Source organism: Acinetobacter sp. AS5 (genome assembly GCF_048957595.1).
Taxonomy (GTDB): domain Bacteria; phylum Pseudomonadota; class Gammaproteobacteria; order Pseudomonadales; family Moraxellaceae; genus Acinetobacter.
Genome location: NZ_JARDAL010000012.1, coordinates 1 through 88,594 on the forward strand (window position 1 = coordinate 1; position 88,594 = coordinate 88,594).

The following is an 88,594-nucleotide window of genomic DNA, read 5'->3' on the forward strand; positions in this document are numbered from 1 at the left end:
AAACGCACTTATCTATGGCATTAGGCTATAAGGCCATCATGAACAACATTAAGATCAAGTTCATTACCGCAGCGGATTTAATGCTGCAACTGAGTACAGCCTATCAGCAAGGTAAATTGAAAACCTATATGCAGCGTGCGGTACTGGGACCAAAGTTACTGATTATCGATGAAATTGGTTATTTACCATTTGGACGTGAAGAAGCGAATCTGTTCTTTAACGTGATTGCCAAGCGTTATGAAAAAGGCAGTACGATATTGACGAGTAACTTACCCTTTAGCCAATGGTCTAAGTCATTTGCGGATGATGTCACGTTGACCGCTGCGATGTTAGATCGGCTATTACATCACTGTCATGTGGTACAGATATCGGGTGAGAGTTATCGTTTGAAGGATAAAAAAAGAATTGGGATTCAGCCGCAGGTTGAAACTTAATACGAGATCAAAGGGGTCAATTTTACTTCGCCATTTTTAAGGTAAAAGGGGTCAATTTTAAAATGCCGTTGACAGCATCATCAAAGCTCATATATTTATATAAAATCATTATTCTTATCCAATAAAAAACCCCGCTTTCGCAGGGCTTTTATAGCATAAAAATCAGCCAATCAAGAGATTAGTTTTTCTATTTATCAACGATTTTGTTTGCTTGGCTCCAAGATATGAAAAAAATGGGAAAGCACTGCTTTCCCATTTTTTCAGGCACGTAAACATAGAAATAAAAAACCCACTCAAATAGAGTGGGTTTTCGCATTCAAATCAAATGATTCGAGAAATTAGTTTTTCTCTTTATCAACGATTTTGTTTGCTTGGATCCAAGGCATCATCGCACGTAACTTGTTACCAGTAACTTCGATACCATGAGCAGCATTTTGACGACGACGAGCAGTCATAGATGGGTAGTTCAACGCACCTTCTTGAATGAACATCTTCGCGTATTCGCCAGATTGAATACGTTTAAGCGCATTACGCATTGCTTCACGAGACTGTTCGTTGATTACTTCAGTACCCGTTACATATTCGCCGTATTCAGCGTTGTTTGACACTGAGTAGTTCATGTCCGCGATACCGCCTTCGAACATCAAGTCAACAATCAATTTAAGTTCGTGTAGACATTCGAAGTACGCCATTTCTGGAGCATAACCCGCTTCAACAAGAGTTTCGAAGCCCATTTTAACCAATTCAACAGCACCACCACAAAGAACTGCTTGCTCACCGAAAAGGTCAGTTTCAGTTTCTTCACGGAATGAAGTTTCAATGATACCTGTACGGCCGCCACCTACGCCTGAAGCGTAAGAAAGAGCAACGTTACGCGCATTACCAGAAGCATCTTGGTGAATCGCGATAAGGTCAGGAACACCTGAACCACGTTGGTATTCAGAACGTACGGTGTGACCAGGAGCTTTAGGTGCAACCATGATTACGTCTAAGTCAGCACGTGGAACAACTTGGTTATAAAGAATCGAGAAACCATGAGCAAATGCTAAAGTCGCACCTTGCTTGATGTTTGGCTCAATTACGTCACGGTAAAGTTGAGATTGGAACTCATCTGGAGTCAAAATCATCACTACGTCAGCTTGTGCTACAGCAGCAGGAACTTCAGCAACTTTAAGACCTGAATTTTCAGCTTTCTTCCAAGAAGCAGAGTTAGCACGTAAACCTACAGTTACGTCAACGCCAGAATCTTTCAGGTTAAGCGCATGCGCGTGGCCTTGTGAACCGTAACCAATGATCGCTACTTTCTTAGATTGGATGATAGATAAGTCACAGTCTTTATCGTAAAAAATTTGCATTGCTGTCTCCGCTTAAATGCTTGTTTGTCCGTTAAATCAGGCAATGACCCTTAAATTTACATTGCCTGATACCCTCTTCTTATTCAGATGAGGAAATACTTAAAATTTAGATGGTGAGTACTTTTTCGCCGCGTGCGATACCTGATACACCTGAACGAACCACTTCTAAAATCGTGTGTTCTGCAAGTGCATCAATAAACGCATCCACTTTTTCAGTGGTACCCGCGATTTGAATGGTATAGGTCGTTGGTGTTACATCGACAATCTGACCACGAAAAATATCTGCCGTACGTTTGATTTCGTCACGCGATGAACCCAATGCTTTGACTTTAATCAGCATCAATTCACGCTCAATATGTGCACCTTCAGACAGGTCAACCACTTTCACCACTTCAACCAACTTGTTAAGCTGTTTGGTAATTTGCTCAATCTTGTGATCATCACCATAAGTGGTCAATGTCAAACGTGAAAGCGTTGGATCTTCAGTCGGAGCAACATTCAATGTTTCGATATTGTAGCCACGCTGTGAAAACAAACCCACTAAACGGGAAAGCGCGCCTGATTCGTTTTCTACGAGTACAGAGATAATATGTCTCATTTCGTGCGCTCCCCTTTAGCCAACCACATATCCTGCATCGACTGACCCGCAATCAACATCGGATAAACGTGCTCGGTACGATCTACCATAACGTTAATAAATACGCACTTGTCGTTAATCGCCATCGCTTCTGCAAGCTTCGACTCTAGCTCATCGGCATGATTAATCTGAATACCGACATGACCATAGGCTTCCATCAGTTTGGCAAAATCAGGCAATGAATCTACATAAGAACTTGAATGACGTCCTTCATAGTTCATATCTTGCCACTGCTTCACCATCCCTAAAGACTGGTTATTCAGGCACAGGATTTTTACATTCAGGCCATATTGCTTACAGGTCGACAGTTCCTGGATACACATCTGAATCGATGCTTCACCGGTGATACACACTACTTGCTGTTCCGGGTATGCAAGCTTCGCAGCCATTGCATACGGCAAGCCGACACCCATGGTGCCTAGACCACCTGAGTTGATCCATTGACGTGGACGTTTGTATTTGTAATACATCGCACCAAACATCTGATGCTGACCGACGTCAGAAGTAATGATCGCTTCACCATTGGTCACTTTGTCCAGTGCCTGAACCACTTGTTGTGGCTTCATTACACCATCAACACCTGCTTCAAAACGACCGCCATGAACCTTGCGCCATTCATTGATCTGTTTCCACCATGCCGCAATCGCTTCAGGATTTGGCTTAGAAACATTAAGCTGTTTCAACTGATTCAACATCTCATTCAATACAGGCTCTACAGCACCGACAATTGGAATGTGCGCCATAATGGTTTTTGAAATTGTCGCTGGGTCGATATCAATATGAATCACTTTGGCATTCGGACAGAATTTCGCAGGGTTATTGGTCACACGGTCATCAAAACGCGCACCCACACACAGAATTACATCTGCATTGTGCATGGTCATGTTAGCTTCATAAGTACCGTGCATACCCAACATACCGATGAACTGTTCATCATCACCCGGGAATGCGCCAAGACCCATCAAGGTATTGGTCACTGGATAACCCAATAGATGCGCAAGCTCTGTCAATTGTGCTGAAGCATTGCCTTGAACCACACCACCGCCCGAGTAAATCACAGGACGTTTGGCATGGATCAGTTCTTCAATCGCTTTACGAATTTGACCTGAGTGACCACGGAACGGTGGCTGATACGAACGCATCTTCACTTTTTCTGGGTATTCGTAAGCAAATTTCTCTGCAGGATTGGTCGCATCCTTTGGAATATCAATCACTACAGGACCTGGACGACCTGAAGACGCAATATAGAAGGCTTTCTTGATAATCGCAGGAATTTCGCTGGCATGACGCACCTGGAAGCTATGTTTCACGATAGGACGTGAAATACCGACCATATCGGTTTCCTGAAATGCATCTTCACCAATCAGATGACTCGCAACCTGACCTGACAAAATCACCATCGGGATTGAGTCCATATAGGCCGTTGCAATTGGGGTCACCGTGTTGGTTGCGCCCGGACCTGAAGTCACCAGCACAACACCGGTCTTGCCTGTCACGCGTGAGTAAGCATCGGCCATGTGACCAGCAGCCTGTTCGTGACGTACGAGATAATGATTGATTCTGTCTTGTTGAAATAGCGCATCATAAATATGAAGAACTGCGCCGCCTGGGTATCCAAAAACATGTTCAACGCCTTCGTCCGCTAATGCGCGAACAAGCATTTCACCACCAGATAGAAGTTCCAACGTGATTCACCCTAATATTATTCACTGCACAAATGGGAGGCATTTGCAGTGTTTCGTTTGTTAACTGTCTGCACTGTTATAGCACACAAATTTCATAGTTTTCAAAGCAATAGGAAAAAAATCTGATCTCTTCACTGTTCGAGCAATACGGGATCTGAAACATGTTGGGATAAACATATTTTGCTTAGCTTTGTTCAATTTCTCGGCTAGAAAAATCGCCCACTGCATGAAATGACACTTAGTCGAAGGGTGATCGATCTAAGGCATATAAAACTATTGCAGCATTCTTGTGTTTTCAGGCTTTAAAGTCAAGTTTAAAAAACAGACAATCCATACTTACTAGTGCCTAGATCTGCTGTTTTTAACAGCAATATCAGCTCATAGCCATGCATTGACTGTCTTGTATATTCATCTAATCCAATAAAATTCATAGAGTTAATGGTTTAATTTTATAAATTTTTAATATGTCTTATATAAAAAAAATGAATGAATTTTTATTAAATGAAAGGAAATTGTTTATCAATAAATTTTGTATACGAAGATTTATCTCTGATTTCTTATACGCTAGAGTGGGTTTGTTTAAGCGATTAACATCGAATAAAGCAGATAAAAATCCATCATTTTTACTGAAAATATCACTACAATCATTGCAGTATTCCATGCCTAGCAAGCCGAGGCCCAAGAACAATGAAAATATCTTTTTTAACCGCCTTCAGTCTAAGCTGCGCAATATCTCTGGGCATCTATAGCACCAGTGCGTCAGCAATCCAGTATTATAAATGGGTCGATGCCAAAGGTATCACGCATTATACCAAGACCCCACCGCCAAAATCTGCGAAAAAAGCCACCACAGTGGATACTTATGGCTGGAAAAATTCAGCACCGGCATCCTCAAAACCGGCTGAAACTGAAGCTCAAACCGAGAACACACCTCAAGAACAACAGCAACAAGCCCCTCAAGTTCCTGCGAATCAGGACCAGCAACAACGTGAAGCCAACGAAGCCTTGCAGCAATCTAAAAATCGTGCAGTGGCTTTATAAGATACCTCTCTTACTAGAACAGCAGGTTTTTTCTTCGGGAAATGCCGGCGCAAAATTCACTTTTAGGTGCATTTTGCGCTATGCTGTGCAACAGACTTTTTTCACCGTAATTCACTGATACGTTTATGACTACTCACATTGATTCCGAATATCAAGCCAGTGCGATTGAGCCTCAAGTCCAACAGGATTGGGAATCTCGCAAAGCCTTTAAAGTTGCCGATAAAGTAGAAGGTCCACGTCGTTATATTCTCTCGATGTTCCCTTACCCAAGTGGCAAGCTGCATATGGGTCATGTGCGTAACTATACGATTGGTGACGTGATCAGCCGTTTCCATCGCTTAAAAGGTGAAACGGTCCTACAACCAATGGGTTGGGATGCTTTCGGTCTACCTGCTGAAAACGCAGCGATTGCACATCAGGTTGCACCAGCAAAATGGACATTTGAAAATATTGCTTACATGCGCGACCAGTTAAAAAAACTCGGTCTTGCAGTGGACTGGGATCGCGAATTTGCGACCTGTACCCCTGAATACTATCGCTGGGAACAATGGTTATTTGTTCAACTTTATAAAAAAGGCTTGATCTACCGCAAGCTTTCAACCGTGAACTGGGATCCAGTTGATCAGACTGTTCTTGCCAACGAACAGGTTGAAAATGGTCGCGGCTGGCGTTCAGGTGCATTGGTAGAAAAACGTGATATTCCAATGTACTACTTCCGCATTACCGATTATGCGCAAGAGTTACTTGACGACCTAGACACGCTTAAAGATGGCTGGCCACAACAGGTCCTGACCATGCAGCGTAACTGGATTGGCCGCTCACAAGGGATGGACATCACCTTCCCTTCAGCAAATCCAGAAATCTATGCAGACGGTTTAACGGTATTCACTACCCGTGCCGATACCTTGATGGGCGTGACCTATGTTGCAGTTGCAGCAGAACACCCGATGGCGCTGAAAGCGGCTGAAACAAACCCAGAATTGGCTGCATTCATTGAAGAATGCCGTATGGGTTCTGTGGCAGAAGCGGATCTTGCGACTGCCGAGAAGAAAGGCATGGCAACCGGTCTTTCTGTGAAGCATCCTGTGACTGGCGAAGAAGTTCCGGTCTGGATCGCCAACTATGTATTGATGTCTTATGGTTCAGGTGCAGTGATGGCGGTTCCATCACATGATGAACGTGACTTCGAATTTGCCAATAAATATAGCTTGACCATCAAGCAAGTGATTGATGCCAAAGGCGCAGATGATGCTGAGTTCTCTGAGACAGAGTGGCAAGAATGGTATGGCTCTAAAGAAGGTAAACTGGTTAATTCAGGCGAATTTGACGGTCTAGATTTCCAGGGTGCCTACGATGCATTCCTTGCCAAATTAGAACCAACAGGCCTGGCAAGTTCTAAGGTTCAATTCCGTTTACGTGACTGGGGTGTTTCCCGTCAGCGTTATTGGGGTTGTCCAATTCCAATGATTAACTGTCCATCATGTGGTCAAGTGCCAGTACCTGAAGAGCAGCTTCCTGTGGTTCTTCCGACTGACGTTGTTCCAGATGGTTCAGGTAACCCGTTGAACAAGATGCCTGAGTTCTATGAAACCAAATGCCCATGTTGTGGTGGCGACGCACGTCGTGAAACAGATACGCTAGATACCTTCGTGGAATCATCTTGGTACTATGCACGTTATGCATCTCCAGACTTTACTGATGGCATGGTAAAACCTGAAGCGGGTCAAACTTGGTTACCTGTCAACCAATACATCGGTGGTGTTGAACACGCGATTCTGCATTTGCTTTATGCACGCTTCTTCCACAAATTGATGCGTGATGAAGGCGTGGTACAAGGCAATGAACCATTTACTAACTTGTTAACGCAAGGGATGGTGCTTGCAGATACCTTCTATCGTGAAGCTGAATCTGGCAAGAAAACCTGGTTTAACCCGGCAGATATCGAGCTTGAAAAAGACGAAAAAGGCCGTGTGCTTTCTGCCAAATATAAAGAAGATGGCCAAGACGTTATCGTTGGTGGTCAGGAAAAAATGTCGAAATCGAAAAATAACGGTATCGACCCGCAATCGATTATTGACCAGTACGGCGCAGATACGGCACGTGTGTTCATGATGTTCGCGGCTCCACCTGATCAATCACTTGAATGGTCTGATGCCGGTGTTGAGGGTGCAAACCGCTTCCTGAAACGTGTATGGCGTTTAGCAACAGGCTTCCTTGAAAAAGGTAACGGTGCATCAAACATCGACAAAGCGGCACTGTCTACGGCTGCACAAGACTTGCGTCGTAAGACACACGAAACCATCCAAAAAGTCGGTGATGATATTGAACGTCGTCATGCATTTAACACTGCCATTGCTGCATTGATGGAACTTTTAAATGCTAACAACAAATTTGAAGCTCAAGATGACAATGACGTTGCTGTCGCACGTGAATCGATTACCACGCTGTTAACTTTACTTGCACCATTTGCACCGCATTTAAGCCAGACTTTATTGGCTGAATTTGGGATTGAATTGAATTCAACTTTATTCCCTGCGGTAGATGAATCTGCGCTGACACGTAATACGCAAACCATCGTGGTTCAAGTCAACGGTAAGCTTCGTGGCAAGTTAGAAGTATCTGTAGATGCCTCTAAAGATGACATCTTGGCTCAAGCCAAAGCATTGCCTGAAGTTCAACAATTCTTGACAGGTCCAACCAAGAAAGAAATTGTAGTACCGAATAAATTAGTGAATTTGGTGGTTTAAATCCTTAAGTTCCCTCTCCTCTCAGGAGAGGGCTAGGGAGAGGTAAATATATAACCCCTCATCCTAATCTTCTCCCAGAGGGAGAAGGAACTTTCTGAAGGATTTCACAATTCCCAAACAAAGCCCGTTGCCAGCCAACGGGCTTTGACTTTACAATCCAGTTCAGGATTTCAAATATTCCCTTTCGGGAAGCATAGAGGGCAACACATGCATTTGGGCAAACGTTTAGCAGCAATTGTTTTAACTTGTGGTCTGAGTGCAGGCTTAGTCGGCTGTGGCTTTCATCTGAAAGGAACCAATCCGAGCTCCGCCCCTGTTGCTTACTCTGTCATGAGCCTGTCTTTACCGCCCAATACTGAAGAACTGCAAGAGAAACTGGCAGTTTACCTCGGTGCTGCAGGCGTACAGCTGAGTAATGCACCCAATGCTTATGTGTTACGTGTCCTGGATTACACCCCTCGCCGTCTGGAACTGAACGGTAAACTAGTTGAAACCTTGTTACGTTTAAACGTGACTTTCCGGATTGAAGATGCACAAGGCAATCCGATCACTGAACCACGCACTGTCGTGGCAACACGTACGTATCAATATGATATTGAAACGGTCAACACCGATGACCAGGAACAAAAATATCTGAATCAGGTCATTATTGATGATGTGGCGCAGCAGATCGCGCGTCAGATTTCATCGAACCGCTTACCGTTAGCCAAACAAAATACCTCAGCGCAACCTGCTCAATAAGACCTCTTTATGAAACTTGATTATCTGCAAGCCCTGAAACGTGTCGATGAAGCTCGCGGTGCTTGGGTCTTGCATGGTCAAGAGCCTTTGCTGGAACAGAATTTAATTGATGCCTTTCGGGCCAGCTGGCAAAAGCAGGACATTGAACGTCAACGCTATGACATTAGTTCGGTCGCCGACTGGAAAACCGTCTTTAATGCTTTGAACAGCTTGTCGCTGTTTTCAACCCAGTTGGCGATTGAAGTACATGGCAATATCAAGCCAGATGCAAGTAGTCTTAAACTGCTAAAAAGCTATTTACAACAAGACAGCGATAATTTGCTATTAGTGGTGATGCCCAAGCAAGATGCGAGTAGCCTAAAAACCAGCTTTTTTCAGGTCATTGATGCCAATGGCGTGAATGTTTCGCTGGTGGCCAATTATCCGAAAGACCGGCAGCAGATTCTGGGTATTGAAGCTGAAAAACTCGGCATTCGTTTAGCCAATGATGCCTGGCAATGGCTGGAACAACATCATGAGCACAACCTGCTTGCGGCAAAGAACAGCCTGATGCGGGTCAGCGATACCTTTGCTGAAATCGATGTGATTCAGGTGGAGCATTTATATGCATGTTTACAAGATCAGTCACGTTATAGCACCTATGATTTGAGTGATGCCCTGTTGCAAGGCAATCTCTCGCAATCGGTCAAGATTTTCCAGTATCTGGTCGCTTCAGGTGAGCCGATGAGTCTGATCTTATGGAGCCTGAGCAAAGAGATGCGTCTGTTGATGCAACTGTTTGAACAGCCGCAAAATGCCTTGCAAATCGGAATCTGGAAAACCAAAGTGGGGCTATATCAGCAGGCTTTACGCCGTCTCACTCCACAACGCTTTTTGAGCTGGCCACAACTGTTAATCCGTATTGATGTAGCCATTAAAGGGATGTCCAAAGAGAACCCTGAACATCTCATTTTACAAGCCATTGCTGAAATGTGCGGTCAACGCTTATTTTTAGCGCCAAATGCCTAACTGAAGAAACGTGCAAACCAGCCTTTACCTTTTTTGCTTTCCTGGGCACGTAGATAACTCAACATGTTATCGCGCACTGCATCGACATAGTCTTGGTCATCATGTTGAATATGATTGATCAGCCATTTGGACAATAAGCGATATAAATCATTTTCAATGGATTCTCCCTTCTCGAATTTGAGACGGTAATCATTGAGTCGTTTTACAAATAATTCATGTATACCGCGATGTGAAGGGAGATATTGATAACTGACCTGTTCCAGCAGATTTTCTTCAAAGCTGAAATGGGACTGGGTATAATCAATTAAATCATTCAAAACTTCCTTGATCCGATCACGCTGGCCAGCCCCTCTAATCTCTTCTAATGCGTTAATATAGTCTAAAATTTGACGATGCTGCTTATCAATTACGTCAATTCCGATGTTATAACTTTCATTCCATTCCATCGTTAAACCCTCATCAATCTTGATAGCAAAGTTGTATTATTTCCGCACAATTAAAGTGCGTCTTCTTCTTAAGTGACAAAACCATAATTTTTTTATGGAGTTAAATCTTACAAGTTTTATTTCTTTAAATCCATATATAAAACATGGGTTTTTTAATTTTTTTTTCTGTTTAATTTTCAACTGGTTTTACTATCAGAAATATAAAGATAAGAGTTGGACCGGAAACAGCCATCGAACAAATATCACACCACAAATCCTAGTTATTGTTAGGTTTTATACCTTTATTAGGTCAGATATAATTTTATCTTTGCAGCACTTCATTTGCGGATCTCAGTCAAAAAATACGCTTGGGAACAATGATTATTCTGTTTAATAATCACGTGATGATCTTTTAATTGCGGGCTGATAGTTATGGAAAAGCAAGGCACTGTCTTGCATCTCAAAGACATCATGGATTAATCATTTTAAAATGATTTCTAGATCTCTTGCGAAAGTCGTTATTGCAAGTTCATCCGGTTTACCAGTGCAGCGATTAAGTTAATGCGTAAACCGAATCTTTTCCGTCTATTTCGATAGCGTTCACTTAATATTCTAAATGTTTTCAATTGACTATTAATGTGTTCGATCACAACTCGTATTTTTCCAATCATTTTATTGTACTTTTTCTCAACATCAAATAAGGGTAAATTCTTCTTTTTCTTTATTGGCATCAATAACTTAAAGCCATCTTGCTCTAATCCGTAGTACCCTAAATCGGTCATAACATATTCACAATGTTTGAATTTCTTAACCGTTTTTCTTGCCAATTTAATATCATGCTGACTGCCATTCGATATATCTAGCCCTATGATTTGTTTGCTGTTCGGATGATAGATCACTTGTGCTTTTAGCGTATGTTTCTTCTTTTTACTACTGTAGAACTTACTCTGATTTTTTTTTCGGACGTTCTATTGAACATTCTGTCGCATCAATAATGACCCAGTTAAAGTGTTCCTCTGCTGTGGTAATGCTTCGTTTTGGCAGAGTAAAACGTCTTGATTTCATCAATGCATCTTCAACCTTTTTAATGGTTCGATTCACATTACTTTCAGCGATATGGTAATTTGCTGCTAATTCCAGTTGAGTGCTGTAGTTCCGTAAGTAATTGAGAGTTAATAACAACTGATCCTCTATATCTAAAGTATGAGGACGACCTGATTTCTTTTTGAGTGATTCTGCTTCTTTTAAAACTTCGACCATTTCACTAAAAACTGCTCGAGGTACACCAACCAAGCGCTGGAATTCAGAATCTGAAAAACGATTTAATTTCTGATATTTCATGAAATCTATATTGAGGCAGTTTTTACTTTCGCAAGAGGTCTTCTATTAACGCTATTTTTTAAAATCGAGCCAATAGAAAATAATTCTCATTATAAATTAAAAAAATTCACGATTTATCCCAATTTCGCTTTTATAATCAATCCTTATCTTCGACCGAACTCGTATTCAATATGCCAAAAATAAAACCGACGAAATTGATTATGGCCGCCGTGATTGCCATTGCGCTCATCGCTGCGGGGTGGTACTTCCTCAAACCCAAAGAACAGCCTCCGCAATATATTACGGCTGAAGTCACCCAGGGCGATATCGAAAGCTCTGTACTGGCGACTGGTATTCTGGAAGCGACCAAGATGGTCAGCGTGGGGGCGCAGGTTTCGGGTCAGGTCAGAAAAATGTATGTAGAACTGGGCGATCAGGTCAAGCAAGGTCAGCTGATTGCGCGGATTGACTCCGTTCGTCAGGAAAATGATTTAAAAACCGCTGAAGCCAGCATTAAAAATCAGATGGCACAACTTGCAGTAAGACAGGCGAATTTGGCTAAAGTTGAAGCTGAATACAACCGTCAGAAAGCCATGTATGCACAGGATGCCACTTCTCGCTCAGAGCTGGAATCGGCATTTGCGAACTATAAAACGGCGCAAGCGGATATCACCGCCATCAATGCACAGATTGAACAGTCGCGTTTGACGCTGGCGACTGCCAAAGAAGATCTTGGTTACACCCAGATTGTGGCGCCGATGGATGGCACGATTGTGGCGATTGTGACCGAAGAAGGTCAGACTGTAAACGCCAACCAGAGTGCGCCGACTATTGTGAAACTGGCAAAACTGGACACCATGACCATTAAAGCTGAAATTTCTGAAGCAGATGTCATGAAAGTTGAAGAAGGTCAAACGGTTTATTTCACTACCTTAGGCAATAACGAGAAAAAGATTTACGCCAAACTGCGTCAAGTTGAGCCTGCACCCAATTCAATTAATACCGATAGCAATACATCAAGCTCATCGTCAAGTTCTGCGGTTTATTACAACGCATTGTTCGATGTCCCGAATGAAGATGGAAAATTACGTATTGATATGACGGCGCAAGTTTATATCGTGCTGGATGAAGCCAAAAATGTACTGACCATTCCTGCTGCAGCCATTCAAGGTTCAAACCGTCCGCCACGTGCCAATCGTGGTGAAGCGCGTGGTGAGGGTTCTCGCGGTGAAGGCGGCCCGGCATCACGTTCTGAAGCTGAATCGGCTCAAGGCAACCGCCCTGCCGGCGAACGTCCAGCGCGTCTAAACCTATCTGAAGCAGAACTTGCGCTGATTGAGCAAGGTAAAGCACAGCGTGGCATGGTTCGTGTCTTGCAAGCCGATGGTACTGCAAAACCAACCCCTGTATTAATCGGTTTGAATAACCGCGCGACTGCGCAAGTGCTGAAAGGTTTAAAACGTGGTGATCAGGTGGTGATTGCCGATGGTTCTGATACCTCCAATGATGCAGCAAAACGCGGTGGCAATAGCCGTGGCCCAATGAGAATGTAAGCATGAATTCACAACAACAGCCTCTCCTCGAGGTGAAAAATCTGGTTCGTGAATTCCCTGCGGGTGAAAGCACGGTCCAGATTTTAAAAGGGGTGAATCTGGAGATTTATCCGGGTGAACTGGTAGCGATTGTCGGCCAGTCCGGTTCCGGTAAATCGACTCTGATGAACATTCTGGGTTGTCTGGACAAACCAACTACCGGTAGCTATAAGGTTAAAGGCCGTGAAACCCGCGAACTGGAAGCGGATGAACTGGCGCAATTACGCCGTGAATATTTCGGCTTTATTTTCCAGCGTTATCATTTATTGGGTGATTTAAACGCAGCAGGCAATGTCGAAGTTCCTGCGATTTATGCCGGTGCAGATTCATCTGAACGACATGCGCGAGCCGTCAAGATTCTGACCGATCTGGGTCTGGGTGAAAAAACCCAGAACCGTCCGAGCCAGCTCTCTGGTGGTCAGCAGCAACGTGTTTCGATTGCCCGTGCGTTAATGAATGGCGGTGACGTGATTCTGGCCGATGAACCGACCGGTGCATTGGACAAGAACAGCGGTATTGAAGTGATGCGCATTTTGCGTGAACTGAATGCTAAAGGTCATACCATCATTCTGGTCACGCATGATCATAATGTAGCGAAAAATGCGACGCGGATTATCGAGATCTCGGACGGCAATATTATTTCTGATCAGCCCAATGTTCCTGAAGTCGAAGAGCATCTGGAAAAACAGCCGCTAATCCGCAGTGAACAAAAGAAGATTTCTTCATGGCGTTCTGCAGTTGACCGTCTCGGTGAAGCTTTCCGTATGGCCTTGCTGGCCATGAATGCACATCGCATGCGGACTTTCTTGACCATGCTCGGAATCATTATCGGTATTGCTTCGGTGGTCTCGGTGGTGGCACTCGGTAATGGCTCACAAAAGCAGATTCTGGAAAATATCAGCAGTCTGGGGACCAATACCATTACCGTATTTCAGGGTCGAGGCTTTGGGGATAATTCCAGATCTTCACAGTCCAAAACCCTGATTCCGGCAGATGCCGATGCGCTGGCTGAACAACCGTATGTCGATGGCGTCAGTCCGTCGGTGAATAGCAGTGTCACCGGCCGTTATAAAGAAATCGAAGCTTCAACTACGGTCAACGGCGTCAGTGAAGATTTCTTCTATGTGCGTGGCATAACTTTCCAGTCCGGTCAGCCTTTTGACCGCAGTAGCGTCATGCAACAGGCGCAAGATGTCGTCATTGACACCAATACCAAAAACACCTTCTTTAAGGATGGCACCAATCCGGTGGGTCAGGTGATTTTACTGGGGAGCGTACCGAGCCGGATTATCGGGGTGATTGACGCGCAAAAAGGCATGATGGGCAATAATGACAGCCTGAATGTCTATCTGCCGTATTCCACCGTCATGAGCCGTATGCTGGGGCAATCCAATGTGCGTAGCATCATTGTGCGCATTAAGGATGAATACCCAAGTGCGGCGGCTGAAAATGCGATTTTGAATTTGCTGGTACAGCGACATGGCGCGCAGGATGTGTTTACCCAGAATGCCGACAGTATTCGTGAAACTATTCAGCAAACCACAGCGACTATGACTTTGCTGATTTCAGCAATTGCGGTAATTTCACTGGTGGTCGGCGGGATTGGGGTCATGAATATCATGCTGGTGTCCGTGACTGAACGTACTCAGGAAATTGGGGTGCGTATGGCGGTGGGTGCCCGTCAAAGTGATATTCTGCAACAGTTCCTGATTGAAGCGGTTCTGGTCTGTATCTTGGGTGGTATTTTGGGTGTGCTGCTTTCCCTCGGGATTGGCCAGCTAATTACCCATTTTGCCGGCGGTACTTTCCAGATGGCGTATTCAACCACTTCGATTGTAGCTGCCTTTGTCTGCTCAAGCCTGATCGGGATTGTGTTTGGCTTTATCCCGGCACGTAACGCTGCTCGTCTGAATCCAGTCGATGCACTTTCTCGCGAATAAGGAACCTGATATGCAAATGAATTTAACCAAGCTTGCCAGTGCCCTTTTGCTGGGAAGCTCGCTGGTCGGTTGTGCCGCAGTGGTAAAAAAACCGTATGAACAGCCTGCGCTTAATATGCCGGGCAGCTTTCAAAACAATAAGGTGCTTAGTCAGCAGATTCATGCCGATATTCTGGCAGATCAATGGTGGACTTTATTTAAAGATCCGCAATTAAATAATTTGGTGAATGAAGTATTGGCGCAGAATACCGACCTGGCAGTGGCCGGCATCAGTTTACAACAGGCCCGCATTCAAGCCAGACAGGCTCAAAGCCAGCAAGGCGTTCGTGTCGGTGATGCAAGAATTTCAACGGGCCATCGTTTTAGCCTAGATGGTGGTGGCGATTCTTCGACCGGTATTTCTCTGGGTTATCCGGGCTTAAGCTATGAACTGGATCTGTTTGGCAAACTGGCCAATCAAACCGAAGCCGCTCGCTGGGAGGCCTTAGCCTCTGAAGAAGACTTGCAGGCAACTGCTCAGAGCCTGATCGGCACCACAGCGCAACTCTATTGGCAACTGGCTTATCTGAATGAACGTTATAGCGTGGTACAGCAAAATCTGGCGACCGCGCAAAAAACCTATGATCTGGTGCGAGTGCAATATCGTGCCGGCGCAGTATCCGGTCTGGATTTAACCCAGGCGGAACAGGCGATTCAAAGCCAACAGGCAACCTTAAGCCAGATTGAACAACAACGTGTGGAAACACGTACCGGACTCGCGGTATTGCTGCATATGCCGGTACAACAGCTCGCGATTCAAGAGCCAAGTCGTTTACCGAATATTCAATTGCCGAGTATTCAGGCCGACTTACCGGCAAGTTTATTGTCACGTCGTCCTGACCTTCGAGCGACTGAACTGCGCTTGCGTAAGGCACTGGCCAATAAAGATGCCAACAAAGCCAGCTACTATCCATCCATTAGTTTGACCGGTAATCTGACCACCGGTATTGGCAGCAGTACGTCCCTCTCCAATGCACTGAAAAATCCGGTTGCAACTTTAGGTGCTGGCCTGACTTTGCCATTCCTGCAATGGAATGACATGAAACGTGATCTGCAAGTCAATGAGCTGGAATACGAAAAAGCGATTATGCAATATCGCCAGACCATGTATGAGGCCTTTGCCGATGTGGAAAATGCCTTGTCGAATCGTACTGAGCTCACTAAGCAGGTTGCATTACAGCAACGCAATGTTGAGCTGGCAGAAAGAACTGAACGCTTGACTGAAGTGCGTTATCGTAATGGTGCGGTTGCGTTGAAAAACCTGCTGGATGCGCAGGAAACCACGCGCAATGCACGGCTGTCTTTGGTGCAAACCCGACAGAATCAATACAATGCCTATGTGACTTTGATGCAGGCATTGGGTGGTAGCCCGATTAAACAATTGCCTTAACAAAGCTTGATTCATAAAAAACCGCTGTCAGACAGCGGTTTTTTAGTTCATATGATTTGAGTCAGTTTATTTCATTTGCAAATACGCATTCACATTTTTCAATAATTCAGTGGATCGCTCATGTCCGAGCAAACTGCCTTTTTCCAGCCAGTCCCGTGCGATTCCGATATCACGCTCCACCCCAATGCCCTTGGTATATAAACGTCCAAGATGGCTATAAGCATCCGCATTTACCTGCGCTGCTGCCTGCTGATAATACTGCACAGCTTGCTCAATATTGCTCTCAACACCTTGCCCCTGTTCATACGCTTCGCCCAGAGCATTCAGTGCCACACCATTCTGCTGAGCGGCTGCTTTTTGCAGATAGCTCAAGCCTAAGGCAATATCCTGCGCAATCTGTTGACCTTTCAGATATTTTAAGCCCAATTCCGCTTGTGCTTGGGCATGACCCAATTGCGCAGCCTGATGCAGATAGCGATTGGCCAGCTCTGCATTATTGATAAACACAGGATAAATGCCTGACAGAGCTTGGTACAGAAACCATGCCGCCTCTTTCGAACCTTTCGCAACCGCCTGATTCAGGTACTGGACAGCTTTATTACGTGTCGGCAATGGATATTCAGCCAGACTATAAAATCGGCCGACGCTATAAATTAAATCCGCTTCAGATTGAGCTTCAATCTGCCAATAGTGCTGTGCCGCGTTCTGGATCATTTGTGTGGCTTTACCCGTATCTTTCGCCGTACCAATAGCATTTAAATAACACAGCGCTAGCCCCATCTGTGCAGACACATCGTCAGGACTAAGCTGATAGGCAGCCTGATATAACTCAAATGCTTTTTGCGGTTCGTTGGCCACCAGGTGCTGCTCAAAATACAGCGCAGCAATCATGCATAATGCAGGCGCATGCTGACTGTTGGCCGCTTCCGACCAGTAACGAAATGCCATGGTTTCATTTTTATCAACATACCAACCATGAAAATAAGCCAGTCCGATTAAAGTCTTGGCTTGTGCATCGGCGTGTTCTTTGGACTGCTGCAATAAATGCTGGAATACACGCTGACGCTGGTCGGTATCAATACGGCCTTGTAACACACCGGCATAATAATCATACAGACCTTTTTGGTCACCGAGACTGATACAGCGTTTAATAAATTGCAGGGCTTGGGTCGGGTCTTGCGGTAGAATCTGACCATGCGCATAATCATCAGCGAGCTGCTGATTGGCAGCCAAATGATCTTGTTGTGCTGCCAGAAACAGATAATGAATTCCTTGCACTAAATCTTGGGTCACTGAATCTGCCAGATAATACTGGGCCAGCTGATACTGCGAATTGGCATGACCCTGCCCTGCATTTTGGATTAATAATGCCAGACGCTGTTTTTCTGCAGCAATCTCGTTTTGAGGATGGTCTTCGGTAGAAGAAAGTTCAGTGACGCGGTACTGGGCATCCAAATTGCCACGTGCTACCGCATGTCGGTACCAGTACAAGGCTTTTTCCGGGTCAGCCTGTTGATACACCTCCCCTTCATGAATCTGCCCCAAATGATAGGCTGCTTCATCACTGCCCAAACGAAAAGCCTTGTCTAGATAACTAATCGCCTTTTCAGTATTTTGCTCATGTCCCAGACCTTGCAGATGCATCAGACCCATGCCTACATAGGCTTGTGGGATTTCCTGTTGCTGGGCCAGTCCCTGATAAATCTGATAGGCACGTTCATAATTCGGATGTTCCTGATCTGAACTCAAACGTGCTGCATGTTTCAGTTGAGCATCAATCTGCTCAATCCATAAATCATGTTGTACAGCCTTCGCCTGATCACGTTTCACCGGATCCGGACGTTTCCACATCCAGATCGCCAACGCCCCTATCCCCAAAATCAGTACCAGCAAGAACCACATAGCTGCTCCAAAACATTATTTTTGTTCTGCAAATGAATCCTTTCATTCTAAACGCGAGTTTAAAAAAAGCACATAGATTGTGATTTTTATTTTTAAATCAGGCTTTTGCTCTTTTACTATCGAGCTTTTTCAAGCCTTCTGCTACAGCGACCATGGCAAAGCTCGAAGTCACCACCACAGCCGACCCATACCCCCCACAGCGCAAACCGGCACTGGCGCAGACATCGGCACTCGAAAACGGATTATCAATGGAATAGACACAGGTAATGCCAAATTTTTCTTTAGGCTTTTTGCAGATGCCTTTGCCGCGTAATTGGGCACGCAATTTGGCTAGCATCGGGTCCTGTTCGGTTTTAGATAAATCGGCGACCCGAATTTTCAGCGGATCCAGTTTACCGCCTGCCCCGCCAGATACAATCAACGGAATCTTGTTAAAACGGCAATGTAATATCAGGGCAAATTTGGCTTTTACATCATCGATGCAATCTAAAATCAGATCCGGTGTCGGAGCTAAAATTTCTTTGATATTTTCAGGCGTCAGATAATCATCGATCAGATTAATTTTAATGCGTGGATTAATTGCACGGCAACGTTCGGCCATAACTTCAATTTTTTCATGACCCAGTGTGGTACTCATGGCAGGTAACTGACGGTTAATATTAGAAGCCGCCACCACATCCATATCGACCAAGGTCAGCTCGCCCACACCGCTACGTGCCAGTGCTTCTACCGCCCATGAACCGACACCGCCGATACCGATCACCATCACATGACTTTTTTCATAATGGTTAAAGCTGTCTTCTCCATAAATTTTGGCAACACCAGCAAAACGGCGGTCATATTCATCATCTTGAAGCAGGTCGGTCATAGGTCATCTATAGCAATAAAAATACCGGATCATTTTAGCAAAATCCGCTTTTCTTTACCGCCACTAAATTTTTGATCGATTTAAATGACATTCAGATCAGATGAGAGCGACAGCTCACTCGTAATTGATTAAAATATCAACAAATTAATTCTATGTCATTTGGCTAAAAGGAGTGGAATGTCATGCTATTTAACACCCTTTTGGGTTTGAACATTGTTTGTATCGGGCTTTATTGTTATGTTCTGATCAACCAAAAGAACAAAAATTATTATCTCAGCATTCTCATTCGTTTAATGACTTTAGGATTATTTGGCTTGGTCATCTTCGATCGTTATGAAACACAGAATCATCTGATCGTGTTATTGCTCTTGTGGGTAGGCTTTGAAAGCATGCAGCAGTTTTACACTAGAAAAAAATCCAGTTCAGTAAAATAAAAAAAGAGGCTTACGCCTCTTTTCAATTCATCGGAATTTAGTCTTTATTCATGATAAAGAAATATTGACGATAATATTTCAGTTCCGCAATCGAATCGCGAATATCGTCCATCGCCAGATGTGAAGCATTTTTCTTGAGACCACTCATGATTTCTGGGCGCCAGCGTTTGGCCAGCTCTTTCACTGAAGAGACATCCAGATTACGGTAATGGAAATACTGTTCCAGTTCAGGCATCAAGCGGTGCAGGAAGCGACGATCCTGACAGATCGAGTTACCACACATCGGTGATGATTTTGGATTCACCCATTTTTTCAGGAATTCAATAGTTTGCTGCTCGGCATCCTGAGCGGTCAGTTTACTGCGACGTACACGTTCAATCAGACCAGATTGGCCATGCTGGCGAGTGTTCCACTCATCCATGGCATTTAACAGACGTGCAGGCTGATGTACCGCAAGCACAGGACCTTCTGCCAAAATATTCAAATTGTCATCGGTTACAATTGTTGCAATTTCAATAATTTGATCATTGTCTGTGTCTAGACCTGTCATTTCAAGGTCAATCCAAATCAGGCGGGTATCAGCGGTGCTGCTCATAAACGTGCAATCTTATTGGGTTTAAAAACAACTATAGTAGCAAATTAATTACATCTTGGGTGTCATTCGGGGGCTGCTTCATGCTATTTTTGCCATCTGATTTACCCGGTTTTTTTAGGATATGAATGGCCTTAATACGTAAGCGTCGTCTGACAGAGCAACAACAGCGTCGCATTCAGAAACAACAGAAAACACGTCAAGAAGATCTCGATACCTCCAGTGATCTTGAAGGCTTAGTGGTGCAACATTATGGCCGCCAACTTGAAGTGCAAGCTTTGTCTCACCCTGACATTCACCCTGAAAAACCTGTGGTCGCTGATGGTGAGCCTGAACCTTTCTGGAAAGAGATTGAACTGGACAGCGTCTGGCGCTGTCATACCCGGACCAATCTGGATTTATTGGTGACGGGTGACCGGGTCAAATGGCAAGCCGATCCGAATACCGGTCTAGGGATTATCACCGCGATTCATCCCCGCAAATCGTTATTGACCCGTCCTGACCGCTATCACAAGGTTAAACCGGTCGCTGCCAACATTTCACTGATTGTGATCGTGTTTGCACCATTGCCTGAGCCAGCGCCGGGTCTGATCGACCGTTATCTGGTGGCCTGTGCCGATGCTGATATTCCTGCACTGCTGGTGATGAATAAAGCCGATTTGTTAAAAGAAAATGATCCGATTCTGTATCTGTTACAAGAATATCAGGACCTTGGTTATGAAGTGATGCAAACTCAATCCGATGGCGACCTGACCGCACTGTCCAATCGTCTAGAAAATGAAACGGTGGCTTTCGTCGGTCAATCTGGTGTGGGTAAAAGCACGCTGATTAATGCGATCGTGCCGGATGCCGCACAGAAAACCAATATCATTTCCGAGAACTCGGCACTCGGTCAACACACCACGACGTCAACGCGCTTGATCGGTTTTGGTGAAGGTGCGGCCCTGATTGACTCTCCGGGAATTCGTGAATTTGGCCTGTGGCATCTGACTTTAGATAAGGTACAAAGCGGCTTTCCTGAAATTGAAAATCTGCTCGGCCATTGTCAGTTCCGTAACTGTACCCATAAGCATGAAAAACAATGTGCTTTGCGTCAGGCTGCGGCCGAAGGTGAAATTTTGCCGCGCCGACTGGACAGCTATTTACGTTTAATCGACGAAATCACTGAAGCACAGCAAAAAAATTAATTTTCTTAACCCTTGGCCCTTGAAGCGGTGATTTTGATCACCATATTTATGAGCTATACTCTTGGCAATTTTAAAATTGTAATTAGGTGAATTGTGGAACGTTGGTTCGAGTTTATGGGGAATCACCCCTTCTTATTTGGAACACTCGCGGTATTAGTGGTTTTGTTCTTCATTATCGAAGGTCAACGTAACGGTCGTAAAATTTCTCCGCAATCGCTGGGAATTTTAGTCAAAGCAAAAAATGCTATGCTGATTGATTTACGCGATGCCAAAGACTTCCGTGAAGGTCATATCAGCGGCAGCCGTAATATTCCATATAGCCAGATTACAAAACATGTTGAAGAGCTGAAAGCATCTGATCGCCCTTTGGTGTTCATTTGTAACCTTGGACAGGTGGCTGGTACTGCATTACAGCAGGTTGGTCATGCCGATGCCTACCGTCTTGATGGCGGCGTCAGCAACTGGAAAGCTCAAGGTTTACCTTTGGTGAAAAGCAAATAATCCACGAACAGGAGATTGATCATGGCTGAAGTTACTATTTACTCGACGACAGTGTGTCCTTATTGCGTGCGTGCAAAACAGCTACTGGAACGTAAGGGTGTGGCATATAAAGAGATTAACTTGTCTCAAGAAGCGCCTGAAGTACGTCTTGAATTGATGCAGCGTACCAATCACCGTACCGTGCCACAAATTTTTATTGATGATCAGTTCATCGGCGGTTTTGACCAGCTTTATGCTTTAGAGCGTGAAGGCAAACTTGATGAATTGCTGGCTTAACCTTACTAAAATTATCACTTCATATTAAGGATCAAAAAATGAGTGAAGAACAACAAGCTCAACCACAATTGGCATTAGAGCGTATTTATACCAAAGATATTTCTTTTGAAGTTCCTGGGGCGCAAGTTTTTACCAAGCAATGGCAACCTGAGTTAAACATCAACCTTTCTTCTTCTGCAGAAAAAATTGATGAAACTCATTTTGAAGTAGCTTTGAAAGTCGTGGTTCAAGCGACCAACGAAGGTGATACCGCGTTTATCGTTGATGTCACTCAAGCTGGTATTTTCCTGGTGGATGGCGTTGAAGAAGAGCGTCTTCCATACATCCTAGGCGCATACTGCCCGAACATCCTGTTCCCGTTCCTACGTGAAGCAGTGAATGATATGGTGACTAAAGGTAGCTTCCCACAGTTGCTATTGACTCCAATCAACTTTGATGCTGAATTTGAAGCCAATATGCAACGTGCCCAAGCCGCTGCTGTGGATGGTCAAGCTTAACCGTTGTCCTTTAAATCTCAAAGAGACCGCTTATGCGGTCTTTTTTATTGGCTTGAGTGGCCTCCCCCCTTTATCAAAGGGGGAATGAGGGGGATTTTAATCATTTCCTCACTCAGAGGAAGAAGTCATTCCCCTCTCTCTAACTCTCTCCCTGAGGGAGAGAGAACTTATAGGATTTATTCCGCATCCGCCATCAAATCAGCGCTCATACCTACCGTATTGAAACCGGCATCGACATACAGGATTTCACCGGTAATTCCGTTAGCCCATGGCGAGCACAGGAATAATGCGGCATTACCGACATCTTCAATCGTCACATTACGTTTCAGTGGAGCAACTTTCTCATTCAGGTCAAGCATTTTACGGAATGATTTAATACCGGAAGCTGCCAAAGTACGGATTGGACCCGCAGAGATCGCGTTCACACGAATACCTTCCTGCCCCAGGCTAGACGCCAAATAACGTACGCCAGCTTCTAAAGAGGCTTTGGCCATACCCATCACGTTATAGTTTGGCATTACACGCTCAGAACCTTGATAGGTCAATGTCAGCAAACAACCTTGACGGACTTGTAGCAAAGGTTTTGCCGCACGTGCCATTGCGATAAAGCTATAAGCACTGATGTCATGTGCAATATTAAAGCCTTCACGATCCGTGATCTCGGTGAAGTCACCGTCCAGCGTATGTGCCGGTGCAAAACCGATAGAATGCACCACACCGTCCAGACCATCCCAGTGTTTGGCCAATTCAGCAAATGCCTGGTCAATTTCAGCATCTACTGCCACATCACAAGGAAAAACCAGTTTCGAACCAAACTGTTCAGCAAAGTCATCTACCCGCTTTTTCAGCTTTTCATTTGGATAAGTAAAAGCCAATTCAGCACCTTCACGATGCAATGCCTGAGCAATACCAAAAGCAATCGATAATTTACTCGCAATGCCCGCGATCAAGAAGCGCTTACCCGCCAAAAGTCCTTGTGCCATGTGAATCTCACCTAAAAGAATGTATATAGCATGATGCCAAGTCTGGAGCGTTTTAGAAATTGCATAATGCACCTTTTTTTCTTTTTATGATGAACTGGGAATTTAAGACTGAGTTAAGAGCGTTCAATTAAATGGTCAAATGCAGGGCCTGATGAGTATTTTGCCAGAGCTGTTCAGCCAGTTCATCTTTGTGCATATGTAGACTCTTTGCCAGTCCTTGCAGCACATAAGGTAAATTTGCAGGTGTATTTCGGGTACGTTGCTCGGTCGAGCTTTGACAACAGAGTGGCGTCATATCCGGACAGTCAGTTTCCAATACCAGATGTTCCGGTCCGACATACTGCGCCACTTGATGAAGTTTTTTGGCATTTGGATTGGTGATTTGCCCGGTGATGCCCAGTTTGAATCCCATTTTGATAAAGGCTTTGGCCTCTTCGATACCGCCACCAAAGGCATGCGCAATGCCGCCCTGTTTAAATCGATGCTGTTTTAAAATCTGTAAAACCTCCGCATGTGATTTACGGATATGCAGCAAAACCGGCTTATCGAATTGCTGTGCCAGTTCCAGCTGTGCAGCAAAAAAATCTTTTTGCTTCTGGAAAATTTCAGCCTGTTTGTGCTGTTTTAAAAAGGTATCCAGACCGATTTCGCCAATGGCAATACAATGCTCATTTTTAAGCAGCTGTTCCAGCTCCTGTAAATGATCAGTCTGATGCTGTTCAATATAAAATGGATGCAAGCCCGGGGCTAAATGACTTTGTGGTGCATTTCCCAGATCATTGATGAAGTGATGGGTCCTTAACAAATCTTGAAAACGGTTTTGCAAAAAACCAATTAAAAGCAGATGCTCGACACCTGCCGCTTTGGCCGCATACGCCAACTGTTCCCGATCAGGATCAAAATCGGGAACATCAAAATGGGTATGCGTATCAAACAGTTTTAAGGTCATTTGGCTTTTGCAGCAGATGCTGGCTGTGCCTCAGAGGCAGCTTTTTCAGTTTTAGGCAGATATTCAGGTTTCAGTACACCTTGTAGCTGCTCATAAGGAATCATTAAACGTGGCAAGCCAACCACATATGGCCCAATTTCATATTCGGCATATTGCAAGACCAGACCTTGTTGAGCCAGATAGAAATTATCGGTGAGTTTGAACTTCCAGGCCTGTTCATATTCTGCCACATCTTTGGCCAGCTTGGATTCTACCACCCAGTTTTTAAACGCATCATAAGCACGCGCTTCCAGTTGGGCTTTCTGTTTGGCCGCAATAATGTCATCCAGCTTAACCAGTTTTTTCTGCTCCAGATCAAAATTATAATAAGTCTGTGCAGATGCGCCGTGTGCGCCGCCCAGATAATAACTGCTGTTCAGAACTACGGTCGCCAACGGATCACCTGAAGTCAGAATCTTGGGCTTAATCATCAGGCTAATACTATGACTGGCACTCAGGGCCTTGAGTTCCTTATCCAGATTCAAGAAAGTCTGCATATAGGGCTGGGTTTGCTGTTCAAGCTGCTGTTTCGGTGTGGTCACTGTGGCCAAAGCCGCTTTGGGTTCAGAGGCGGCAACGTCTGCTTCGCTGGCAGCGCTCACTTTTGCCGGTTCAATTGCATCAACAGACAGGATATTTTTCAACTGTTGCAGAATCTGCTGGTCGATCCATTCATCAATAAAGCTCTGATTACTGTTCAGACGTTCGATCGAGATTTCCGGACAGCTTTTGTCTTCACATTCTGGCATCGCCAGCTTGAGCTTTTCAGTATCGCCGTTGAGTTTAAGTGCTTCAGCTTCGGCTTGTACCACTTCGGAAGTACTTGATTCTTCCGGCTCATTACTCTTTGGCTGACAGGCACTCAGCAAGATCGCTGACGCCAGTATGGATAGACAAAAGATATTCTTGTATTTTGGCATTCATTCACCTTTTTGGAACCTGTAATCTTGCAGGATCATGAGCTTTAAAACATATGCTGATAGATATCAGCTTTCAAGACCTGTTGTGTTTGTTGTTTTGTTAAATAAATATCCAGTTGTTTGGCGTCTTTGCTAATTTCATGGCTGCGAAAATGCAGACCAATACCTTCCTGATCAAAAAACCAGTCAGCTTGTCCCCAATACAGTTTTTTCGGCGCTTTCTGCTGCACTTGCTGATCATTTTCTTTGAGCCATGTCTCATAGGCTTGCTGAATAATCTGATCCATTAATAACTGTTGCTTAGGATCGATAATATCCAGTGGGGTCAGCATTTTCTGCTGGTGGCGATCAGCCACAAAAAAATAATAGCGCTCATGCACGCTGACATTTTCCTGTTTAGTATCGACCCCGATCTGCAGCAATACATATTGATTGCGCTGATAGGGAAGGCGGGTATACAACGACAACTCATAAGCCTGGTTCAAATCAAGCTGAGCCTGCCAGGCATCCGATTTTTTCACATAGGCATTAATGGCCTGCTGTAAATTCATGTCCTGTTTCAAGCCGATTTGATCCTGGATCACTTTGGCCTGCTGCTTTTCAATCCATTGGTTCATCCATGGATCAACCGTATGCAAGGTCTGAATATCCAGATTGATACAGTTTTTATTTTCACAAAATGGCAAGGCAATCTTGGCCGGCTGCTCTTGAATATTCAGATAAGGTAAAACATCTGTGGTCTGCTGAGCTGCGGTCATTTTCTCATTTTGCGGAGTATTAACAGGCTCTTTTTCGCTTTGATCACAGCCACTCAGGACAAGACTTAAACCAATCACAGAACCGAGGACGACTTCCTTGCTGAGCTTCATTCTCTTTGCTATATCTATCGAGTTATTAATTGCTTAAATGTAGCATAAAATAAAACAGCTTCCGGAGAAGCTGTTTGATATTTTTAAACTTTAGCTGCGGAACGTTAAAGTTTAGTGTTCACGCGTATTGTGGAACACGATGTCCGGATAACGTTCTTGCATCAGCTGCAAATTCACGCGGCTTGGTGCAAGATATGTCAAATGACCACCACCATCGACAGACAACTGGTCATGAGCTTTTTTCTTGAATTCGTTGAATTTCTTCTCGTCATCACAAGACACCCAACGTACTGTGTTGATGCTGACCGGTTCGTAAACACAGTCGACCTTGTATTCTTCTTTCAGACGGTAAGCCACTACTTCAAACTGTAGCACACCTACAGCACCTACGATCAGATCATTGTTATTCTGCGGCATGAATACCTGGGTTGCCCCTTCTTCTGAAAGCTCTTTCAGACCTTTTTGCAGCTGCTTGGATTTTAGCGGATCTTTCAAGCGGACACGACGGAACATTTCAGGCGCAAAGTGCGGAATACCGGTAAACTGAAGTTTCTCACCCGAGGTAAATGTATCACCAATCTGGATGGTGCCATGGTTATGCAGACCAATAATATCACCCGGCCAAGCTTCTTCCAGATGCTGACGATCACCGGCCAAGAAAGTTAAGGCATCGCTGATGCGCACATCTTTATCCAAACGTACATGCTTCATCTTCAAGCCTTTTTCATACTTGCCTGAACAGATCCGCATGAAGGCAATACGGTCACGGTGTTTCGGATCCATATTGGCCTGAATCTTGAAGACAAAACCGGTAAAACCTTCTTCATCCGCTTCTACAACACGATCTTGGGTCGGATGGGCTTTAGGAGATGGTGCATATTGACTGAAGGCATCCAGAACATGGTCGACACCAAAGTTACCCAAGGCTGTACCGAACAACACAGGCGTTTGACGACCGGCCAGGAATTCTTCACGATCTAAAGGCTCATTGGCCATTTGTACCAGTTCCAGCGATTCTTCAAATGCCGCCCAAGCCAGTTCACCCACTTTCTCACGAAGATCAGGATAGTCATAACCATCTCGCACTTCGATCTCGGTAATGACTGAACCGAAACCGGCTTTATACACGTAGAATTTTTCTTCGATTAAATTGAATACACCGGCAAAATCACGGCCAGTACCGAGCGGCCAGGTGATCGGAACACATTTAATTTTCAGAACGTTTTCGATTTCATCCAGAAGCTCAAGCGGTTCACGGATTTCACGGTCCATTTTGTTGACGAATGAGATGATCGGGGTATCGCGCATACGACACACTTCCATCAATTTAATGGTTCGGTCTTCGACACCTTTTGCACCATCAATCACCATCAGCGCCGAGTCTACCGCGGTTAGGGTACGGTAGGTATCTTCCGAGAAGTCTTCATGTCCTGGGGTGTCCAGAAGATTGATCATCTTGTCTTTAAAAGGAAATTGCATCACCGAGGTGGTAATCGAGATACCACGCTCTTTTTCCATTTCCATCCAGTCCGATGTTGCGGCCCGGTCAGATTTACGGCTTTTTACCATCCCGGCCACCTGAATAGCCTGACCCCATAACAGCAATTTTTCTGTCATGGTGGTTTTACCGGCATCGGGGTGGGAAATAATAGCGAACGTACGTCGCTGGGCGACTTGTGCCGCCAGTTCTTGCTTAAAGCTCATGAAATATACCTACTGCTCAATGCACAGCATTCGAGATCAAATTCGATCAATATGAAAAAAATTGGCGATATTGTAGCAGAGTTTCAGGGTGGAGTTCCGTGAGCCATGTTGTCTATCTATCCTGACGCTCAATGAATTAGAGCGCTATTCATGGAATTGTAAGTTTTCTAGTCGTTGTTCATCTCCCGGCAAGCCCAGCAAAAAGCCTTGTAACTGTTCACAACCGAGCCGGGTTAAAATTTCTGCTTGCGCTTCTGTTTCAACACCTTCGGCGGTCACCACCAAGCCCAGTTTTATGGCCAGCTGAATAATGCTTTCCAGAATCATTTCTTCTGTGGAGCCGACTGCCAGATTTTTGATAAACTCACGGTCAATTTTTAACTCATCTACGGCGAAATTCTTTAAATAGAGAAAACTGGAATGCCCTGTACCAAAATCATCAATGGCTAGACGGATGCCCATTTGTCTTAAGCGCTTAAAGCTGCGCATACTCACATCAATATGATGCATGGCAGTCGATTCAGTAATCTCGATCATTAAATGCTGAGGACTGATTTTATATTGTGCAAATAACTTTTCTAAAGTACTAAACAGATGCTTATGTTCAAATTGTACCGCAGACAAATTGACCGCGATAGGGAAAAATTCAGTATGTGTCCGTTGCCATTTTTGAATCTGCTGACAAGCCAGTTCCAATGCCCAATAGCCCATTTGAATAATCAATCCAGTTTTTTCAGCCGCATTGATAAACAGATTCGGGCCGAGCAAACCAAACTGGGGATGGTTCCAGCGAATTAATGCCTCTACCCCACACAAGCTACGATCCTTGGTCCGAAACTTGGGCTGATAAAACAGCACAAACTGCTGCTCTTCCACGGCTTTATATAGGTCATTAATCAGGGTGCTTTGGCTTTTGCTTTCATCCTGGTCGGTAGAATAATTAAAGACTGAATAGGTATTGCGTCCCTGATACTTGGAACTCAGCATCGCGGCATCAGCATTGACCAGCAGATCCTGTAAATTTTTGCCGTGCTCCGGATACATGGCAATACCAATACTGCCCGAGATATGAATACTCTTGCCTTCAATCAGGAAACTTTCCTGAATCAGTTCAAGAATCTGTTCTGACATTTTTGCAGCTTTGGCGACTGAAGTATTTTCCAGTACCAGCAGAAATTCATCCCCACCGATTCTGAGCAGCTTGGAATGATGGCCTAATAACAGATGAATCCGCGTGGTCAATTGAATCAGCAACTGATCGCCGACCAGATGGCCAAACACATCATTGACTGCCTTAAAACGATCCAGATCGATATATAAAAAAGCAATTTCATGCTGCTGTTCGGACTGACCTGAAAACAGCAGATTTGCATATTCAGCCAGATACAAACGGTTAGGTAATTTGGTCAGATTGTCCTGAATGGTCTGATTTTCAATTTGTTGATTGGCCCATGCAAGCTGACGGTTGCGTAATCCCACACGCAGTTCGGACACGATGATACAAATCAGCGTTACCAGCAGCAATCCACTCATCAGTATCATGGCCAGAAATAGCTGATCATGTGCCTGAACTAATTCCGGTGACTGTTGCATATGGGCGGCAGTAAAATTGAATGACATCATGCTAATAGAGTGCATGCCAAAGATGCTGAGTGCGATCACACCTAATACGAGAACTGACCGGAAAAATGACCAGGTACTTCTGGTACTTAACCAGAGGATAAACATAGATGCAATGCATATCACCAGAACAGACAGGAGCATCAGGCCCAAATCCATCTCATATTTATTCAGCACAAAACTTGCTGTCAGCCCAATAAAATGGATCAACCATATGAATAGGCCCAATAGCATGGTGGTTAGCATTAAATTGAAGGTTTTAAAGTTTAGCTGTAAAGCGCCTGAAGCAAATTTTTTAATCCGTGCGATGAGATAGCAAGCAACCAATGCAGAAAGAATGGACCCGATGAACAGACCAATATCATGCTGAATATCAATCATAAAAAATGTTCCCCATCGGTGATCATTTTTATTATTCTCTGCACTGATATTTCCATTTTCACCCGATCAAATTTGAACTCAGTAAAATCTCAAGACTGACTATCCATGCAAGCCAATTGGTCTGCAACAACATCAGTCTTAACTAAAATTTAGAATTTATATTTCTTTCTTTTGAAGTTGAGAATTGCCCCAAAAATAAAACTCAACAGAAAAATAAAATACAACTTATATATTAGAAGTGTTTCAAATTTAAGCAAATATTTAGCTTCATTTTTTTAGCTCATTTATTCGATCACCATCACAATTTTTTTCTTTTTATTTAGACAGATGGCACTTCATAGCAAAATTTTATTTGGATTTTTGTGCAGATTTACAAAATAAAAAAATAGCCTGTCGAAACAGGCTATTTTTATCAACGATCAATGAGGCTAAAACTTAGGGTTTTGCCTGTAATTTGGCATAGTCCAGTAACACATTTGCCGCTTCAATCACAAACGCTTCTTCTTCAGGCAGAGCCGGACGTTCTTTGGCCTTCATCTTGGCACGTGTTTCAATCAAGGCATCCAGCGAAGCCTGATAACTTTCCCAGTTTGGATAAGGTTTCAGACCTGTTGCAGCACGACGAGTATTTTCTGCGTCCAGCGTTTTTTGCTCCATGGCAATCAACTCAGCTTTACGCTGTTGTAAGTCCAGTACCTGACGTTTCTCTTCTTCGGCTTTCTTCATCACGGCTTTACGCTGTTCTAAATACTTGAACTGAGAATCCAGTGTGACCCTTTGCTGAGAAAGTTTAGCCAATTCAGGAACGTATTTCTGTACTGCACCTTCACGTTTAAATGGTGCCGTTGGAATGGTATCCCACTGCAAGGCATTTTTAGCCTTACGCTCACCAAACTCTTCGTTATAAATATCGACCAGTTTAATGTCCGGAACGACCCCTTTATTCTGGGTGCTGCCACCGGTCACACGGTAGAATTTACGCTGCGTCAATGTCGCCTGGCCATGCGCCAGACTGTCCAGTTGTACCTGTGCTGTACCTTTACCGGTGGTGGTACTACCAATCACAATCCCGCGCTCATAATCCTGAATCGCAGCAGAGTAAATTTCACTGGCCGATGCAGAGGCCAGATTCACCATCACTGCCAGTGGACCTGCATAAGTTTGTGCACCGCCATCATCATCTTCAAAGACGCTGACATTGCCATTGCCATCACGGATCTGCACCACTGGGCCAGACTTGATCACCTGCCCCAACATACGTGCCACTTCTTCCAGTGAACCACCTGGGTTATTCCGTAAATCGACAATAATCCCGGCAACATTCTTCGCCGCGAGTTCTTTCAAGGCTTTGTTGGTATCTTCAGATACCGAGCGATAATCCGTACCGGCACGGCGTGCACGATAGTTCAGATAGAACGACGGAATTTCGATCACACCATATTGATATTTTTTACCATCACGTTGAATGTCGACTACACGTGTACGTACACCAGCATCTTCTTCCTGAATCACGTCACGGGTAATAGTCACATTACGTGCCTGCCCCATGGCAGCACCCGCACCGAGTAAGCGTAAAGTGACTTTCGTGCCACGTTTACCACGAATCAGACCGACAATTTCATTACTTGGCCAGCCAATGACATCAACCATTTGCTCGCCGTCTTGCGCTACACCAATGATACGGTCACCGGATTTCACCTGACCGGATTTGCTGGCCGGACCACCTTCAACGATGGTTTCAATTTTGGTGTAATCTTCATTGCCACGTTCCGGGCGAATCGATACCCCGACGCCTTCCAGCTGTAAAGTGGTCTGACGATTCAGCTCCATCGCATCCACAGGCGGGAAGTAATTACTGTGCGGATCATAAGTCAGCATCATCGCGTTCAGTGTCTTGTCGAGCACATCATCACTTTTGACGCGGCTAAGACGTTCCAGCTGACGGGTATAACGCTTGGTTAAGGTTTGCGCAGGCGTCAGATCTTCAGGACCCGTGAGGTCTTGTCCATTGGCCAATTCCGGATTGGCTTTCAGAGCTTTCTGCTTGGCCAATTCCTCTTCTTTACTGATGGTCAGATTGATCAGCTGAGACACCAGCATTTTTGACCAGTGCGCACGCTGTTCAGCCTCAGTTTTAAAGAACGGCGCTTTTTCACGATCCGTTTCGATATAAACATTCGGCTGATTCAGATTTTGCGGTTTTTTCAGCTCATTCAACATATAAGTGTAGAACTGGTGCAAGCGTTGTTGATATTGCGCATGCATTTCATAAGGACCAGACAAATTGCCGGCTTTCAGATTGGCACCAAAATTGGCACCATAGCGTTTCTTATAGTTTTCAACTTCTGGAGCCAGAAACAGACTGTGCTCCGGATCAAGACTATCAATATAGAAATCAAAAATACGCTGCGAAGTCTGGGCATCCAGACGCATATTTAAATAGTGCTGACGGTCAACCAGGGTTGCCAGCTGACGTGACACCAGCGCCTGCTCTTGAGATGGCTGAATTGCTTTACTGACCACTTCATTACTATTGGCCGCAATCGCATCATTCACTACATGGGTAAAAAAGAATCCACCTGTCGCAATCGCAACTGCGCAAGCTATAGTTTGAAATTTCATAAATAATTCGTACTTCCTTGGCCTAAAGACCAATGTGACCGTGTTGCTTTTCGACCAGAATTTAACGTATTCAGCATCTTAAACAACTTAATATGTTTATGTCGTGTAGTTTTATCATATTCTGTGCTGACAAAGTGTAGCAAATCATTGCAGAATTCAGGTATTGTTTTCTCCGAAAAACTCTAAAACGGATTCCGCATATGATTGGCGCATTGATGCTCGACATCGCAGGCACAACCCTCACTCAAGAAGATATTGAACTATTAAGTGCGCCGCAAGTCGGTGGAGTGATTTTATTTGGTCGCAATATCGAATCTCCGGCGCAAGTCCGTGCTTTGACCGATCATATGCGTCAGGTGCGTCCTGATATTTTAATTGCGGTCGATCAGGAAGGCGGTCGTGTACAGCGCTTAAGACAAGGCTTTACCCTGCTGCCTGCAATGGGAAAATTTGGCGAACTTTATACGAGCGATCCACAGTGCGCTCTGGAACTGGCTGAAAAATGTGGCTGGTTGATGGCAACTGAAGTACTGGCTGTCGGCATTGATTTCAGCTTTGCACCGGTACTGGACTTGAATGACATCAGTGATGTGATTGGTGATCGTAGCTTTGCCCAAAATATTCAGGACATTATTCCACTCGCCAGCGCATTTCTAAAAGGTATGAAACGTGCCGGTATGGCTTCAACCGGGAAACATTTCCCCGGGCATGGTTCGGTCAAAGCGGACTCGCATGTTGCTGCAGCAATTGATACGCGCTCCTATGCAGAAATCCAGCAAAAAGATATGCAAACCTTTATCCAACTGCAACCACAACTGGATGCGTTGATGCCGGCTCATGTCATCTATAGCCAGGTTGATCCCAATCCGGCAGGCTTCTCTGAATTCTGGATTCAGAAAGTTTTACGTCAGGAGCTTGGTTTTGACGGTGTCCTGTTCTCGGATGATTTAAGCATGCAGGCCGCATGTGTCGCAGGCGGTGCCGATGCCCGAATTCAGGCCGCACTCAAAGCTGGTTGTGATATGGGTCTGGTCTGCAATGATCGTGCAGCACAATGTATTGCACTGGAAGGGATTGTTGATTTGCCCCTCCCGAACCAGCAACGCCTGGAACGCATGCGCGGCAACATCCCGAACATCCAGATTGGTGACGAACTGGATCTGGGTGAAGAATGGCGCGAGATCCGTGATGAAATACTGGCATTTAAACAGAAATCCAGCTAAAACTTTTTAAATCCAATCAATATGAAAAAGGGACACGACAAGGTGTTCCTTTTTCATTATAGTAATGAAAAGGTTACACTATTATTTAATCAACTTAAAAATAAAAAAATAAGGTCAGAACAATATGACAGACTCACTTTCGCAACATCGCCATATTTCTTTTACGGCGCACTATACCGGCTATATCTGGTATCAAATGGGGATCTCACATCCAGCCTTTGTTACATCCAAAGGCAAGTTTCTGGCCAAACTACTGCATCCTCTTGAATCCTGGGCAGAGCGCCATGTTGGCGGTAGCATGCGGACTACACTTAAGCAGCGCCATCAGATGATTGATGAGCATCTGTGTCAACTAATTGAGCAACACCCACAACTTCAGGTTCTTGAAGTTGCCTGCGGCCTATCTCCACGCAGCTGGAATTTCAGACAGAAATTTCCCGCGATTAATTATCGTGAACTGGATCTGCCGGATATGGCCAAGATCAAGACCCAGGCTTTACAGCAGATTGATCAGCATGCACCTGAAGTCCTGACTGCCGATATTTTTAGTGAAGAGCTGGACTGTATTTTTCAGATGTTTAACCGCAACCAGCCCTTAGTGGTCATTAGTGAAGGACTGATTAATTACTTTGATCAGCAGATGTTACGCATTCTGATGCAGGGTATTACAGAAAATGCGCAGTATTTCCCGGCAGTTCACTATCTCAGCGATATTTATCCTGAACCGGTGAAAAATAAACTGGCGAACTTTATCTGGAGCAGTAGCCGTCTGCTTAAATTCATGTCTCGCAGTGCGTTTACCTTTCATTTTAAATCCCCCCAAGAACTGCAGCGCTTTTTTCAAGATGCAGGATTTGACCAGGTTGAGGTACAACAACCACAACGTTATTTTGCCGAGCCTCATCAGCCAAACCCGGCACCAGAACAAGATGAACATTTAGGTGATCTGGTCTGGATGATTCATGCAGTGAAAAAAAACAGCGTTTAAGTACGCTGTTTTTTAATACTGATATTTTTTAAATTGCCGCATCAAAAACTTCGGCATGTTGCAAAATTTTCTGCTGTTTTACAAAAGCCAATAAACGTTCTGCCACTTCAAAACTGCCATGTTTGAATAAGGCACGCAGCTGGGTGTCATCCTGTTCAAAGATCAGGCACTCAATCTGAAATTCCCCAGCTTCATCTTCCAGATGCAGGGCTAAGTCACGTGGATAAGCTGCTGCGCGCACTGCCTGTACTGGATCTAACTCCAGCAATACTCCAAAGAAATTCATGTCCACTATCTCTGCTTTTAAAATGAGATCAGAATGACGATGACTGAGAAAACGTTGTGAATCTTGCACCTGAATCCGCTCTTCACCGCGACGTTCAAGCTGCTGTATCTGTTCGCGAGTGAACGGAATAATGCCGTCTAGTTGATCAACTGCTTCATCGCGTAAAAAGGTTGCAAATAAATGCATGGTTTCTTTACGACGTTGTAACTGCGGCACATGATCGGCGCCTGCAATTTGCACGTACTGCATATCCGGGCATTGCAGGGCAAAATTCGCATTTTCATGTGGCAAGGTAAAACTGTCATATTGTCCACATGCCACCAGTACTTTGCACTGTGGAATTGGCACATTGGTCAGACGCAATAAACGGTTGCAATTGATATCATAACGATCCTGTTCGGTGGCCGTAAATTCCGCCATCTGTTTAAAGAACAAACGTTTTGCAGTCGGTGACATCCGAGTTTCTGTTAAACGTGCATGATTGACCAGATACAAAATCACGGCCTGACCAAATTCATCCATACGCTGTTCTTTCATCAGGTGTAAGGATTCTTCCAGCAGCATTCGCCAGCTTTTACGGGTTTTCTGCATGACACCCATCAGGATCATCCGCTCGACCAGTTCGGGACGCTGATCTGCCAGACAGGAAGCGACCACTGATCCTAAGGACATGCCGAGAATTGTCACTTGCGGCAGCTGCATCTGTTCCAGCCATCGTCCCAGCATCGCAGCAAGGTCTTCCAGCTCCAGTGTTCCGGCAGACAGACCCGTATCGACATTACTAATCTGCTGGTTCGCCCCCATGGAGGGCAGGTCAATCAGAATGATGGGACCTGCATCAAAAAGCTGTTCTACACAATATTTGTAGGAATTAAAATTCTGGAAAGCGCCCCCAATGATCACCATGGGTCTTAAATGCAAGGTATCTGGACGGGCGATCGCCATATATTCTATTTTCCAGCCATCCATCCAGGTGGTGCGTGGCGGCTGCTTAAAACTGTGCTTATCATAAAGATCAAAAAAACCATCGTGGCTATGTTGTTCCAATACATGGGCGTCCATATGGATAATGGAATTCATATTCCTTTTCCTCCGTCCTTGCCTTATTTTTATTGTGCAAGTCATGATTAACAGATCTTATATTTCAGGCGCATTCCGGTGTGCCTGAACACGCATCCTGCTCTTTAATAATTATAAATGACATCAATGTCGCGTGTTTCATTCTATACAGAGCTGCTTTTCACAAGCAACCGCTTCAGTGACCACTTATCTGCTTTTAAACAGAAAACAATTTCAAAATGTTTAGAAGTTTGCGAAAACGGATGATTTTTAATAGATGGGCTTCATTGTGCAGCAGCAGGCTGTTAATATCGAAATGAAATTTCTAAGTGATCAAACCGCTATGCAAGAGTCTATTGAACAATATATGCAAACGGTAGGACAGCAGGCACGCCAGGCGTCTCGCATTTTGGCTCGCGCGTCCACCCAAACTAAAAATAATGCGTTATCCGCTATTTATACGGCTTTGGAAAATAGCCAAACTGCTATTTTGGCGGCTAACCAGAAAGATATGACCAAGGCGCATAACAACAATCTGGATCCAGCCCTGCTTGATCGCTTAGAACTCAACCCCACACGCTTTAAAGGTATGTTACAGGGCTTAAAAGATGTCATTGGCCTGAAAGATCCGATTGGTGAAATTAGTGATATGGCTTATCGCCCATCGGGGATTCAACTGGGCAAGATGCGTGTGCCTTTAGGTGTGGTCGGCATGATCTACGAATCACGTCCTAACGTCACGCTGGAAGCGGCATCACTTGCGCTGAAATCAGGAAATGCCATTATTCTACGTGGTGGCTCGGAAGCGCTGGAATCGAATCAGGCAATTGCAACTGCGATTCAGCATGCTCTGAAAGTCGCAGGCCTGCCTGAGGCTGCCGTACAGGTCGTGAATACGACTGACCGCGCTGCTGTTGGCCAGTTGATTATTATGACCGAATATGTGGATGTGATTGTGCCTCGTGGCGGCAAGAGCCTGATCGAACGGATTACCGAGGAAGCACGCGTACCGGTCATTAAACATTTAGATGGCAACTGTCATGTCTATGTGGAAGCACAAGCGGACTTGTTGAAAGCATTGCCGATTGCGCTCAATGCCAAAACCCATCGCTATGGTGTATGTAATGCCATGGAAACCCTGCTGGTCGATGAAAAAGTCGCTGAAGAATTCTTGCCACGCATCGCAGAGCTTTACCAAGAGAAAAAAGTCGAACTTCGTGGTTGCCGGGAAACCCAGCGTATTCTTGGAGATGCAGTCATTACGGCCACTGAAGAAGACTGGTATACCGAGTATCTGGGCCCGATTCTGGCGATCAAAGTCGTTTCTGGTATAGAAGAAGCCATTGAGCACATCAACAAATATGGCTCGCATCATACCGATTCCATTATTACTGAAAACTACAGTCTGGCTCGCGAATTTCTGGCGGGTGTAGATTCAAGTTCGGTCATGATCAATGCCTCTACTCGTTTTGCAGATGGTTTTGAATATGGCTTAGGCGCAGAAATCGGGATTTCAACCGATAAAATCCATGCTCGTGGCCCAGTCGGTCTTGAAGGCCTGACGTCGCAGAAATGGATTGTCTTTGGTGATGGTCAGATTCGCCAATAAGTATTCAGATCGCTCATTTAAAACAGCCTCATAAATGAGGCTGTTTTTTATGGACAGAAAAATTGACACTGAAATAGATGGATTAGAACCTTCCGGTTATTTTATTGATGAATCTCTTTATAGAATTGTATGTAAAAACAATATTTGCCTTTTCAGGCGCTAAACTAAAGAATTAATCTGTTCTAAAATTAAATTTAAGCAGAGTTTAGTATTCTTATTGATGATATTTTCATCATCATTTTATTTATAAATGAAAACTATGAACTGATAAATTTTAGTTATTATTGTTAAATCGGTCGATAATGCTTAAGTCTAATCTGCTAAAGTCTATCTAGGACAGAAAAAAAACAAATGTTAAAACATATTCATTGATCTGGATTGCTGCTTCACTGTCCGCAATTGGGTCAAGCAAATGGACGAGAATTTTAATTAAAAATTGGGTAATCAATCGTGTCTAAATCAGTATTAGTTATTAATTGTGGCTCTTCTTCAATCAAGTTTGCATTACTTCTTGAGGAGCAGAATTTCCGTATTCATGGTTTAGCTGAGAACTTAGGCACAGAGAATGCTCGCATTAAAGGTGTGACAGTTGGCAATGAGCCGGTCGATATCCACATTCCATTTGCTGACCACAAAAAAGCACTCGAAGTCGGTCTGGAACGTCTAGCCAACTACCGTCCGGATGCGATCGGTCACCGTGTGGTACATGGGGGCAGCCTGACCAAGGCTGAACTGATCAATGACGAAATTATTGAAAAAATTCGTGAAGCAACACCGCTTGCGCCATTACACAATCCGGCTCATCTGATTGGCATTGAAGCTACCAAACGTTTATTCCCGGAATTACCACAGGTGGCGGTATTTGATACTGCCTTCCACCAAACCATGCCAGCGCATGCTTATCGTTATGCCCTGCCGAAATTCTTATATACCGCTCATGGTGTACGTCGCTATGGTTTCCACGGGACTAGTCATGCCTATGTTTCAGAGCGCGGTTCTGAACTGGCAGGCAGTTTCAAACAAGGTGGCTGGTTAACCGCGCATTTAGGTAATGGTAGCTCGACCTGTGCCGTTTGGAATGGGAAAAGTGTAGATACCTCAATGGGCTTAACCCCGCTTGAAGGCATTGTTATGGGCACACGCAGTGGCGATGTCGACCCAAGCCTGCATAGCTTCCTGGCGAAAAACCTGGGTTGGGATATTTATAAAATTGACAAGATGCTGAATAGCCAAAGTGGTCTTTTGGGCTTGTCTGACCTGTCGAATGACATGCGCACCCTGATTGAAGCCTCAGAGCAAGGCAATGAAGATGCCGCACTGGCGATTGAAGTATTCTGCTACCGTTTAGCTAAGTCTCTGGCAGCGTTGAGCTGTGGTCTGCCACGTCTTAATGGTCTGTTTTTCACTGGTGGCATTGGCGAAAACTCTGCATATATCCGTGAAAAGACCATGACTTACCTGCCTCATTTTGGTTTCAATCTGGATAAAAACGCCAACAATGAATTGAAACGCGGTACCGAAGGCCGAATCGATTCAGGCACAGGCCCACAAATCTGGGTAGTGCCAACAGATGAAGAAGGCCGTATCGCACAAGAAGTTCAAAGTGTTGTTGAACTTGAAGTGGAGCGCAATACTGCAAAAAAGTCTAAAGCTGAGGTAACGCCTGCATAAGCAGGCTTAGCCACTTTTTAACTGATTTTTATTATTCTGCGACTGACATAACTTATGAAAACAATTTTATTGGTTCCCACTGGGGAAGGCGTAGGCTTAACTTCTGCATGTTTGGGCCTGATTTATGCACTGGAATGCCAAGGGGTAAAAGCTGGTTTCCTGAAACCTTTTGCTCAGGAATTGAATGAAATCGAAGACCGCACCACGGCTTTGTATCGTCATATTTCTCAGAGTGAAACTGTTGAACCCATCCGTTATAACAAAGTCTTGCAGCAGATCAATCTGGGGGAACAGGATGAACTACTTGAGGAAGCGGTACGTCTGCATCGTCAAATTGCCAAACAGCATGACCTGATTATTGTCGAAGGTTTGCTGCCAAATACTCAAGACAGTTTTGCCGACGATCTGAATGCTGCATTGGCACAGGCCCTCGATGCCAAAGTTATTGTGGTCAGCAATGCCAATATTCTCAAGCCAAGCCAAACCGCGGATAAAATTGAACATCAGCTTCGTAACTTTGGTGGTGCCAGCTCTACCCGTCTGGCAGGTATCATGTTGATGCGTACCAAGGGCTTGCCTGAAGAATCTGCACAGATTCCTGTCACGCTGAATCCGGATTTACGCCTCAAGACTGAAACTGCAGAATTTATTAAAGCCATTCAGCAGACTCATCCGCATATTGGTTCTGAAAAATTACCAGTGATTGGCTTGGTACCTTTCAGTAAAACCTTAAGCGTACCGCGTATGTCTGATCTTGCTGCATATATTTCTGGTTACTGGATTAATGAAGGCGAAGCCAAGCAGCGCCGTGTACAAAATAGCAGCCTGATTTCAGCCAATATCGAGCATGAACTGCATAAGTTTGTAGCGGGTGAACTGATCATCAGTGCATCCGACCGAATTGATGTGTTACTGGCGAGCAGTCTGGCCAGCAGTAATGGGATTCCTTTGGCAGGTTTGGTGTTAACTGAACAAAAAGCGCCAAGCGCACAAGCTTTAGAATTCTGCCAAGCGGCAATAAAAAATGGCTTGCCAATTTTACATACTAAGTTGAGCACATTTGAAACAGCGCAACAGTTGTTAAACCTTAGCAACGAAATTCCTGTAGATGATACTGAACGAGCAGAACAAGTTACCCGTTTTGTAGCTAGCCACATCAATCAAGAGTGGTTGTCTCATTTAATTAGCGATTCGTACAAACCACGGTTATCGCCTTCTGCATTCCGTCATGAATTGGTGCAAAAATCAATCGCAGCTAAAAAACGTATCGTGCTTCCAGAGGGTGATGAGCCACGTACCGTTCAAGCCGCAGCGATTTGTCAATCACGTGGTATTGCTCACTGCATATTATTAGCAAAACCAGAAGCGGTAGTTGATGTTGCCAAAGCACGTGGTATAGAGCTTCCACACGACTTAGAAATCATTGATCCTGACTTGATTCGTGAAAATTATGTCGAAAAAATGGTGGAAATGCGTAAAGGCAAACTTACTGAAGATCAAGCACGTGAACAACTGCAAGACACCGTCGTATTAGGTACGATGATGTTAGCACTTGATCAGGTTGATGGCTTGGTGTCTGGTGCTGTACATACTACAGCCAATACAGTTCGCCCTGCGTTCCAGCTCATTAAAACTGCACCTGAATATTCATTGGTATCTTCAATATTCTTTATGCTGTTACCTGATGAAGTCTATGTGTACGGTGACTGTGCGATTAACCCAGACCCAGATGCAGAACAATTGGCTGAAATTGCGATTCAGTCTGCAGACTCTGCAAAAGCGTTTGGTATTGACCCACGTATTGCCATGATTTCTTACTCAACGGGTACTTCAGGTGCAGGTGCTGACGTCGAAAAAGTTGCGAAAGCAACTGAAATTGCGAAACAACGTCGTCCGGACTTACTGATTGATGGTCCATTACAGTACGATGCGGCATCAGTTGAAAGTGTTGGTCGCTCTAAAGCACCGAACTCTCCAGTTGCAGGTCGTGCCAATGTATTCATCTTCCCTGACTTAAACACAGGTAATACGACGTATAAAGCAGTACAGCGTTCTGCCAATGTGGTGAGTGTTGGTCCAATGCTACAAGGCTTGAATAAGCCAGTGAATGACTTATCCCGCGGTGCATTGGTAGATGACATTGTGTTTACCATTGCATTGACTGCGATTCAGGCAGAGCAACAAGCGGCTCAATAATTCGTAAACTTAAGTTTTCCAAACCATCTGATTGAAAAATCAGGTGGTTTTTTTATAAAAAAACACTCATAGCTTCAATAAATTCAGCACGCGATCATTATCTCGTTTTAATAAACAATAAAAATGCCAGTCTTTCGAACTGGCATTTTCAACGGTTACTCATAAAGTCTGTGACATAAAAAATTAAGCTGAAGCAGCCCTGCTTTTCAGTCCACTAACTTTAATTTCTTATAAGGTAGTCCACTCTTTACGTACCTCTTCCGCAGTTTTATTGAGCACGACGCTATCGTCTTTGATTTCACTTACCCAACTCAAGGGAATCAGATGATGCTCATTATTTTCATCATCACTTCTTGTTAATTTAATTGAATCCTGACCTTCTAAATGGTCCACCTTCCCGACTTGAGTACCACATGAAGCAATGACTGAAGCATGTTCTTTAATATCACTTGCATTAAAATTGTTCATTCTACTTGCCTGTTTCTAGAAGTTGAGAGAAACAGTCTAAGCAATAAAAAATGCCCCATGTGTAAGGGTTTTCAGGCTTTGAGTTTTTCTGGGTTAAAAATGTAAATGGTCAACATGGCTTGAGTAAACTATAGGCAAGATACTTTTTAAATTTGAGTTTTCAAATATTTTTATAACTAGATTTGAAGATTTGAAGATTTGAAGATTTGAAGATTTGAAGATTTGAAGATTTGAAGATTTGAAGATTTGAAGATTTGAAGATAGTGTAAATCAATAAAACCTTAAAATAGGAGAAAGAAGATAAGCTTAGGCTTGCTCTTCTTTCTGACCATACATCCAAGTTGCAGCGATATATACACAAAAACCAGCTGCCATCAAAATACCTGTAACCATTGTTAGGATCTCCTTTATTTGATAGCTGCATTATGTAAAAGTTTTATGACAGTTATATGACAATCTGGTTTTTATTAAATTTAAAATAAATAATAAAATTCAAATACTTAATATAATATCAGAAAAATTATGCGTATTTTTAATCTGAAATATGACACTGAATATGACAACTTGCTGTCATATTTGACCCATTGAATAGCTAAAGTCCTTGCTCAGATTGCTTAAACTATAAACTTTCGGCCAATGCTCGCCCAAAATGCCCACAACCCGATTCTTTTGTCTTATAATTTAGCCCGCTAGCTATCAGCCCGCTCAAGAGATATTTGTATGACAACTATTATCAAGCAAGATGACTTGATCACATCGGTTAAAGATGCGCTTCAGTTCATTTCTTACTATCACCCACAAGACTTTATCCAAGCGATGAGCCGTGCGTATGATCGTGAAGAGAACAAAGCTGCTAAAGATGCGATCGCACAAATCTTAATTAACTCACGCATGTGTGCAGAAGGCCACCGCCCAATCTGTCAAGATACCGGTATCGTCAACGTATTTGTTGAAGTGGGCATGGACGTTAAATTCGATTTAACCATGAGCCTGGATGATGCAATCAATGAAGGCGTACGTCAGGGTTATTTAGAAAACTCGAACGTGCTTCGCGCATCAGTTCTGGCCGATCCTGCATTTGGTCGTAAAAATACCAAAGACAACACTCCTGCCGTGATTTACCACAAGCTTGTGCCTGGTAATAAAGTAGATATCACTGTGGCAGCCAAAGGTGGCGGTTCAGAAAACAAATCTAAACTAGCAATGTTAAACCCATCTGATTCAATCGTGGATTGGGTACTGAAAACTGTTCCAACCATGGGTGCAGGCTGGTGTCCACCAGGTATGCTGGGAATCGGGATCGGTGGTACTGCTGAAAAAGCCATGATGCTTGCCAAAGAAGCATTGATGGAAGAGATCAACATGGACGAATTGCTTCGTCGTGGTCCACAAAGCAAAATGGAAGAGCTTCGTATCGAAATCTTCGAAAAAGTAAATGCTCTGGGTATTGGTGCACAAGGTCTTGGCGGTTTAACCACTGTTCTAGATATTAAGATCAAGGATTACCCTTGTCACGCTGCTGGTAAGCCAGTCGGTATGATCCCGAACTGTGCTGCGACTCGTCATGCACACTTCCAGTTAGATGGTACAGGTGTTGCACATATTCAAGCACCTAAACTTGAAGACTACCCTGCTGTGACTTGGGATTCTTCATCTTCTAAACGTGTTGACCTTGACACGATTACCCAAGAAGAAATGAATAGCTGGAAACCAGGCGATACACTTCTTCTTAACGGTACAATCTATACAGGTCGTGATGCTGCACACAAACGTATGGTCGACATGCTGAACAACGGTGAAGAACTTCCTGTTGATCTGAAAGGCAAGTTTATCTACTACGTTGGCCCTGTTGATCCAGTCGGCGACGAAGTTGTAGGCCCTGCTGGCCCAACAACGGCTACGCGTATGGATAAATTTACGCGTCAAGTTCTTGAAGCAACTGGCATGTTCGGCATGATCGGTAAAGCAGACCGTGGTCCTGCTGCCGTTGAAGCCATTAAAGACAACCAGGCAACTTACCTGATGGCTGTCGGTGGTGCTGCTTACCTCGTGTCTAAAGCTATTCGCGAAGCTGAAGTGGTTGCCTTTGCTGACCTGGGTATGGAAGCAATTTACAAGTTTGTGGTAAAAGATATGCCGGTATCTGTAGCGGTTGATGTGAATGGTACTTCTATTCACGCGACTGCACCTAAAATCTGGCAAGCAAAAATTGGTAAGATTCCAGTAGTTGACGCTGCTGCGGGCTAATTTTGACTGCAATAAAAAAGCACCCTAAATGGGTAATGCCAGTCAGTTAAGAAATTGACTGGCATTTTCTTGGATATTTTTGTGCTTTAATTTTCACTACTCGCGGACATTGCCTTTGCCTTTTTTCAGGTAATACAAATATTTTAGATTGTTCAAATAATTGCGCTAAATGTTTGGGTAGGTTTCCTGCTGATTCTAAAGGTGTGTGCCTTAAGATATTGATAATACTCATAGATGCAATATGGAAACTGATCCTTAAAGGACTCACCTTTGCATGTTCAGCGATAAACCTCATCTGTCTTCTTAAGATATTATATGCAATAAATACCCCCCACAATTCTTGATAGACCAAATCAGGTTGTTTGCTTCTTAAAATCCTTGCATCCTGTAAATCACTTTTAATTTCCCGATAACACATTTCTATTTCCCAACGCTGGATATAAAGCATTGCAAGGTCTTTGAATGGATAAACTTTAGAATCTGTTAATGATGTAATGTAACGTCTTATTTTTCCTGCATATTCAACTTCAATTAAACGTGCTTCCCAATAGTCACCCAATGACGGATTTATCTTTTTTGCTCTTGCTGAAACAGGCATTTTGATCTGAAAGTCATGGGCCGCATTATGATGAATCACTTCATAACGCAGGTTGTCCTTTGCTCGCATCAACCAATGACTCTCTTCTGCCTGAGATTGCCAGCTCACTAAAAAATCAGCAGAGAAGTAAGCACGATCAAATAGGGTAATACTGCGAACTGGTGCTTTTAATTGACTGGCTAAGGTTAATTCACCTTGATCCATACTGCCCATTTGGGCATCAATCATTTCATGGGTATTGGTATTCACCAGGCAAGTCGCTCTAACTTGTGGGTAAGGTGCAGCTGCTGTTTTGCCTTTGGATGAACCAAAGTGCTTAAAGTTTTCTTCTGTATGAGGCATAGACCAAACCACACCATCTACAGCACAAACGCATAGACCGTGAAAGTTGCTATATTGTTGTTGTGAGTCTTTAAACCATGCCTGACTTAATGTCGAAAATAAAGCACTCATGGGTTCTAAGCCTAAGCGTTGTCTTGCTTGTACGGATGCACTCGGTACACAGTATTCTGCCGTACCGAAAACAAGTTGCAATTGTTGAACCACATACCAAATCGGTTGATTTCGAAATAGAGCAAGTCCGATTACCAGCCAAACAACATGTTCAGCAGGCAGTTTTCTTTTTCGAATTGATGCTTTACCTGTTTGGTCTAAGCAATCTTCAATCCAGTTTAAATCAATCAATTCACTGAATTGTGAAAGTGAAGGTAGGGTTTGTTTTAATGTTAAATCTAGATTCTGAGATAAATTCATAAAAAAAGAGCGTATTTACATACGCTCTTTTTACAGCATTTTAACTTTTTTTGCTTAACTGACTGGCATTACCCTAAATGGGTGCTTTTTTATTATATTTTCTCAATAAAATATCAATTACCAGGTACGTGGATCCCAAAGTTTAAAAGGTGCTTTTAACTGTACATCTAATGATGGATCATAAGCAGTCGGTTCAATTTTTTGGGCTTTTTTACGAATCTGGCCAGTTTCCTGATCTTGTGCCACGAAGTTAAAACTGTCTGATTTTAGCTGAGTAAAAGCAATTTCATTCAGACCAACTTTTTCCGGCATCAGCATGAGTGGCCCTGAAACACTCCGGCGTGTACTGATATTCTCTTCATCATATTTAATAAAATAAGACTGTCCCGCTTCGACAGTAAAATCCAGATATTTAGGTTTCTGGAAATGCAACGCGCCTAGCGGTCGACTGGTACTCAAACGATAGGTCCCTGCAGGCACTTCAATCCAGTAATAATGGTTGTGCAATAAGCTTGGAATATGTTCTTGATTGATAAACAGGCTGGCAGCGACAATTTCCTGACGATTCCATTTAGAATCGGGCCGGTATAAATACACGATGGCAGCTTCATCATGCTGCGGTTTCACCGTCTGAAACTGGTTGCCCTGCTTTTGATTGACCCAACCGCCAATGGTGAACATGCCGATACGATGCTGCTCGACGAAGCCCGGTTTTTTTTCAAGATCGATATTTTTTAAAGTGCTGAGTGGCTGTGTAGGCTCAACGACGGCTTTCTTACCATGACACCCCAGCAATGCCAAACTGCTGATGAGTACAATTGCGACTCCACGCATGCTTATCCCTCACTGCGTCTTTATTCTTTTGTATGCAAGTGCTTTGCGATTTGTTTTTTATAAGTTTTAGGCATCCACGCCTAGTGAATCAGATTAACACCGAGCTTTATTTTTGGAAATAAAAAACGTGCGAAAACACGGAGTTTTCGCACGTTTCGGACGAATAGCAATTAAGCGGATTTGCTATTCACGACCTTTAAATCTATTTTTGTCGCAGTCTCTTGCTGATCATGTGGCTGACGCTCGGCACGGTATTCCGGCTCTGCTTCACCTTTAATCACGGCTTCATTGATGACGACAGTGCCGACATCACTACGGCTTGGCAAGTCATACATGGTTTCCAGCAATGAATTTTCTAGGATCGAACGTAGACCACGTGCACCTGTATTACGCTCAACTGCTTTCTTAGCCACTGCACGTAATGCCGATTCTTCAAAAACCAGATCCACATCTTCCATATCAAACAGATGTTGATACTGACGGGTTAACGCATTCTTCGGCTCAGTCAGAATCTGCATCAATGCTTCTTCATCCAACTCGTCCAAAGTGGCAATTACTGGCAAACGACCAATAAATTCTGGAATCAAACCAAATTTTACCAGGTCAGTTGCTTCAACTTGACGGAACAAGTCAGACAGCTTCTTGGTTTCATCTTTTTTTCGCACTTCTGCAGTAAAGCCGATGCCACCTTTTTCCTGACGTTGCTGTACAATTTTCTCAAGTCCTGAGAATGCACCACCACAGATAAACAGGATGTTCGAGGTATCAATCTGAATGAATTCTTGCTGCGGATGCTTACGTCCACCTTGTGGCGGAATTGATGCAACCGTACCTTCAATCATTTTCAATAATGCTTGCTGAACACCTTCACCCGATACATCACGCGTGATGGATGGGTTTTCAGACTTGCGGGTAATCTTGTCGATCTCGTCGATATAGATAATGCCCTTTTGCGCTTTTTCGACATCGTAATCGGCTTTTTGCAGTAGCTTCTGTACGATGTTTTCTACATCTTCACCCACATAACCGGCTTCGGTCAGTGTCGTTGCATCTGCCATGGCAAATGGAACATCAAGAAGACGTGCCAGCGTTTGTGCAAGCAAGGTTTTGCCCGATCCTGTCGGACCAACCAACATAATATTACTTTTTGAAAGCTCGACTGAATCATCAGCTTTCTTGCCATTATTTTGCACTTTCAAGCGCTTGTAATGGTTATAAACCGCAACTGACAAGGTTTTCTTCGCGACGTCCTGACCAATCACATATTGATCCAAGGCCGCACGAATTTCATGCGGTTTCGGCAAAGGACGATTGGCCCAGTCATTGGTTTCCACCTGCTGACTGGTTTGAACCAAATCTAAGCATACGTCCACACATTCGTTACAAATGTATGCGTCCTCGCCTGCAATCAGCTTCCCGACTTCAGACTGCGTTTTACCGCAAAATGAACAATGCTTTTGTCCTTGAGGATGTTCGGACATATTTACTCCACTATCTCAATCTTTAAAACTTATGGACGTTTAGTTAAAACTTCGTCCACAAGACCGTATTCTTTCGCTTGCTGCGCAGTCATAAAGTTGTCACGATCTGTATCACGTGCCACTTTTTCGTAGTCCTGACCGCTATGTTCAGCCATTAAACGGTTTAAACGCTCTTTAATGAACAGGATTTCACGTGCATGAATTTCAATATCTGAAGCCTGACCACGGAAACCACCCAATGGCTGGTGAATCATGACACGGGCATTTTCAAGGCAATAACGCTTGCCCTTGGTACCGGCATTCAGCAGGAACGCACCCATTGATGCTGCCTGACCCATGCAGTACGTTACGACATCAGGTTTGATAAACTGCATGGTGTCATAAATCGCCATACCCGCAGTTACCGAACCGCCTGGTGAATTGATATATAGATGAATATCTTTATCTGGATTTTCCGCCTCTAAAAACAACATTTGCGCAACGATCAGGTTCGCCATGTTGTCTTCAACTTCGCCCGTCATAAAAATTACACGTTCACGCAAAAGGCGTGAATAAATATCAAAAGAACGCTCACCACGAGAGGATTGTTCTACCACCATTGGCACTAAAGCGTTTTCAATCGTTGGAACATACATACGTTTATTTATTCCTAAATTTTTTGTGACCTAACCCATAATCACAATATGAGGTATAATCACTGAAATTGCAAAAAATTCGCCAACAAATCCATTATATTTTTTGCATTAGTTTTGTGAAAAACAGAAATGCTTTTTTCAGGCATCAATATGAAAAAAAGGCGCATTAAGCGCCTTTTTTATCGAAAGCTAAATTAGCCTTGTTGACGAGCTTGCTGCTCTTTCAATAAGTCTTCATAGCTTACAGTCGCATCAGTTACTTTAGCAGAAGCCAAAATGTAATCAACAACTTGGTCTTCTAGTACAACTGCTTCGATTTGAGCACGCTGTTGCGCATCGTTTTTGAAGTATTCGATCACTTCGTTTGGATCTTCGTAAGAAGAAGCCATATCTTCGATGTACGCTTCAACACGTGCAGCATCTACTTCGATTTTCGCATCAGCTAAAACACGGCTTACAAGTACGCCAAGTTTTACAGATTTTTCAGCTTGTTCTTTGAACAATTCGTCTGGAAGCATGCTTGAATCAAATGCTTTCGCACCTTGAGCACCAAACTGCTGTGTGAACTGCTGGATCATTTGTTGACGTTGACGGTCAATTTCTTGAGCAAGCATAGCAGCTGGAAGTTCAACTTCGTTTGCAGCTACAAGTGCATCGAAAGTCGCGCCTTTAACCTGGTTGCGAAGGCCATTCTTAACTTCACGTTCCATGTTTTTACGAACGTCAGCTTTTAACTTCTCAATGCCTTCTTCTTCAGATACACCGAAGATTTTCAGGAATTCAGCATCGATTTCTGGAAGTTTTTGTTTTTCAACAAGCTTCACAGTGATTTTGAATTGAGCTTGTTTACCAGCAAGGTTTTCAGCTTGGTAGTCTTCAGGGAAAGTTACATCAATCACTTTCTCTTCGCCTTTCTTCATACCAACGATACCGTCTTCGAAGCCAGGGATCATACGACCAGAACCAAGTACTAGTTTGAAGTCTTCTGCAGAACCGCCTTCAAATTTTTCGCCGTCGATTGAACCTTCAAAATCAAAAGTTACTTGCATGTCTTTTTTAGCCATGCCTTTTGTTTCAGCCCAAGAAGCGCGTTGTTTTTGAAGATTTTCAATCATCTTCTCAACATCTTTGTCATTCACTTCTGAAGCTTTGCGTTCAACTTCCAAGCCTTCGAATTTCACGTCAACTTCTGGATAAACTTCAACAGTCGCTTCATAAACTAAAGCGTCGTCTTTCATTTCAGTTTTTTCAATGTTCGGCATGCCTACGGCATTGATTTTTTCTTGCTGGATCGCTTCGAAAACTGTATCACGAATGATGTCGTTGACAACTTCTTGGTAGATACCAGCGCCGTATTCACGACGAACGACGTTTACAGGCACTTTACCTGGACGGAAGCCGTTGATCTTCGCAGTTTTAGCAGTGCGTTTTAAACGAGCTTCAAATTGCTCATTAATACGGCTCGTCGGTACAGAAACATTTAAACGACGGGCAACGCCCGAAACCGCTTCAGAAGTTACTTGCATGGCTTCCTCTATATATTTGGTAATAACAGGTTTATAAAAATGTGCCACATTATATGACAACATTTAAGGATATACAAAAAATACGCGCGAGTTCCAGTTTTTAAGTCTTTTTTATTCGAATTGCTACCCTTTCAAATATTCAGTCAACCCCACTTAAATGCAGAAAATGTATATTTTTTATTGCAAATGATAAGTACTATCATTAATATCCAGTTTCTTATTTGAGCAACAATACTAATTTATTCTTCGGTTCGGGAATTTGGTCATGCATAGTTTTAGTCTTCGTCCGCTTACATTGGCAATTTTTGGGGTCACAGCAACATCTGCTTTTGCAGAGACAAATAGCCCCTCCAACATCCCAACTACCACCTTATCTACCATTGTAGTTTCTGCATCGGGGTTTGAACAACAATTAAAAGATGCCCCTGCCTCAATTAGCGTGATCACTCAAGAAGATATTCAACGTAAGAATGCCACCAATATTGCTGACCTGTTGGTTGATGTCCCTGGAGTGGATGTGCGTAATGGCGTAGGCAAAACTGCAGGACTAAATGTTAGCATCCGTGGTATGAACGCTGATGATACCCTTATTTTGATTGATGGCCGTCGTCAAACCACTTCTACCGATGTTACCCCGAATGGTTTTGGTGAAGCAGCGACAGGCTTTATGCCCCCTCTTTCAGCCATTGAGCGTATTGAAGTCATTCGTGGACCTATGTCTACCCTCTACGGTTCAGATGCCATGGGTGGTGTGATTAATATCATTACCAAAAAAGTTTCAGACGAGTGGAATGGGAACGTTACTGTCAGTGGCAACGTTATGGAGCATGGTACTGAAGCAGATTCTTGGAAAACCAGCTTCTTGGTGAATGGTCCATTGGTCAATGATGTGCTTGGTCTGCAACTTCGCGGCAGTTATTATGACCGGGGTCAGTCTGAGCGTGTCGAAGGTTCAACTGGCCGTGATCCACGCCCGACCACCGCACATAATTATGATGTAGGCGGTAAACTTACATACAAAGTAGATGATCAAAATGCCTTGTGGCTTGACTCATTCTACAGCCATCAAAACTATAAGAATGAAGACAATCGTTTAGGTACTTTAGATACTGCAACAACAGCAAATGGTTATAAAGATAAATTGATTTTTGATCGTACCCAGTTTGCAATCGGGCATGATGGCGACTATAGCTTTGGTCAGTGGAATACTTATATCAGCCACTCAGAAACTGAAACCAAAGGTCGTACGATACCTTCAGCTGCATTACCCGTCGGAAATGCACAAATTGGTGCAGATCGTGTGTTAAAAAATACCGATTTAATTGCAGATAGCCATATTATTTCAACTTTAGGTGCGCATAAGCTCACTGTGGGTACGGAATACAAAGAGCAAACCAATAAAGATAATATCGCTCTGTATTCGACTGGTGTAGACGAATTCGATAAAAAATCCTGGTCAGTTTATGCTGAAGATGAATGGCGTCTTTTGGATAGTTTAAGTTTAACCTATGGCGGTCGTTTTGAAGACCACTCCGGTTTTGGCGGTCATTTTAGTCCACGTGCCTATCTAGTCTGGAATACCAATGACATGCTGACTGTGAAAGGTGGCGTAAGTACAGGTTATAAAGCACCTTCTGCGAAAGCCCTTTATGACGGCGTTGTTGGCCTCAGTGGACAGGGACAAAACCTGACATTTGGTAATCCGGACTTAAAGCCTGAAACCTCAACCAACTATGAATTAGGTTTTAATTTACAGCCGACAGATGATATCAATTTCACGGCAACCGGTTTTTACAACCAGATTAAAGATGCAATTGTTTCAGAGAATCTTCCTGTATCCGCTGAATGCTTGACTGCAAGCTCATGTTCAACCAGCGTGAATGCGAATAAGGCCAAAGTTTATGGTGCAGAAGCAACTTTGCAATACAGCATTTTGCCTGAATGGGATATGAAAGCTGCCTATACCTATACCAGAAGTGAAATTACGAATGGAGAAAACGAAGGCACTTATTACAATAACCAGCCACGTAATGCGCTTAACCTGACTTCAACATGGCATCTGGTGCCTGCTGTAGACCTATGGTTACAGTACGAATATAAATCTGATCGTCAACGCTTCCTGACTACGCCAACAGCACCTGCTTCAGGTTTAGGCTCAAGCGACTATGAAGAATATAAATTATTTGGTGACAAGTTAGCGGGCTATAGCGTATTCAACCTCGGTGCAAGTTATACCGTCAGTGATCAATTACGTCTGAATATGGCTGTGAACAACCTGCTGGACAAAGATTTTACCGAAGGTGCAAAATCATATGAATATTTAGACAACCGTGGTCGTCTACAAACTGCTACTGGTTATAAATATTTAGATATTGGTTCTAGTACAACAGGTACTTATATTCCAGGCCGTAACTACTGGTTATCTGTTTCATACGACTTCTAATATAAAAGTCATGATTCAAAACCCTGCTTCGGCAGGGTTTTTTATCACTCAATGAGTACTCCATGAAACCTCCCTAATTTGTGCCCTTTTATAAACATCATTATTCTCAATAAAAAGCCAGCAATCCGCTTTCTTTATCAATACTAAATAAAATCAAAAACTTAAATACTTATTGTTATATCATTACATTTAAAATCTCATTTAATATTTTCTTAAAGATCATGAATTCCTATGACAAAAGGATAAAAATAAAAACAAGAATCATTATTATTCGCATACATTTTTAGCATTCATTTATTAGGTTTAACATGACCTTCATTAAAACACGTAAAAAAATCGTTTCTTCTGCAATTGTTTCATCTTTATCAATGGTAGCTGCATCTGCGATGGCAGAAGAACAGGTGATCCAGTTAGAGACGATTCATCAAGAAGTCAAAGCTGAACAAACACCCAGCTTAAAAGTAGATCAATCTGCGAATAGCAAATTTGTTGCGCCTTTACTCGATACCCCAAAGTCAGTTTCAGTGATTTCAAAACAGCTGATTGCAGATACACAAGTGACGACTTTAGCTGATGCACTGCGTACAGTTCCGGGGATTACCTTGGGCGCAGGTGAAGGTGGTAACCCAAACGGTGACCGTCCTTTTATTCGGGGTTATAATTCTGAAAGTTCCATGTATGTAGACGGCGTACGCAACGCCACTTCACAGAACCGTGAAATGTTTGCTGTCGAACAGGTTGAAGTCACCAAAGGTTCTGCATCTGCTATGGGCGGTGCAGGAACGACTGGTGGTAGTATCAACATGATTTCTAAAGTTGCTAAAGCGGGTGACTTTCTAGAAGGTTCTGTCGCGGGTGGTACTGACAACTATCAACGCATAACCTTGGATGGCAATAAAGATTTTGGAAATGGTATAGCAGCACGTGTGGCCGTGATGGGTCACCATAATGAAAAAGCTGGCCAGAAAAATGGTGCCGAATATAAACGTGCCGGTATTGCACCGAGTATTGTATTTGGTCTGGACACCCCTACCCGCGCGACTTTAAGTTATTACTATTTAAAATCGGATGACACGCCGGATTCAGGTGTTCCTTATAAGTATGATGCGGCAAAAAAAGCCACCATCGGTAAACCTGTTGATGTAAAACAGGGCATTTATTATGGTTTATTAAGTCGTGATTTCCAGAAACAGGAAAATCAGATCGGCACCATTAAACTGGAACACGATTTAACGGATAACCTGACCCTGAGTAATACAGCGGTATATAGCACTGCCAAAAATGACTACTTATGGACCCAGCCAGATGACTCCAAAGGTAACGTGCTAAATGATAAAGTCTGGCGTCGTATAAACTCACGTATTACTGATACCAACATCTTTACCGACCAGCTTGCTTTGACAGGTAAGTTTAATACAGGTGCATTCAAGCATAGCTTTAATATAGGTGCAGAGTACTCAGATCAAAAATCTGACAAAGGTAACTACTTAACAAGTTATCCAGGCTATCCAGGTACCACCACAGGTGGTTTCAACAGCGACTGTGCTATCAACGATGCATGGTGTACATCATTAACTAATCCAGACTCACGTAATCAATGGTTGGGCTCTTCCGCAGCCAACAAAAATCTCACGACAACCACGACCGAGACTACATCTGTCTATCTCTTAGATAATATCGAGTTTAGCCCGCAATGGTTATTAGATTTGGGTTTACGTTGGGATAAATTTGATACCAAGCAAACCACAAATGCGACTGGCGACTCTATTGAAAATAATACCGACTTCCTGACCTATCAGGCTGGATTAATCTTTAAACCTGTTGAAAATGGTTCTATCTATGCAAGTTATGCGACTTCTGCCAATCCGGTCGGTGTAGATGGCGGGGATGGTTCAGAAGCAATTGGCCAAGCCTATATGGAATTAGATCCTGAAGAGAGCCGTACCTTTGAAATCGGCACAAAGTGGGATGTGTTAAATGAAAGACTGAGTTTAACCGCTGCCGTGTTCCGTACTGAAAAACAAAATACACGGATTCAACTGGATGCTGCTACATATACCAATGGCGGCGAAACCCAAGTAGACGGTCTTGAGCTGGGCGTAAATGGCCAAATTACAGATAAATGGGCTGTATCTGCTGGTTATACTTATCTCGACAGTGAAACTGTGAACCCGGGCCCATCCTGTAACCGTCAAGGGGTATGTACACCTGACAACCCTGCCAAAGGTAAGCAAATGCAGAATGTACCTAAAAATTCTGCAACCCTGTGGACTACCTATGCTGTAACACCTGCTTTAACTTTAGGTGCAGGTGCTGTTGCAATGGATAAAGTTTATGGTGATGCAGCCAATACCAAGTGGGTTCCAGGTTATGTCCGTTATGATGCTATGGCGCGTTATAACGTGAATGAAAATGTTGATTTGCAATTAAACGTCAATAACCTGTCTGATGAACGTTACTTCACCAAAGCTTATGCCTCTCACTATGCCACTGAAGCAGAAGGCCGTAGTGCAGTGTTAGCAGTCAACTTTAAATATTAATTCAATATAACCGCATAGCCTCCTGATGGGGGCTATGTTATTTTTAAAATACGATTATTCAGGGGTTTCTCGTGCTGCATCATATTCCAAATGTACTGAGCAAAGAACAGGTGCAATATTTCCGTGAGGAGATGAATAAGATTGAGTGGGTCAACGGCAAAGTTACCGCGGGTACACTCTCTGCAACGGTGAAACAGAATCAGCAACTGCCTGAAGATCATTCCCTGACCCAGCATTTAAGCACAATCATTCTTGAGTCTCTGGGACAGCATGCTTTATTTTTATCAGCGGCGATTCCACTGGATATTATTCCTCCCCTGTTTAACCGCTATGAAAATAATGAATCTTTCGGCTTTCATGTCGACAATTCGATTCGTCGTATTCGCGGCAGCAATGAACGCCTTAGAACGGATTTATCCTGTACGGTTTTCTTGAGTGAGCCGGAAGAATATGTCGGTGGTGAACTGGTGGTTGAAGACACTTACGGTTATCACGAAGTAAAATTGCCTGCCGGCGATATGATTTTGTATCCATCGACCAGCTTGCATGAAGTCACGCCAATCACTGCCGGTTGTCGAATTGCTTCATTTTTTTGGGTACAAAGCATGATCCGTGATGATGCAGAGCGGCATATGCTGTTTAATCTGGATCAGAGTATTCAAAACCTGAGAATGCAGCTGGGCGATCAGCATGCAGAGGTCATGAAACTGACCAATCTGTATCATAATTTAATGCGTAAATGGGCTGAACTTTAAAAGATGCCCTGACGTCAATGATCTTTGAAAATCATTGGATTTATTTTTTATTAAAATATACTGCGTTATGGCACTATTGAACGTAATAAATAACGAATTATGCCCAAATAGAGAAAATATAAAATACAATATTTAAAATAAGTGAAAATATTTCTCACCACTTGAACTTTATAAGAAAATCTTTATTACCATACGACTAAAATCCATAAAAATAGCAAAAACTTTTCGGGATAAGTGGATTAAACTTTAAATTATAAGTAAGGCATTTAGTGCATTTGGTGAAGCTAAACCACCAATATTTAGACCATATTTCAGGTTTGAACCAGACTGTCACTAAAACCCAATGAATAGACAAAATCTATGCCGCTGACCCACGCACCGCTTTAACCAAGATTACGGTACCCAAGTTAGCATAAGGAGCTCTCTCATGATGTTGGCTGATCCAAGTAAAAAATACCGTCGCATGTATCAACGTGTGGACTTACCAGACCGTCAATGGCCGAACAATGAAATCAACAAAGCGCCAATCTGGATGAGTACCGACCTGCGTGACGGTAACCAAGCGATCTTTGAGCCAATGAACATGGAGCAGAAATTCAAGATGTTCCAGATGTTGGTGAAAATCGGTTTCAAACATATTGAAATCGGCTTCCCGTCAGCATCTCAAATTGACTTCGATTTCACCCGTAAATTGATTGAAGAAGGTCATATTCCAGATGACGTTTATATCGAGGTCTTGGTTCAGGCACGTGATCATTTGATTCAGCGTACCTTTGAATCTTTACAAGGTGCGAAACGTGCCATTGTACATATCTATAACTCTAACTCGCCGACATTCCGCAATAAAGTCTTGAATGTTGATGTTGAGGGTGCAAAACAGTTAGCCATTAATGCTGCACAAAAAGTGAAAGAATATGCCGCAAAACAGCCGGAAACTGAATTCGTATTTCAGTACAGCCCTGAATGTTTTACTGCAACCGAATTAGAAGTCGCGAAAGATGTCTGCGATGCCGTCACTGAAATCTGGGAAGCATCTCCAGAGAATAAAGTGATCTTAAACTTACCTGCAACGGTAGAAGTTTCAGGTCCACACATCTATGCCGATCAAATCGAATGGATGCACCGTAACATTCAGCGTCGTGATGGCGTGATCATTTCAGTTCACTGCCACAACGACCGCGGCTGTGGTATTGCCGCTTCAGAATTGGCAATTATGGCTGGTGCTGACCGGGTCGAAGGTTGTGTATTTGGTAATGGCGAACGTACCGGTAACGTCGACGTGGCTGCGATTGCCTTGAACATGTATACCCAAGGTGTAGCACCAAACTTGGACTTCTCCAACATCAATGAAATCATTGCGACTGTGGAAGAATGTACCGGTTTACCTGTGCACCCGCGTCATCCATATGCCGGTGATTTGGTGTTTACTGCATTCTCGGGTTCGCATCAGGATGCGATCAAAAAAGGTTTCGAGTTCCAGAAAAACGAAGAAATCTGGGATATGCCGTACTTGCCAATCGACCCGAAAGATTTGGGTCGTGACTATGACGCAGTGATCCGTGTCAATTCACAGTCAGGTAAAGGTGGTATTGCTTACTTGTTAGAATCGAACTACAACGTGATCTTGCCGCGTCGTTTACAGATTGAATTCTCTCAGATCGTACAAAAACGTACCGATGAGCAAGGCACTGAAATCAGTGCGACTGAAATCTGGAAGTTGTTCAAAGAAACTTATGTGGATGCTAAAAACGTTCACTATTTTGCGAAAAACTATAAATTGTCGGATGACAATGGCAATCAGGTGATTGAGCTTGATCTTGAAATTGATGGCCAGTCACGTCGTGTTCGTGGTGAAGGCAATGGTCCAATTTCTGCGATTTTGGATGCACTTCAGTTGCCGATTGACGTGGTGAACTATGAAGAGCGCAGCATCAGTTCAGGTGCTCATGCCAAAGCCTTGGCCTTGATCGAACTTCAAGTGAAAGGTACTGGTAAATCTGCCTTTGGTGCCGGGGTACATGACAACATCGTGACCTCTTCCATCGAAGCAATTATTGCCTCGACCAACCGTCTGATTGATCAGGGTGTTTTAAGCACTGATCAGGTGATTGCTGCTGCGGTCTAAACGGCTGTATTAGAATTAGCAATAATTCATAGCACTAAAATGACTTTAGAAGGATACCGGCAAATGGTATCCTTTTATTATTCATACTAAAGATTTAAGGCGAATCCTCCCCGTGTCTTTTCCAGCTGACTCAGTGGGCATTGTTGTCCCACAAAAGTTCCAATTTGAAGAGCCGTTAGAGCTTGAATGCGGTCGCATCCTCCCACGTTTTGAACTGATGGTTGAAACTTATGGCGAACTCAATGCCGATAAGTCCAATGCCATTCTGATTTGTCATGCCCTTTCCGGTCATCACCATGCCGCAGGCTATCATCATGCAGATGATAAAAAAGCCGGCTGGTGGGATTCATGTATTGGCCCCGGCAAAGCCATTGATACTTCAAAATTCTTTGTGGTTTCACTGAATAATATTGGTGGCTGTAGCGGTTCTACCGGCCCGATCTCGCCAAACCCTGAAAATGATAACCGTCCTTATGGCCCTGATTTTCCACTGGTTACGGTCCGCGACTGGGTCAAAACCCAGGCCCTGCTCTCTGATCGTTTAGGGATTGATACCTGGGATGCCATCATTGGCGGTTCACTGGGTGGTATGCAGGCATTGCAATGGTCAGTGGATTATCCAAACCGTTTAAGAAAATGCGTGATTATTGCCAGCGCTCCAAAGCTTTCTGCACAGAATATTGCCTTTAACGAAGTGGCACGTCAGTCGATTTTGTCAGACCCGGATTTCCATAATGGTCGTTATCTGGAAAATGACAGCTATCCAAAACGTGGTCTGATTCTGGCGCGTATGGTCGGTCATATTACTTACCTGTCCGAAGAAGCCATGAAACAGAAATTTGGCCGCGATTTGAAATCAGGCAAATTTATGTATGGTTTCGATGTCGAATTCCAGGTCGAAAGCTATCTGCGTTATCAGGGTGAGCAGTTCAGCCGTAACTTCGATGCCAATACCTATCTGATCATGACCAAAGCGCTGGATTACTTTGATCCGTCGCGTGAATATGAACAGTCGCTTAAAAAAGCCATGGCCAATACCCAGTGCAAATTCCTGGTGGTGTCATTCACGACTGACTGGCGTTTTACTCCTGCCCGCTCACAGGAAATCGTGGATGCTTTAATTAGCAACCATAAACCTGTGAGCTATCTGGATATTGATGCCGAACAGGGTCATGACTCTTTCCTGTTCCCTATTCCGCTCTATGTAAAATCTTTGCGTGCATTCCTGGGTGGTGAAGAACACCTGAAAGCAACACCAAAGGAGGCCGTATAATGCGTATCGATCAACAACTCGCTGAAAAGTGGATCAAGCCCGGTTCTAGCGTACTCGACCTCGGGTGTGGCGACGGTGAACTGCTGGCACAAATGAGTAAAAAGCACGATATTCGTGCATACGGATTAGAAATTGATCAGGAAAAGATTGCAATTGCGGTCAGTCGCGGGTTAAATATCATCCAGCAGGACTTAAACCTCGGTTTAAGCCGTTTTGCCGACCAGTCTTTTGACAATGTGGTCATGGCACAAGCTTTGCAGGCTGTAGATGCACCTGACGTATTATTGCGTGATATGGTGCGTGTGGGGAAACAGGCCATTATTACCTTTCCGAACTTTGCACATTGGAAGACCCGGTCTTTCTTGGCAATCAAAGGGAGAATGCCGGTTTCTGAAGCCTTGCCGTATATGTGGTATAACACCCCGAATATCCACTTATGTACATTTCGTGATTTTGAAGCACTTTGTGCGGAAAATAATATCAAAATTATTAATCGACTCGCTGTGAACGGGAATCAAGAAGATAGTTTGCTAAGCAAGCATCTCCCTAATCTATTTGGTGAAGTCGCAATTTATCGAGTGAGCGCGCTATGAAAAAATTATTATTAAGTACGACGCTACTGGCGGGACTTTTTGGCATGCAAGCCCATGCAGATTATGTTGCACCGAGTCCTTCTATTGCCAGTCAAGCGGCTCAGTATTCCATCATGGATATCAATAGTCTGACCAAAGCGGCGAAAGCCGGTCAGGCTGGTGCACAGTTTTATCTGGCCACCAAATACCAGTATGGTAAAGATATACAAAAAGATGAACGACAGGCCTTTGCCTGGTATAAAGCTGCTGCGGATCAAGGTCTGGCAGTTGCACAGCTGAATGTAGGCCGTATGCTGGCAGATGGTATTGGCACCAGAAAAGATGAAGCGCTGGCACGTCAGTATTTTGAAAAAGCAGCTAGCCGTGGCGATAACCGTGCCAGCTTTAACCTGGCAATGATGGAAGAGAAAAAGAAAAACTATATGGGTGCTTACCAGTGGTATGAACTGTCTACCCGTGATGGCATGCTCGACAATAAAGTGATTACCCTTTCTGAAGGCAAGAAAACAGCATTGGCGGCCAACTTGACCCAGGAACAGATCCGTCAGGCGCGTGACCGTGCCGACAGATGGATTCAGGCACAATAAAGCTGAATGGTATAAATAGCACCTTCGGGTGCTTTTTTATTGCCTACAAACCCGCAATGGCAGTTAAAATAGCACGATTGATATTTAGAGAATGAGTGACACATGGCTTCTACAGATTGGTTATCCCAAGGCACACTGGTATTGGCAAGTAATAACAAAGGTAAAATTGCCGAGTTTGAGAAAATGTTTGCGGAACTGCAACTGCCGGTAGATGTGATTCCTCAAGGTCAACTGAATATCGAAGATGCCATCGAAGATGGCTTAAGCTTTGTTGAAAATGCCATTATCAAGGCACGCCACGCGGCTAAAATCTCAGGTAAACCGGCGATTGCCGATGACTCAGGCATTTGTGTGCCAGTTCTTGGCGGAGCTCCTGGGATCTACTCAGCACGTTATGCCGGTGAACATGGCAATGATGCCGCCAATAATGAAAAACTGCTGGCCAATCTCAAACCCTTACGCCAAGAAGGTGAAGCGATCGAGGGTATGTTTGTTTGTGTACTGGCACTGGTCCAACATGCCGAAGATCCCTTACCACAAGTCTTTCAGGGTATCTGGCACGGGAAAATTCTGGAAGCTGTGCGTGGTGAAAATGGTTTTGGCTATGACCCGTTGTTCTGGTTACCGGAACTCGGAATTTCCAGTGCAGAAATGAGCAAGGAAGAAAAGAATAAAATCAGTCATCGTGGACAGGCGATGCAGCTGTTTAAGAAGAGTTTGGCGAAGTAAGTTTTTGATCTCCTCCCTTTAGTAAAAGGGAGGTTGGGAGGGATTATTCACCTCTCCCCTTGCGAAACAGCGTTTCTCATCTCCTAAAAGTAGAGGGAATCTATAGCGTAGGCATCAACGCATGCACGATTACCCCATATAAGGCAATCAAGATCGCGCTGGCCAAAGTTCCCGAAGCAATATATTTGGCGGAATGGCCTGTTCCCTGATAATGGGTTTCCAGTGCCACAATATTGGCTGCAGGCGGCAATAAAAAGAACATCAGCAGTACCGCATAGGTCAGCGTCTGCTGCGGAATAGGTAAATAATAATAAGCGGCAACACACAGCAAAACCGCAAACAGCCCTCTATAAAAAATCAGTTGCAGACTGCGCATTAAATCAAAGCTGCTGATCCGCACATTGCTCAGCCACATTCCCAGCACACACATGCCACTAAAAGTCACCAGCACTTTATTGGCCTGATACAGCCTCTCTACCCAAGCGACTTGCTGCCACTGACTCAAATCCCAAAATGACAATAAGGCTGCCACTGACAGTGCCACCACTGGTGGTGAGAGCAGTACATTTTTTAAAATATAGCTGCTATCTTGTCTGGCTTCACTGACTGCCATCACCGCACAGACATTGCCAAACAAAGAACCACCGATGTACAGCGCCACCACAGTACTGGTCGCTTGCGGGCCAAAAACTGCCAGTGCAAAAGGAATTCCCAGCCATGCCCCATTTAAATAACTCAGGCATAAGGCACGTAGTTTATTTTTCAAGGTGAAATAAAATAGGGCAAAGAACAGACAGGAACAGAAAAAGCTGAAGGCAATCAGCCACAAACTGCCCTCTTGGTAAAACACCATGTTGTAGATAATCAGTACTGGAATCAGTACTCGGGCCAATAAAGACGCCAAGAGAGGTCGAACTGGTTTTAAATATTGCACCCCCCAATAACCGATCAGAAAAGACAGGAGGGGAAGAATTAAGGCCATGACAATACTGCTGAGATTTCCATATCAAGCTGTATGCTAGCACAGCTTAGTTTTTCTCAAATGATAGAATTTTTGATCTGAGTGATTCATACCCTGCTACTGTTTCGGCAAACTGTCATCAAAGCGTCACCGCGCTGTCATACAAGCCTGCTGAGATAGGTGCATGAAATATAGAGGATAAAATAATGGCAGGATTATCAATTTGGCATGTGCTGATTTTTGCAATTGTGGTGATTTTATTGTTCGGTACATCAAAACTTAAAAATCTGGGTAAAGACGTCGGCGGCGCGATTAAAGACTTTAAAAAATCAGTCAAAGATGAAGAGGCAGAACAAGCTCAGCTTGCAGAGCCACGCACCATTGATGCTCAGGTCAAAACTCCTGAACATTCGGTTAAAAGTTAAGAGTTCGCTATGCTCAATATTGGAATGACCGAGCTGCTGATTTTCGGGATTATTTCGCTTTTGGTTCTTGGGCCAGATAAGCTTCCGGAAGCAGTACGTTTTGTCGGAACATGGTACGGCAAGATCAAGCGTATGGTGAGCAATGTTCAGAATGATCTTGATCGTGAATTGCGCCTGTCTGAGCTACGTGAACAGATGCAGGCTGAAATGCAGCGGATTCAGGAACTGGAGGCCAAGATGCAGGCACAAGTGGCTAATTTGCAGCAGCCGATTGTAAGCGATGAAGTAAAAATAAAATCGCAAGCTGTCCAGCCCTTGCTCAGCTATCAGCCGGTGATACAGCCTGTATCACCCGTGTATTTACCCAAGCCTACAGCAATTCAAACCGTGATTTCCGAACAACGCTATACAGAAATGAAGGTGGCCGTATGACATCCTTGCCGACCACACCAGCCTCCAATGATGCTGCAGCACTGAACCTCGAACAGATGCCGATTACCCAGCATTTGATCATCTTAAGAAAGCATCTGTTTAAAGTGGTTGCTGTCCTGATTGGCCTGTTTTTCTGCTTATTGCCCTTTGCCAATCAGACTTACCAGTGGTTGTCTGAACCCTTACGGGCACAGCTACCTGCCAGCTCAACCATGATTGCCACAGATGTCACTGCAACCTTCATGGCACCTTTTAAGCTGAACTTCTTTGTCGCGCTGATGATCGCGATGCCGTTTATCCTGTATCAGCTCTGGACCTTTATTAAGCCTGCGCTGTATGCCAAAGAAAAGAGCCTGGCCTTGCCACTTTTGATCGGCAGTATCGTGCTGTTTTATACTGGCATCAGCTTTGCATACTTTGTGGCATTGCCCTCAATTCTGCATTTTTTTATCAGTGTTTCGCCTGAAACCGTAGCCCCGATGACCGACATCAACAGTTATCTCAGCTTCTGTTTAAAACTGTTTCTGGTCTTTGGTTTTACCTTTGAAATCCCGATTATTACCCTAGTTCTGATCTTGATTGGCGCAGTTTCAACACAAACCCTGGTCGAGAAACGGCGCTTTATTATTGTCGGCTGTTTCTTTGTAGCAATGTTCGTGACCCCACCGGATGCCCTGTCGATGATCATGCTGGCTGTCCCGATGTGGCTGCTGTTTGAACTGGGTTTGTTGGCAGGAAAACTGATTGAAAAGCGTCGTTTAACCGATCAATAATAACAAGAATCCAAAAACAAAAAGAATCGTATTTAACTCAGGCAGCCTTGGCTGTCTTTTTGTTTAAATTTACACCAATATATTGATTTATTTAACTTTATTGAAATATAGACTTAACCATTTTGTCATACTTTAGGTCTAATTTGTTCATAACTTTATAACCAAGCCTTTTTTGCTAGGAACTAAAAATGACATACCAAACACCCTATCATGAAGATCAAGAGCTAGATAATAACAACTCAAATAACATGCACTTTCGTGATATTTTAGAGCAGCGTATTTCTCGTCGTAGCTTAATTAAAAAAACAGCTAGTGGCGCTGCAGCATTGGCTTTGGCTTCTAGCCTGACCGCATGTAGCGATGACGATGATAATGCAAATATTGGGGATGATGAGAACAAACCAACTCCTCCAGCGGACAACAATGTACGTCCAGAAAAATTAAGCTTTAGCCCGGTGAAGAAAAACCTGGATGACTGGGTTACTGTTCCTGAAGGCTATACAGCCACTGTCCTCTATGCAATGGGTGACTCGATTCATCCACTTTACCCAGACTGGAATGATAGCGAGGTTCCATCGGGTCCAAGCTTTCAATTCCGTGCGGGTGACTGCCATGATGGTATGAGCTATTTTGGTTTAAGCACTAAAACTGGCCGTTATGAGGAAAATGCATCTGAGCATGGCCTGCTGGTGATGAACCATGAATACATCAATCAAACTTTTTTACACCCTAAGGGTGCAACTAAAGTAGATGGTCGCCGTCCAGAAGATGAAGTCATTCGTGAAGTGAATGCACATGGTGTTTCAATTGTGCATGTTAAGAAAAATACAGAGTCTCAGGCTGTTGAAATTGTAAAATCATCTCCCTTTAACCGCCGTATTACGGCTTCAACAGTGATGGATTTTGCTGGGCCGGTAACGACCTCTCCATTAATCCACACAGCTTTCTCTCCTAACGGTCGTCAAACTCGCGGTACACAAAATAACTGTGGTAATGGCTATACACCATGGGGTACATATTTAACTGCCGAAGAAAATTTTATTGGTTATTTCCAACGTTCAGGAACAGACCAGTATGCAGCACGCACTGAAGCTGAAAAAATAGCACTTAAACGTTATGGCTTAGGTTTAGAGATTTCTTATCAAACTGAAAAAAATGCCGACGGTACAGTTAAACGTGATGAGAAAGGCAGCATCATTTATATTAAAGATGCCTTTGGTGAAAAAATCCCTGAACTGGATGACCAAGGCCGCACTATTTATTTAGATAAATCTTCTCGTTATGCCTGGGAAACAGCGCCAGCAAGTCTTGAATCACAAGATATGTATGACCGTTGGTCAGCGGACGTTACTAAGGCGTCAGCAAGTCAAGACTATCGTAATGCACCGAATACCTTTGGCTGGATTGTAGAGATTGATCCATTTGATAGTCGCTCAAACCCAGTAAAACGTACAGCTTTAGGTCGTTTTGCGCATGAAGACTGTCGTGCTAGCCGTGCCGTTGAAGGTCAACAGTTTGCCTTCTACATGGGCGATGACTCACGTGGTGAATACATTTACAAATTTGTCTCTGATGCAAAATGGGATCCAAAAGATATCAATACCGGCTACCGTGCTGGTGACAAATATATGAATAACGGTAAGTTCTATGTGGCCAAGTTCAATGCAGATGGAACTGGTCAATGGATTGAACTTGCTCATGGTAAAAACGGTTTAACTGCACAAAATGCAGTATATCCATTTAGCTCTGATGCAGATGTATTAACTTTTGCACGTTTAGCAGGCGATGCCGTTGGTGCAACGAAGATGGACCGCCCTGAATGGGTAGCTGTTAACCCAGAGAATGGTGAGGTCTACGTTACCCTGACCAATAACAGTAACCGTGGCAATAACTCGGCACAACCTGTTGATGCTGCCAACCCACGTAATTACTCAGATCCTGAAGGCGGTAAAGGTAATGTGAATGGCCATATTATTCGCTTTAAAGAGGAAAATACCGCATCAGAAAGCTTTGAATGGGATATCTACTTGTTCGGTGCTGAAGCATCGATGGATGCCAATATCAACCTGTCTGGCTTAAATGATAATAATGATCTGTCTTCACCAGATGGTATGTGGTTTGACCCTCGCGGTGTACTCTGGATTCAGACTGATGACGGCGCTTATACAGATGTAACCAACTGTATGATGCTGGCAGCATTACCTGGACAAGTTGGTGATGGTGGTGTAGTAACAACCTCTAATGGTCAAGCAACAATTGCTGGTGCCAAAGTGACCGATGAAAATCTACGTCGCTTCCTGACCGGTCCAGTAGAGTGTGAAATCACTGGTGTCACCATGACACCGGACTACAAAGCAATTTTCATCAACGTACAACATCCGGGTGAAGATTCTAAAAAATTTGATGCTCCAACCAGTAACTGGCCTGCCAGCCAAACAGATCGTTCGAACAAGACAGCACGTCCACGTTCAGCAACTGTTGTGATTACGCGTAATGATGGAGGCACCATTGCTAGCTAAGTAATTTTTTGTCTAACTTCAAAAATTTAGATAATTTTTTAAAATGCCGACATCTGTCGGCATTTTTTTATTCCATTATTTTTGCAGAGCAATGATTTTCTCAATGGTATGACCTGCGGTTGCACCTTGTTGTGACTTTTCAATCCAGTGCCATTGTTGAGGCTGCATTCTCAAAAAATTGGAACAGCGCGTGCCATAGGCTGGGCTTTGAATAAATGTCGAAGACAGCAGATGTTCCATTTCAATCGAAATCCCTGTTTCGGGTAGTAGTTCAGGAATCACTTTACGTTCATCTTCCAGAATATCCCACACGGCATAACAGAGATCCGACTCAGGTATATCGGGATGCTGCATCATGGGCAGGAATTCCTGGGTAAAGCGCTTGCGTAAGTGACGGGTCTTTTCCCAATGCTCAGTCAGCAAACCATTGGATACCACATATACACCGTGCGCCAACACTTGCGCTGCTTCACCACGGTTGCTCATATAGACCGCCTGCTCTCGATCACCGACAAACAGGTTAAAGCCTGCATAGTCACATTGCTTTTTTTCCAGTTCCTGGGCAAACCGAATTGGTGTTAATTCAGCTTCAAGAAAATCCTGAAGAATATGACCGCGTGAAGTCGGATAAGACTTTTGGTCCTGCCCATCTCTAAAATTGGTAATCACCGCCCATCTTCCTGCCGCCGTCACTCCCATCCAGGTGCCGCCTGACTGCAGATCCTGTCCGGCAATAATCGGACTATTTTCCCATTCATGCAGTGCCTGTGTAGGCCGCTGATAGAATTCATCCCGGTTCGAAATCAGACATAACGGGGCCTGATCTAGAACCCGCCACGCCAATGCCACGATACACATAATTTACGCTCTCGATCTTTACACATTGAATGTACAACATTTTTCTTTGCTTTAAGCTAAAATCTGTGCAAAACAGAATCACAAGGAACAGGAATGCTAACCTATCCCAATATTGATCCCGTCGCGATTTCGCTCGGGCCCTTACAAGTCCACTGGTATGGACTGATGTACTTACTGGCATTTTTATTTGCCTGGGGATTGGCGACGTTTCGCGCCAAACAACGTGGCTGGACACCGGATATGGTGTCTGACCTGATTTTCTTCGGTGCACTCGGTGTGATCATTGGTGGCCGTGTCGGTTATGTCTTCTTCTACGGTTTTTCCCAGTTCCTGGCCGATCCTTTATGGCTGTTCCAGATCTGGACCGGCGGTATGAGTTTCCACGGCGGTTTCCTCGGGGTCATTCTGGCCATGTTGTGGTGGTGTAAGAAATATAAGATGACCTGGTTCCAGACTCTGGATTTTATCGCACCTTGCGTACCGACAGGCTTGATGTTTGGCCGAATTGGTAACTTTATTGGTGGCGAACTGTATGGCCGTCAGGTCACCGACCCAAACTTTGCCTGGGGCATGATCTTTCCGACCGATCCCCTGCAACTGGTGCGTCATCCATCTCAACTCTATCAGGCGCTGTGTGAAGGCCTGATCCTGTTTATTGTCTTATGGTGGTTCAGTTCCAAGCCTCGTCCACGTATGGCAGTTTCTGCGCTGTTCCTGATCGGTTATGGCCTGGCACGTTTTGTGGTTGAATTCTTCCGTGAGCCGGACAATGGTCAGCTGTTTATTGGCTGGATGAGCAAAGGACAATTCCTGAGCCTGCCAATGATCCTGATTGGCTTGTGGATGATGTGGTATGCCTACCATAAGAAAATATATGATTGGGGTTCAAACAAAAATAGCTAAGAAAATCGCGTAATTTAGCGAGGCAAAGGCCTCGCTTTTTTATACTCAAAATATGCTAAAGTGCCGATTATCTCTTCTATTCTTTCATTATTATGCTTGAGTTCTGGTTTAATCCGCAGGTATCTGTTCTCAAAAAACTGTTGATCTTTATTGTGATTGCAGCGACAGCTGCAGGCTTGTACTGGATGGAACCACTGCCCTTAGATTCGATTTTGATGTTTGTCGGTACCGGCATCATTTTTCTGATTTGTCGTTACTGCAAAATCCACTTTGCCAGCAAAAACCCGACCGGTTTGCTGTATAGATTACTGACCTGGATTCCAATTGCCTTATTGATTGCTTTAGTTTTTATGAATATGCAACAGGGCGAAATCCTGATTCCGGGTGCACAAGGCATTGCATTTATGGCACTGGCGATTTGCCTATTTTCACCATTGTCGCTGCTCAATCAAAACAAATCAGATTCGGGTTCACCCCATGCTTGAATTTTGGTATTCCGAACGCTGTAGCCGTCAAATCAAACTCATCGTCATCATCGCGACCTGTATTTTGATTTATACAGCATCAACTGTAGCCCAGTTAGATCCAGTATTTGTTGGGGTGAGTTTAGTGATTGGAATTGTCATGCATTTACTGCACCATTTCCGTCTGAAAATTTCGAAATCCAATCCCTATGCAAATGGCTTTAGCGCCTTGAGCCGGGTCATTCCCATCATTGCCTTAATTACCCTGTTTGGCTATTTGCCCGAACAGCGCCAGCAATGGGGTAAATTTGCCTTGGGTCTGCAATGTCTTGGCTTTGCCGCGATTGGATTATTTATCGTTTCAATCTATGAAAGCCGTGCGAAGCGTTTTGAGGACTGATCACTTCGCAGTGTTTTCTTAGAAGTAAGTTTCCAGACGATAATAACTATAAGTCACGTTTTTATTGCGATAAACCGCATGATCTCGCTGTTTAAAATCCGATACCCAGGCACTACCTGAATAAGCCGCGATATGTCCATATTTATGGCCCTGAGTACGGTCAATAATATAGATATCGCCTTTTTTCGGCCGATCAAAAGAAGCATTAATTTTCTTATAGCCCAGCTGCATCAGGGTACTTCCCCAATCTGCCGCTGCGACCGGATGATTCACAATTTTCGCACCCGAGGATTGCAGACCGACACGAATACTGCGCGCACATTTCTGTGTACTGGTATTTCGGGTAATGCCTTGCAGATAACTGGTAAATTTCTCGATATTGATACGATGGCCATTGCTTACGCCTGAAGCGTTACGGACAGTAGCTTGCTGGGATGACTTTTTAGGTCTTTGCTCCGATTGGGAACGCACCATGATATTCGCTTGGACAGGAGCATGTACTTCGCTCATGTTTACTTGATGATCATAGATCATGCCTTACCAACCGCTCCTCGCCTGTAATTTAGGCTTTCATATTGTTAACAAGCCGAGAATACTAGTCGTTTAAATGTTATCTTTCACATTAAAAATGTAAATAAATTTGTCTATTTTTGCGGCATTCAAATTAAGCCGTTCTTTCTAATACAGTTACAAAACCCATCATCTTTGCAAAAAAAATGTAAAGCAAAGCCAATTCCAATGCCTTGCAAAGCTTTTTCAGCCTGAAATACGCAAAATGAGTCCTTATCTTTTTCTACTCAAACGTGTGGATTTAATCTGTAGCTCGGCCATTTTCAGATAACATTTCACCACATGATTACATCATTTTGAGCTTTACCGCCTGTATTACACTGATGCGGCATTTTTAAACCTTGAACTAAACTTTAAATATTGAACTAAACAGAGAAGAAAAATGAGTCAGACTTTAAGTACCGTTTCAAATTTTAATTTAGAACAATATTTAAGTACCTGGTATGACATTGCACACTTGCCGATGAAGCACCAACCTGAAGACAGCACCGATATTTCTGCTGTCTATAGCTTGAATGAAAATGGCAAGGTTCGGGTTCAGAACCGTTGTCTGGATGGTTATGGCAAACTGGATGAAGCCATTGCTGAAGCGACCATTATCGATGCAGAACATGCCAAGCTTGAAGTCAGCTTTTTACCTGAAGGCCTGCGTTGGATTCCGTTCACCAAGGGTGATTACTGGGTATTAAAAATCGATCCAGATTATCAGACCGCGCTTGTAGGCGAACCGAATAAAGAATATTTATGGCTACTGCATCGCGGTACCAGTCTGGATGAAACCATTCAACGCGAATATTTAAGTTATGCAGAATCCTTGGGATATGATCTGTCTGATCTGATTCATACAGTTCATACGGGCAATAAAACCGCTTAAGTCTTTTTAGCAATGAGCACCCTTTTTGGGTGCTTTTTTACATTTAATGCAATATCAGAAATATTAGAAAAAAATGTTATGATGCATTCAATTCAATTTGCCCAGCTCAACAGAAAACGGCTTTATCTGAGATAGACTTTTTTTTCTGAAAAAAGGTAATTTAAACAAATTTTTAAGAGAGACCTATGCGCCAATATCTTGACCTTTTACAACATATCCTCGACAACGGCGGCGATAAAGGCGACCGTACCGGCACAGGGACACGTTCGGTATTTGGTCATCAGATGCGCTTTGATCTTTCCCAAGGTTTTCCTTTACTCACCACCAAAAAAGTTCATTTCCGTTCTATCGTGATTGAACTGTTGTGGTTCCTGAAAGGCGATACCAATGTTCAGTATTTAAAAGACAATAAAGTCTCGATTTGGGACGAATGGGCGACCGCAGAACAGACTGCGCGTTTTGGCCGTCCTGAAGGCGAATTAGGCCCAGTGTATGGTCACCAATGGCGTAATTTTGGTGCCAGTAAAAATGCAGACAATAGCTATAACCAGGACGGTTTTGACCAGATCAAATGGTTGATCAATGAAATTAAAACCAATCCAAATTCGCGCCGTCTGATTGTATCGGGCTGGAACCCGAATGAAGCGGGTCAGGTCGCATTACCACCTTGCCATACCCTGTTCCAGTTCTTTGTGCACAATGGCAAATTGTCTTGTCAGTTGTACCAGCGCAGTGCCGATGTATTTTTGGGTGTACCATTTAATATTGCCAGCTATGCTTTGTTGACGCATATGATCGCGCAAGTCTGTGATCTGGAGGTCGGTGACTTTGTCTGGACTGGTGGCGATACTCATTTGTACAGCAACCATTTTCAACAGGCACAGTTACAGCTCAGCCGTGAGCCATTAGGCCTCTGTCAATTAAAACTAAATCCGGAGATCAAAGACCTGTTCGATTTCAAATTTGAAGATATCGAAATTGTCGGTTATGAATCTCATCCAGGAATTAAAGCCCCTGTCGCTGTTTAATTTTCTTTATTATAAAATTCCCTCTCCTCCTCGGAGAGGGCTAGGGAGAGGCCTTTTACCACGCGTGAATCGCCAACTCCTTTCAAAATATATTCCCGGCCCTAAAGCGTGAAGGCAATCAAGATAAATTGTGAACCTCTCCTTCGTACCAGTAAAAAATTACACGAAGGGCTTTGGGTTTGATGAGAAGGATCAATACATGTCATTTCAAGATTTAGAAGTTGTACACGTCGTCGCCATCGATCAGCAGCGTTGTATCGGCAAGGGCAATGACCTACCTTGGCATATCTCTGCCGACCTGAAACACTTCAAGGAAATTACCCAAGGCGGTGTGGTGGTGATGGGTCGCAAGACACTAGAGTCGATGGGACGTAATCTACCTAAACGGGTGAACTGGGTCATTACTCGTGATCCAAACTGGGCATTTGCAGGTACCAAAGTCGCTTATAGCATTGAAGATGCACTGAGCCAAGCCGTGGCAGATGTGAAAGCTTCAGAAAAGCCTGAAACCATTTTCATCATTGGTGGCGGTGAAATCTTTAAACAGACCATGGAGATCACAGACCGTCTAGAACTGACGCATGTCGAACTGGATGTACAGGGCGATGCCTATTATCCAGCGATTCCAGCAGAATTTAAAAAAGTCGCTGCCGAGCAACATATCGACGACAAAACCGGCATTGCTTTTGAGTTCGCAACCTACAGAAAATAAAACCTATTTCTCATGAAAAAGTGATGATGCAGGGACGCGAATACATCTCCAGACATTGGAGTCTGTGGCTACTGGGCAGCCTGTTTACTTTATTCGTCCTTCTGTCGAGCCTGTGGTTCAGCCTGATGCTCTGGGTTCATCAACCCCTCGGAAAAATCGGCAGCTTGATGCTGATTGGACTCTGGCTGACCTTTGCGCTGGTCGTTCTCGGGATTTATTTCACCCGGCATCTGATCTCCCGCCAAGTGGATAGCGTTCTTTATCTTCTGGCCTTTTTATTCTGTCTGCTGGGATATTTCAGTCTGGAAGCGCGTCAGGATCGAGAGTGGAATCCTGAGGGTTCCCAGCTTCTGCATTATGAGCAGCAAGGCGATCAGGTTACCTTACACAATATCCGCAACTTTGACTGGCAGGCCGATGGTCGCTATATCGAACGCTGGGAAAGCCGCAGTTTTGATCTGAATCAGATTACTGGCGTGAACATCATTACTTCCTACTGGATGGGGCCTAAAATTGCCCATACCCTGGTCAGCTTCGATTTTGCCAATCAAAAGCCACTCACCTTCTCGATTGAAATTCGCAAGGAAAAGAATGAAGAGTTTTCAGCGATTGGTGGCTTTTTCCGAAAATATGAACTGAGTCTGGTCGCATCGGATGAAAAGGATATTGTCTATACCCGTAGCAATGTCCGTGGTGAACAGGTCTATTTTTTCCCAGTCAAAATGCCGCAAGCTCAGGCTAAAGCGCTATTCAAGGAATATCTGCGTCAGGCCGATGAACTGGCCCAAAAGCCAAAATGGTACAATACCCTGACCAGTAATTGCACCACACTAGTCTTTGATATGGTTCAGGCGATATCGCAACAACAGCTACCCTCAGATTACCGGTTGCTTGCCTCCGGCTATTTACCGAATTATCTCTATGATCTTAAAGTACTGGAACAGTCTTGGGATATGCACACCTGGTATCAACGGGCACATGTCAATCCACGGGTAGAACGCACCGCTAATCTCTCCAGTCAGGACTATTCACGCCTGATCCGGCAGGGCCTACCAAAACCCGACATGCAATAACTGTGTAGCAAATCCACTTCAATAAAGATACAAAATCAACTGGAACCTTGAACATTTTTTTGTTTATATACAAACAGCTAGTCAATGATCAGAGTATCTCTCATGCTAAAAAAATTAACTGCAATCGCGATTCTAGGCTCGGTTTTAACGGTCATGGGCTGCGAAACTGTACCCAATACAGCCACGACACAAACCGCGAATCATTTACAACTTTTGCAAAATCGTATCTGGATTGCAACCCAGATTGGCAATACTGAAATCAAGACGGTGCCAACCGCACGCAATGTTCCGAGTCTGCAATTTGATGCCAGTACCCAGCGCGTTTCAGGTTCAGATAGCTGTAACCGGATTATGGGCAGCTACACAGCAGCAAAAGACACGCTGACCCTGAGCCAGATGGCCACTACCCGTATGGCCTGTATGAACAACGATCAGCTTGATCAGAAATTTAATGAAGCTTTAGCCAAAGTGACTCATTATCAAGTGTTTGGTAAAACCTTAAAATTACTGGATCGCCATGGAAATCTCTTGATCCAGCTGGAAAGTGCTGTTCAGCCGCGTTAATACTTCCCTACAAAAAGCCTGTATGGACAGGCTTTTTTATCTTTCATACTGATGAGCTGGAATTTAACCATCAGCCCGATTGAGTTATTTAATTGAATGAGGAATCAACCATGCAACAGGCACTTTTCGGTGGGGGATGCTTTTGGTGTACTGAAGCCGTATTTTTACAGATTCAGGGAGTTCAGCAAGTCGTCAGCGGTTACGCAGGTGGGCACACAACTCAGCCAAACTATGATGATGTCTGTGGTGGCAATACCGGCCATGCCGAAGTCATTCTGATCGATTTCGATGAAAACCAGATTAACTATAACCAATTGCTCGATGTCTTTTTTGCGACCCATGATCCAACCACATTAAACCGTCAAGGCAATGATGTCGGCACCCAGTATCGTTCTGTGATTTATTATCTGAATGATGAACAGCAGCAACAGGCGCAGCAGGCGATGGATGCCCTGAAAGCCGATGGCATCAATGTGGTAACTGAACTGAGCCCTGCCCCGACTTTCTATCCGGCGGAAGACTATCATCAAAACTTCTTTGCCAAGAACCCGACCCAGGGCTATTGCAATTTTGCCATTCCGCCAAAATTGAATAAATTACGCAGCAAATTTACGACCTTGCTAAAAACTCATTAAGATTCATGAAAAATGGGCATAAAAAAAGCGACTGCAATCAGTCGCTTTTTTTATTACCTGAATCTTAGTTATCGGTTGCAAAAGCAATATCGCTGAGTCCGGCTCCACTCGCACGCGACATGACTTGCGCCACTGAGTCATAACGTGATTCTTTATCCGCTTTCAGCACAATGGTCGGCTGACGTTCAGCTTGGCCCGCTTCATTAAAACGGGTTTCAAGTTGTTCTAGCGTCAGTACATCACCATTCCAAGCAATGTCACCTTTGGCATTGATACTGATCGTGACATTTTCAGGCGGCAGATCGATAATCTCCGCAGTGGTTTGTGGCAAGGTTAATGGAATTGATGGGTTCGCAACGGTCGCTGTCACCAGAAAGATGATCATCAATACCAACATAATGTCGATGAGGGGAATGAGGTTCATCTCATTCATGCCTACATCGTTGTCTTCACCCAGTTGAAAAGCCATTAAACTTGACCTCCCACGAAACTCTGTTGTGTTACTTTTTCATCAGACTTTTTTGCAGCAGATTCCTGTTGCAGCATGGTATCAATCAACAGACCATGTGCCTGATCTTGTAATTCATGAGCCAAGCCACGATTAGCACGGACACAGATGTTATAAGCCAGTACCGCAGGAATCGCGACTGCCAGACCTAAGCCAGTCATAATCAACGCTTCACCGACTGGGGTTGCCACTTGTGCCAGACCTGCCTGACCACTTTTACCAACAGCAACCAGCGCATGGAAGATACCCCATACCGTACCGAATAAACCGACAAATGGAGAGATCGATGCGATGGTACCCAGAACTGATACACCTTTTTCGGCATTGGCTTTTTCTGCTGAAATCTGGCGTAACAGCGCCTGTTCTGCCACTGCTTTACGCTGTTCAAAGCCCAAAGGAGCCAGCTTGGTTTTCAGTTTTTCCAATGCTTGAGATAACTGAGCATAGGCAATCTGTTTCAGTTGGCGAGTGCCCATCAAACGCAGCACAAAAATGGTCCATGTCGCAATCGACATTGCCAATAACACGAAATACAGCGTTTTACTGACTGCATCAGCGTGTTGCCAATAAACTGAAAAGTTCATATTCGAACTCCTAATGGGTGAGCCGTTATTTAACCTGAAAATCGAAAGGCTGTTCCACACGGGTTGGATAAGCCACACCATTTTCAACATATTTAGTGAGTTGTGCACGACGTACCGCGGCTTCTACTTTGCGCGTTACTGCCGGGCTACAACTTGAATTTCGTGCAGTTGCAGAAACCACTTTACCCTGCTCATTCGCTGAAACATCTACTACCAGTGAACAGGCTGATTTTAATTCACCTGCAGAGAGCGAGACTTTGGGTGAACGCTGCCAGGACACGCCCCCACCAATCGATACACTTTTCGGGGATGGCGGCGCAGCAGGTGCTGGCGGTGCCACAGGCGCAGGTGGCGCGACTGGAGCAGGTGCCGGTTTAACTTTAGTTTCAGTGACCACTGTCGGTACAACCGGACTTGGGGTTGGTTTTGCTTCAACTGGCGGTGCTTTAACCACTTTTGGCTCTTCAGCCTTTTTCACCTGCTCGATTTTTTCTACTTTTTTCGGTGGTGGTGGCAGCGGTTTATCGACAATTTTGACTTCTTTTGGCTTAGGCGGCTCTTTTTGTGGCTCGGCCTTCGGCTTTGGCGGTAAAGGTTTTGGCGCTTCCTGGAGTTTTACAAAGCGCACTTTTAAGGGTTGCTTATCAATGGGTGCCAGCTCAGGTGCTTTCATCTGGCTGATCGCATATAACACACCCACATGCCCAACCAGTACAGCCGCCACGATAGAGATGACTTTCTTTTTCATCTGATTTGGCGGTGTAGGCATTTGGGGCGCAGCAACTTGACTCATTAAATCTATTACCTTGAGGAGATGATGTGGAACAAACTATCAAGCTCATCGGTTAGCACAATTAAAGTATGCCAATAATAAATGAGAAGTGTTTTCATTTGCAACCGCTAATCCTTCCTTTGACTGACTTTTTTGCATCAAAACAAAAAAGGCACACTAAAAGTATGCCTTTTTAAAACTCAATGCAAGTCTTATTGGAACACGACAGTCTTGTTGCCATCGACAATAATACGGTCTTCCAAATGCCATTTTACCGCACGGGCCAATACATTACGTTCCACATCCTGACCGAGTTCACGTAACTGCTCAACGGTAAAGTCATGGTTCACGCGCTCCACATCCTGCTCGATGATCGGACCTTGATCCAGATCAGCAGTCACATAGTGTGCAGTTGCACCAATCAGCTTCACACCTTTTTCATAGGCCTGTTTGTACGGATTGGCACCTACGAAAGCTGGCAGGAAAGAATGGTGAATGTTGATCACTTTCATTTCCCACTTGCTGACAAATTCTTCATCCAGAATCTGCATATAACGCGCCAGCACCAACAGGTCATTGCCTTGCATCAACTGGTCGATTTCTGCATAAGCTTCAGGTTTGTTGTCTTTGGTCACCGGCACAACTTCGAATGGAATGCCAAAATTTTCAACTGCTTCGCGTAAAGTCTCGTGATTCGATACTACTTTGGTAATTTCACAAGGCAGACCACCACGCGCATGACGCCATAACAGCTCAAGCAAGGCATGATCGACTTTAGACACCAGAATACCGACTTTTTTCACATCACTGACCAGAGCCAGACGCCATTGCATGCCATAGCGTTCTGCCACATTCGCTGCAAAAGTCTGGATAATACTTTCTTTACGACTTTGAAGATTATCTAATTCAAATTCAACGCGCATGAAGTAACGTCCGCCCTGCGCTGCTGTCGCATATTGGTCAAGCGCAGTAATGTTGGCACCTTGATGATACAAGAAGCTCGAAACAGCCTGCACGATGCCCGGCTTGTCTTCACAAGTAATCAATAAACGTGCGGTGTTAGCAGTCGTCATATTCATGTTGGTTTAAGTCACTAATCAGTTAAATTAAAAATAAGCCGAGTATTCTAGCGCGTTTCTTGGATATTCTGAATAGTTTGTTCAGATTCAGAATCTTTAGATGACGACAGGCTGGCAAAAAGTTCCGAAGAGCCCAAACTACTCAATAAACCTTCATAGGTTTGACGACTTTCACCACGTAAATACGCCCCTTCCAGGAATACCATTTGACGGAGTGCCTGCCAGACCCATTTTTCTTCCAGCGTATTGGAATCGGTTAAATGACCTGACATATACAGGAAGTTGGTCCAGTTGGTCAGTACAATCCACAGGTTAATGATCAGGGCTTCAATTTCTGAATCGGTCATGTCCATCAGGCCTGCATTAACAAAGCCTTTATAAATTTTCTGGCCCTGCTGCATCACCTGTCCGGCAAAGCGTGGATACATCTTGCGAAAATCTTCGTTATTTTCTACCAGATGATAGACATCACGATGCAGGAAACGGTAAGCCCATAACTGGCTGCTCAGCACCTGAAAATAATGCACCTTATCATTGGCATCCAGTGCACGGTCATCCGGCAGCGCCAGCATTTCCAGGGTCTGATGCTGGTACTGTTCCATCAATTCTTTAATAATTTCATTTTTATTGCGGAAATGATAATACAGGTTACCCGGGCTCATGCCGAGTTCAGCCGCAATGTGATTGGTGGTTACCGATCGTTCGCCACGCTCGTTAAACAGCTGCAAACTGAGCTGCAAGATACGCTCTTTAGTTTTTAAGGTTTTGGTTTGGGACATCCTAAAATAACCATTCAGTTCATGCATTAGCAGGCTAACACACAAAGTCACTTGACTAATTAGAGTATTTGCTCTAAAAATTAATTAATCGATTTTTGAATAATGGTAGTGCGGCATGAACAGTCACACAAAAACAACATCAATGACACCACATTTTTTTGATAGCCAATATCTGAATGAAGTCTTGGCGCAACAAAAACACGCTTACTTACACTACCCTCTGCCGACTGCAAAGGAACGTATCGATCGTTTAGCTCGACTTAAGCGTATCTTAGTTAAGTATCAAGATCAATTTGCTGATGCAATTAATCAGGACTATGGTAACCGTTCCATTGGGGAAACCAAGATTGGTGAACTGCTCACCTGTCTGGAACATATCAAATATTACAGCAAAAACCTGACCCGATGGATGAAACCTTCCAAGCGTCATGTCGGCATTATTCATCAGCCGGCAAAAGCCTGGGTACAATATCAGCCTTTGGGCGTAGTCGGAATTATCGCACCGTGGAACTATCCGCTGTTGTTGTCGATTGGCCCTTTGATTTGCGCACTAGCGGCCGGCAACCATGCCATGATCAAAATTTCCAGTGCATCCGCTGCTTTTGGTGAAGTTCTGGAAAAAGCCCTGGCTGAAGCCTTCCCTAAAGAATTGGTCGCTGTGGTGAATGGTGGTGGTGTGATTTCAGATGCTTTCTGTCGTTTGCCTTTCGATAAACTGATTTTCACTGGCTCAACTGCAGTCGGTAAAACCGTCATGGCAGCCGCTGCCGAAAATCTGGTTCCGGTGATTCTGGAACTGGGCGGTAAATCGCCGGTACTGGTGCATCCATCGATTGATCTGCGCGATGTCGCGCAGCGGATTGCGGTGGGTAAACTCTGGAATGCCGGTCAGACCTGTGTAGCTCCGGACTATATGTTCTTGCCTCGCGGGAAAACTGCCGAGTTCATTGATCACTTTAAAGCCTGTGTCGAAAGTATGTATCCGGATATCACCCATAATCAGGATTACACCTCGATTATTAATGTCAAACAATATAACCGTCTGCAAGGCTATCTGGATGATGCGCGTGAACAGGGTGCGCAAGTCATTGAAATTAATCCGCGTAGTGAAAACTCGGCTGATCTGCGCAAGATTGCACCGACCATCGTGACCAATGTCACCCCGATGATGCAGATCATGCAGCATGAAATCTTTGGCCCACTGTTACCGATCATGGAATATGATCAAATTGACGATGTCATCGACTTTATTAATAGCCGTCCGCGTCCACTTGCTTTATACTACTTCGACTTTGATCAGGCGCGTGCCGATTATGTCGCACAGCGTACCCATTCAGGGCATTTCGGGCAAAATACGGTACTGACCCATGTTGCGCAGGATGATCTACCATTTGGGGGTGTCGGTGCATCAGGTATGGGTAAATACCATGGCCCAGAAGGCTTCTTCAGTTTGTCGCATGAACGCTCAGTAATGTCGAATCCAAAGCTGTACAGCTTGAAATACATTCTGCCACCGTTCAATAAACCGATTCACAAGCTGATTTCGAAGACACTTCTCCGCTAAATGATCAAGGCATGAGCTATCGATATAGTTCGTGCCGCGTTTTGACGAAAATCGCTTGTCTTTTAAGCGCATTTTTGATATAAAACGCCCCTTGAATGATTTCAATCCGTTTATTTTTGACTGGCCATACAGATTTGCTGTTGGCTAAATCAATGGAGTTACACCATGTCTAAGGTTTGCCAAGTTACCGGCAAGCGTCCAGTCGTTGGTAACAACGTCTCACACGCCAACAACAAAACTAAGCGCCGGTTCGAGCCGAACCTGCACCACCACCGTTTCTGGTTAGAAAGCGAAAAACGTTTTGTACGTCTTCGTTTAACCACTAAAGGTATGCGTATTATCGACAAATTGGGCATTGAAAAGGTTGTTGCTGACCTACGTGCTCAAGGTCAAAAGATCTAAGGAGTCTGAACCATGCGTGATAAAATTCGCTTAGTTTCTTCAGCTGGTACAGGTTATTTCTATACCACGACTAAGAACAAACGTACTATGCCGGAAAAAATGGAAATCAAAAAATTTGATCCAAAAATCCGTCAACACGTAATCTTCAAAGAAGCTAAAATCAAATAATTTTAGTTTCTTTAAAAAAACGACCTTTGCGGGTCGTTTTTTTTTGCACTTTTTTTATCCGACTTGATAAACTTTCTGCATGTTTTGGCACTTTTTGTGCTTATTTCCCAGCAAACCTAGCTAAAGGAGTATTTAGTGCCACATGACGTAGAGCTCATTATATTACTGGCTGTTGGTTTTGGCTTAGCTTTGGTCTTTGGCTATCTCGCTGCACGGTTACGTCTTCCCCCTTTGATCGGTTACTTAATTGCCGGCATTCTGATTAGTCCCCATACACCCGGTGTGGTCGGTGATATTCATCTGGCCAACCAACTGGCAGAACTTGGCGTCATGTTCCTGATGTTTGGTGTCGGAATGCATTTTTCCCTGAACGATCTGATGCAGGTCCGCCGGATTGCCCTGCCCGGGGCCATTTTACAGATTGCAGTTGCCACCTTGCTCGGGGTTGGAGTTTCGATGCTGTGGGGCTGGAGCTTTGGCTCAGCACTGGTCTTCGGCCTAAGCCTGTCTTGTGCCAGTACCGTGGTTCTACTCAAAGCCCTTGGTGATCGTGGCTTACTGGATTCAATCAATGGCCGAATTGCTGTTGGCTGGTTGCTGGTCGAAGATCTGGTCATGGTCTTGGCGCTGGTACTGTTACCTGCCACTGCGGTGCTTTTAGGGGGGCAGGCGCTGGAAGGCGCAAGCGATGAGAATATCTGGCTTACCTTAGGGATTACCTTACTTAAAGTCGCAGGCTTTATTGCCTTCATGCTGATTATTGGTAAACGCTTGATTCCGATGATCATACAGGTGGTGGCACGTCTGGGTTCACGTGAGCTGTTTACCTTAACAGTGGTGGCTGCTGCCGTCTCGATTGCCTTTGGTGCTTATAAGATCTTTGGCGTGTCGATGGCACTGGGTGCTTTCTTTGCCGGGATGGTGGTGAAAGAATCTGATTTCAGTCATCGTGCCGAAGAAGAAACCTTGCCACTGCGTGAAATTTTCTCGATTTTATTCTTTGTCTCCGTCGGCATGCTGTTTGATCCGCGCATTTTGCTGGAACAGCCTCTACATGTGCTGGCCGTGGTCGGGATTATCATGATTGGTAAGACTATTGCGGCTATGGCACTGGTGCTGTTCTTTCGCTATCCGATCAATACCGCCTTGACCGTCGGTGCTTCTCTGGCACAGATTGGTGAGTTCTCCTTTATTTTGGCTGCGCTCGGTGTTTCGCTTAACCTGCTTTCGCTGGAAGGTCAAAACCTGATTCTGGCAGGTGCCTTGATTTCGATTACGCTTAACTCCTTTATCTTTTCCGCGATTGAACCGGTACAGAAATGGATTCGGGAACGCTCGACTCTGGCCCGATTACTGGAACGCAGTGGTGACCCTCTGGCAATGTTACCCGATGAAGTCTCACAGGATTACCTGCGTGATCAGGTGGTCATTATTGGCCATGGTGAGGTAGGTCGTCGCATTACCCGCTCATTGATGGAAGAAAATATCAAGGTGGTGATTGCCGAAGAAAACCGTGACATCGTCGAAAACCTGCGTGAGAAAGGCATTGCTGCTGTGTCTGGTGTTGCCACTGAAGCTGGGGTGCTGATTCAGGCACATATCCAACATGCGCGCTTATTGGTGATTTCGCCTATGGATATTATTGATATTCATAAAATTGTCGACATTGCCAAGACCTTGAATCCACAAATTCAGGTACTAGTCTGTGCAGAAAGCAAGGAAGAAGCTGAAGCCATTCGTCGGGATAATATCGGTGCGGTTTATTATGCCAAAGAAGAAATGGCGAAAAATATGAGCAATCATATTTTAAACCAGATTGAGATCGCGCATCAGCATACGCCTTCTCATTAAAGTTTTTCTTTGAATAAACGCCAAATAAAAAAGTTGCCGGATCTGGCAACTTTTTTTATGGACATCAATATATCTCTGAGCCAAAGATTTTATTAACACACTGGCTTCAGACTGCTCACGACTTAAATTTTAAAATACTGATTTTTCATCTTCATTTCAAATGAACGTTTTATGGTACTTAAAATCTGCCTAATTTAATAACCTATAAAACTCAAAAAGCACACCGATAGTGTGCTTTCTAAATAAATTTCAACGATTAACTCATATACTTTGGTTCTTCATCCACAACTTCAGCCTGCCACTCATTGACCTGCTGTTCCAGCAAACCATAGAGTGCTGCCTGAATCATCTGTTGCGCAATCACGGGCGTCTGCTCTCCAAGTAAAGCTTTCACCTCATCATTAAATTGAATCATGACCAAAGGCTGTTTATGTGAGCCTGCATTGCGTAGAGCCAACGCGCCGCCTTCAAGTTGAACGAGTTCTAAAATCGCGTCTTGATTACCAAATAAATCTTTCAACTGTTCTATAGACATATATCCTCCATGTTCAACATGGTGGCAAAGCGCCGGGTGCACTTTGCATCATTAGAGTAATTGATATAGGGTTAAAAATTGCATTTTCAAGTACAGCCGATCCGATTAAAATTCAATCATCTCATTACGAAAACCATCAATTAATTGGGTCAGGTCACGATGCCACTCTCTCAATATAGCAGTATCAGGTAACCACGCTTGTGGAGACTGTGTGACTTTAATGATGAGATTTGAGGATGTTTCGTCTTCAGGTTCTGGGGTACTTGGTTCGGGCGCATACTGGCACAGACGGTACGCGCGCTTCAGTTCAGCAATGAAACCGCTCTTGGACAAATGTTGCAATACCGCCACTTCTGGCGAAATCTGGCCTTTGGCCGCCATCAGTTCTTCGATCGATTTTAGCGTCGGATGAGGATCATTCAGGCGATAGTAACGCACCAGTTCCTGTAAAAATGCTAACAAAGCACCATGCAAATGAAACACAGTTGCTTCACGTTGTGCCTGAGCCTGTTGTACATGTTCGGTTTGCTCTGCTTGCTGGCAGGATAGACGGGCGAAATACAGTTTTTGATTGGTACGGTCCGCATGATAGCGAGCAACACGGGTCATCGAGATTTCCTAAGGGTTAAAACAAATTTTGGCTTTTATAAAGTAAAAGGTTCGCCTGCATTTCGCAATCAAAAGATGTTTAGACTGAATCAATCCCGCACTGAAATTCAGAGCATTGAGCTCACTGATTAAGTACGGCGATACTAAATTTCGACCATAAAAAAAGGAGCCTATCCAGTGCTCCTTTTTTGAGTTTAAGCCTGAGGCTTGTCTTCTGCAGCTTTCACGCGGATCCCATGTCCGTGCAAGCGCAACGTGTTCAGGCCTTTAATGGCTTTCACCGCTTCACGGCCATGTGGCATTTCTACAAAAGCAAAACCTTTTGATTTGCCTGTTGCTGCATCAAGCACCAAAGTACAGGTCTCCACTGTGCCATATTCCTGGAACAGTTTCAGTAATTCGGCTTCTGTGACCGTACGTTCTAAATTACGAACTAAAATTTTCATCTTACAACCTTAAGAAGATAGGCAAAAAATATCAAAAAGCACGCGCCTACTCTACTTTTTGCATGAAACAACTTTGCCATAGTTTAATCGAGATCAATGCCAAAATCTAAATTAATCGACTTGCGTTCAATCAAGGCACTTTTTACCGTTTGCTGCCGGGTCTTGTAATGGGTTTCCGTGGTACATAAATGCCGGGTGAGATCATTCAGGAAATAGCTTTCGACTTTACGCCCCTGCTCATCGACCGTTTCCCGCGCCCAATGATTCAGGTTCTGTTTGGTCAGAATCAATTCATTTTTTGCCCGGGTCAACGCCACATATAGCACACGACGTTCTTCTTCGACATCATCAAAGTCACCCTGAGCACGTGCATGCGGGTAATTGCCTGGCGTGACATTGGCCACATAACAGACATTTTGCTCAGTACCTTTTGCCGAGTGAATGGTGATTAAGGTCACCACATCATGATCCGACTGGCGTTCAATTTCCGAGATTGACACCGGATCCAGTACATATTCCTCTAAAAATTCACTCAACTGTGAATGCTTGGAGGCCAGCTGTTTGACGAGTTCAAAATCACTCTGGCGACGTGGCCAATCCTTTTTATAGTTTTCCGCCAACTGCGATTCAATCGCCTGAATCGCAAGACCGACACAGGCTTGCACTTCGCCTTTGAGCACACTCATCTGCTGCATGATGAGAATAGTTTCTAATGGTATCTTGCCAAATTTTTCCAAATTATCTGCAATAGCTTCCATTTCCGGTTCAGCCAATAACTGCTGCGATAGCTTACTGGCACCCACATCACCAACACCATTCCACAGGGTCAAGAAACGCATCCAGGCGATATCATCCAGCGGATTGGCGACTACGCGCAGCATGCTGAGCAAATCTTTGACATGCGCCGTTTCCAACAGCTTCATGCCACCAATAAAGCGATACGGCACATTAGCCGCGATACAGGCTGCCTCAATATGCCGTGCGGCAAAACTGGAACGAACCAGCACCATATGCTCGCCCCACTTACTACCTTGCAGATAATGACGCTCTTTAATATCAATCGCGATCCATTTGGCTTCATCAAACTCATTCGGGAAAATATGCATGCGCGGCTTAATGCCTTCTCCGCGATACGCTTCCAGACGTTTGTCATATTTGATTTCAGACTGATCGAGCAGCCAGTTGGACAGATCCAGAATTTCCTGGGTCGAGCGGTAGTTTTTTTCTAATTTAAAAATCTGCGCATCTGGCACACGCTCTTTGAAATGGTGAATATTTTCAAAGTCTGCACCACGAAAACCATAAATCGACTGCGCATCATCACCGACACAGAACAGGCTAATCTGGTCTTTCAGTGGCTCCAGCAAAGCCCATTGCAATGGATTGGTATCCTGCATTTCATCGACCAGCATATGCCGACAGATCGAAGCGACATAGTCGACCAGACCTTCGGACTGTGCCAGCGCCGTGGCAACTACCGCTAGGATGTCATCATAATCCAGAAAGCTGCGCACCTGCTTACGTGCTTCATATTCTTTCATGATGTCAGCAATCTGGTCTTTGAGAGCCAGATATTCTGGCATCTGTTTTTCTAATGCCAGACTGAGTTTTTGCCGGGTATTCCGTGCAAAAGAATACAGGTCACATAATTCCTGAGGCTTAGGCAAATGATTGGGATTTTTCTTGTCATCACGGCCGCGAATCAGGCGGAACATCATCAGCTGATCATCACGATCAATAATCGAAAACTGTTCCAGACCAAAAGCTTTCGGAATACGGCGCAGCAGATACATACAGAAGGTATGAAAGGTCGAGGCTCGCAGCCCCTTGGCTTGTTCACCAAGTGCCAGTTCGACACGCGCCACAATTTCACTGGCTGCACGGCGAGTAAAGGTCAGAATCTGAATCTGCTTGGCAGGCACGCCCTGTTCAATCAAGTAAGCTGCGCGTGCCACGATGGTCTTGGTTTTGCCACAACCTGCCCCGGCCAGCACTAAACTGTGTTTTGCTTCTGTGGTGGCTGCTTGTCTTTGCTGAGGATTTAATTCATCAATCAGGGTGGCTAAACTCATTTTCACTCATCATTTTGTGGATGTATGTAGTTTAACAGATCGCTTCCAGAATTATGGCTTTTCAGTTGTCCTGAAACTGTCTCCAATTTTATTTCCTGATTTGATATTAGCTAACGACAGGGCGTGCTGGATTACAGGAGAGAGAAATACTTTCACTCTGTCAAAAGATTTTTAACTATCTCAGCGACAGCTTTCTCCAAGTTCATTTCTGCATTATTTAAGGCTTCCTCTAAAGGACAATCTGGCGGATTAATCCCAACAATCTGGCTAAATCCTGACTCAAACAAATCCTCAATCCCTTCACCGACTAGACCCGAAAAAGCAATCACCGGTTTATTGAAGTGTTTTGCAACCTGCGCCACACCAAATGGCGTTTTGCCAAATTTGGTTTGAAAATCAATTTTACCTTCCCCGGTAAACACATGATCTGCTTGCGCTATTTTTTCACCCAGTTGAACCTGTTCAATCATCAGCTCTACACCTGATCGAATGGAAGCAGCAGTGGATGCCATTAAACCAAAACCCAATCCACCGGCAGCGCCCGCACCTGCCACATGACGATAATCACAGCCAATCTGCTGAGCAACCACATCGGCGAAATGACAGAGGTTTTGATCCAACTGCTTGACCATTTCAGGCGTTGCACCTTTTTGTGGTCCAAAGATTATCGATGCACCATTTGGTCCACACAGTGGATTGTTGACATCCGATGCAATGATTATTTCAGTATCTGCTAAACGTGGATCAAGTTCGGATAAATCCATTGATTTGACCAGATCTAAGTTTCCACCACAGACCTGAATTGACTCACTCTTATAATTTAGAAACCGCACACCCAGTGCTTGCGCCATACCAGCACCTGCATCATTGGTAATACTGCCACCGAGCCCAATGATGATTTTTTTCACATCCAAATCCAATGCTTGTTTGATCATTTCTCCTGTACCATAGGTCGAAGTAAGCATCGGGTTACGCTGTGAAGGTTTCAATAAATGAATGCCATTGGCCTTGGCCATTTCAATCACGGCAGTCTGGCTTGCATCAACCAAACCCCAATAGGTCTGAATACGTTGCTCAGATAATGGCCCGGTCACTTCACATGCAATACTTTCCCCCTTTAAACTTGAAATCAGTGCATCGACCGTGCCTTCACCACCATCAGCCATTGGCACATGAATAATGTGGGCATCCGGAATGACATTCTGAATACCGCGTTGCATGGCCTGAGAAGCCTGTGCAGCAGACATGCTTTCTTTAAACGAGTCGGGAGCAAGCACAAAGGTGAGCGGCATGGTGTGATCTTTTATCCACAAATGAAGTCTAAATTGTGGATAAATCCAGCACTATCCACAAGTCTTTATTTCCAGCCCAGTTCAATTGCAGTTATCTCATTAATCAAAGTTTGATTTAAAGATTCTGGCATTTTACTGGTGGTTTGAGACACCGGGATATATCCTGCCATCAGCTCCGCTTTGGCCTGCGGAAATAAGGGTTGTTGATCTGGAAATGCATAACCCAGTGGATAAATCGGTTGGCCTGTGGCCAAATCATATTTATCTGAAGCACCAAAGGCATGCAGCAACTCATGAACCAAGACAATTTTATTCTGTTCAGTCTGTTGCTTGGATGCAAATAGATTTACCGAACCAATTCGGCCTTTTTGCAAGGCAGTTGAATGTTTCAATTGCTTGGTCTGCACAGGATCATAGTAATTTAAAAATAAAGTCACATTGGCTGAAGGATCTGAACTCTGTCGTTGTTTCCAAGCATAGAACCGGAATTTTAAACTCCATAAAACTGTATCGATGAGCGAGGCTTGCTCAGGGACTTTGGGTGGTAGAACTTGAAGCTCACGGCCTAAATTAAAATAAAAATAAGTCGGCTTTCCGCGATACTGCTGAGCTGCTTTTTCCAGATATTCCCTTGCTCCATTCAAGTCCTGAGCTGACAGTTGCTGGATATATTGCTGTGTGGTCGGTAATCCATCGGCATTAATCGGATGCAGCAAAACAATAATTGGCTTTGACCAGTTCTGGTTTTGATCACGATAGGCATTAACTGCGACAATCAATAAGATGATTAATAAAATCAGAATCCGAATCTTTTTCCACATATCGATTACACACTCTGCTTTTTCATTTTTCTTAAATACATCTGACTCATTTCTATTTTTGTTTCAAATAAATTTAAAGTTTTTATTAATCCTGACAATTTGGCTCTACCATAGTTACGAGAGTCAAAATCAGGCTTTACTGCACTGATATACTGCCCGACCATCCCTAAATTCGCCCATCCATTATCATCGGCATTATCTTTTACAGCTTTATAAATTAAGTTAAGCGTAGCTCGATCCATCCCTTCAGGTAACTGAATTTCCTTTTGCGCAGATATAGTTTTTTGTCCATTAGTCTTGATAATCTCCGAAACTTTTTTATCTATTGATCCTGTTTCTTCACCATCCTCATTATTTTTAATTTCACTATCTACAAGTAAGTTTTCGATATAAATGAACTTGTCACAGGCTTTCTTAAATGCTTCAGGCGTAGCTTTTTTGCCAAAGCCATACACTGTTAGACCATTTTCACGAATACGTGAAGCTAAGGGCGTGAAATCGCTATCGCTGGATACGATACAAAATCCGGTGGTGTATCAAAAAGTATGCTAAAAAAAAGCAGGTTGAATTTTGATAAAATAGAGAAATGCAAATAACTCTAGAA

Annotated in this window: 79 protein-coding genes and 2 pseudogenes; 44 read left to right on the plus strand and 37 right to left on the minus strand. The window is 44.0% G+C overall.

Annotated features, from left to right (window positions below; genetic code table 11):
* A pseudogene (istB, locus tag PV763_RS04975) lies at positions 1–434 on the plus strand (IS21-like element ISAba8 family helper ATPase IstB); the annotation flags it as partial.
* Positions 435–772: 338 nt separating this feature from the next.
* On the opposite strand, the gene ilvC reads toward istB, so the two are convergent.
* The 3 genes from ilvC to PV763_RS04990 form a co-directional block, all read right to left on the minus strand.
* Positions 773–1,789, minus strand: a complete 1,017-nt coding sequence (ilvC, locus tag PV763_RS04980; protein WP_004278368.1) for a ketol-acid reductoisomerase — start codon at positions 1,787–1,789, stop codon at positions 773–775.
* A gap of 106 nt (positions 1,790–1,895) precedes the next feature.
* Entirely contained in the window at positions 1,896–2,387 is a 492-nt protein-coding gene (ilvN, locus tag PV763_RS04985; RefSeq protein ID WP_004278369.1) for an acetolactate synthase small subunit, read from the minus strand.
* Positions 2,384–4,111, minus strand: coding sequence for an acetolactate synthase 3 large subunit (locus tag PV763_RS04990; protein ID WP_004278370.1), 1,728 nt, complete (start codon positions 4,109–4,111; stop codon positions 2,384–2,386). Before PV763_RS04990 ends, ilvN begins: the two co-directional genes overlap by 4 nt.
* 687 nt (positions 4,112–4,798) lie before the next feature.
* On the opposite strand from PV763_RS04990, the gene PV763_RS04995 reads away from it, so the two are divergent.
* The 4 genes from PV763_RS04995 to holA all read left to right on the plus strand — a co-directional run bounded on the left by PV763_RS04995 (position 4,799) and on the right by holA (position 9,648).
* Positions 4,799–5,152 (plus strand): DUF4124 domain-containing protein, encoded by a 354-nt coding sequence (locus tag PV763_RS04995; protein ID WP_409651914.1) that lies wholly within the window; start codon positions 4,799–4,801, stop codon positions 5,150–5,152.
* Positions 5,153–5,277: 125 nt separating this feature from the next.
* Positions 5,278–7,899 (plus strand): leucine--tRNA ligase, encoded by a 2,622-nt coding sequence (gene leuS / locus PV763_RS05000; RefSeq protein WP_420937459.1) that lies wholly within the window; start codon positions 5,278–5,280, stop codon positions 7,897–7,899.
* Between the two features lie 207 nt (positions 7,900–8,106).
* Complete coding sequence (locus PV763_RS05005) at positions 8,107–8,640, plus strand: hypothetical protein (RefSeq protein ID WP_004733068.1); 534 nt, start codon at positions 8,107–8,109, stop codon at positions 8,638–8,640.
* 9 nt (positions 8,641–8,649) lie between these two features.
* Positions 8,650–9,648, plus strand: a complete 999-nt coding sequence (gene holA / locus PV763_RS05010; RefSeq protein ID WP_420937460.1) for a DNA polymerase III subunit delta — start codon at positions 8,650–8,652, stop codon at positions 9,646–9,648.
* Here the strand turns inward: holA and PV763_RS05015 are convergent.
* Both PV763_RS05015 and PV763_RS05020 read right to left on the minus strand, forming a co-directional pair.
* Positions 9,645–10,094: a bacteriohemerythrin gene (locus PV763_RS05015; protein WP_420937461.1), complete on the minus strand. Its 450-nt coding sequence runs from the start codon at positions 10,092–10,094 to the stop codon at positions 9,645–9,647. The genes holA and PV763_RS05015 overlap by 4 nt on opposite strands.
* Before the next feature lie 497 nt (positions 10,095–10,591).
* Positions 10,592–11,414 (minus strand): IS5 family transposase gene (locus PV763_RS05020; protein WP_420937462.1). Its coding sequence is split into 2 segments (ribosomal slippage): positions 10,592–11,032 and positions 11,034–11,414, totalling 822 coding nucleotides; the frame shifts between segments, so codons are not numbered across the junction.
* Positions 11,415–11,584: 170 nt separating this feature from the next.
* Between PV763_RS05020 and PV763_RS05025 the strand changes: the two genes are divergently transcribed.
* Genes PV763_RS05025 through PV763_RS05035 form a run of 3 tightly spaced genes read left to right on the plus strand, consistent with a single transcriptional unit; the run spans position 11,585 to position 16,354 of the window.
* On the plus strand, positions 11,585–12,946 hold the full coding sequence (locus tag PV763_RS05025; RefSeq protein ID WP_253113126.1) for a MacA family efflux pump subunit: 1,362 nt from the start codon (positions 11,585–11,587) through the stop codon (positions 12,944–12,946).
* 2 nt (positions 12,947–12,948) lie between these two features.
* Positions 12,949–14,925 (plus strand): MacB family efflux pump subunit, encoded by a 1,977-nt coding sequence (locus PV763_RS05030; protein WP_420937463.1) that lies wholly within the window; start codon positions 12,949–12,951, stop codon positions 14,923–14,925.
* A gap of 10 nt (positions 14,926–14,935) precedes the next feature.
* A complete protein-coding gene (locus PV763_RS05035) occupies positions 14,936–16,354 on the plus strand; it encodes an efflux transporter outer membrane subunit (protein ID WP_420937464.1) in 1,419 nt (472 codons plus the stop codon).
* A 66-nt stretch (positions 16,355–16,420) separates the two neighbouring features.
* Here the strand turns inward: PV763_RS05035 and PV763_RS05040 are convergent, their stop codons facing one another.
* Positions 16,421–18,256, minus strand: coding sequence for a tetratricopeptide repeat protein (locus PV763_RS05040; RefSeq protein WP_262457684.1), 1,836 nt, complete (start codon positions 18,254–18,256; stop codon positions 16,421–16,423).
* 97 nt (positions 18,257–18,353) lie between these two features.
* Positions 18,354–19,124, minus strand: a complete 771-nt coding sequence (locus PV763_RS05045) for a tRNA threonylcarbamoyladenosine dehydratase (protein WP_262457683.1) — start codon at positions 19,122–19,124, stop codon at positions 18,354–18,356.
* A gap of 182 nt (positions 19,125–19,306) precedes the next feature.
* Here PV763_RS05045 and PV763_RS05050 point away from each other — a divergent pair, with 182 nt between their 5' ends.
* Entirely contained in the window at positions 19,307–19,558 is a 252-nt protein-coding gene (locus tag PV763_RS05050) for a hypothetical protein (RefSeq protein WP_262457681.1), read from the plus strand.
* A gap of 37 nt (positions 19,559–19,595) precedes the next feature.
* Here the strand turns inward: PV763_RS05050 and orn are convergent, their stop codons facing one another.
* Entirely contained in the window at positions 19,596–20,153 is a 558-nt protein-coding gene (gene orn, locus PV763_RS05055) for an oligoribonuclease (RefSeq protein ID WP_004278381.1), read from the minus strand.
* 125 nt (positions 20,154–20,278) lie between these two features.
* On the opposite strand from orn, the gene rsgA reads away from it, so the two are divergent.
* The 4 genes from rsgA (at position 20,279) to secB (ending at position 22,611) form a co-directional block, all read left to right on the plus strand.
* Positions 20,279–21,337, plus strand: coding sequence for a ribosome small subunit-dependent GTPase A (rsgA, locus tag PV763_RS05060; RefSeq protein WP_420937465.1), 1,059 nt, complete (start codon positions 20,279–20,281; stop codon positions 21,335–21,337).
* A 93-nt stretch (positions 21,338–21,430) separates the two neighbouring features.
* The gene (locus PV763_RS05065; RefSeq protein ID WP_004278386.1) at positions 21,431–21,838 is read left to right on the plus strand and encodes a rhodanese-like domain-containing protein; all 408 of its coding nucleotides are present in this window, start codon (positions 21,431–21,433) and stop codon (positions 21,836–21,838) included.
* Positions 21,839–21,859: 21 nt separating this feature from the next.
* The gene (grxC, locus tag PV763_RS05070) at positions 21,860–22,114 is read left to right on the plus strand and encodes a glutaredoxin 3 (RefSeq protein ID WP_420937466.1); all 255 of its coding nucleotides are present in this window, start codon (positions 21,860–21,862) and stop codon (positions 22,112–22,114) included.
* A 38-nt stretch (positions 22,115–22,152) separates the two neighbouring features.
* Positions 22,153–22,611, plus strand: a complete 459-nt coding sequence (gene secB, locus PV763_RS05075; RefSeq protein ID WP_004647439.1) for a protein-export chaperone SecB — start codon at positions 22,153–22,155, stop codon at positions 22,609–22,611.
* A 176-nt stretch (positions 22,612–22,787) separates the two neighbouring features.
* On the opposite strand, the gene PV763_RS05080 is transcribed toward secB, so the two are convergent.
* The 7 genes from PV763_RS05080 to PV763_RS05110 all read right to left on the minus strand — a co-directional run bounded on the left by PV763_RS05080 (position 22,788) and on the right by PV763_RS05110 (position 32,698).
* Positions 22,788–23,594, minus strand: coding sequence for an enoyl-ACP reductase FabI (locus tag PV763_RS05080; protein WP_005103204.1), 807 nt, complete (start codon positions 23,592–23,594; stop codon positions 22,788–22,790).
* A gap of 127 nt (positions 23,595–23,721) precedes the next feature.
* On the minus strand, positions 23,722–24,543 hold the full coding sequence (locus PV763_RS05085; protein ID WP_262457675.1) for a TatD family hydrolase: 822 nt from the start codon (positions 24,541–24,543) through the stop codon (positions 23,722–23,724).
* Positions 24,540–25,502 carry an RsiV family protein gene (locus PV763_RS05090; RefSeq protein WP_253145755.1) on the minus strand — a complete coding sequence of 321 codons (963 nt, stop codon included), beginning with the start codon at positions 25,500–25,502 and terminating at the stop codon, positions 24,540–24,542. Before PV763_RS05090 ends, PV763_RS05085 begins: the two co-directional genes overlap by 4 nt.
* A 44-nt stretch (positions 25,503–25,546) precedes the next feature.
* On the minus strand, positions 25,547–26,371 hold the full coding sequence (locus PV763_RS05095; protein WP_262457672.1) for a hypothetical protein: 825 nt from the start codon (positions 26,369–26,371) through the stop codon (positions 25,547–25,549).
* A gap of 111 nt (positions 26,372–26,482) precedes the next feature.
* Complete coding sequence (locus PV763_RS05100) at positions 26,483–28,075, minus strand: peptide chain release factor 3 (RefSeq protein WP_004647433.1); 1,593 nt, start codon at positions 28,073–28,075, stop codon at positions 26,483–26,485.
* A 144-nt stretch (positions 28,076–28,219) separates the two neighbouring features.
* On the minus strand, positions 28,220–30,076 hold the full coding sequence (locus tag PV763_RS05105; protein WP_262457669.1) for a putative bifunctional diguanylate cyclase/phosphodiesterase: 1,857 nt from the start codon (positions 30,074–30,076) through the stop codon (positions 28,220–28,222).
* A 435-nt stretch (positions 30,077–30,511) separates the two neighbouring features.
* Positions 30,512–32,698 (minus strand): carboxy terminal-processing peptidase, encoded by a 2,187-nt coding sequence (locus PV763_RS05110; protein ID WP_005245962.1) that lies wholly within the window; start codon positions 32,696–32,698, stop codon positions 30,512–30,514.
* 200 nt (positions 32,699–32,898) lie between these two features.
* On the opposite strand from PV763_RS05110, the gene nagZ reads away from it, so the two are divergent.
* A complete protein-coding gene (gene nagZ, locus PV763_RS05115) occupies positions 32,899–33,921 on the plus strand; it encodes a beta-N-acetylhexosaminidase (RefSeq protein WP_174894662.1) in 1,023 nt (340 codons plus the stop codon).
* Between the two features lie 124 nt (positions 33,922–34,045).
* Positions 34,046–34,909: a class I SAM-dependent methyltransferase gene (locus tag PV763_RS05120; protein WP_174894663.1), complete on the plus strand. Its 864-nt coding sequence runs from the start codon at positions 34,046–34,048 to the stop codon at positions 34,907–34,909.
* A gap of 28 nt (positions 34,910–34,937) precedes the next feature.
* Here PV763_RS05120 and PV763_RS05125 read toward each other — a convergent pair whose 3' ends face one another.
* Entirely contained in the window at positions 34,938–36,275 is a 1,338-nt protein-coding gene (locus PV763_RS05125; protein WP_129716343.1) for an alpha/beta fold hydrolase, read from the minus strand.
* Between the two features lie 322 nt (positions 36,276–36,597).
* On the opposite strand from PV763_RS05125, the gene PV763_RS05130 reads away from it, so the two are divergent.
* The 3 genes from PV763_RS05130 to pta all read left to right on the plus strand — a co-directional run bounded on the left by PV763_RS05130 (position 36,598) and on the right by pta (position 41,730).
* A complete protein-coding gene (locus PV763_RS05130) occupies positions 36,598–37,863 on the plus strand; it encodes a glutamate-5-semialdehyde dehydrogenase (RefSeq protein ID WP_174894737.1) in 1,266 nt (421 codons plus the stop codon).
* A 450-nt stretch (positions 37,864–38,313) separates the two neighbouring features.
* Positions 38,314–39,534: an acetate/propionate family kinase gene (locus PV763_RS05135; RefSeq protein ID WP_004729551.1), complete on the plus strand. Its 1,221-nt coding sequence runs from the start codon at positions 38,314–38,316 to the stop codon at positions 39,532–39,534.
* Between the two features lie 54 nt (positions 39,535–39,588).
* Complete coding sequence (pta, locus tag PV763_RS05140) at positions 39,589–41,730, plus strand: phosphate acetyltransferase (RefSeq protein WP_004729549.1); 2,142 nt, start codon at positions 39,589–39,591, stop codon at positions 41,728–41,730.
* A gap of 228 nt (positions 41,731–41,958) precedes the next feature.
* Here the strand turns inward: pta and PV763_RS05145 are convergent, their stop codons facing one another.
* A complete protein-coding gene (locus PV763_RS05145) occupies positions 41,959–42,198 on the minus strand; it encodes a DUF2171 domain-containing protein (RefSeq protein WP_004729548.1) in 240 nt (79 codons plus the stop codon).
* A 720-nt stretch (positions 42,199–42,918) separates the two neighbouring features.
* Between PV763_RS05145 and PV763_RS05150 the strand changes: the two genes are divergently transcribed.
* On the plus strand, positions 42,919–44,445 hold the full coding sequence (locus PV763_RS05150) for a fumarate hydratase (RefSeq protein ID WP_004278405.1): 1,527 nt from the start codon (positions 42,919–42,921) through the stop codon (positions 44,443–44,445).
* A 46-nt stretch (positions 44,446–44,491) separates the two neighbouring features.
* Here PV763_RS05150 and PV763_RS05155 read toward each other — a convergent pair whose 3' ends face one another.
* The 5 genes from PV763_RS05155 to tig all read right to left on the minus strand — a co-directional run bounded on the left by PV763_RS05155 (position 44,492) and on the right by tig (position 50,272).
* Positions 44,492–45,796 carry an IS4 family transposase gene (locus PV763_RS05155; RefSeq protein ID WP_004282307.1) on the minus strand — a complete coding sequence of 435 codons (1,305 nt, stop codon included), beginning with the start codon at positions 45,794–45,796 and terminating at the stop codon, positions 44,492–44,494.
* Positions 45,797–45,913: 117 nt separating this feature from the next.
* Entirely contained in the window at positions 45,914–46,630 is a 717-nt protein-coding gene (locus tag PV763_RS05160) for a DUF2846 domain-containing protein (RefSeq protein ID WP_004729543.1), read from the minus strand.
* A gap of 170 nt (positions 46,631–46,800) precedes the next feature.
* On the minus strand, positions 46,801–48,111 hold the full coding sequence (gene clpX, locus PV763_RS05165) for an ATP-dependent protease ATP-binding subunit ClpX (RefSeq protein ID WP_004278407.1): 1,311 nt from the start codon (positions 48,109–48,111) through the stop codon (positions 46,801–46,803).
* 29 nt (positions 48,112–48,140) lie between these two features.
* Positions 48,141–48,746, minus strand: a complete 606-nt coding sequence (gene clpP, locus PV763_RS05170) for an ATP-dependent Clp endopeptidase proteolytic subunit ClpP (RefSeq protein ID WP_004647427.1) — start codon at positions 48,744–48,746, stop codon at positions 48,141–48,143.
* A 194-nt stretch (positions 48,747–48,940) separates the two neighbouring features.
* A complete protein-coding gene (gene tig / locus PV763_RS05175; protein ID WP_086044917.1) occupies positions 48,941–50,272 on the minus strand; it encodes a trigger factor in 1,332 nt (443 codons plus the stop codon).
* A 265-nt stretch (positions 50,273–50,537) separates the two neighbouring features.
* On the opposite strand from tig, the gene PV763_RS05180 reads away from it, so the two are divergent.
* From PV763_RS05180 to rdgB, 8 genes are all read left to right on the plus strand, one after another.
* Positions 50,538–52,715, plus strand: a complete 2,178-nt coding sequence (locus PV763_RS05180; protein ID WP_005103165.1) for a TonB-dependent receptor domain-containing protein — start codon at positions 50,538–50,540, stop codon at positions 52,713–52,715.
* A 308-nt stretch (positions 52,716–53,023) separates the two neighbouring features.
* Positions 53,024–55,255 carry a TonB-dependent receptor gene (locus PV763_RS05185; protein WP_005103163.1) on the plus strand — a complete coding sequence of 744 codons (2,232 nt, stop codon included), beginning with the start codon at positions 53,024–53,026 and terminating at the stop codon, positions 55,253–55,255.
* A 71-nt stretch (positions 55,256–55,326) separates the two neighbouring features.
* Positions 55,327–56,010 (plus strand): Fe2+-dependent dioxygenase, encoded by a 684-nt coding sequence (locus PV763_RS05190; protein WP_005103162.1) that lies wholly within the window; start codon positions 55,327–55,329, stop codon positions 56,008–56,010.
* A 427-nt stretch (positions 56,011–56,437) separates the two neighbouring features.
* Positions 56,438–58,135 carry a 2-isopropylmalate synthase gene (gene leuA, locus PV763_RS05195; protein WP_420937467.1) on the plus strand — a complete coding sequence of 566 codons (1,698 nt, stop codon included), beginning with the start codon at positions 56,438–56,440 and terminating at the stop codon, positions 58,133–58,135.
* A gap of 112 nt (positions 58,136–58,247) precedes the next feature.
* Positions 58,248–59,408, plus strand: a complete 1,161-nt coding sequence (gene metX, locus PV763_RS05200; RefSeq protein ID WP_071852261.1) for a homoserine O-succinyltransferase MetX — start codon at positions 58,248–58,250, stop codon at positions 59,406–59,408.
* Positions 59,408–60,001, plus strand: a complete 594-nt coding sequence (metW, locus tag PV763_RS05205) for a methionine biosynthesis protein MetW (RefSeq protein ID WP_004278415.1) — start codon at positions 59,408–59,410, stop codon at positions 59,999–60,001. Before metX ends, metW begins: the two co-directional genes overlap by 1 nt.
* On the plus strand, positions 59,998–60,588 hold the full coding sequence (locus PV763_RS05210; protein ID WP_044111888.1) for a tetratricopeptide repeat protein: 591 nt from the start codon (positions 59,998–60,000) through the stop codon (positions 60,586–60,588). The genes metW and PV763_RS05210 overlap by 4 nt, the downstream gene beginning before the upstream one ends.
* A gap of 102 nt (positions 60,589–60,690) precedes the next feature.
* Complete coding sequence (gene rdgB, locus PV763_RS05215; RefSeq protein ID WP_180037951.1) at positions 60,691–61,317, plus strand: RdgB/HAM1 family non-canonical purine NTP pyrophosphatase; 627 nt, start codon at positions 60,691–60,693, stop codon at positions 61,315–61,317.
* A gap of 100 nt (positions 61,318–61,417) precedes the next feature.
* On the opposite strand, the gene PV763_RS05220 is transcribed toward rdgB, so the two are convergent.
* The gene (locus PV763_RS05220) at positions 61,418–62,299 is read right to left on the minus strand and encodes a permease (RefSeq protein ID WP_420937468.1); all 882 of its coding nucleotides are present in this window, start codon (positions 62,297–62,299) and stop codon (positions 61,418–61,420) included.
* A 185-nt stretch (positions 62,300–62,484) separates the two neighbouring features.
* Between PV763_RS05220 and tatA the strand changes: the two genes are divergently transcribed.
* The 4 genes from tatA (at position 62,485) to PV763_RS05240 (ending at position 66,427) form a co-directional block, all read left to right on the plus strand.
* Positions 62,485–62,703: a Sec-independent protein translocase subunit TatA gene (tatA, locus tag PV763_RS05225; RefSeq protein WP_005245949.1), complete on the plus strand. Its 219-nt coding sequence runs from the start codon at positions 62,485–62,487 to the stop codon at positions 62,701–62,703.
* A gap of 9 nt (positions 62,704–62,712) precedes the next feature.
* On the plus strand, positions 62,713–63,135 hold the full coding sequence (gene tatB, locus PV763_RS05230) for a Sec-independent protein translocase protein TatB (RefSeq protein ID WP_005245947.1): 423 nt from the start codon (positions 62,713–62,715) through the stop codon (positions 63,133–63,135).
* Entirely contained in the window at positions 63,132–63,908 is a 777-nt protein-coding gene (gene tatC, locus PV763_RS05235) for a twin-arginine translocase subunit TatC (protein WP_420937469.1), read from the plus strand. Before tatB ends, tatC begins: the two co-directional genes overlap by 4 nt.
* Positions 63,909–64,096: 188 nt before the next feature.
* Positions 64,097–66,427 carry a PhoX family protein gene (locus PV763_RS05240; RefSeq protein ID WP_005103150.1) on the plus strand — a complete coding sequence of 777 codons (2,331 nt, stop codon included), beginning with the start codon at positions 64,097–64,099 and terminating at the stop codon, positions 66,425–66,427.
* A 75-nt stretch (positions 66,428–66,502) separates the two neighbouring features.
* Here the strand turns inward: PV763_RS05240 and PV763_RS05245 are convergent, their stop codons facing one another.
* Positions 66,503–67,285 (minus strand): NRDE family protein, encoded by a 783-nt coding sequence (locus tag PV763_RS05245; RefSeq protein WP_005103148.1) that lies wholly within the window; start codon positions 67,283–67,285, stop codon positions 66,503–66,505.
* A gap of 93 nt (positions 67,286–67,378) precedes the next feature.
* Between PV763_RS05245 and lgt the strand changes: the two genes are divergently transcribed.
* From lgt to PV763_RS05260, 3 genes are all read left to right on the plus strand, one after another.
* The gene (gene lgt, locus PV763_RS05250; RefSeq protein WP_005103147.1) at positions 67,379–68,188 is read left to right on the plus strand and encodes a prolipoprotein diacylglyceryl transferase; all 810 of its coding nucleotides are present in this window, start codon (positions 67,379–67,381) and stop codon (positions 68,186–68,188) included.
* A gap of 92 nt (positions 68,189–68,280) precedes the next feature.
* A complete protein-coding gene (locus PV763_RS05255) occupies positions 68,281–68,673 on the plus strand; it encodes a hypothetical protein (protein ID WP_005250664.1) in 393 nt (130 codons plus the stop codon).
* Positions 68,666–69,052: a hypothetical protein gene (locus PV763_RS05260; protein WP_086044124.1), complete on the plus strand. Its 387-nt coding sequence runs from the start codon at positions 68,666–68,668 to the stop codon at positions 69,050–69,052. The genes PV763_RS05255 and PV763_RS05260 overlap by 8 nt, the downstream gene beginning before the upstream one ends.
* Before the next feature lie 18 nt (positions 69,053–69,070).
* Here the strand turns inward: PV763_RS05260 and PV763_RS05265 are convergent, their stop codons facing one another.
* Positions 69,071–69,586 carry a hypothetical protein gene (locus PV763_RS05265; protein ID WP_004729511.1) on the minus strand — a complete coding sequence of 172 codons (516 nt, stop codon included), beginning with the start codon at positions 69,584–69,586 and terminating at the stop codon, positions 69,071–69,073.
* A 418-nt stretch (positions 69,587–70,004) separates the two neighbouring features.
* Here PV763_RS05265 and PV763_RS05270 point away from each other — a divergent pair, with 418 nt between their 5' ends.
* From PV763_RS05270 to msrA, 6 genes are all read left to right on the plus strand, one after another.
* A complete protein-coding gene (locus tag PV763_RS05270) occupies positions 70,005–70,496 on the plus strand; it encodes a lipocalin family protein (protein ID WP_086044125.1) in 492 nt (163 codons plus the stop codon).
* A gap of 185 nt (positions 70,497–70,681) precedes the next feature.
* Positions 70,682–71,524 carry a thymidylate synthase gene (gene thyA / locus PV763_RS05275; RefSeq protein ID WP_086044126.1) on the plus strand — a complete coding sequence of 281 codons (843 nt, stop codon included), beginning with the start codon at positions 70,682–70,684 and terminating at the stop codon, positions 71,522–71,524.
* A 199-nt stretch (positions 71,525–71,723) separates the two neighbouring features.
* Positions 71,724–72,236 (plus strand): dihydrofolate reductase, encoded by a 513-nt coding sequence (locus PV763_RS05280; RefSeq protein ID WP_086044127.1) that lies wholly within the window; start codon positions 71,724–71,726, stop codon positions 72,234–72,236.
* Positions 72,237–72,259: 23 nt separating this feature from the next.
* Positions 72,260–73,309 carry a DUF4105 domain-containing protein gene (locus PV763_RS05285; RefSeq protein WP_420937470.1) on the plus strand — a complete coding sequence of 350 codons (1,050 nt, stop codon included), beginning with the start codon at positions 72,260–72,262 and terminating at the stop codon, positions 73,307–73,309.
* 102 nt (positions 73,310–73,411) lie between these two features.
* Positions 73,412–73,873, plus strand: a complete 462-nt coding sequence (locus tag PV763_RS05290) for an META domain-containing protein (RefSeq protein WP_004647415.1) — start codon at positions 73,412–73,414, stop codon at positions 73,871–73,873.
* 110 nt (positions 73,874–73,983) lie between these two features.
* Positions 73,984–74,508 carry a peptide-methionine (S)-S-oxide reductase MsrA gene (gene msrA, locus PV763_RS05295; protein WP_004647414.1) on the plus strand — a complete coding sequence of 175 codons (525 nt, stop codon included), beginning with the start codon at positions 73,984–73,986 and terminating at the stop codon, positions 74,506–74,508.
* 64 nt (positions 74,509–74,572) lie between these two features.
* Here msrA and PV763_RS05300 read toward each other — a convergent pair whose 3' ends face one another.
* The 5 genes from PV763_RS05300 to PV763_RS05320 form a co-directional block, all read right to left on the minus strand.
* Entirely contained in the window at positions 74,573–74,977 is a 405-nt protein-coding gene (locus PV763_RS05300; RefSeq protein ID WP_086044131.1) for an ExbD/TolR family protein, read from the minus strand.
* Positions 74,977–75,600: a MotA/TolQ/ExbB proton channel family protein gene (locus PV763_RS05305; RefSeq protein WP_004647413.1), complete on the minus strand. Its 624-nt coding sequence runs from the start codon at positions 75,598–75,600 to the stop codon at positions 74,977–74,979. Before PV763_RS05305 ends, PV763_RS05300 begins: the two co-directional genes overlap by 1 nt.
* A 25-nt stretch (positions 75,601–75,625) precedes the next feature.
* Complete coding sequence (locus PV763_RS05310; protein ID WP_005267494.1) at positions 75,626–76,393, minus strand: hypothetical protein; 768 nt, start codon at positions 76,391–76,393, stop codon at positions 75,626–75,628.
* 191 nt (positions 76,394–76,584) lie between these two features.
* Positions 76,585–77,451, minus strand: coding sequence for a formyltetrahydrofolate deformylase (gene purU, locus PV763_RS05315; protein ID WP_004647410.1), 867 nt, complete (start codon positions 77,449–77,451; stop codon positions 76,585–76,587).
* Positions 77,452–77,498: 47 nt separating this feature from the next.
* Complete coding sequence (locus PV763_RS05320; protein WP_034437998.1) at positions 77,499–78,230, minus strand: TetR/AcrR family transcriptional regulator; 732 nt, start codon at positions 78,228–78,230, stop codon at positions 77,499–77,501.
* A 115-nt stretch (positions 78,231–78,345) separates the two neighbouring features.
* Between PV763_RS05320 and PV763_RS05325 the strand changes: the two genes are divergently transcribed.
* From PV763_RS05325 to PV763_RS05340, 4 genes are all read left to right on the plus strand, one after another.
* Positions 78,346–79,794 (plus strand): coniferyl aldehyde dehydrogenase, encoded by a 1,449-nt coding sequence (locus PV763_RS05325; RefSeq protein WP_004647408.1) that lies wholly within the window; start codon positions 78,346–78,348, stop codon positions 79,792–79,794.
* Positions 79,795–79,959: 165 nt separating this feature from the next.
* On the plus strand, positions 79,960–80,196 hold the full coding sequence (gene rpmB, locus PV763_RS05330) for a 50S ribosomal protein L28 (RefSeq protein ID WP_000048256.1): 237 nt from the start codon (positions 79,960–79,962) through the stop codon (positions 80,194–80,196).
* Positions 80,197–80,208: 12 nt separating this feature from the next.
* Positions 80,209–80,364, plus strand: coding sequence for a 50S ribosomal protein L33 (gene rpmG, locus PV763_RS05335; RefSeq protein WP_001205031.1), 156 nt, complete (start codon positions 80,209–80,211; stop codon positions 80,362–80,364).
* 135 nt (positions 80,365–80,499) lie between these two features.
* Positions 80,500–82,215 (plus strand): cation:proton antiporter, encoded by a 1,716-nt coding sequence (locus tag PV763_RS05340; protein ID WP_420937471.1) that lies wholly within the window; start codon positions 80,500–80,502, stop codon positions 82,213–82,215.
* A 256-nt stretch (positions 82,216–82,471) separates the two neighbouring features.
* On the opposite strand, the gene PV763_RS05345 is transcribed toward PV763_RS05340, so the two are convergent.
* From PV763_RS05345 to PV763_RS05375, 7 genes and pseudogenes are all read right to left on the minus strand, one after another.
* Positions 82,472–82,750: a hypothetical protein gene (locus PV763_RS05345; protein ID WP_004278462.1), complete on the minus strand. Its 279-nt coding sequence runs from the start codon at positions 82,748–82,750 to the stop codon at positions 82,472–82,474.
* A gap of 105 nt (positions 82,751–82,855) precedes the next feature.
* Positions 82,856–83,359, minus strand: a complete 504-nt coding sequence (locus tag PV763_RS05350) for a DUF6586 family protein (protein WP_004278463.1) — start codon at positions 83,357–83,359, stop codon at positions 82,856–82,858.
* A gap of 194 nt (positions 83,360–83,553) precedes the next feature.
* Positions 83,554–83,805: an RNA recognition motif domain-containing protein gene (locus tag PV763_RS05355; protein WP_004729489.1), complete on the minus strand. Its 252-nt coding sequence runs from the start codon at positions 83,803–83,805 to the stop codon at positions 83,554–83,556.
* Positions 83,806–83,888: 83 nt separating this feature from the next.
* On the minus strand, positions 83,889–85,877 hold the full coding sequence (locus PV763_RS05360; protein ID WP_253173009.1) for an ATP-dependent helicase: 1,989 nt from the start codon (positions 85,875–85,877) through the stop codon (positions 83,889–83,891).
* Positions 85,878–86,029: 152 nt separating this feature from the next.
* Positions 86,030–87,169, minus strand: a complete 1,140-nt coding sequence (locus PV763_RS05365; protein ID WP_396469406.1) for a glycerate kinase — start codon at positions 87,167–87,169, stop codon at positions 86,030–86,032.
* Positions 87,170–87,234: 65 nt separating this feature from the next.
* Complete coding sequence (locus PV763_RS05370) at positions 87,235–87,990, minus strand: hypothetical protein (RefSeq protein WP_121979825.1); 756 nt, start codon at positions 87,988–87,990, stop codon at positions 87,235–87,237.
* Positions 87,991–87,995: 5 nt separating this feature from the next.
* Positions 87,996–88,517: pseudogene (locus PV763_RS05375) on the minus strand (NYN domain-containing protein); the annotation flags it as partial.
* Positions 88,518–88,594: the final 77 nt, after the last annotated feature.

What these genes read in the sequence shown, in the direction of transcription:
- ilvC (WP_004278368.1), bottom strand. Translation starts at nt 1,789, where the DNA reads ATGCAAATTTTTTACGATAAAGACTGTGACTTATCTATCATCCAATCT.
- orn (WP_004278381.1), bottom strand. Translation starts at nt 20,153, where the DNA reads ATGAGCAGCACCGCTGATACCCGCCTGATTTGGATTGACCTTGAAATG.
- PV763_RS05245 (WP_005103148.1), bottom strand. Translation starts at nt 67,285, where the DNA reads ATGTGTATCGTGGCATTGGCGTGGCGGGTTCTAGATCAGGCCCCGTTA.
- clpP (WP_004647427.1), bottom strand. Translation starts at nt 48,746, where the DNA reads ATGTATGTTCCAACGATTGAAAACGCTTTAGTGCCAATGGTGGTAGAA.
- PV763_RS05080 (WP_005103204.1), bottom strand. Translation starts at nt 23,594, where the DNA reads ATGGCACAAGGACTTTTGGCGGGTAAGCGCTTCTTGATCGCGGGCATT.
- PV763_RS05145 (WP_004729548.1), bottom strand. Translation starts at nt 42,198, where the DNA reads ATGAACAATTTTAATGCAAGTGATATTAAAGAACATGCTTCAGTCATT.
- PV763_RS05305 (WP_004647413.1), bottom strand. Translation starts at nt 75,600, where the DNA reads ATGAACTTTTCAGTTTATTGGCAACACGCTGATGCAGTCAGTAAAACG.
- PV763_RS05240 (WP_005103150.1), top strand. Translation starts at nt 64,097, where the DNA reads ATGACATACCAAACACCCTATCATGAAGATCAAGAGCTAGATAATAAC.
- PV763_RS05180 (WP_005103165.1), top strand. Translation starts at nt 50,538, where the DNA reads ATGCATAGTTTTAGTCTTCGTCCGCTTACATTGGCAATTTTTGGGGTC.
- PV763_RS05050 (WP_262457681.1), top strand. Translation starts at nt 19,307, where the DNA reads ATGCTATTTAACACCCTTTTGGGTTTGAACATTGTTTGTATCGGGCTT.
- tatA (WP_005245949.1), top strand. Translation starts at nt 62,485, where the DNA reads ATGGCAGGATTATCAATTTGGCATGTGCTGATTTTTGCAATTGTGGTG.
- PV763_RS05320 (WP_034437998.1), bottom strand. Translation starts at nt 78,230, where the DNA reads ATGTCCCAAACCAAAACCTTAAAAACTAAAGAGCGTATCTTGCAGCTC.
- PV763_RS05280 (WP_086044127.1), top strand. Translation starts at nt 71,724, where the DNA reads ATGTCATTTCAAGATTTAGAAGTTGTACACGTCGTCGCCATCGATCAG.
- PV763_RS05090 (WP_253145755.1), bottom strand. Translation starts at nt 25,502, where the DNA reads ATGCCAAAATACAAGAATATCTTTTGTCTATCCATACTGGCGTCAGCG.
- PV763_RS05300 (WP_086044131.1), bottom strand. Translation starts at nt 74,977, where the DNA reads ATGGCTTTTCAACTGGGTGAAGACAACGATGTAGGCATGAATGAGATG.
- PV763_RS05005 (WP_004733068.1), top strand. Translation starts at nt 8,107, where the DNA reads ATGCATTTGGGCAAACGTTTAGCAGCAATTGTTTTAACTTGTGGTCTG.
- tatB (WP_005245947.1), top strand. Translation starts at nt 62,713, where the DNA reads ATGCTCAATATTGGAATGACCGAGCTGCTGATTTTCGGGATTATTTCG.
- PV763_RS05040 (WP_262457684.1), bottom strand. Translation starts at nt 18,256, where the DNA reads ATGTGGTTCTTGCTGGTACTGATTTTGGGGATAGGGGCGTTGGCGATC.
- PV763_RS05310 (WP_005267494.1), bottom strand. Translation starts at nt 76,393, where the DNA reads ATGAGTCAAGTTGCTGCGCCCCAAATGCCTACACCGCCAAATCAGATG.
- PV763_RS05100 (WP_004647433.1), bottom strand. Translation starts at nt 28,075, where the DNA reads ATGAGCTTTAAGCAAGAACTGGCGGCACAAGTCGCCCAGCGACGTACG.
- PV763_RS05325 (WP_004647408.1), top strand. Translation starts at nt 78,346, where the DNA reads ATGAACAGTCACACAAAAACAACATCAATGACACCACATTTTTTTGAT.
- PV763_RS05365 (WP_396469406.1), bottom strand. Translation starts at nt 87,169, where the DNA reads ATGCCGCTCACCTTTGTGCTTGCTCCCGACTCGTTTAAAGAAAGCATG.
- rdgB (WP_180037951.1), top strand. Translation starts at nt 60,691, where the DNA reads ATGGCTTCTACAGATTGGTTATCCCAAGGCACACTGGTATTGGCAAGT.
- PV763_RS05120 (WP_174894663.1), top strand. Translation starts at nt 34,046, where the DNA reads ATGACAGACTCACTTTCGCAACATCGCCATATTTCTTTTACGGCGCAC.
- PV763_RS05110 (WP_005245962.1), bottom strand. Translation starts at nt 32,698, where the DNA reads ATGAAATTTCAAACTATAGCTTGCGCAGTTGCGATTGCGACAGGTGGA.
- tig (WP_086044917.1), bottom strand. Translation starts at nt 50,272, where the DNA reads ATGCAAGTAACTTCTGAAGCGGTTTCGGGCGTTGCCCGTCGTTTAAAT.
- PV763_RS05255 (WP_005250664.1), top strand. Translation starts at nt 68,281, where the DNA reads ATGCTTGAGTTCTGGTTTAATCCGCAGGTATCTGTTCTCAAAAAACTG.
- PV763_RS05265 (WP_004729511.1), bottom strand. Translation starts at nt 69,586, where the DNA reads ATGATCTATGATCATCAAGTAAACATGAGCGAAGTACATGCTCCTGTC.
- PV763_RS05370 (WP_121979825.1), bottom strand. Translation starts at nt 87,990, where the DNA reads ATGTGGAAAAAGATTCGGATTCTGATTTTATTAATCATCTTATTGATT.
- PV763_RS05285 (WP_420937470.1), top strand. Translation starts at nt 72,260, where the DNA reads ATGATGCAGGGACGCGAATACATCTCCAGACATTGGAGTCTGTGGCTA.
- purU (WP_004647410.1), bottom strand. Translation starts at nt 77,451, where the DNA reads ATGAATATGACGACTGCTAACACCGCACGTTTATTGATTACTTGTGAA.
- PV763_RS05155 (WP_004282307.1), bottom strand. Translation starts at nt 45,796, where the DNA reads ATGAATTTATCTCAGAATCTAGATTTAACATTAAAACAAACCCTACCT.
- thyA (WP_086044126.1), top strand. Translation starts at nt 70,682, where the DNA reads ATGCGCCAATATCTTGACCTTTTACAACATATCCTCGACAACGGCGGC.
- ilvN (WP_004278369.1), bottom strand. Translation starts at nt 2,387, where the DNA reads ATGAGACATATTATCTCTGTACTCGTAGAAAACGAATCAGGCGCGCTT.
- nagZ (WP_174894662.1), top strand. Translation starts at nt 32,899, where the DNA reads ATGATTGGCGCATTGATGCTCGACATCGCAGGCACAACCCTCACTCAA.
- PV763_RS05270 (WP_086044125.1), top strand. Translation starts at nt 70,005, where the DNA reads ATGAGTCAGACTTTAAGTACCGTTTCAAATTTTAATTTAGAACAATAT.
- PV763_RS05345 (WP_004278462.1), bottom strand. Translation starts at nt 82,750, where the DNA reads ATGTCTATAGAACAGTTGAAAGATTTATTTGGTAATCAAGACGCGATT.
- tatC (WP_420937469.1), top strand. Translation starts at nt 63,132, where the DNA reads ATGACATCCTTGCCGACCACACCAGCCTCCAATGATGCTGCAGCACTG.
- pta (WP_004729549.1), top strand. Translation starts at nt 39,589, where the DNA reads ATGAAAACAATTTTATTGGTTCCCACTGGGGAAGGCGTAGGCTTAACT.
- holA (WP_420937460.1), top strand. Translation starts at nt 8,650, where the DNA reads ATGAAACTTGATTATCTGCAAGCCCTGAAACGTGTCGATGAAGCTCGC.
- rpmB (WP_000048256.1), top strand. Translation starts at nt 79,960, where the DNA reads ATGTCTAAGGTTTGCCAAGTTACCGGCAAGCGTCCAGTCGTTGGTAAC.
- PV763_RS05350 (WP_004278463.1), bottom strand. Translation starts at nt 83,359, where the DNA reads ATGACCCGTGTTGCTCGCTATCATGCGGACCGTACCAATCAAAAACTG.
- PV763_RS05260 (WP_086044124.1), top strand. Translation starts at nt 68,666, where the DNA reads ATGCTTGAATTTTGGTATTCCGAACGCTGTAGCCGTCAAATCAAACTC.
- clpX (WP_004278407.1), bottom strand. Translation starts at nt 48,111, where the DNA reads ATGTCCGAACATCCTCAAGGACAAAAGCATTGTTCATTTTGCGGTAAA.
- PV763_RS05355 (WP_004729489.1), bottom strand. Translation starts at nt 83,805, where the DNA reads ATGAAAATTTTAGTTCGTAATTTAGAACGTACGGTCACAGAAGCCGAA.
- PV763_RS05210 (WP_044111888.1), top strand. Translation starts at nt 59,998, where the DNA reads ATGAAAAAATTATTATTAAGTACGACGCTACTGGCGGGACTTTTTGGC.
- PV763_RS05030 (WP_420937463.1), top strand. Translation starts at nt 12,949, where the DNA reads ATGAATTCACAACAACAGCCTCTCCTCGAGGTGAAAAATCTGGTTCGT.
- PV763_RS05160 (WP_004729543.1), bottom strand. Translation starts at nt 46,630, where the DNA reads ATGCGTGGAGTCGCAATTGTACTCATCAGCAGTTTGGCATTGCTGGGG.
- PV763_RS05150 (WP_004278405.1), top strand. Translation starts at nt 42,919, where the DNA reads ATGACAACTATTATCAAGCAAGATGACTTGATCACATCGGTTAAAGAT.
- leuA (WP_420937467.1), top strand. Translation starts at nt 56,438, where the DNA reads ATGATGTTGGCTGATCCAAGTAAAAAATACCGTCGCATGTATCAACGT.
- PV763_RS05015 (WP_420937461.1), bottom strand. Translation starts at nt 10,094, where the DNA reads ATGGAATGGAATGAAAGTTATAACATCGGAATTGACGTAATTGATAAG.
- PV763_RS05185 (WP_005103163.1), top strand. Translation starts at nt 53,024, where the DNA reads ATGACCTTCATTAAAACACGTAAAAAAATCGTTTCTTCTGCAATTGTT.
- secB (WP_004647439.1), top strand. Translation starts at nt 22,153, where the DNA reads ATGAGTGAAGAACAACAAGCTCAACCACAATTGGCATTAGAGCGTATT.
- PV763_RS05035 (WP_420937464.1), top strand. Translation starts at nt 14,936, where the DNA reads ATGCAAATGAATTTAACCAAGCTTGCCAGTGCCCTTTTGCTGGGAAGC.
- PV763_RS05360 (WP_253173009.1), bottom strand. Translation starts at nt 85,877, where the DNA reads ATGAGTTTAGCCACCCTGATTGATGAATTAAATCCTCAGCAAAGACAA.
- PV763_RS05290 (WP_004647415.1), top strand. Translation starts at nt 73,412, where the DNA reads ATGCTAAAAAAATTAACTGCAATCGCGATTCTAGGCTCGGTTTTAACG.
- grxC (WP_420937466.1), top strand. Translation starts at nt 21,860, where the DNA reads ATGGCTGAAGTTACTATTTACTCGACGACAGTGTGTCCTTATTGCGTG.
- PV763_RS05045 (WP_262457683.1), bottom strand. Translation starts at nt 19,124, where the DNA reads ATGACCGACCTGCTTCAAGATGATGAATATGACCGCCGTTTTGCTGGT.
- lgt (WP_005103147.1), top strand. Translation starts at nt 67,379, where the DNA reads ATGCTAACCTATCCCAATATTGATCCCGTCGCGATTTCGCTCGGGCCC.
- PV763_RS05095 (WP_262457672.1), bottom strand. Translation starts at nt 26,371, where the DNA reads ATGAAGCTCAGCAAGGAAGTCGTCCTCGGTTCTGTGATTGGTTTAAGT.
- PV763_RS05105 (WP_262457669.1), bottom strand. Translation starts at nt 30,076, where the DNA reads ATGATTGATATTCAGCATGATATTGGTCTGTTCATCGGGTCCATTCTT.
- leuS (WP_420937459.1), top strand. Translation starts at nt 5,278, where the DNA reads ATGACTACTCACATTGATTCCGAATATCAAGCCAGTGCGATTGAGCCT.
- msrA (WP_004647414.1), top strand. Translation starts at nt 73,984, where the DNA reads ATGCAACAGGCACTTTTCGGTGGGGGATGCTTTTGGTGTACTGAAGCC.
- PV763_RS05025 (WP_253113126.1), top strand. Translation starts at nt 11,585, where the DNA reads ATGCCAAAAATAAAACCGACGAAATTGATTATGGCCGCCGTGATTGCC.
- PV763_RS04995 (WP_409651914.1), top strand. Translation starts at nt 4,799, where the DNA reads ATGAAAATATCTTTTTTAACCGCCTTCAGTCTAAGCTGCGCAATATCT.
- PV763_RS05125 (WP_129716343.1), bottom strand. Translation starts at nt 36,275, where the DNA reads ATGAATTCCATTATCCATATGGACGCCCATGTATTGGAACAACATAGC.
- rpmG (WP_001205031.1), top strand. Translation starts at nt 80,209, where the DNA reads ATGCGTGATAAAATTCGCTTAGTTTCTTCAGCTGGTACAGGTTATTTC.
- metW (WP_004278415.1), top strand. Translation starts at nt 59,408, where the DNA reads ATGCGTATCGATCAACAACTCGCTGAAAAGTGGATCAAGCCCGGTTCT.
- PV763_RS05220 (WP_420937468.1), bottom strand. Translation starts at nt 62,299, where the DNA reads ATGGCCTTAATTCTTCCCCTCCTGTCTTTTCTGATCGGTTATTGGGGG.
- PV763_RS05085 (WP_262457675.1), bottom strand. Translation starts at nt 24,543, where the DNA reads ATGACCTTAAAACTGTTTGATACGCATACCCATTTTGATGTTCCCGAT.
- PV763_RS05130 (WP_174894737.1), top strand. Translation starts at nt 36,598, where the DNA reads ATGCAAGAGTCTATTGAACAATATATGCAAACGGTAGGACAGCAGGCA.
- rsgA (WP_420937465.1), top strand. Translation starts at nt 20,279, where the DNA reads ATGGCCTTAATACGTAAGCGTCGTCTGACAGAGCAACAACAGCGTCGC.